Here is a 115,343-nt window from a genome sequence, read left to right as displayed (position 1 = left end):
AAAATTACGGCTAAACTTTTTATTATGGTATTAGGTCAAGTTTTCTTTGCTTTAAGCCTTGGATTTGGTGTATTAATTACGCTCTCTAGTTATTTAAGCAAAGAAGAAAACCTAGTTCAAACTGCAATTATTACTGGTTTCACTAATACTATTATTGCCGTACTTGCTGGTTTTATGATCTTTCCATCCTTATTTAGTTTTGGAATTGCACCTAACGCAGGGCCAACATTAGTTTTCCAAAGTTTACCTATTGTCTTTTCCCACTTATGGGCAGGCACTTTCTTTGCAATTATTTTCTTCTCTTTATTATTAATTGCCGCATTAACTACTTCACTTACTATCTATGAAGTTATCATTACTGCTTTACAAGAAAAATTAAAAATGCGTCGTAGCAAAGCAATTGCTCTAACTTTAGGTTTTATCTTTGTATTTGGGAATATTCCATCTATTTTAGGTGATAACATTTGGAGCAATATTAGACTATCAGGAAAAAGTATTTTTGATGCATTCGATTTTGTGAGTGGTAATATTTTATTCCTACTCACTGCATTAGGCTGTGCAATTTTCGTAGGTTTTGTATTAAAAGATAAAGCTAAAGAAGAACTTTCTGACTCGCCTAATTCAACATTTACTAATATTTGGTTTAACTATGTTAAATATGTTGTTCCAGTGATTATTATTGTCATTTTCTTAAGTAATTTACTCTAATTTAATCACTACAAACAAAGAAAAAATTTGAGTTTTCATAGCATTGTTATTCAAATTTTTAGGAAAATGACCGCACTTTTGCTGTATTAACCATAATAAAAAAGCCTAAATTATTTAGGCTTTTTTATTTAGTTGATTAACTATTTTCTACGCATAAATAATGAAATTAATAATCCTAAGATAAACCCAACGCCTGCACCAGCACCTGCCCATAATAGACGATCTGGACCTGATAACGCCGCTTGTCCTGGTTTTTTAAGAAAATGGTAGCTAGATAAATTATCATCTAATCCTGAGACTGAACGCATCATTTTTAACTTAGCTTCCCAGTTTTGTTTACCGTTAGAATCTAAATTAACTTCGCTAGCAGATTTAACTTGATCAAATAAACTTTTCCATTTAACAATAAGATCATTATAAACAGATTGTTTATTCAAATTATTCGTATAGTCCATATAAGAAGATAGCAACTCATTAGCTCTTTTAGGATTTTCCAGTTCTAGAGTTAGTCTAGCCTTATCACTACCATTTTCTACAAGATTAATTTTTTTAATTAACTTGTCTAATAATTCAGAATCATGTTGAGGGTTATCCGTAAGCTGTTGCTTATAATAATCTGTATTTTCCCAGAATGTTTTTGCATGATCATAAGAAGTCGCTAATTGTTTAAAACTATTAAATACCACCATATCGGCTTCAGTATCGACTTTCTTTTCATTAACTAAATTATATGTGGAAAATAATGAGTAATAATTACCTAATTCTGCGGTTGAAGGTTTTTCAAGAGAAACATCTGAAGTCCATTGTTCTTTCATTAAATAGCTAGCCCCATAACCTGCCCCTGCAAATACAGCTGTGGATAAGAGAGTAATGAGTAATAATTTAAATCCTGAACTTGAATTAGTTGAATTATTTTCTGACATAGTTAACCCCAAATAATAAAATTATGCTTTTTTTTGATTCAAACGGCGTTGCGCTCTACGTTTCATACGACGAATAAAACGAGTTACTTTCCAGGCTTTAGTAATCGAATATAGGTATAAGAAGAATAATCCAATAAATAAAATAAACATTATCCATTCATTAATGTAATAAACTTCACCTAAAATACCAAATCCTGCACAAAGCGCAGAAAACAAGGTAATCACTAAAAGTGCTTGACGTGATGTTAAACCTGCTCGAACCATTAAGTGATGTACATGTAAACGATCTGGTTTAAATGGGCTTTTACCTTTACGTAAACGACGATAAATAACAGCGATCATATCAATAATTGGAATAGCAATCACCCATAATGCAGTCACAGGATTCATTGGGTGTCCTTTTCCTTGAGTACTCAGTAAAAGAATCCAAATCATTGTGAAGCCAATTAATGTACTGCCACTATCTCCCATAAAAATTTTGCGTTCTTTACCAAAGATAGTTAAATTAAACATCACATAAGGTATTAAAGCTATAATCAATGCAAAGCACCATACGGCTAAATCATACTGCCCATCTAACAGCATTAAAATCGCAATGGCTGAAAAACTAACGCTAGATAAACCGCCTAATAAACCATCGATACCATCAATCATATTGAAGGCATTAATTATTGCAATAGTTGCAAATACAGTAATAATAAAACCAACAGGACCCAAGGTAATTTGGAATGGACCAATAATTTGTCCTAAATGCTCTAAAGATAAATGACCGAAATAAATCATTAACACAGATAACACGGCTTGAATACCGGCTCGTAATGCAGCACTTAAATCAAATCGGTCATCTAGCAACCCTATGATTAATAAAACTAAGACACAAAAGAGATATAAATAAGGTAAACGAGTTGAATCCCATTGCAATAAATAGAAACAAAGGTTTCCCATAAATAAAGAAATACCACCCAATAATGGAATTGCACCTTGATGACGTTTACGATAATTAGGTTTATCAACCAACCCAACTTTAATCGCAATCGGTTTTGCAATAATAATCGTTAAAAATGAAACGATAAATGTAAGAATCAAACTAAGCCATAACATCTAATTTATACCTTCATAAATGCTCTTAAATGACAATTTTAGATGGCAAAGAATACCATAAAGGGATATTCACTACATAAATATTTTTATAAAAAAGAAAATATTTATGATATTTGAAGTACAATATATCGGTTTTATCAGATTTTATTACAAATAAACTAGGAAACTCATTATGACAGATTCCAATACTCTCTTCTCACGAGCGCAAAAAGTTATCCCTGGTGGTGTAAATTCGCCAGTACGAGCATTTAGAGGCGTTGGCGGGACACCCGTATTTATTCAAAAAGCAAAAGGTGCTTATATTTGGGATACCGATGGTAAGCGATATGTGGACTATGTAGGTTCATGGGGGCCAATGATTTTAGGTCATAACCACCCGGCTATCTTAAATGCAGTAATGAAAACGGCTGAAAATGGATTAAGTTTTGGTGCGCCTACCTCAATTGAAATAGATTTAGCGGAATTAGTCTGTAAATTAATTCCATCCATTGAAATGGTACGTATGGTAAGTTCAGGGACTGAAGCGACCATGTCTGCGATTCGTTTAGCTAGAGGTTATACCAACCGTAATAAAATTATTAAATTTGAGGGTTGTTATCATGGTCATGCCGATTCACTCTTAGTAAAAGCAGGCTCTGGTGCTTTAACTTTAGGTCAACCTAATTCTCCTGGTGTCCCAGCTGATTTTGCCAAACATACATTAACCTGTACTTATAATGATATTGAGTCAGTTAAACGGGCATTTCAGCAATATCCTGACCAAATTGCCTGTGTAATTGTTGAACCTGTTGCTGGAAATATGAACTGTGTACCACCTCAAAATAATTTCTTACAAGGTTTACGTGAGCTTTGTGACCAATATGGTGCGGTATTTATTATTGATGAAGTAATGACAGGTTTTCGTGTGGCATTAAGTGGCGCTCAATCTTATTACAATGTAAAACCCGATTTAACTTGTTTAGGTAAAGTCATTGGTGGCGGCATGCCTGTAGGTGCCTTCGGCGGTAAAAAAGAAATTATGGAATATATTGCTCCAACTGGTCCAGTATATCAAGCCGGTACATTATCAGGTAACCCGATTGCCATGTCAGCAGGTCTTGCTTGTTTAACTGAATTACAAAAAACAGGTAATGAAAAACGCCTTGCTGAATTAACAGAAAAATTAGCATTAGGTTTAAAAGCCCTTGCCGAAAAACATCATGTTCCATTCACAGTCAACTACGTAGGTGGAATGTTTGGTTTATTCTTTACAGACAAACCAGAAGTCACTTGCTATCAAGATGTAATGGATTGTGATACTGAAAAATTTAAAATATTCTTTCATAAAATGCTCAATGAAGGTATTTATCTTGCACCATCTGCATTTGAGGCTGGTTTCATGTCATTAGCTCACACAGATGAGGATATTGAATATACATTAAAAGTAGCCGATAAAGCCTTTGCGGCACTTGCATAAAATAATCAATTGACATAACCGCAAAGAGGACATTTACAATGTCCTTTTTTATTATGGCTATCTATAAAGTGCGGTTAGAATTGACAAAATTTCATAAGATCAATTAATTATAACGATTTTGTAAAATATGAATTGGTGATTGTCGATAGAATAATAATGACGGAATCAAAGCAACTAAAATAGCAAATATAAAGTTAAATAACACAAAATATCCATCTTCATCACTTAAATACACTGGTAATTGGAAACCACTTTCAATGCTCAAATAATATGAAATAATTAGTGCAAATATCCAGCCAATCAAGATTCCTAATAGCATCGCAAGCACAATTACAATAACTAAAGCTAACCATACTAGTAAAAATATTTTATTTCGAGGTGCACCAAAAATACGCCATACAGCAATTTGTTGACGGCGATTTTTAAGATACAACACAATAATCATCAATAGTGTTAACGCCATTAGAATTTGCGTAACAATAGAAATCCACAATAATACTTGTTTACTATCACCTAATAAGGAATGTACTTTAACTAAGACTTCAGCTGGAAATACTGCTTGAGTTGATTCATTTTTATATCGATTTCTTAATTGATATGCTCCAGAAAAACTTTTAGGTTTCACAACAATTGCAGACGCTCCCAATGGCTGAATATATTCTGAATCGTCATATTTTTCATGCTGAAGATTACGTTTTTTTCTCTCATTAATATTCAGTAAAGGATGTTGATCATGATGATTAGCATGAACTTTCCAAACTGATTCAATAGGTACATAAATAGCGTGATCCCAACGATTTCCTTCCGCTGGTACAATCCCTACAACAACATAAGATTGTTCTTTATGAACATGACGATTGACATCACCAACTTGACCATGAATAGGTGAAAAATGGTCTCCAATTTTAAGTCCTGTATTTTGCCCAACAACAGCTTCATTTAAATAATTAAAAACACGTCCAATAATTTTTCGCTTGCCACCATCAGTTACTAAATTAATATTCGTTCCAACAATCGTAGAATCTTGATAAAAATCACCAAAAGCTAAAGGGGCAGCCCAATCTACCTTGTCATTTTTTTCAAGATCTTGGTAAATTTTATAATCTATTAGACTCAAAAATGCAGGTTGTAAAAATACTGAACTTAGCACTAGCTGAGTTTCACTTCCTGGTGCACCAATTATTAAATCAAATCTTTCAGCTGCCTGAGTGCTACCTTCTCTTACTGCCCGTTCTTGTAGATTAATAGCAATACTTAACGCACTAGATAATGCAATTAATAAAATAATTAGCAAACTACCTAATTTACTTTGTTTAAAATCTAAAAATAATAATTTAAACATAGAGAAGACCATCCTGCTTATCAGAAGCAATTCGACCATTTTCTAAACGAATGCAACGTTTCATCAAACCAATCAAATAAGGATCATGAGTCGCAACCAGTAAAGTAATATTTTGTTCTTTACAAAGTGCGGTCAATAATTCAGAAATTTTATGACCATTTTCCACATCTAGGCTTGCAGTAGGCTCATCCGCAATAAGAATTTTAGGATTCATAATCAAAGCTCGTGCTATAGCAACACGTTGTTTTTCACCACGAGATAAATGTTCTACATTAGTATCTACATTGGGCATGTTTAATGATAGTAATAAATCTTTAGCTTTTTGATAATGCTCATTAGATACTGTCCAATAAAGAAATGATATTGGAAGTAAAACATTTTCAATTGCACTTAATCCAGGCGTTAAATAAAAGTCCTGCATAATCATACCAGCATGCTGAAATCGCCATTTATCTTGTTCAGCTGGTGATAAACTCGCAATATTATTTTTATCCCATTCGATTTCCCCCGAAGTAGGTTTTAATAAACCACTCACTAAATTTAATAGGGTGCTTTTGCCACACCCAGAAGGACCAATAATAGCGACTTGTTCTCCAGCAAGAATCTTTAACTTTTCAAGTTGTAAAATAGGATTCGGAAAGCAAGAAACTCGCATTTCTAAATTCCGAATAGATAAATTAGCCATAAAACCTCACTCATAATATTTTGTTAATATTATTTATAACGCATGAAAGTTCGCATCGACTAAACGCAGTAAACTCAAAAATCCTGTATCTGGATCTGTCCAAGAACCAAATTCTAATATGCCTTCTACTTCAATTCGTGTGTTGTTTTGAACAAATTTTTGGTGTTTATCTAGATAGACCACAACAATATCTTCAGGCCAATCTGCATCAGATGAACAAAATGGACATAATGCCATGGGCATTTTTGTGAGTACAAAAAATTTAGCATCTGCTTTTAATGGCGGCGCCATAAATCCTTTCATGGTGACAGTTTTCCTATCAAACTGCTTTACCTTGTCAGAAAATTCCATACCTAATGAAGAAATTTTCCCATAAAGTTCATCAAACAATAATTCATTCTTAGCCTGTACAGATGAGCATAGAAGTGATAGAACAATGATATAAACACATTGTTTGAATTGTTTAAACAAAATGGAAGAAACTTCTTTTTTAGTATTAATTTTCAACATGTGCTTTTATTTTTTTATCCCATTAATTGCTAAACTATCCATTAAAACTTTGAAAATATCTGAGTTTTCCATGTAACCTTTGATATCTTCTGACCCTGGTCCTTGTGCTTGAATTACGATATCATCAACAGAGTGAACACCTTGAGATTCTGTACGAGGCAAAATACCTGTTCTTAATACTGCTCCAGGAATATCTTTGTATATCTCATTAGCCACATATTCACCTTTCTCATTTTTGATAGCTGGAGTAAATGGATTATCTAACTTAGGGCGGAATGTTTCATAGTAATCAGGAAAGTTATTAAAGAATACGGCTAAACGTTTTGAAACATTAATATCATCAGGATAGCCGTCCTTATTTTTATCTTCATAATTTGGATATCCTGCTTTTTCATATACTCCAACCTTTTCACGCATATCATGACCTTCTTTTTCATCATCTACCGTACCAATGATCGAAATACCATGAGTATGATCCCCAGTTACAATAATTAATGTATCTGGATGTTTTTCTGCAAATTTTTTTGCGATATCAACTGATTGGTCTAACATTATCGTATTTGTTAATGCGCGTTCCCAATCTAATGGATGTGATGCTTTATCTATTAAGGCAGATTCAACCACTAATACAAATCCTTCTGGATTTTTAGATAACACATCTAAAGCAGTTTTAGTCATGGTGGTTAAATCAGGTTGGTCAGGGAATTTTTTAGTTACATTATTTTTTAAGAAACGACGATCTAAAACACCGTCCATATTCCCCGTGTGGAATAATCCTAAAAGTTTATTGGTATTTTTATCAATTGTTGTTAATTCTGTATTATTAGTAACTAATGTATAACCATCTTGTTTGAATTTTTCTATATAGTTAATATCATCTTTACGTTTAGAACCAACTATTGATTTAGGGAGAAAATAAGCTGATCCACCGCCTAACAATACATCTGGCTTAACATCATAAAACATACCAACAATTTTATCTTTGTCTGCACGCCGACGTGTATGAGAAACCACGGCTGCTGGCGTTGCATCTTCTACTTCGGCATCACTTACGATACCTAAGCTTTTATTTGTTTTACGACGAATGACTTCGCCTAAAGTTTCTTGTTTAGGATGATTTAAATTATCTTTAGAACGACTTACATAAACACCTAAAGCATTAATTGCAGATTTATGCCCAGTCATATAAGCACTCATAGTATTTGCACTATCTGCGGTAATCGCATCCGTACTATAAGTTCCAATAAAACCACTAATAGGCAAACTATCCATTGCTAATTTACCTTTTGCTTTGCCTTCATAAATACCCTTCGATAAAATTCTCGCACCAGTTCTATGAGCAACAGACATACCATCACCTAAGAAGAAAATGACATTTTTAGCCTTTGCTACATCTGGTGTTTTATAAACTGTCCAATTAACTTCTGTAGTTTTATCATTTACTTTTGCTTGTACTTTATAATTGCCTGCACTCTGGATACTTACATTACGTAACCATAATGCTGAAACATTATTACCATCTTCTTTTTCAATAAATTCAACTTGTTTACTACCTAAAACCTCTTTGAAATCTTTACCATTAATCAAAATACTTACTTGTTGAGGTTGAATGACTTCATCAAATTCAACTTTAAAATCAAATTTACCATCAACCATCATTGTTGCCCGATCTAAAGGATAAATCGTATTTGCTGATGAATAAAAAGGGAAAGCGACTAGAATAAAAGGGATTAATGCATATTTTTCATATATTCTCCAGTTATAAGTAGAAGGTTTTACCTGACTGGCTATAATATAAAAAAGATATATGACAGAATTATGACTATATGAATAAAAATAAAAAAGCGACATAGGTCGCTTTTCTACAGAATTTATTGATTGTTCTCAGGTATAGACTCTGGAAATTCTTCTATTTGTACAGGAATAGTTAATTTTCTACCCTCTCTTTCAATAAGGACATTCACCACACTGCCTGGTCTAACATTACTAATAACTTGCATCATCTGAGCAGGTGAGGTTGCAGGCTCATTATTAAATTCAAGAATAACATCATTCGGTTGAATACCTGCTTTAGCTGCTGGTCCATTTTCAACAACACTTCCCACTTTTACACCAGCTTGATAATCTGTATTCTCATTAAAAATAATATTACTTTGTACGCCGAAAAAGCCTCTGATCACGCGTCCATCGCGAATAATTTTATTAAGTACATCATTAGCAATATTCATAGGTATAGCAAAATTTAATCCTTCTGCAATATCAGAAGCATCTTTACCAAAACTTAAGGTACTAATACCAACCAATTCACCTAAGGAATTAATTAATGCTCCTCCAGAATTACCTCGATTTATTGAAGCATCTGTTTGAATAAAATTCTGGCGCCCTACTGAATCGCCTACCGTATTTCGCCCCGTAGCACTAATAATTCCTTGAGAGACACTTTGTCCTAAATTATAGGGATTACCAATTGCAAGCACTACATCTCCAACATGAATCTTCCGACTAGGATTTTGAGGTATAGTAGGCAAATTCTCTGCTCGAATTTTTAATACCGCCAAATCTGTCAATTTATCTGAACCGATAAGTGCAGCTTCGGAAATTATGCCATTTTGTAAGGCAACTACAATTTGATCGGCATTTTGAATCACATGCATATTTGTCAAAATATAACCATCTTTTGACATAATTACACCCGATCCTAAACTATTAACCTGTAATCGTTCATCGGCATTAGAAGAGGAAAAAGATTGATTATAAACATTTACAACTGCAGGAGAAGCAATACGTACTGCATTTTTAAATGATAATACAGAATCTTCATTTACATATAAGGAAAAGCCTAAATGATTAGAAGAAAGTTTAGGCAAGAAAGCTAATACCAACCCCGCACAAGCAAGGCCAATAATTGCGGCTTGAATAATTTTTTTTAACATTTTAGGCTAATCCTTTGTATAGATCATTTTAACATCGTCACCGAGCTTCTCGATGGACTGCAATTTCCATAATGGAGCATCTGCTAATTTTGTTAATGCAGGGAAATGACATAAGCCTCGAGCTTGATCTCCCAATAATTTAGGTGCCATATAAATAATCAGTTCATCCACTAAATTTTCTGCTATTAATGAGCCTGCAAGCTCCGCCCCAGCTTCTACCCAAATAGAGTTTATTTGCTGTTTGCCTAAAGCCATTATGAGTGCTTGCAACATGGTTTGATGAGGTTCGGGTTGTAATTCTAATGAATGACAATACTCTGGATACATTGATATATCTCGAGTACTGGTTCCCACTAACCATATGGGAGAATTGATTTTAAATAGATTTAAACCAGGTAAAACCCGATGTTTAGAATCAATAATCACTCGTATAGGCTGACGGAGTTGTTCTTTTTTATATTGTGATTGTAATTCTGAAGGAAATTGTTCCCAACGCACATTTAAATTAGGATTATCTTTCAATACGGTGTTACTTGCAGAGAGAATTGCTGATGCCTTTGCTCGTTGAAGCTGTACATCTGCCCGAGCCTGTTCTCCTGTAATCCATTTACTTTCTCCTTCTGCGGTTGCTGTACGTCCATCAATACTCATCGCCATTTTTAACTGGAGATAAGGCATTCCTGTACGCATGCGTTTAAGAAAACCTTTATTTAATGCTTCTGCTTGCTCTTGCAATAAACCTACTGAGGTTTCAATACCCGCATCCATCAACATTTTTAAACCTTTACCTGAGACGGAAGGATTAGGATCTTGCATGGCGACAATTACTTTTGCGATACCCGCTTCAATTAAGCCTTTGGCACAAGGAGGCGTTCTCCCAAAATGAGAACAAGGTTCTAAGGTAACATAAGCTGTCGCACCTTTTGCCTTTTCTCCTGCTTCTCGCATAGCCATTACTTCAGCATGGGGCTCCCCCGCTTTAAAATGAAATCCTTTACCTACGATATTGCCATTTTTTACTAATACGCACCCAACGGCTGGGTTTGGAGTCGTAGTAAATTGCCCTTTAGCCGCAAGTTCCATAGCTAATTGCATAAAGTGTTGATCTTGTGAAATAAATTGGCTCACTAAAACTATTCCTTTAATTTTTCAATTTCTTTTGTAAACTCATTAATATTTTCAAAACTTAAATAAACAGAAGCAAAACGAATATAAGCAACTTTATCCAATTTCTTTAATTCATCCATCACCAAAGATCCAACAAATTGGCTTAACACTTCACGTTCACCAGTTGCTTGTAATTGGTGAATAATATGGCTAATAGCCTTTTCCACATCATCGGCACTTACAGGACGTTTTTCTAATGCATGCTGAATACCACGTCGTAATTTATCTTCATTAAAAGGTTCACGCATACCATTATTTTTAATGATTTTAGGTACAACTAATTCTGCGGTCTCGAATGTAGTAAAACGCTCATGACAATTTGTACATTCACGACGACGACGAACCTGATAACCATCAGAAACCAAACGGCTATCTATCACTTTGGTTTCTTCAGTTGAACAAAATGGACAATGCATAATTTTTTCCTATAACGAGAAAATATTTTGACATCATAACAAAACTTATATGAATTTACGATATACAAACACTATGTTTATTTAAGTAAAAAAATCTGCTTTATCTTATATAAAAAGGATTTATGAAAATTTCACTATACAAATTAATAACACCTTAATAACAATACTTAAACACTATTATCTCTTTTTGTAATACTTACAAAAATTTAATGTTCATTTTACCATTCACTATTGCGATTATTCTCTTTATATGGCAATTTAGCCTATCGCAAACGATTATCATAGTTTCGTTAATGATCATAACAAACATAGGAGTGATGATGTTTAATCATTAATTTTACTACAATAGCAATTTTTATTTATCTACTTTTCTGAATATTTAAATTCTCGGGAAGCCTATTATTTAATGCATATTGCATTACACCACAATGAGGAGATGACATGAGTGGTAACTTTGAAGATGTCAGTAAAAATAAACGTAATACGATTATTATTCTTGCTGACTTCGTTTTATTTTGTTTACTAATTAAATTTCTTCCTTTTGAGCCAGCACCCTCTAAAGGCTTAGCACTGTTAGCTTTTGTTGCAGTGCTTTGGCTTACAGAAGCTGTTCATGTAACTGTCACTGCACTATTTGTGCTTGTTCTTGCTATTTTATTAGGTTTGGTATCCTCAAAAGAAGCCTTAGTTGCCTTTGCTGATCCTACTATTTTCCTATTCTTTGGTGGATTTGCTCTAGCCACAGCCTTACATATGCAAAAAATTGATCGCTTAATCGCAAATAAAATTATGGCATTAGCTAATGGTAATTTATTTCGAGCGGTGCTTTTCCTCTTTGTTATTACAGCCTTCCTCTCTATGTGGATGAGTAATACGGCAACAGCGGCTATGATGATTCCTTTAGCAATGGGCATCCTAAGTAATATGGATCCTGAAAAAGAACATAATACTTATACCTTTGTACTTTTAGGGATTGCTTATAGTGCAAGTATTGTAGGAATGGGAACCTTAGTAGGAAGTCCACCTAATGCAATTGTCGCTTCACAACTGCATTTAAGCTTTGCTAGTTGGTTAAAATATGGCATACCTATAATGTTAATACTTTTTCCAATGATGGTCGCTATTCTCTATTTCAATTTTCGACCTAAATTTAACCAAAAATTTCAATATAATTTTGAAAAAATCCGCATGGATCGTAATCGTATCATTACCCTTGCGATCTTCTTAATTGTGGTTATCTGTTGGATATTTGGTGGCACAGTCAATCCTTTTTTATCAGAGCTGCTTGGTCTAAAAGGTCAAATCGCAAATTTTGATAGTATTGTTGGTTTAATTGCTGCATTGTTATTATGTGTTAGCCATGTCGTAACCTGGAATGACTTACATAATAATACTGAGTGGGGAGTATTATATCTATTCGGTGGTGGTTTAACGCTCAGTGCCGTGTTGACTCACACTGGAGCAAGCCGCATTATGGCTGATGGAATAGTCGCATTAATTGAAGGGCAAAGTTATTATGTTATTTGTTTAACTATTGCCGCTTTTATTATATTACTCACAGAATTCACATCCAACACTGCAAGTGCCGCATTATTAGTACCAATTTTTATTTCTATTGCGGAGTCACTCAATATGTCTCCATTAGGTTTTGCATTAATTATCGGTTTAGGAGCATCTTGTGCATTTATGATGCCTGTAGGCACACCACCCAATGCTATTGTTTTCAGTACAGGCATGGTTAAACAAAAAGAAATGTTACGTTCTTATAAAATTAACTTAACTTGTATTTTTGTGATTTCCGCCATTGGTTATCTATTCTGGCTTTAATTTAAAAAAGTGCGGTAACTTTTTAAAAAATTTTACCGCACTTTTTATATACAAATTATATACAAAGCCAAGGTAGGAAAAAGCTGTTATACTGATACTACCTATAAAAAGACAAAAGGTGCAAACTATGAGCAACAATTCAGTTATTACAGTTATCGGCAAAGATCGCGTAGGTATTGTTTATGATGTATCAAAAATGCTTGCGGAAAACCAAATTAATATTGTCAATATCACACAACAATTAATGGATGATTATTTCACCATGATTATCCTAGTTGATACCTCTAAATGCCCAAAATCCTTCCCTGAATTAGCGGATTTCTTTACTCAAGCAAGTAAGAAGCTGGCATTAGATATTCGTTTACAAAATGAAGAAATTTTTAAAGCAATGCACCGTATCTAATGGGGTGAATAATGACAATTCAATCTGATGAAATTCTAGAAACTATTCGAATGGTTTCAGATCAAAATTTTGATGTACGAACTATTACTATAGGTATTGATTTACATGACTGTATCACGAGTGATATTCACCAACTGAATCAAAATATCTATGACAAAATCACTCGTATTGGTCAGGATTTGGTAAAAACAGCGAATATCCTTTCTGCTAAATATGGTGTTCCTATCGTCAACCAACGGATTTCTGTGACACCAATCGCACAGATTGCGGCAGCAACAAAAGCGGATTCTTATGTATCAATCGCACAAACCTTAGATCGTGCAGCAAAAGCTATTGGCGTCTCTTTTATTGGTGGTTTCTCTGCCTTGGTACAAAAAGGTATGTCAGCTTCTGATGAAGTCTTAATTCGTTCTATTCCCGAAGCCATGAAAACCACAGATATTGTTTGCAGTTCTATTAATATTGGTTCTACTCGTGCTGGTATCAATATGGATGCAGTTAAACTCGTAGGTGAGATAGTTAAACATACCGCAGATATTACACCTGAAGGTTTTGGTTGCGCCAAAATTGTTGTTTTCTGTAATGCTGTTGAAGATAACCCATTTATGGCAGGAGCTTTCCATGGTTCTGGAGAAGCAGATGCGGTTATCAACGTCGGTGTTTCTGGCCCTGGTGTAGTAAAAGAAGCACTGGAAAACGCTAATGTAACCACACTCACAGAAGTGGCTGAAATCGTTAAGAAAACAGCATTTAAAATTACTCGTGTTGGTGAATTAATTGGTCAAGAAGCCTCTAAAATGCTTAATATTCCATTTGGCATTTTAGATTTATCTCTAGCTCCAACTCCTGCCATTGGTGATTCTGTCGCTCGTATTCTTGAGGCTATGGGCTTAAGCATCTGCGGTACACATGGTACAACAGCCGCATTAGCCTTGCTCAATGATGCTGTGAAAAAAGGCGGCATGATGGCTTCTAGTGCGGTAGGGGGCTTAAGTGGCGCCTTCATTCCTGTATCAGAAGATGAAGGTATGATTGCGGCTGCTGAAAGTGGAATTTTAACCTTAGAAAAACTTGAAGCTATGACCGCAGTTTGTTCTGTGGGTTTAGATATGATTGCCGTTCCAGGTGATACTCCTGCCCATACTATTTCAGGTATCATTGCAGATGAAGCCGCAATTGGAATGATCAACAGCAAAACGACTGCTGTTCGTATCATTCCTGTCATAGGTAAAGGCGTGGGTGAAAGCGTAGAATTTGGTGGCTTACTCGGTTATGCTCCAATTATGCCTATCAAGGAAGGATCATGTGAAGTATTCGTAAACCGTGGGGGACGTATCCCTGCACCAGTTCAATCCATGAAAAACTAATAAAATTAGCGCTAAAAAGTGCGGTCTTAATTTTCAAAAAATTAACCGCACTTTTTATATCAGATTCTATGGCTAATGCTAGAACTTCTGATAGAATAAACATCTTTATCAACCAAATAAATATATAAAAATGAAAAATAAAATCTTAGGAAGTGCATTAATGATCGCTGGTACCACTATTGGTGCTGGAATGTTAGCAATGCCATTGACTTCAGCGGGTATGGGATTTGGCGTCACGGCATTATTATTAATTAGCTTGTGGGCGTTATTAGCTTATACAGGTTTATTATTTATGGAAGTTTATCAAACAGCTCCACGACAAGATGTCGGCGTAGCAAGCCTAGCAGAACAATATTTCGGTATGGCAGGACGTGTGCTGGCGACCATCAGTTTATTGATTTTGCTCTATGCACTACTTTCAGCTTATATTACTGGCGGTGGTTCATTATTGGCTGGGATTATGCCTGAAATGGGAGGCAAAGAAACAACATTAAAAATCAGCATTTTGATTTTTACCGTTATTCTCGGTTCATTCGTTGTTGTTGGAATTCAATCTGTTGACGGCCTAACCCGTTTATTATTTATTGGCAAAATTATTGCTTTCATTATGGTTTTACTCATGATGTTACCAAAAGCAAAATTAGAAAACTTAACTGCTGTGCCATTAGATAATCTATTGGTGATTTCATCTATTCCTATATTCTTTACCTCTTTTGGCTTCCATGTAATTATGGCGAGCATCAATACTTATTTAAATGCGGATATTGGTAAAATTCGCAAAGCTATTTATATAGGTACAGCTATTCCATTAGCCGCTTATTTATTATGGCAATTATCGACTCATGGCGTGTTGAGTCAAAATGAATTCACAACTATTTTGAAAAATGATCCAACCTTAAATGGATTAGTCACCGCAACCAGCCAAATCACAGGGAGCACCATATTAGGGGAAACCGTTCGTATATTCTCCGTATTAGCACTTATCACCTCTTTTTTAGGTGTTTCACTTGGTATATTTGAATGTGCTAATGACTTATTAAAACGGGTAAGATTACCATCAAATCGAATTTGGCTAACCGCAGTTACCTTTATTCCACCAATTATGTTTGCTCTCTTCTACCCTGATGGTTTTATTACCGCACTAGGTTATGCAGGTTTACTCTTCGCATTCTATGGTATGATTTTACCAATTGGCTTAGCTTGGAAGGCTCGTCAACAATTTCCAAACTTACCTTATCGTGTGATTGGTGGAAATAGTGCATTAGTTATAGCCCTAATTGCTGGTATTATTATCATGATTATCCCATTCCTGATTCAATTAGGTTATTTACCTCAAGCCGTGGGCTAATCTTATTAAAATCCTATGCAAAAGTGCGGTATAAATTTTTAAAATTTACACCGCACTTTTTATATTAGTTGCTTTTTCCATACTTGACGAAAAATTTGATCTACTTCACATTTTTGAAATCTGTCTATTTATTCTTATTCCATTTTCTTTTACTCTGCCCATCGAAACGTTTCGATGAAATAACATGAAGGAGTTTCTATGAAAAAAACCACAAACCTTAATGCTCAGCTTTCACACTGTCTTGCAACATTAGGTCACACCGATAGCTTGACAATTTGTGATGCAGGATTACCTATCCCAAATTCAGTAGAACGTATCGATCTTGCTTTAACTGCTGGAATTCCCTCTTTTTTACAGACCTTTGATGTGATCGTAGATGAATTATATATAGAACGTGTACGAATTGCTGAAGAAATAAAACAAAAAAATCCAGAAATTTTAACCGCACTTTTAGCTCGACTAACTGAACTAGAACAAAAACAAAACAATACGATTCAAATTGATTATGTCAATCACGAAATCTTCAAAGAACAAACGCTCATGAGTAAAGCTATTGTACGCACTGGTGAATGTTCACCTTATGCCAATATTATTTTATATTCAGGCGTACCATTTTAAGGTGGTGTGATGGAAACCTTATTAAAAATGAGCGGGATAGATAAATCTTTCCCTGGTGTAAAAGCGCTTAGTAATGCCTGTTTATCAGTTTATGCAGGAAAAGTCATGGCTCTAATGGGCGAAAATGGTGCGGGTAAATCCACTTTGATGAAGGTACTCACAGGTATTTATAGCAAAGATTCAGGATCAATTACTTATTTAGGTAAAGAAGTCTCCTTTAAAGGGCCTAAACATTCACAAGAGGCTGGCATTAGCATTATTCACCAAGAATTAAATTTAGTCGGTAATTTAACCATTGCCGAAAATATTTTTTTAGGACGTGAATTTAAAACCGCTTGGGGCTCAATTGATTGGAAAAAAATGTATACAGAAGCGGATAAACTACTTACTCGTTTAGGCGTCAAACACAGTAGTCACCAGCTTTGTGCAGAATTATCCATTGGTGAACAGCAAATGGTAGAAATAGCCAAAGCTCTAAGTTTCGAATCTAAAGTCATTATTATGGATGAGCCTACTGATGCCCTAACTGATGCTGAAACAGAAGCATTATTTAATGTGATTCATGAATTAAAAGCAGAAAACCGAGGTATTGTTTATATTTCACACCGTTTAAAAGAAATTTTTGAAATTTGCGATGATGTTATGGTACTCCGTGATGGTCAATTTATTGGTGAACGTATAGTCGCTGAAATTAATGAAGATCATCTGATTGAAATGATGGTAGGACGTCGTTTAGAAGAACAATATCCACACTTAGAACAACATCGTGGTGAATTATTATTAAATGTGAAAAATCTCAGTGGTCAAGGGGTGAATGACGTGTCCTTCCAATTACATAAAGGGGAGATTGTGGGTATTTCAGGCCTAATGGGGGCAGGACGTACTGAATTAATGAAGGTGCTTTATGGTGCATTTCCAAAAACATCAGGAACAATCGAGCTCAACGGAAAGGCTATTCATAATACTTGTCCTCAAGATGGCTTAAATAATGGCATTGTCTATATTTCTGAAGATCGCAAAGGCGATGGATTAATTTTAGGTATGTCAGTTAAAGAAAATATGTCTTTAACGGCATTAGACCATTTTTCTCAGGCAGGAACTATTCGCCATGAAGCAGAAAAAATGGCCGTTGATGACTTTATTTCAATGTTTAATATCAAAACACCAAGCCGTGATCAACAAATCGGCTTACTCTCTGGTGGTAATCAACAAAAAGTAGCCATTGCAAAAGGCTTAATGACACGTCCAAATGTATTAATTCTAGACGAACCAACTCGAGGAGTTGATGTCGGCGCAAGAAAAGAAATCTATCAATTAATCAATGAGTTTAAAAAGGATGGATTAAGTATTTTAATGGTTTCATCAGATATGCCAGAAGTGCTTGGTATGAGCGATCGTATCTTAGTCATGCATGAAGGAAAAATCAGTGCCGAATTTTCTCGTGAACAAGCGACCCAAGAGAAATTACTGGCTGCCGCGATTGGCAAAAACACAGAATTAAATTAAGGTATTTTTATGACGACTCAAACAAATAAATTTCAGTTAGGGAAATTTTTAATTGAACAACGTTCTTTTGTTGCTTTATTCATTCTAATTATTATTGTGTCAATGATTAATCCTGATTTTTTCAGTATTGACAATATTCTTAATATCTTACGTCAAACCTCTGTAAATGCAATTATTGCAGTGGGAATGACCTTTGTCATTTTGATTGCAGGAATTGATTTATCCGTGGGTTCAGTCCTTGCACTCACGGGTGCAGTTGCGGCTTCATTAGTAAGTTCAACAATGCCAATTTTCTTGGTCATTCCATTGGTTTTATTATTAGGAACAATCTTCGGTGGTGTCAGTGGTGTGATTGTGGCAAAAGGTAAAGTACAAGCTTTTATCGCCACCTTAGTCACAATGACTTTATTACGTGGTATTACCATGGTTTATACAGATGGAAGACCAATCAGTACTGGATTCTCAGAACAAGCTGATTTATTTGCTAGCATTGGTACTGGTTATTTATTTGGTATTCCTGTACCTATTTGGATTATGGCTGTTGTATTTGCTATCGCTTGGTATATTTTAAAACACACCCCCATTGGACGTTATATCTATGCTTTGGGCGGAAATGAATCAGCCACACAACTTTCAGGTATTAATGTTAATAAAATCAAAATATTTGTATTTGCCGTGAGTGGTTTTTTATCTGCACTTGCTGGCTTAATTGTGACTTCACGCCTTTCATCAGCACAACCTACTGCTGGAGTATCATATGAGTTAGATGCTATCGCTGCTGTTGTTGTTGGAGGAACAAGTTTAATGGGCGGTAAAGGCCGTGTAATGGGTACTTTAGTGGGTGCATTAATTATTGGCTTTTTAAATAATGCACTCAATTTATTAGATATTTCTTCGTATTATCAGATGATAGCTAAAGCATTGGTAATCTTGGTTGCTGTATTAGCTGATAATTACTTAGGTACTAAAAAAGTTTAATCATTTTTAAGGAGATTTGTATGAAAAAACTCACCACTTTAGCTTCAGCAATCATGCTTACCTTTGCTATTGCAGGCACAGCCTCAGCAAAAGAAACTATTGCTTTGGCTGTATCAACTTTAGATAACCCTTTCTTTGTAAGCCTTAAAGATGGGGCTCAGAAAAAAGCAGATGAATTAGGTTATAAATTAGTCGTACTAGATTCACAAAATGACCCAGCTAAAGAACTTTCTAATGTAGAAGACTTAACCGTACGTGGTGCAAAAGTATTATTAATTAACCCAACAGATTCTAAAGCAGTAAGCAATGCGGTAGCTATCGCAAATCGTAATAAAATTCCAGTAATCACCTTAGACCGTGGGGCTGAAAAAGGTGATGTAGTCAGCCATATTGCTTCAGATAATGTTGCGGGCGGTAAAATGGCAGGTGATTTCATTGCTCAAAAATTAGGTGATGGAGCCAAAGTTATTCAACTAGAAGGTATTGCAGGAACCTCTGCCGCTCGTGAACGTGGAGAAGGCTTTAAACAAGCTGTTGAAGTGCATAAATTTAATGTATTAGCTAGTCAGCCTGCAGATTTTGATCGTACAAAAGGTTTAAATGTTACCGAAAACTTATTAGCCAGTAAAAATGATGTACAAGCTATTTTTGCACAAAATGATGAAATGGCATTGGGTGCATTACGTGCTGTAAGTGCTGCGAATAAAAAAGTCATGATTGTTGGCTTTGACGGCACAGATGATGGTGTCAAAGCAGTCAACGGCGGAAAATTAGCTGCAACTGTAGCTCAACAGCCTGAACTTATCGGTTCACTTGGTGTTGAAACCGCAGATAAAGTACTCAAAGGTGAAAAAGTTGAAGCAAAAATTCCTGTGGATTTAAAAGTAATTTCAAAATAATCTTATCTAAAAAGCACTCGTCTTAGACGAGTGCTTATCGCATTAATTTAAAACTCACTGGTCCAAGACAAGTGTTAATATATAGGTTGATTTTATAAAGGACACAATATGAAAAAACTCACCGTTCTTGGCAGCATTAACGCTGATCACGTGATTTCTGTTCCCTATTTTGCTAAACCAGGAGAAACATTAATAGGGAGCCATTATCATATTGCTTATGGTGGTAAAGGTGCAAATCAAGCAGTTGCCGCCGCACGTTTAGGGGCAAATGTCTCTTTTATTGGTTGTATCGGTAATGATGATATTGGACGGGCAATGAAAACAGCTTTTGAACAAGACAATATTAATACTCAACCAATTAAAACCATTAAAACTGAAATGACTGGGATTGCCATGATTCAAGTCGCTGAGTCCGGAGAAAATAGTATTGTTATTTCTGCAGGAGCGAACGCTTGTTTAGATGAAAGCACGGTTACTGAATTTGAAGATGAAATTGCACGAGCAAATTGTTTATTAATGCAATTAGAAACTCCACTCCCTGCAATTATTTTAGCTGCCCAAATTGCTAAAGATAACGGAACTGAAATTGTGTTAAATCCAGCACCGGCAAGAGCTCTTCCTGATGAATTACTTCGCTTATTACATATGATCACACCAAATGAAACTGAAGCAGAAATTCTGACTGGAATAAAAGTTGTTGATCAAGACACAGCCGTAAAAGCGGCTTCAGTTTTCCATCAAAAAGGCATTGAGAACGTGTTAATTACTTTAGGTTCAAAAGGTGTTTTCGTCAGTCAAAATGGCGAAGGTGAAATTGTCCCTGGGTTCTGCGTTAATGCTGTTGATACTACCGCAGCAGGTGATACCTTTAATGGTGCATTGGTTACTGCTATATTGGAAGATAAACCTTTACAAGAAGCTATCCGTTTTGCTCATGCAGCAGCAGCTATTAGTGTGACTCGCCAAGGCGCTCAACCCTCAATTCCAAATCGACAAGAAACCTTAGATTTTCTAGAAAATCCAAAATAAAGTGCGGTGAGTTTTATAGGAATTTTTATATGGCAACCATGAAAGACATTGCAAGATTAGCAAAAGTTTCCACCTCTACAGTATCTCATGTTATGAATAATACTCGTTTTGTTAGTGATGAAATTCGAGAAAAAGTACTACGTGTGGTTGCCGATTTAAATTATACCCCCTCTGCCCTAGCTCGCAGTTTGAAAGTAAAAGAAACCAAAACCATCGGCATGCTTGTTACCGCGACAAATAACCCTTTTTTTGGCGAAGTTATGACGGGTGTTGAACATTATTGCGAAAAACATCAATATAATCTTATTGTAGCAACTACTGATGGAGATGAAGAACGGCTACAACGGCATCTACAAATGATGCTCCAAAAACAAGTTGATGGCTTATTATTAATGTGTGCTGATACTCGATTTCAAGCATCTTCACATTTAAATATTCCTTTGCCAATGGTGATTATGGATTGGTGGTATACCGATCTTAATGCAGATAAAATCTTTGAAGATTCCGCATTAGGTGGCTATCTTGCAACAAAAGCTTTAATTGATGCAGGGCATCGTCAGATAGGCATTATTACTGGTGACTTAAAAAAATCCCTTGCGCAAGATCGTTTAAAAGGCTACCTCAATGCTTTAGAAGAAGCCAAGATTGCTGTTAATTCAAACTGGATTATCGATAGTCATTTCGATTTCGAAGGAGGGTTTAATGGAATGAATCAATTACTTAATAAAAAACCTTATCCTTCTGCAGTATTTGCCTGTAGCGACACCATTGCCGTAGGTGCCTATCGTGCTATTTGGCAAAAAGGTTTACGTATTCCTGAGGATATTTCTATTATTGGTTATGATGATATTGAGCTAGCTAGCTATCTCTCACCTCCACTTTCCACCATTAGCCAACCAAAACAGGAACTTGGTAAACTTGCCATAGAAACCTTATTGGAACGAATTAATAATAAAAACGCAGATTATAAAAAAATTATTTTAAAACCCGAATTGATTAATCGATCATCAATCTTAATTAAATAATTTATTTTCGTTGAAAATGAGGGCAATAACTTTTCTAGCTATAGTATTATTGTTAATAAAAAACTATCACCACGCTCCCAAGTTTTCACAGCAACAGTGTTGCCAAGGCTAGTCTTTAAAGATCTGATTAATCAATCCAGAAAAATATTCTTCTGCACTGTCATATCTTAACAAGTTAGCTCATTAATAATTTCATTTATACCTATAGGAATTATGACTATATAAAAATTTAAACAAAACCACCGCACTTTACTGTTCTGCAATCACAGCCAACACTCTTTTATCTGACACAGGATATTTTGTTCCTAGCTGTTGTGCAAATAAGCTTACTCTCAACTCTTCAATCATATAGCGAATTTCTAGTACTTCATTACTGTGCGGTTTAGATTTTGGTAATTTTGCTAATAATTGTTGATAAGCATTTTCCACCTGCTCGACACGCAACATGGCAGCTCGATCACGGTTAATATCTTGAGCTAATTTATCTATACGTTTATCAATCGCTTGTAGATAACGATGAATATCTGGCAAACGTGCATAGCCAGTTTTTTCTACAAATCCTGGAAAAATTAAGCCTGCCAATTGAGTTTTTATATCTGATAACGCAAATGCCATGGTGAAATCCATTTTCCCTTTTAAACGTTTATTGATTTCAAAGGTTAAGGTCAGCAACTGTTCTACTTGTTGAGCAATGTCCACAGTAATTTCATTTAGATTTTCACGCACAAAATCACGTAATCTATCAAAATCTTGTTCATTCCACACAAAACCACCAAAATCAGCAATCAGTTTATCCACTGCACAAGCAATACAGTCATCAATCAGATCCAATACTTTGTCAAAGGGGGTGAAATATAGGCCTAGCTTTGATTTATTGGGTAGTTTTTCATGCAAATATTTAATTGGTGATGGCACATTCAATAAAATTAAACGACGTAGCCCCTTTTGCATTGCTACAGACTGTTCATATTCAGTTTCAAATAATTTGATACCTACAGCTTCTTTTTCATCAGTAATCGCAGGGAAAGCTTTAACTGTGAAACCTTGCTTTTTCTGTTCATAGCATTGAGGCAGATGTTCAAAATTCCAAATATGAATTCCACTTTGCTCAATACCATCATCTGCCACCGCAGAAATACTTTGTTGTACACGATCTTTTAAACTAAATTTCAATTCATCTAAATTCATACTTTCTGTGATTTTTTTGCCTTTATCATCAATCACTCGGAAAGTCATTTTCAAGTGCGGTGGGATTTGGTCCAAATTCCATTCATCTTCTTCCACATTTACACCTGTCATGCGGCGTAATTCATAACTTAGTGTATGGAATAATGGCTTATCAGTATCACTCACTCGAGCTAAAAAAGCCTCGGCATAATTAGGAGCTGGAACAAAATTGCGGCGTAAAGATTTCGGTAAAGATTTAATTAATGATACTATCAATTCCTGACGTAATCCTGGAATTTGCCAATCAAACCCTGTCATTTCAATTTGATTAAGCAATGGCAACGGAATATGTACAGTGACACCATCAGCCTCAGTGCCAGGCTCAAATTGATAAGTAAGTTTTAGCTTTAAATTACCCTGATGCCAAAAATTAGGAAAATCTAGTTGGCTAACTTTTTGAGCATCATCATTCATTAAAAAAGATTTTTCAAAATTTAACAACTCGGGATCTTTCTGACTCGCCTTTTTCCACCAACTATCAAAATGTTTTTGCGATACAACATCTGCACCAATACGTGCATCATAGAATTCAAATAAGGTGCGATCATCCACTAAAATATCACGACGGCGAGATTTATGTTCTAAATCTTCTACTTCTCTAATAAGTTTTTGATTATCAAAGAAAAACTTATGACGGGTATTCCAGTCACCTTCCACTAACGCAGATTGAATAAAAATCTCACGGCTAGTTTGTGGCTCAATAGCACCAAAATTCACTGGGCGGCTTGCAACAATTGGTACCCCATATAAATTGACTTTTTCATCAGCTATCACTTGCCCACGAGATTTCGACCAGCGTGGTTCTGAATAAGACTTTTTAGTGAGATGAGTCGCTAAGGGTTCAATCCATTCGGCATCAATATCTGCGACCATTCGTCCCCATAATTTAGAGGTTTCCACCAGCTCTGCTGCCATCACCCATTTCGGTTGTTTTTTGAAAAGTACCGAATTAGGGAAAATGGCAAAATGAGTATTTCTTGCTCCTAGATACTGTTGTTTTTCTGCTTCTTTCAAACCAATATGAGAAAGTAATCCTGTTAATAAAGCACTATGGACTTGTTGATATTCTGCGGGTTCAGAATTAATCGGCAATCCCATTTCTCGTACGGTTAAACGAATTTGATGATAAATATCTTGCCATTCACGAATACGCAAATAATTCAAATAATCTTTCTGACATAAACGTCGAAATTGATTGTTAGTCAGTTCTTTTTGTTGTTTTTGAATGTAATTCCAAAGATTTACAAAAGCTAAAAAATCCGATTTTTTATCTACAAAACGGCGATGTTTATCATCTGCTGCTTGCTGTTTATCCTGTGGACGTTCTCTCGGATCCTGGATAGATAAAGCGGCAACAATAATCATCACTTCATAAATACTACCAAAGCTCACCGCACTTAGTAGCATTTTTGCAAGCCTTGGATCCACAGGGAGTTGAGCTAACTGCTTGCCTTCTTTAGTTAAGAATCTACGCTCTCCAAATTTCGTTTGTTTAAATTCAAAGGCTTCTAATTCTTCTAATAATTTAATCCCATCTTGAATATGGCGTTTATCAGGTGCGTCGACAAATGGAAAGGCCTCAATATCATCTAAACCTAATGAGGTCATTTGTAAAATAACAGAAGCCAAATTAGTACGTAAAATTTCTGGATCAGTAAATTCTGGGCGGTTATTGAAATCTTCTTCTGAATAAAGACGAATACAGATACCATCACTCACACGCCCACAACGACCTTTACGTTGATTAGCAGAGGCTTGTGAAATTGGCTCAATAGGTAAACGCTGTACTTTAGTGCGGTAACTGTAGCAAGAAATTCTTGCAGTGCCTGGATCAATGACATATTTAATACCTGGCACAGTTAACGATGTTTCTGCCACATTGGTCGCTAGAACAATACGATTTAAACTACTTGGATGAAAAATTTTATTTTGTTCCTGTGCAGATAATCGAGCATATAAAGGCAAAATTTCCGTATGGCGTAATTCTTGCTTTTGCAAGGCTTCTGCTGTATCACGAATTTCACGTTCACCATTTAAAAAAATCAAAATATCACCTCGACCTTCTGCTTGTAATTCATCTACTGCATTTAGAATTCCTTGCAATTGATCTTGGTCTTCTTCCTCAATCATAGGACGATAGCGTACTTCTACAGGATAAGTTCTGCCTGATACTTCAATAATTGGCGCATTATTAAAATGTTTTGAAAAACGTGCCACATCAATGGTTGCAGAGGTAATGATCACCTTGAGATCAGGACGACGTGGCAATAATAGTTTGAGATAACCGAGAATAAAATCATTGTTTAGGCTACGTTCATGAGCTTCATCAATAATCAAAGTATCATATTGATTGAGATAACGATCTGTTTGAATTTCCGCAAGTAAAATACCATCGGTCATTAATTTAATTTGGCTATCATCACTAATTTGATCGTTAAAACGAACTTTATAGCCCACGAGAGAACCAAGTTCTGTTTGCAATTCTTCTGCAATACGAGCAGCCACAGAACGAGCAGCAATACGGCGTGGTTGAGTATGACCGATTAAGCCTTTTTGACCAAGACCTAATTCAAGACACATTTTAGGTAATTGGGTTGTTTTACCCGAGCCCGTTTCCCCTGCTATGACGACCACTTGATTATTTTGAATCAAATTTTGAATTTCTGTTTTACGTTGGCTTACAGGTAAATTATCAGGAAAAATAATTGGATTTTTAACCGCACTTTTCCGCTGATTTAGACGAGCTTGTGCCTGTTGAATTTGCATTTGGATCTCAGCACCAACCACTTGTTGTGAATTTTCATTCTTAATATTAGTGAGACCTTTAATACGTGCAGATAAACGACGTTGATCTATAATCATCATATCGTTTAATTGTGCGAATAGCGATTTTTGTAATTGGTTAAATACTTGCTTTTGAATAGTTTTTTTCATAATTTAAAAAAATAATTTGTGAACCTTATCACATTCAAAAATTCTTTTAGTCTATTTTCTCTCATTATATGCTAAATTACTCACTCCGAAAAAATAAAAAAGGAGAATTTATGAAAACCCTAAAATTAAGTATCTTTACTCTAGCTGCGGCCTCTGTTTTATCAGCTTGTACTCATCAGCATGCTGTAGAAAATCATGATCAGCTTAAATTACAAAATCAAGCAACACTAGGTATTGTATGGATGCAACAATCAGGTGAATATGCAGCCTTAGCACACCAAGCATTTAACACTGCTAAAGTAGCGTTTGATCATGCGAAAAAAGTTAAAGGTAAGAAAAAAGCTGTAGTTGTAGACTTAGATGAAACCATGATGGATAACAGTGCTTATGCAGGTTGGCAAATTAAAAATGGTCAAGATTTCTCTCAAGAAAGTTGGACAAAATGGGTAAATGCACGTCAAACACCTGCTATTCCTGGTGCAGTTGACTTTGCTAAATATGTAACAAATAAAGGCGGCACAGTATTTTATGTATCAAATCGCCTAGAAAAGGGTGAACGTGAAGCCACTATTGATGATATGAAACGTTTAGGTTTCCCAAATGTAACTGAGCAAACGTTATTATTAAAACAAGATAAATCAGCCAAATCAATTCGCTTTAAAGCGATTACAGACCAAGGCTACGATCTTGTTGTTTATGTAGGGGATAACCTAAATGACTTTGGTGATGCCACTTATCATAAACCAAATTCAGAACGTCGTGATTTTGTAACTCAAAATGCGGCTGCATTTGGTACAAAATATATTGTATTACCAAACCCTAACTATGGTGACTGGGAAGGTGGTTTAGATAAAAACTACTATAAAGGTGATGTAAAAAATAAAATTGATATCCGTAACAATTCTATTCGTGCTTGGGATGGAAAATAATTTTCTTTAATTCACAAAAATGCCGATAGCACAATGCTAACGGCATTTTTCTTTGCAAAATTTATTTGCCCATAATTGTCGCAAGAATACCTGCGGCAATCAAAGGACCAACAGGTATTCCCCCTAAAAACGCAACGCCAATCACCGTTCCTATAAGCAACCCTGTTAACACAACGGGTTCAGCCGACATTAATGGGACTCCTTTACCACCTAACCATGCTACAACCATTCCCACGATAACAGCGAGTATCATTTGTAAATTAATCAATTCTTTCATCTGTGGTAAGGCAACTTTACCTGATACTAAAGGGGCTAAAACACCAATTGTCAAAATAATAATTCCCCACTTTAAACCATATTTATCTAACAAAGGAATATATTTCGCAAGAAAGGTTTGCTGCATAATTAATAAAACTGAAGCGGAAATGGTAATTGAACTATTATGGCTTAATAAACCAAGAATAATCAAAACCACAAGCATAATAGCCACTGAATTGATCTGTAATGACACGGTAGGTTCCTTAAAGTGCGGTAAAAAATAGTAAAATTTTTTGATAATTAATGACTAATAATTATAACAAATTTGTTTTTTTATTTATTTCTTTATTTTTAAATTAGTTCTAAAATTCTTACTAATGCGAAGAAAGATCAAATAAATCAAAGATTATATGGAAATTGCCCTCATACTTGCGAGTAAAATTATTGAATTAACCGCTATTGTCTTATTAGGCTATGCGTTAGTTAAATTCAAATTGCTCAAATCACAAGATAGCTATCCCTTGTCAATTATAGGCTTATATTTAATTAGCCCAGCAGTAATGACAACGGCCTTTCAAATTAATTATACGCCACAAATTTTAAAAGGTTTAATGCTTTCCTTAGGTATGGCAATTTTTTTGCATATTATATTGATCATTATAGGCATATTATTGAAGAAAGTATTAAAACTTGATCCCATTGAACATGCGGCGACAATTTATTCAAATTCTGGTAACTTAATTATTCCACTTATCATGTCAATGTTTGGTCCTGAATGGGTGATTTATGCGACTTGTTTTATTGTAGTTCAGACTATTCTATTTTGGACTCATTGCCGTAGCATTATCTGTGGTAAAGGCACGATACCAATTTCAAAAATGTTTAAAAACATTAATATATTATCCATTATCGTTGGTATTATTTTATTTGCTTTCCAAATTAAGTTACCACCACTCATCATGGGGACATTAAAATCTCTAGGGCAATTTATCGGCCCCAATGCTATGTTAATTGCAGGTATGTTGATTGCATCGATTCCATTAAGAACGATATTTTCATCTAAACGCATTTACTTAGTCACGTTCTTGCGTTTAATTGCGATTCCAATTTTCTTACTTATTGTTATTAAACTTTTTGGCGTAGATACTTGGGTAGAAAATGGTAAAACTATTGCCATGATTAGTTTCCTAGCAACCATTAGTCCAGCGGCAGCAACAGTTACTCAAATGGCTTTGCTTTATGGTAAAAATGCCAATAAAGCAAGTGCAATTTATGGCGTTACCACAATGCTTTGTGTGATTACCATGCCACTAATTATTGCTCTATACGAACTTATCTAAATAACTGATACCTATCTATAGGTTTTTTATATTAACAATATCTAGTTTAGATTATTGTTAACTATCCTTGGTTAATTAGTATTTAGCACTAATTATAAGACAGAAAAATAATCAAATAAAAAATTGCCAAATAAATATATGAAAGGAAATAGTATTAATAAAATGGCTGGGGTACTAGGATTCGAACCTAGGGATGCTGAGATCAAAACCCAGTGCCTTACCGCTTGGCGATACCCCAATAGATTATCTTAAAAAAGATTTAATAGACTTTATTTGATAGTATGGCTGGGGTACTAGGATTCGAACCTAGGGATGCTGAGATCAAAACCCAGTGCCTTACCGCTTGGCGATACCCCACCTACTAAAAGACTTGCAAGCAATGAATGGTGCGGGACGAGGGACTTGAACCCACACACCTCGCGGCGCCAGAACCTAAATCTGGTGCGTCTACCAATTTCGCCAGTCCCGCATTATGGTGGCTACAGCGAGATTCGAACTTGCGACCCCAACATTATGAGTGTTGTGCTCTAACCAGCTGAGCTATGTAGCCATTTCCATTTTGCGTCACCATCATCGGCTTTGCGTGGCGTATTATGCTAAGATAAGCCTCTTTCGTCAACTATTTTTTAAAAAAAATGCGTTTTTTTGTCTTGTTCGAATAGAGATTAAACAATTTGATTTAAAATCAAACCAAATTTACACCATAAAATAATTAACTCATTAGAAATTGCTTTATTTTTCATAATATAAAAAAAATAGCTACTTTATTTAAGTAGCTATTTTCTGATTCTCTTTATTTAGTTATTCTGTCAATAAATGCTGAAGTAAAGAACCATCCAATATAGCATGTTTTACTAAAGCAAATGCACCGATCACATCTTCATTAATTAATTCTGATGCAACTAAAGGTGTATTTTCAATAAATGTTGGCAATGCATGATTTTCTAAGGTTCGACGAATGGAAGAAAATAATACATTTTTAGCTTGTGTAATTTCACCAGAAAGCACAATTTTCTCTGGGTTAAACATATTAACAGACATTGCTAATACCCGACCAATCTGTACACCAACATGCTCAATCAATTCAGTAGCGACAGCATCTTGTTTATTAGTCGCTTTACAAATGGCATCAATATCATGGCTTTCTAAGGTTAGCCACTTACTATGATAGCCATCTTCTAGCATTTGCTGCATTTTATCTTCAATTGCAGTATTGCTAACAATGGTTTCTAAACAACCAACATTACCACATAAACAACGTTTACCTAAAGGATCGACCTGAATATGACCTATTTCACCAACGTTATGCTTAGACCCTAAAAAAACTTCATGATTAATCACAATTCCCGCACCAACGCCATTATGAATACGTAATAATAAGGAATCATGGCAATCTTTAGTTACCCCTAAATAATGTTCTGCCAAGGCAAGGCTTCTTACTTCATGCCCAACATACGCTGGTAAGCCTAAATTTTCTGATAAATAGTTAGCAAGATCCCAAGGCTCATTAAGTTCTATATGAGGTAATTGTTCGATAATATTTTTTTTCATATTAACGAACCCAGGAACAGTAATCCCTATAGCAATAATTTCACTAGAACGTCTTTGATAATTATGGATAAAATCCTTTAATTTTTCTAATAAGAAACCTTCAAGCACAATAATATCTAATTCTCTAGGGAGCTCAAACTTCTCACGTTTTATAAGTTTTGTTGAAAGATCCATTAAAGCCAAAGTAACATGCGTTTTTCCTAATCTTATCAACACTGCATGAAAAGCTTTTTGTTCAACAATAATTGATGTTGCTCGACGCCCACCTGTCGATTCTTGCTGTTCAACTTCTTTAATTAAGCCTCTAGCTAATAAATTACGTGTAATTTTAGTTACACTCGCAGGGGCTAATTGACTCAATTCAGAAATCTGAATACGAGAAATAGGACCTTTTTGGTCTATTAATTTATAAACCACTGCACTGTTCATTTGTTTAACCAAATCAACGTTAGCAATTTGATTAATTTGCATGAGCTTTCCTTTAAAATTGTAGTTCATTGATTCAGGTTAATCACGATAACCCACTCCACGTCTTATTATAATGATTGTCCTGCAAGTTTGAATGATTATTTGTACAAAATTAAAAATATTTATATTTTAGCAATAAAAAAACCGCACATATTTAATAAAGTGCGGTTACTCTCAATTACTTTTTCATAATGTTATAGTTGACTAGAAGAGGAAATATCCACTCCATTGGATATCATCACTCCCTAGTCGGTTGAATAACTGATTAAACATCCAATGTATAACTTGGTTATTCTGAGCACCTTAATAACATTATTATACCTAACAGTAACAGACAAAATAATATTCCATTACCTATCTTGTCAATGAATTTTCTATATCAATGAATCATGACTAAACTTGATATATAAAATTACTATTAATTAAATGAATCCTTTCTCAAAATAATGTCATTGAGATACTTTGTAAACTTAGCCTATTAGCATAACTCGCAATATAAAATTTCGATCACAAATCTAAATTTCCTTTTTTTTATGTGACAAGCATAATCCACTAAATCTACTAGAACAATATCCTTCTGTTCTATCCTTTTCTAATGCATGCATCGTTAGTCCATTAACTACTAATCCATTAGATGGTTTACACAACAAATGCATCAAATTCACTCAAGAAAAGTTTGCATAAGTCAATAAACAACTCTTCATCCCCTATTTTGAATTGTTATTTATAGAAATCACTCTACGCAAACGTTAACTAACTTATGATATATTACAACGCTATTTTATATTAGAATAAAAAACTATATTTTAATATAAAAGCAAATATAACGAGTCAATTTAATAAAACTTGCAGTAAATTATACCAACACAAGAAAAGTGTTCAGCATAATATATTGAAAATGTAATTTTGCAAATAGTTATTCACAAAAAATGTGATAAAGATCACTAAAAGTGAACTGATCGAATATTAATTAACCAAAACTAGTTATGAACTAAGTCGTAAAAATAAAGTGCGGTCAAAATTTCAAAATTCTGACCGCACTTTTAATTAACCTAAACTACTAAGTCTAAGAAAATTAATACATACCTTCACGTTCTTCTCTTGTGCTGATATAGATATTTTTCACTTGAGTATAAGCAGCCAACATCATTTTATGAGTTTCACGACCAATACCTGAAGTTTTATAACCGCCAAATGGTGCTCCTGCTGGTAAACGATTATAACAGTTGACCCATACTCGCCCCGTTTCTAAAGCTCGTGAAACACGTAATGCACGATTGATATTAGTTGACCACACTGCACCACCAAGACCGTATTCACTATCATTTGCCATACGAATTACATCTTCTTCGTCTTTGAATTTTATCACTACAGCGACAGGTCCAAAAATCTCCTCTTGAGCAACTCGTTTAGCATTATCAGGTGCTAAAATTAAAGTTGGTTGGAAAAATTCGCCACGGGCTAATTCGGTAGATGTTGGTTTAGAACCACCTGTTAGAATTTCACAACCTTCTTGTTTTGCTATATCAATATATTTACTGATTACGCTTACTTGGTTGCTATTCACTTGAGCGCCCATTTGAGTATCATCTTCCCAAGGTAAACCCACTTTCACCTTCTTAAACTCTTCTTTTAAAGCACTAATAAATTTATCGTAAATACCTTCTTGCACGAAGATACGAGAACCTGCACAACAAACTTGACCTTGATTAAATAGAATCCCTTTTTGTGCACCTTCAAGCGCTTTATCAAATGGCATATCATCAAAGAAAATATTAGCCGATTTACCACCCAATTCAAGTGTTGATGGAATCAACATCTCAGCCGCGGCAATACCAATTTTACGACCGATTTCTGTTGAGCCTGTAAAGGCTAATTTATTAAATCCTTTATGGTGCAACATATATTCACCTGATTTAGAACCTTTACCTGTAATCACATTGAATACGCCTTTTGGCAATAAGTGATTAATTTTTTGAGCTAACGATAATAAACTAAGTGAAGTTGATGAGGAGGGATGAATCACGACAGTACAACCCGCAGCTAAAGCAGGTGCAATTTTCCAAGCAGCCATTAAGAATGGGAAGTTCCACGGAATAATTTGGCCAACCACGCCAATAGGTTCACGTAAAATTAATGATAAATCTTCATCATCTAACTGATTAGCAATTCCTTCTTCAGAACGAATGACACCAGCAAAATAACGGAAATGGTCAGCCGCTAAAGGTACGTCTGCCGCACGAGTTTCACGAATTGGTTTACCATTATCTAATGTTTCTTGTAATGCAAATAACTCAGTATTTTCATCAATAATATCTGCAATTTTATTTAAAATTGCCGCACGTTCAGTGACCGTTGTTAATTTCCAAGTTTTAAACGCTTCTTTTGCGGCTGCAACTGCTGCATCAACATCCGCATCACTTGCATCAATAAAAGTTGCTAACGCTTCCCCATTTGCAGGATTATGTGCGGTTAATTTTTGACCTTCTGAACCATCAGTCCACTCACCATTAATTAATAAGCCATAATGTTTATCAAATACCTTTAAATCTTTCATCATAATCTTAATCCTTGTTATCGTTAAGTTACAAAAATATTAAACTCAATATGAGTTGAAATTAGATTAAAACGATTCAAGTCAAAATACAACATAGATAATAGCTATTAAAAACTATTAATTTGATAGTCAGATCAAGATCACATTTTTAACAAAAAATATACATATTAAAACCAAATTGTATTAGCATGATGAAATCTGCGGTTAAAATTTAGAAAATTTATCCGCACTTTTCGCTAACCAAATTAATATATCAGTCTCAAGATGGTATTCTTTAGTCAATTTCGACTTGATTATTTTCTCTTTAAATGAAAGATTCTTTATTGGATTCTCAATTATTTTAACCTTAGGGATATCACATAAATTTAATATAACAGCGAGAATATAATCATTTTTATAGGCTTCAGCTTTTAAATATTCTTTCTCGGTTAGCCTAATTTTTCCTTGTTTTTGTCTAATGCCTTTAACTTCTACTACATAAGTATTATCAGAGGTAGTAATTTGAAAATCATATCCATCACCATATAAACGAGCATCTTCTAAATGCCCTGTTGAAAAAATATCAATCTTTTGATAGGTTTTCATAAAGAATAATTCGGCTTCCATTCCTGTTTCTTGCATAGATTTAAATCTTGATTGAGTGATAGGACTTATCAAAGAAGATTGAATTAAATTCTTTACATTAAATTCATTTTGCAAAATCATCTTGATAATATTACTATAATTTTCAACATGTTAATTACCAAATAAGCTATCTATAAGTTCCTTTCTATGAATATAAGCATTTCCTTTCTGCCACCACCCTTTCCTGCTGTTTTCAAAAAAAGGATCAAATAAATCCATTCTATTTTTAACCTGTACTTGCCGTATCAACAATATTTAAATGAACAAAATAATTATAAAAATCTTGCTTAGTTTTAAAGCCAAATTGTTTAACGAATTCATCATTAAATTTAGCTAGACCATAACCAAGTAAATTTAATAATTCATAATGTTAATGCTTATTCATATCTCTATCCATAAAAAAGGCGAACCTCTTAGTTCACCTTTATACTTAATAACTATAACGACTCAATTTCTTTAAATTGATTGCGAAGTTTTTCTAGATTGTCTTGGTACTCTTGCATTTTTTCACGTTCTTTATTGATAACCGCTTCAGGCGCTTTAGCAACAAAAGCTTCATTGTTAAGTTTGCCTTCAATGCGTTTTACTTCACCAATCATTTTATCAATTTCTTTATTTAAACGTGCAAGTTCTAGATCTTTATTAATAAAGCCTGCCATTGGTACTAATAACTCCATTTGTCCGACTAATTTTGCGACGGATAATGGTGCATTTTCACTTTCAGATAACACTTTAATATGATCTAATTTCGCCATAATTTGAATTAAGGCTACATTTTCATCTAAAGTTTGTTTACTGTTCTGATCTAAATTACGGAACAATAAATCTAAGCCTTTACTTGGTGCAATGTTACTTTCAGCACGAATATTACGCACAGCAGTAATCACATCTTTAATCCAGTTGATTTGCGATACGGCTTTGTCATTATCTAGGCTAGCATCGGCTTGAGGGAAAGGTTGTAGCATAATGGTATCACCTTCAACACCTGCGTATTCTTTCACTTTTTGCCATAATTCTTCCGTAATAAATGGAATAATTGGGTGAGCTAAACGCAATAATTTTTCTAATACATTGATTAATGTATAGCTTGCGCCACGAATTTGTGCAGGCGTACCGTTCGCAAATACAGGTTTAGTTAATTCTAAGTACCAGTCACAAAATTGATCCCATGTAAATTCGTACAACTCATTTGCAGTTAAGTCAAATCGATATTGACCTAATGCCGTACGGAAATTACGAGTTGCTTTGTTAAATTCTGCTTGGATCCATTTATCTGCTACTGAAAACTCACGCTCCCCTTCACTCAAATCTAATTTACTGTTGGTTAAGACGAAACGGCTCGCATTCCATAATTTATTACAGAAATTACGATAACCTTCTAAGCGTTTCATATCCCAGTTAATATCACGACCATTTGAAGCTAATGCTGCAAGGGTGAAACGTAATGCATCTGTACCATGAGCAGCAATACCTTCAGCAAATTCTTTTTGGGTTGCTTTTGCAATCTTTTCTGCAAGTTGAGGTTGCATCATATTGCCTGTACGTTTTGCTAATAAATCTTCAAGGCTAATACCATCTATCATGTCGATTGGATCAATAACATTACCTTTTGATTTTGACATCTTTTGTCCATTTTCATCACGGATCAAACCTGTTACATACACAGTTTTGAAAGGCACTTGCGGTTTGCCATTTTCATCTTTAATGAAGTGCATGGTCATCATGATCATACGTGCCACCCAGAAGAAAATAATATCGAAACCAGTAATTAACACATTAGTTGGATGGAACATTGCTAATTCTTTAGTTTGTTGTGGCCAACCTAAAGTTGAGAATGTCCAAAGTGCAGATGAAAACCAAGTATCCAATACATCATTATCTTGACGTAATACAACATCTGCAGCTAAACCATGTTTTTCACGGACCTCTTCTTCACTACGTGCTACATACACATTGCCTTGTTCATCATACCAAGCTGGAATACGATGCCCCCACCACAATTGACGAGAAATACACCAGTCTTGAATGTCACGCATCCAAGAAAAATAAAGATTTTCGTACTGTTTAGGCACGAATTGAATTTCTCCATCTTCTACTGCTTTCACGGCAACTTCTGCTAATGGTTTTGCACTCACATACCATTGGTCTGTTAACATTGGTTCAATTGGCACGCCACCACGGTCACCATAAGGTACTTTCAAATCATGTGGTTGAATTTTTTCTAATAAACCTAATGCTTCAAAATCTGCTACCACTTTTTTACGAGCAGCAAAACGTTCTAAATCTTGGTAATCTGCTGGAATAACGGCTTCATAACCATCTAATGGTTTGCCATTTGATCCTACTACTTCTGCAGTTTTACGAATATTACCATCCAATGTCATCACATTTACCATTGGTAATTGGTGACGTTTACCAACTTCATAGTCATTAAAATCGTGTGCTGGCGTAATTTTTACTACACCAGTACCAAATTCACGCTCAACATATTCATCAGCTACGATTGGAATTTCACGGTTAGCTAATGGAAGCACTACTGTTTTACCAATTAATGATTGGTAACGCTCATCTTCAGGATGAACAGCTACCGCTGTATCTCCTAGTACAGTTTCAGGTCGGGTTGTTGCGACCACTAAATAATCTAAACCATCTGCCGTTTTCACACCATTAGCTAATGGATAACGGAAATGCCATAAACTACCTTTAGATTCTTTATTTTCAACTTCCAAATCAGAAATCGCAGTTTGTAATTTAGGATCCCAGTTTACCAAGCGTTTACCTCGGTAAATTAGCCCTTCTTCATGTAAGCGAACAAACACTTCTTTCACGGCATCTGATAAACCATCGTCCATGGTGAAACGTTCACGAGTCCAATCAATTGAGTTGCCTAAACGACGCATTTGTTGGCTGATCGTGCCGCCAGAAAAAGCTTTCCAATCCCAGATTTTTTCAATAAATGCCTCACGACCATAATCATGACGAGTTTTGCCTTCTTCAGCAGCAATTTTACGCTCTACAACCATTTGAGTCGCAATTCCTGCGTGGTCAGTCCCAGCCTGCCATAAGGTATTGTTACCTTCCATACGGTTAAAACGAATTAACGTATCCATTAAAGTTTGTTGGAACGCATGTCCCATATGTAAACTACCTGTTACATTAGGAGGAGGAATGGCGATGGAATAACTTGGGCAACCTGCATCATAAGATGGTTTAAAATAACCTTGTGATTCCCAGTGTTTATAAAGGGCTTGTTCTACGGTGGAAGGATTAAAACGATCTTCCATTGTGAATTGTTTTGTCATTTAATTTTTCTCTTTGTTTGTATTATCTTTTCTTATTTAATTCATACAATACCAATGCAGGAATTAATAAATAATAAGAATTAAATATAATCTTAAATAATATAGAAACACTCGTTAATGAAACGACTGTCATAAATATCGCTACTTGAAAAGCAGATAATAATATCAAAAATACTTTAATTTTTTCTGACAAGCTAGGATATATAGATAAAAGATATATAACACATATTAACGCTATACCAGAAATGATAAAGAAAAAAAATTCTATAGCATCTAACGCACTTGAATATTCTTTTATGTTAGAAACAGGTTGAACATAACAAACAATTTGTAAAATAATAGTCAAACATAAAATAAATATAACGAAACTACTATTAATTTTTATAGTATCAAATTCTCTTGTTAAAATGTATATAACAAGTATCATAGTAATAAATGAAACCAACGTTAAAATTAAATCAGACAAAATTCCATTCTCTATAAATAATTTACTAAATCAGGCATTCTCAGTCGCCAGCTGCCAGCCCATTTGTCGATATTGTTTGTACCGCTCTCTTGCCTGTGCTTTTTCGGCTTCATCAGTCGGTACAAAATCAATCACTTGGTTAAAACTGGCGATAAAATCCGGGATTTCTCGTTGTAGTGAAATTAATAAATCTCGGCGTTGGGCGTTGCGTTTGCCTTTCCAGCTAATTTCAATAGGTGTGGCAAATTGAGTGATTTCGCCTGATAAATTATGCGGTACAAATTGCTCAGGATCACGTTGCCACAAGGCTTCATCAAGATCTAAGGCTTGTTGTTCAGTTTCGCAAGCGATAAGCACTTTTTTACCCAAACGCCAAGCATCCGCTGCCAAATCACAAGCTAAGGCTTCAGACGCTGATAACTCACCCTGCATAGCAGTTTTTTCGATCACATAAAATTTAGCTTGTTTTGACATTTTCTTTGATTTCATTCATAACAGGGATAACTGAAAGATTTTATCGAAAAAAGCTTAAAAGATAAAGGTTTTTACTTGTACTTCACAGAAAATCGCAATAGACTAAGCGGCATTTCATTGATTGGGTAATATTGATTGCCTGCTAATTCTTAATTAATTTTACTAAAGAAGGATTGAATCCCTTCCTAATAATTATGCAACTTTCTGATTTTTATTTTGATTTACCTGATGAGCTGATTGCTCGTTACCCTAAAATAGAACGCACTTCAAGTCGTTTACTTCAACTAAATGGTGAAACAGGAGAACTCAACCATCTTGTCTTCAATGATGTGTTAGATCTAATTAATGAAGGGGATTTATTAATTTTTAATAACACTCGCGTTATTCCTGCGCGTATGTATGGGCGTAAGTCCTCGGGAGGAAAAATTGAAGTGTTAATTGAACGTGTACTCACGGAAACTCGTTTTCTTGCTCACGTTCGTGCTTCAAAGGCGCCAAAAGAAGGTGCGGAATTGATTCTCGGTGAAGATAAATTAGGAGAAGGAAACGGCGTTAAAGCAATAATGATTGGACGCCAGGATGCTCTTTTTGAGTTAGAAATTTCCGAAAAAGGCACCGCACTTTTAGATGTATTGCAGAAGATCGGTCATATGCCATTACCGCCTTATATTGACCGTCCAGATGAAGATAGCGATCAAGAACGTTATCAAACAGTTTATAATAAAGTTCCTGGTGCAGTTGCCGCGCCTACTGCGGGTTTACATTTCGATAATACATTACTCGATAAATTAAAATCCAAAGGAGTCAATTTTGCTTTCGTCACTTTACATGTTGGAGCTGGGACATTCCAACCTGTTCGAGTGGAAAATATCGAAGATCATCATATGCATGCAGAATATGTTGAAGTATCTCAAGAAGTAGTGGATGCGATTCTCGCCACCAAAGCTAATGGGAAACGAGTAATTGCGGTAGGAACAACTTCTGTGCGTTCTATTGAAAGTGCTGCTTTGAATGCCGAGCAAAAAGCTTCATCACAACTGATTGAGCCATTTTTCTCCGATACTTCAATCTTTATTTATCCAGGCAAAAAATTCCGTGTGATTGATTGTTTAATTACTAACTTCCACTTACCTGAAAGCACCTTAATTATGTTGGTTTCTGCTTTTGCAGGTTATAAAAATACAATGAATGCTTATAAAATTGCGGTAGAAAATGCTTACCGTTTCTTTAGTTATGGTGATGCTATGTTTATTACTAAGAATCATCATGTTAAGGGATTAGATTAGATTCTTTTATTAATTGTGAGGATAACAATATGGAATTGATCATTGGCTTACTTGCCATTATTGCAGTCGGTTACTATGTAATAAAAGGTTACTCTGCAACAGGTGTGTTAATGACCGTTGGTGTTTTACTTTTATTAATTAGTGTTTTATTAGATAAAAGCATTTTACCTGAAAGTGTTAAAAGCACAGGGAATACCTACTTAGATGTTTTTGAATATATTAAATATCTATTAATGAATCGTGGTGGAAACCTCGGTATGTTAATTATGGTGTTATGTGGGTTTGCCGCTTATATGACCCACTTAGGCGCGAATGATATGGTAGTAAAATTAGCTTCTAGACCACTCAGATATATAAAATCGCCTTATATATTAATGGTCGCAGCTTATTTCCTAGCTTGTCTAATGTCTCTTGCAGTGCCATCTGCAACTGGATTAGGGGTTTTATTAATGGCGACATTGTTCCCTGTGATGGTTAATATGGGCATTTCACGTGGTGCAGCCGCATCAATTTGTGCTTCACCTGCTGCCATTATTCTTTCACCCACCTCTGGCGATGTGGTGTTAGCCGCTGAAGTTTCTAAAATGCCATTATTACAATATGCATTTGATTTAACTTTACCAATATCCATCACTGCAATTATCTCAATTGCTATTTCACATTACTTCTGGCAACGTTATTTAGATCGTAAAGAAGGTTTTAATGCAGAACAATTAGAAGTTCATGAAATCACTACTCGAGTGCCTGCATACTATGCCATTTTTCCATTTACACCGATTATTGGTGTATTAATTTTTGATGGTAAATGGGCACCTGAATTAAATATTATTACGATCATTGTTATCTGCTTAGCGATTATCGCTGTAATTGACTTCATACGTTCGTTTGATGCTAAACAAGTTTATGAAAACTTGAATATGGCTTATCAAGGAATGGCAGATGCTTTCTCAAGCGTAGTGATTTTATTAGTGGCGGCTGGTGTATTTGCACAAGGCTTAAGTACCGTTGGTTTCATTAGCGCATTAATCAATTCAGTACAAGCTGCAAGCAGTGGTGCATTCTTAATGATGTTAGCCCTTGCATTAATTACTGCATTAGCGGCAATTGCTACAGGTTCTGGTAATGCACCTTTTTATGCTTTCGTTGAACTTATTCCTAAATTATCAGCTCAAATGGGAGCAAATCCTGCCTACTTAACCACACCGATGTTACAAGCATCAAATATCGGTCGTAGCCTATCACCAGTATCAGGTGTAGTTGTTGCTGTATCAGGTATGGCAAAAATTTCACCTTTTGAGGTGGTAAAACGTATTTCTGTACCAATGATTGTTGGTATGGTTGTGGTTATTGTAGCCACAGAAATTCTTGTGGCGGCTTAAATCGTCATTTCAATATCCACAAAGTGCGGTAGATATTTTCAAAAAAAGTAAAATTCTGCTAAAATCAACCGCACTTTTACAACAATAGTAAAGGGCACTTAAATGTGTCCTTTTTTATTGTATAGTTTAGACAAATTATTACTCATCATATCGAATTAGTTATTCGAACAAACCGTTGAACTGTTTTTTCAACAAAAGGAACACTCATGAAATTTAAACTTAAAACCACAAGTGGCTCTGCTCGTCGTGGTCAACTCACCTTCAATCGTCCTAAAGGCGAATTTACGGTACAAACACCTGCCTTTATGCCTGTAGGTACTTATGGAACAGTAAAAGGAATGACACCTGAAGAAGTGCGTGCTACTGGCGCAGAAATTCTGTTAGGTAATACTTTCCACTTATGGCTACGCCCAGGGCAAGAAGTGATGCGTAAACATGGCGACTTACATGATTTTATGCAATGGCATCGTCCAATTCTGACTGATTCTGGCGGTTTTCAAGTTTTCAGCTTAGGTAAATTACGTAAAATCACTGAAGAAGGGGTAAAATTCCAAAATCCAATTAATGGTGAACGTATTTTCTTATCTCCTGAAAAGTCTATGGAAATTCAATATGATCTTGGCTCTGATATTGTAATGATCTTCGATGAATGTACGCCTTATCCAGCCACCTTTGATTATGCGAAAAAATCGATGGAAATGTCATTACGTTGGGCAAAACGTAGTCGTGTTCGTTTTGATCAATTAGAAAACAAAAATGCTTTATTTGGCATTATCCAAGGCGGTACATTTGAAGAATTACGTAAAATTTCTATTGAGGGATTAGTCAATATTGGTTTTGATGGCTATGCCGTTGGGGGATTAGCCGTAGGCGAACCCAAAGAAGAAATGCACCGAATTTTAGAATTTATTACGCCTTTAATTCCAACTAATAAACCTCGCTATTTAATGGGGGTTGGTAAGCCTGAAGATTTAGTTGAGGGTGTTCGTCGTGGCATTGATATGTTCGATTGCGTAATGCCAACACGTAATGCACGTAATGGTCATTTATTTGTCACAGACGGCATTGTAAAAATTCGTAATGCTAAATATAAAGATGATACTAGCCCATTAGATCCTGAATGTGATTGTTATACCTGTAAAAACTATACGAAATCTTATTTATATCATCTAGACAAATGTGGTGAAATCTTAGGTGCACGTTTAAATACCATTCACAATTTACGTTACTATCAACGCTTAATGGAACAAATTCGCAAAGCCATTGAAGAAGATCGTTTTGATGAATTTGTAGTTGAATTTTATGCTCGTCAAGGTCGTGAAGTTCCACCATTACAAAAAAGTTAAATTTAGTATATTATGGGTCTATATGGCCCATTTTTTATCTTTATTTTAGGGAATATCATGAAAAAATTAACCTTACTACTTGCCTTTGGAATATTATATCCAACGTTCCCTATAGTAAGCCTAGCTAATCAAGTACAACACAATCAACAAAACGATACTCAATATCACTGTGACGGTCGTCAATATTGCGCAGAAATGAGAACTTGTGATGAGGCAAGATATTTTAATCGTTACTGCCCCAATGTGAAAATGGATGGTGATAGAGATGGAAAACCTTGTGAACGTCGTTGTGGGAGTTAATCTATGATAATAAATATTCAACCTCAAGGCTCTGCAACTTGGGCTCAACCTATTGAAATGCTTTATGCTTGCCATGGTCGTGTAAAACGTTTTTGCCAACAATTAAAAATTTTGCCTGATTACCTTGTAAAGAATGGAGTAAATCAAGCAGTTAAAAACGATATTAAGCAATTAATCACCTACTTTAATATTGCAGCCCCTCTTCATCATGAAGATGAGGAATTAAATTTTTTCCCTGCGTTATTGAAATATCAACCCCAAGCCCAAATTGATATTGATAAATTAGAATCTGAACATATTAGCATTCATCGTATTTGGGCTCAGTTATCCGTTCAGTTAGAAGAATTGATTAATGAACAACGCTCCGAAATCGATCAAAAATTACTAGATGATTACACAGCAGCTTATGCTCGTCATATTGCTTTAGAAGAACCTTTATTTGAATTAGGTCAGCACTATATTCCCAAGGATGAATTAGTGGCAATGGGGGAAATTATGGCAGATCGCCGTAAAGTTAAATAATTTGCTATGCAACACCAATTAGATCTAACGCAATATATTTGCCCAATGCCTGTTTTACTCACAAAACAGGCACTTGAAAACTTACCCCAAGGGCATCAATTAATCATATTAGTCAATTACACGAGCGCAGTGAAAGACTTTGAATTACTCTGTAAAAAATATAATTATCAGCTGATTTCAGTAGAATCTAAGCCAGATTATCAAAAACTTCTGATTAAGAAATAAAACTGCGGTAAATTTTTATGAAATTTTCTCTGCTTTGCTAAGATCATTTTCACTTTCAAGCAATTTTGTGGTATTTTAGCCAACGATTTTTTCTTTAAATATCAACTTAACTTTTAAAAGGAATATAAAATGGATGCACAACAAGGTAGCCCAATGTCAATGTTAATTATTTTTGTGTTATTCGGTTTAATCTTTTATTTCATGATTTACCGTCCACAACAAAAACGTAACAAAGAACATCGTAAGTTAATGTCTGAATTGGCAAAAGGTACGGAAGTGCTTACTTCTGGTGGTTTAATTGGTAAAATTACAAAAGTTCCTACTGATAGTGATGCTATTGTTATTGCATTAAATGAAACTAATGAAGTAACTATCAAACGTGATTTTATTGTCGCGATTTTACCAAAAGGCTCAATCAAATCACTTTAATCTTGATTCCAAGGGAAATTAAACAGTTATGTTAAATCGCTACCCTTTATGGAAGAATCTAATGGTGATCCTCGTGATCGCCATTGGCGTTTTATACGCTCTTCCAAATATTTACGGTGAAGATCCTGCCGTACAAATTTCTGGTACCCGTGGTCACACGGCCTCTGAAACTACATTGAGTGATGTACAAAACTTATTAGATACAAATCATCTCAATCCTAAATCTATCAAATTGGAAAATGGCTCAATTTTAGCCCGTTTCAATAATACAAATGACCAGCTTCTTGCCAAAGATAAAATCACTGAAAAACTTGGTCAGTCTTATTCTATTGCCTTAAACTTAGCACCTTCTACACCCGCTTGGTTAAGTAGTTTGGGTGGTAATCCTATGAAATGGGGACTTGATTTACGTGGTGGTGTTCGCTTCTTAATGGAAGTAGATATGAATACTGCTCTCGCAAAACGTCAAGAACAGCTGCAAGACAATTTACGTACTGAATTACGTAAAGAAAAAATTCAATATTCAGGCATTAAAAATACCGATAATTTTGGAACAATGGTGACATTGGCTAAACCAGAACAATTAGCAGATGCAGAACGATTCTTACGTAAACAACACCCTACTCTGAACATTAAATCATCTTCTTCTGATAGCATTGCGTTAAATTTATCAGAACAAGCATTAACCGAATATCGTGAAAATGCAGTTGAACAAAACTTAGGTATTTTACGTAAACGTGTGGAAGAATTAGGTGTATCTGAAGCAGTCATTCAACGCCAAGGTGCAGAACGTATTGTTGTGGAATTGCCTGGTATTCAAGATACTGCTCGCGCAAAAGAAATTTTAGGGGCAACTGCCACACTGGAATTCCGCTTAGTAAATCCAAATGTGAGCCCAGAAGCAATTTCTCGTAATATAGTGCCATCTGATACGGAAATCAAACAAACTAAAGATGACCAGCCTGTAGCACTATTTAAACGTGCTGTATTGGGTGGTGAACACATTACCAATGCGAATTCTGGTGTAGATAAAAATACCTCTCTACCTCAAGTAAGTGTGACTTTAGATAGTGAAGGTGGAGAAATCATGTCTGACACCACCCGTTTGAATCTGAAGAAACCAATGGCAACTTTATATGTAGAATATAAAGACAGTGGTTCAAAAGATGAAAATGGTAAAGTCATTTTGGCTAAACATGAAGAAGTTATTAATATTGCAACCATACAAGGTCGATTTGGTAGTCAATTCCAAATTACAGGTATTGATACTCCTGCTGAAGCCCAAAATTTATCAGTATTATTACGTTCAGGCGCATTAACTGCCCCAATCCAAATTGTTGAAGAACGTACAGTTGGTCCTTCATTAGGTGCTCAAAATGTTGAACAAGGACTAAATGCTGGTCTTTGGGGATTAGCCATTGTCATTGTCTTCTGTTTAATTTACTACAAATTATTTGGTTTAGTGGCTAGTCTTGCTCTCTGTGCCAATATGGTATTAGTTGTAGGATTAATGTCTTTATTACCTGGAGCAACTCTCACTATGCCTGGTATTGCAGGGATTATTTTATCTGTTGGGATGTCAGTGGATGCAAATGTACTGATTTTTGAGCGGATCAAAGAAGAACTACGTAATGGCCGCCCTATTCAACAAGCTATTCATGAAGGTTATAACGGTGCATGGACATCTATTTTTGATGCCAACTTAACAACTATTTTGACATCAATTGTTCTTTATTCCGTAGGTACAGGCCCTGTAAAAGGTTTTGCCGTCACCCTTGCTTTAGGGGTTGCAATCTCAATGTTTACCGCAATCACGGGTACTCGCATGCTTGTCAATTGGATTTACGGTGGTAAACGTGTTGAGAAATTATCAATTTAGGACGGAATCATTATGAGTGTATCAACAAATCTAAAACAGAAACACGAATATAAAGGTATTGGTCTCCCATTTTCTTTATTTCATTTTATGAAATTTCGTAAATTGGGATATCTATTTTCAATTATTGTGATCTTTTTAAGTTTATTTTCAATTTTCACTAAAGGCTTTAACTGGGGTCTAGACTTTACTGGGGGTGTGATCATTGATACACATTTCTCCCAACCAGCTGATCTTGAACAAGTCCGTAGTACCTTAAAAAATCACGGAATTGAAAGCGCACTAGTGCAAACCACTGGGAGTTCAAATGATGTAGCTATTCGCTTACCTGCATCAGCTAGTGATTCGAATATTGGTAATAATATCAAAGATATGATGACTGCATTAGATAAAGATATTCAAATACGTGCAGTGGAATTCGTAGGTCCAAATGTGGGTGAGGAATTAACTCAAGGCGCAATTTATGCCACATTAGCAACTTTAATTATGTTATTGGCTTATGTTGGAATGCGTTTTGAATGGCGATTGGGATTAGGTGGTATTTTAGCCCTCGCACACGATGTCATCGTTACTATTGGTGTATTCTCTTTCCTACAAATTGAAATTGATCTGACCTTTGTTGCTGCTATTTTAACAGTAGTAGGTTACTCATTAAACGATAGTATTGTGGTATTTGACCGTGTACGTGAAAATTTCCGCAAAATTCGTCGTTTAAGATCAGAAGAAATCATTAATATTTCCTTAACCCAAACCTTATCAAGAACCTTAATGACCTCTATTACAACCTTATTTGTTGTATTTTCATTATTGTTCTTTGGTGGTCCATCAATTTATAGCTTCTCTTTAGCACTATTAATTGGTATCGGTTTTGGTACTTACTCTTCTATCTTCGTGGCAATTGCTTTAGCCTTTGACTTCCGCTTAGACCGTGAGCATATGCTAATCAAAGTGGTGGAAAAAGAAGAATTTCAAGAAGGTCTATAAGCGTAAAATTTTTTGAAAAATTACCGCACTTTTTTTGCATAAAAAGGTCTAAAATAAGCAATAAAACCCGATTTATTATCGGGTTTTATTTTTAAAGGCTATAAAATAGGAGCGAAGCATAACATGAAATTCTCTCGTACTATATTAACGTTACTCACATCAAGTATCACATTCTCTATTTTTGCTACAGAAGCTCCATTAGAACAACAACGTGAAATCTATCAAAAGATTTCTCAATTATTGACAATTTCATCATCTAACACCACTCAAAATATTGCAGCACAGTTAGCAGCAGAGATAAAAGACTATCCGCTTTATCCTTACGCTGAATATCAATTATTCACTGCTAACCTCGCCAATTTAAATTTTGCAGATATAAAGACTTATCAAAATCAACATAGTAATTTCCCTTTATCTAAAAATCTAAGCAAACAATGGCTAGAAGCACAACAAAAAGCGGAACATTGGCAAACTATTTTAGATAGCAAACAGCAACTACCTACAGATACCTATACGCAATGTGCTATACAACAAGCTGAGCTTGCGATAAATGGAAAAAACATGCAGATTATTTTGCCTAAAAGTGCGGTCAATTTAGAAAAAAATTTAGTGAATCAACCTCAAGTTATAGTTGGCACGTTGACACAATCACAGTTAGAACAATTATGGCTAACTGGCAAGAGTTTACCGAAAGTTTGTGATCCTTTATTTGAGCAATGGAATCAAATGGGCGGTTTGAGCAATTCACTAATTCAGCAACGAGCATTACTTGCCTTTGATCAAAATAATGTAGGGCTATTAACGCATTTATCTTCCATGACACAAGAGCCTACTCTACAAACATGGTTAAAAGATTTAGCTGATTTACGTCGTTATGCACAAAAAATCTCCAGTCGAGATTTTTCCCTAAATACAGATAATCTAGAAATTAATCAACAAAATAAGCGTATTTTACTGGCTATTTTTCCAAGTTTTATCAAAACCATTAAAGATACGGATGTAATGGATATTAAAAGCTTATTGTCTAAAGTGGATAACTGGGCAATAGCTTTCAACTTAACACCAGAAGAAACAAACAATTGGCAAACCTTAATCATTAATCAACTATTTGATAGCCCTAATATAAGTGTACAACAATGGCGTGACACAGTATTAAAAACCGTTAAGGAAGATAAACTGATAGAACGCCGTATTCGCATGGCTATTCGTGAAAAAGAAGATATTACACCCTGGTTAGCATTGCTTTCTGATGAAAAAAAAGCCATGGATGAATGGCAATATTGGCTTACAAAAACATCACAATTTTCTACCGAAAAATCTAAAAATATACTGAAATCAATTTCTAGCCAACGAGGGTTTTACGCTATGCTAGCTGCTCAAGAGCTTGGCATACCTTACCAAATAAAAGTGCAAGAAACAAAAGAGATTGAAACAACATCATCTCAACAAGAAACAAGTCATTCTAATTCGCAAAGCCCATCTTCCACACAGAAAGTAACAGATTTAACATCTGTGGCGGATAAATATGCTAATGAACTAGCCCGCATTGAAGAACTTCGTTATTTTAATGATCACAATAACATGAATACAGAATGGCGTGAGCTTTTTAATCAAGCTAATTTCAATGAACAAATTGCATTAATTAAGTTTGCTGAAAAGCATTGCTGGTATGATTTACAAGTGGAAGGGACAATTCAGGCTAAAGCCTGGAACTATTTAAAATTACGTTTGCCTAACGCCTATGAAAAATGGTTTGATTTATTTTTAAAAGATAAAAAAATCACCCGCACTTTTGCAATGGCGATTGCTCGCCAAGAAAGTGCTTGGAAGCCTTATGTAAGTTCAAGTGCTAATGCTCAAGGTTTGATGCAACTTTTACCTAGCACGGCAAAATTAACAGCTCAACGCAATAATTTGCCTTATAATCAAGAAAATCAGTTATTGGATCCATTTAATAACATTATGCTTGGAACAACACATTTACAAGAGTTATACGATAAATATGGAGATAATCGAATTCTCATCGCTGCGGCATATAATGCTGGCGCAAATCGTGTTGACCAATGGTTAGCAAAATCTAATGGTAAACTCACAATGGCTGAATTTGTCGCTTCTATTCCCTTCTATGAAACGCGGGGCTATGTACAAAATGTTCTCGCTTATGATACCTATTACCAAATTTTACAAAACAAGCCACAACAAATATTTTCCAAAGAGGAATATAATAAGCTATACTAGTTTAATAGTATAAATAATCAAGGAGTTTGATATGTATATTAGTCGTAACATGAAACAATGGACAACATTTATTGAGGTTTTACGAACTGCATTTAACAAAGGAAAAGAACAAGAGTTATTAACGCTTCTGCTCACTCCTGACGAACGAGATGCAATTGGGCTACGATTACAAATTGTTGCTCAATTACTTGATAAAAAAATTCCACAGCGTGAAATTCAACAAAATCTTAGCACCAGTGCTGCAACGATTACCAGAGGTTCTAATATGTTGAAATTGATGCCACCTGAATTTATGAATTGGGTTAAAGCTCAAATTGATGAAAAAAATAACCTTTAAGTTTCATTTTTGTGAACATAAAAGTTGCCGCATTTTTGATACAAAGTGCGGTACTTTTTTAATCTATTTTTTTATCTTTTCCATTGCGATTACGCTATTCTTTCGCATTGTTCCTATTCCTTTTTCTGCTTATATGGCAGAGCAAAAAATTGCCCATTTAGCGATATTAGATTTTGATTATGATATTAAATATGATTGGACAAGCCTTGATGAAATCTCGCCTCATATGCAATTAGCCGTCATTGCGGCAGAAGATCAAAGCTTTCCTCATCATAATGGTTTTGACTGGAATGCGATTCAAAGTGCGGTGAAATATAACCAAAAATCGAAACGAATACGAGGAGCCTCTACGATTTCCCAACAAACGGCTAAAAATCTCTATTTATGGCATGGTCAAAGTTGGGTAAGAAAAGGCTTAGAAGTGCCTGTAACACTAATGTTGGAAACATTATGGTCTAAACGACGTATTCTTGAGGTCTATTTAAACATTGCTGAATTTGGCAAAGGCATTTTTGGTGTGGAAGCTGCTAGTCAGTATTATTTTAAAAAGTCCGCTAAAAATTTGACGCAATCAGAAGCAGCGATGTTAGCTGCAGTCTTACCGAATCCGATTATCTATAAAGTAAATAAACCAAGTTTAGTGGTACGTAAAAAACAAATTTGGATCATTCATCAAATGAATGCTTTAGGTCAAGGTTATCTAAAAAATCTGTAACAGTTCTTTATATTCGTAGTAAGATAGATACCACCTTTCTTTTAATCTATAACCAAGGAGAACAATATGGCAATTTTAGTAACTGGTGCCTCTGCAGGTTTTGGGAAATCAACTTGTATCACCTTAGTCAAAGCTGGCTATAAAGTCATTGGTGCAGCCCGTCGTTTAGAAAAACTCAATGAATTAAAACAACAACTAGGTGATAACTTCTATCCATTACAAATGGATATTTCCAACACGGTTGATATTGATAAAGCTATCGATAGCTTACCTAAGCAATGGTCTGAAATTGAGTTATTGGTAAATAATGCTGGTTTAGCCTTAGGTTTAGAACCTGCTCATCAAGTGAAAATTGAAGACTGGCTCACTATGGTGAATACCAATATTATTGGTCTTATTTATCTCACAAGAAAAATTCTGCCACAAATGGTTGAACGTGATAAAGGCCATATTATTAACCTTGGCTCAATTGCAGGTACTTATCCATATCCTGGTGGTAATGTTTATGGTGCAACGAAAGCCTTTGTAAAACAATTTAGTTTAAACTTGCGTGCAGATTTATCTGGTACTAAAGTGCGAGTGACTAATATTGAACCAGGGCTTTGCGGTGGAACAGAATTTTCTAATGTACGTTTTAAAGGTGATGATGAGCGAGCAGCTAATCTTTATAAAGATACTGAGTCAATCCAGCCAGAAGATATTGCCAATACGATTCTTTGGATCTACCAACAACCTGCTCATGTCAATATTAATCGTATTGAAATCATGCCAATTAGTCAAAGCAGCAATGCGTTAAAAGTAGTAAAACATTAAGTTGTAGATAAAAAAGTGCGGTATAAATTTTTAAAATTCTTACCGCACTTTTGTTTATCTCATTATCACCCGAGTTAAGGATTTATCCATTCTTTTATGCCATTGTGTTGCAATGATTTTTTGTGAAATATATCGACCTCGTCCATCATAAGCCTGTTCTTTTGATAATTTATCAATTCGACAAGCGCAAACTTTATACTCTGGTATTCGAGCATATTTATCTAATGCGGCATTAGTAAGCCAGTTACTATTACCATCAGGGAAATGAAATGGCATCCAACATTCCCCTGGATTAGTTTTATCAGAAACTCGTGCTTCTGATGTTATCGTACCACGACGAGAAGATACGGTTACACGTTCACCATCCTTAATACCTAAATGCTCAGCATCTTGTGTATTAATTTCTACAAATGAGTGTCCTGCAATTTCCATTAACCCTTCTGTACGTTTTGTCATCGCACTAGTATTATAATGATACAAAATACGCCCTGTAGTTAACATCATTGGATATTCTTTATCAGGTAATTCCTGCGCTGGTTTATATTCTGTCGGATAAAAATAACCTAAACCTCGCACAAATTTCCCTACATGCATAATTGGCGTACCTGGATGAAATTTATCTGTACATGGCCATTGTAATGATTTGGTTGGCTCATTTTCCAAACGAGCATAACTAATTCCATGGAATGATGGCGTAACAGATGCCATCTCATCAAAGATCTCTGAAGCACTTAAAGTAGGTTGGTTATAACCCATACGACGCATTAAATCACAGATAATATCCGTATCTAAACGACTATTTCCAGGTAATGTGACCGCTTTACGGACTCGTTGGACACGACGTTCAGTGTTAGTGAATGTACCATCTTTTTCAGCATAAGAACGCCCTGGCAATACCACATCTGCTAACATTGCAGTTTCTGTCATAAATAACTCTTGAACCACTAAAAAATCTAATGATTTTAATGCTTTTATCACATGTGCTGTATCGGGATCCGTCACGACAGGATCTTCACCACAAATATATAATCCTTTAATATTTCCTTTAATTGCACTTGGGAAAATATCTGTAGCATGCATCCCCGTTTGCGATGGTAATTTAATCCCCCATGCCTTTTCAAATTTATTCCTAACAATAGGATCTGAGACTAATTGATAACCAGAATATTTATCTGGCATCGCTCCCATATCACAAGCTCCTTGCACATTATTTTGCCCACGCAATGGGTTGACACCACAACCTTCACGACCTAATTTTCCTACCATCATTGCCATATTAGACATTGACATGACGCCTTCCGTCCCTGTTGAGTGTTCTGTTACGCCTAAACAATAAATAATTGGTGCTTTTTTTGCCGTAGCATACATTCTTGCAGCAGCTCGAAGATCATCAGGATCAATATTGCAAATCTTAGCAACTCGTTCTGGCGTATAACTCTTTAAGATTTTTTTTAGTTCTTTAAAATCTTCTGTATTTTCGGCAATAAATTTCTCGTCAATTAATCCTTCTTCAATAAAGAGATGACACATACCATTGGCAAAAGCAATATTACTACCAGGACGTAATTTTAAATGAATATCAGCTTGTTTGGTTAAACCTATATCACGAGGATCTACTACAATCAGTTTTGTACCATTACGCACCGCTTCACGGATTTGCATACCAATGACAGGATGCGCCTCTTCAGGATTTGAACCCACCAATAAAATCACATCCACATCATGAGTAATATCATAAATAGTATTAGTCATTGCCCCCGAACCTAAGGTTTTCGCTAACCCTTCTACAGAAGCTGAATGGCATACACGAGCACAGTTATCAACATTATTCGTACCAAAACATGCACGTACCATTTTTTGAACCATGTAAATATCTTCATTTGGCGATCTTGAACAAGCAAAACCAGCTAACGAATCTGAGCCATATTGACGTTTTAATGCCATAAATTTTGAAGCTACAAGATCTAAAGCTTCATCCCAACTAGCCTTTCTAAATTTTCCCGTTCCACGATCTTTAATTAATGGATCTGTTAACCGATCCTGAGACATCACAAATTTATAGGAACCGAAACGACCTTTTACACAAAGACGATTATTATTTGATGGGCCATCTACCCCCTCAGCACCCACTAATTTATTATCTTTCACTAATAAATTATATTGGCAACCTACCGCACAATGTGGACATGTGGTTCTTACTCGTTGAATTTCCCAACTGCGGTATGCCTTGGCTTCTTTTTTATAAATAGCACCTGTTGGGCAAGCTTCAGCACAATTACCACAAGACTCACAATTCGTTTCTTTCCAATTTGTACCAAATGGGGTTTCAATCGCCCTAAAAATGCCTCTTGAGGTGAGTTGAATAGAATTACAACCACTAACATTTGCACAAGTATTAATACAACGTTGACAATGAATACACAGATCTGGTCGATATCCTAAAAAAGGATTATCTTCCACATGAGGTACTTCAATTCCAGGTAACCGAAAATTAGGGAAACTAGATTCACTAATTCCGCATTGATGCGCGACATTTTGCAGTTCACAAGCGCCATTAGAAGGGCAAGAAAAACAAATTAAATTATGATGAGATAAAATTAAATCCAATGCCATACGGCGAGATCGCACCACTTTATCTGTTTGAGTTCGAATAATCATGCCATCTTGTACAAGCGTATTACAAGATGTAGGTAATTTTTCATATCCTTCAATATCAACCACACAAAGTCTACAAGAACCAATATCACTCACATTTTTTAAGTAACATAATGTAGGAATATTGATACCTATTGATTTTGCAGCATCAAGAATAGTTGTACCTTCAGCAACTTGAACATTCATTCCATCAATATTTAAATTAATCATAAATTACGCCCCCCTTGTAAAACGCCACAACCGAAATGATCACAACGTAAACAGCGTTCCGCTTCTTGCATAGCTTCTTCATAAGTATAAGGATTTTCCACATGCTCAAAATCGCATTTACGAATATAGGCAGGTCTTTCGGTAATATTGGCACGGCCAATCTGTATGCGAACGTTTTGTTTTGGTGGCGGCGCTTTTGTCTCGCAAGGAAATTCATGATGATAACCAAGATATTCATCAATATTATGAGCAGCTACTTTTCCTGCGGCAATTGCTTTAATTGCAGTTGAAGGCCCTGTCGCACAATCACCGCCGACAAATACACCATTCATATCAGGCACTGCAGTTGTCAGATCGGATTTAAACACACCACGCTCTGCTGGCATACCAAATTCTTCAAATGGCACACTAATAATATCTTGTCCCACTGCAATTAAAATTACATCACAATCGATAGTAAACTCAGGTTTATTCGCTTTTACTGGGCTTGGACGACCACCATGATCATAAGGACCGGTCATCTGTGGTTGAACCGTTAAGCCTCTACAATTGCCTGATTCATCTTTTTCAATTTTCACAGGTGCTGCAAGGGTAATCAGTTCTATTCCTTCCATAATCGCCGCTTCAATTTCAGTATGAAGTGCAGTCATGTCTTCTTGTCTTCTACGGTAAACAATACGCACATCTTTGGCTTTACAACGCACCGCAGAACGTGCTGCATCCATTGCCACGTTCCCCCCACCAATCACCACAACTACTTTATCCGTATAATCAGGAATAATATTATTGCCGATATCATCAAGCATTTGCACCGCAGAGAATACATTATTCCCATCAGCGCCCTCTATACGCAAAATTTTGCCTTTTTGCGCACCGATGCCTACAAACATCGCATCATAGTTACGACGAATTTCTTCCACAGAAATATCATCGCCCACCATCACACCATATTTCACTTCAATGTTGCCTGCCGACAACACTGCGTTTAAATCTTGATCTAAACGATCTTTAGGAAAACGATAATTAGGAATACCATAACGCAACATACCACCCAAAGCTTTTTGGCGTTCATAAATGGTAACTCGATGACCCATTTGCGCTAAAAAATAAGCACAAGTTAATCCTGCAGGCCCACCGCCAATAACTGCAACCTTTTTACCTGTATCTGGTAATGGAGCTGGGACTTTCACTGTATCCGCAGCGATTTGATCTACCGCATATTTTTTTAAACCACGAATATTAATCGCATCATCAATTAAACGGCGACGACAACGTTCTTCACAAGGATGTTCACATACCAGCCCACAAGCCGTAGGTAAAGGATTATCTCGACGAATTAAGTTAATTGCCTCCGCATAATTTCCATCACCAATATGAGCGATATAACCAGGAATATCCACATGGGCTGGACACATATTGATACATGGAATTCTCTGACCGATAACCTTTTGACAAGATTTATGATGTATATGACTTTCGTATTCTTCTTTAAATTCTTCAATACTATCTAAAATTTCAATAGCCGGTTGATAACCAATCGCACAATCTGAACCATCACGAATCATTTCTGCTAATTCACGAATTTGATACATCGTATTATCATCGCCTTCTCCAGCTAAAATATCTCGCAATAAAAAAGACAAATGAGGAATACCATCACGACAAGGAACACACTTGCCACAGGTTTGGCTCATTGAAGAACGTAAGGAGGCATATTGCACAACCAAAGGACAAGTACCAGGAGGAAAACTTCTAACTTTATTGACAAACTTATCAACTAATTGACCAATTTTTACATCATAGTTATCCGCAGGGGTAAGAAAGAATTTAGCCATACCGAATCACTCCCAAATAACACTAAAATAAAGAAAAAAATCGAACAAAAATAAATGACTTCATATTGACATAAAATATTTTCAACTGTAAATGGCCTACAAAAAATATGTCTTTAATTTTTGATCCATATCATTTATAAAAATAGTTTTACTGTTTTTTTAACATAAAATAAATTCTGTTAATTTTATTTACGAATATATTCCCTAAACATCAGCAATATTCTCTAACAGAAGCTCACAATATTAGAAAGCTTATTTGAATGAAATAAAAAGTGCAGTAGAATTTCCCGAATTTTTAATTAAGAGACCAACATGAAATGCGATTATTTGTAGCCGAAAAACCTAGCTTAGCCAGAGCCATTGCTGACGTGTTACCTAAACCACATCAGCGTGGTGATGGTTTCATTAAGTGTGGCAATAATGATTGCGTAACTTGGTGTGTAGGGCATTTATTAGAGCAAGCAGAACCTGATGCTTACAACCCTATTTTTAAACAATGGCGTCTTGAGCATCTACCCATCGTGCCTGAAAAATGGCAACTCATTCCACGTAAAGAAGTAGCGAAACAACTGAAAACTGTTGAAAATCTTATTCATCAAGCAGATCAATTAGTCAATGCAGGAGACCCTGATAGAGAAGGTCAATTATTAGTAGATGAAGTTTTCAATTATGCTAAATTATCTATTAATAAACGTAACGCTATTCAACGTTGTTTAGTCAGCGACCTCAATCCAAGTGCGGTAGAAAAAGCCGTAAAAAAATTGCAGCCTAATACACACTTTATCGCTTTAGCAACTTCAGCGCTTGCTCGAGCTCGTGCTGACTGGTTATATGGAATTAATATGACCAGAGCCTATACCATTCACGGTCGCCAAGCAGGTTATAATGGTGTGCTTTCTGTGGGACGGGTACAAACACCCGTATTAGGATTAATTGTGCGTCGTGACCTAGAAATTGAAAATTTTCAACCCAAAGATTTCTTTGAAGTGCTCGCCCATATCCAAACCCAAGAAGAAATTCCGCAAAAACTGACCGCACTTTGGCAGCCAAGTAAAGCTTGTGAAGATTATCAAGATGAAGATGGTCGAGTGCTTTCCAAAGGGTTGGCAGAAAATGTGGTTAAACGCATTACAGATCAACCTGCGGAAGTGACAGAATATGTGGACAAACGTGAAAAAGAAACCGCACCTTTACCCTATTCACTTTCGGCTTTACAAATTGATGCGGCAAAACGCTTTGGAATGTCTGCACAAGATGTTTTAGATACGTGCCAAAATCTATATGAAAAGCACAAACTCATTACTTATCCACGTTCAGATTGTCGTTATCTACCTGAAGAACATTTTGCTGATCGTGAAAAAGTGCTCGCGGCAATTCAAGTACATTCTAACCATTACCAACAGCTACCAAGTGCGGTCAATATTGAGCAAAAAAATCGTTGTTGGAATGATAAAAAAGTGGAAGCACACCATGCCATTATCCCGACGGCAAAAAATCGCCCTGTGAATTTAAACGTACATGAGCTCAATATTTATACATTAATTGCTCGCCAATATTTAATGCAATTCTGCCCAGATGCAGAATATCGTAAAAGTAAAATTGATTTTGTTATTGCTGGAGGAAAATTTATTGCTCAAGCACGCAATTTACAAGTAGCTGGCTGGAAAGAATTGTTGGGTAAAGAAGATGATGATGAACAATTAGAGCCACCATTACCCGTGGTAAAAAAAGGGCAAGTACTACATTGTCAAAAAGGGGAAATTATAAGTAAAAAAACTCAACCCCCTAAACCTTTTACAGATGCAACCCTATTATCTGCAATGACAGGTATAGCACGCTTTGTGCAAGATAAAGAATTAAAAAAGATCTTACGTGAAACCGATGGGTTAGGCACTGAGGCGACTCGTGCGGGTATTATTGAATTACTATTCAAACGAGGTTTCTTATATAAAAAAGGTCGTAATATTCATAGTACTGAAGCAGGTAGAATCTTAATTCAGGCACTTCCTGATATTGCGACTCAACCTGATATGACCGCACATTGGGAATCCCAATTGGATAGTATTAGCCGTAAGCAAACAAGTTACCAACAATTTATGTCAACCTTGATTCAGTTACTACCTGAACTCATACAATATGTTAATTATTCGGCACTGCGTAAATTAACGAGTGTAACCAATAATTCCCAAGCTAAATCTTTTAAAGGGAAAACTAAAAATAATAAAAACATTGAAAATAAAACAAATGTTTAAAATTAACACGATCCGCCACAATTTACATAAAATGACTTGCGATGACAGCAAAAATCAGCTAGTATTTGCACGTTTTATATAATTGCAATTTGCAAAGAAGAGAAAATATAATGTATCAAGCTTTATTAATTATTTATTTACTAGTTTCAATCGCTTTAATTGGTTTCATTCTGGTTCAGCAAGGTAAAGGTGCTGATGCAGGGGCATCTTTCGGTGGTGGTGCTTCAGGTACAGTATTTGGTTCAGCTGGTTCTGCAAACTTTTTATCGCGTACAACAGCTCTTCTAGCTACAATCTTCTTTCTTATTAGTATTGCTCTTGGCAATATGAACTCACATAAAAATAATGTAAAACAAGGTGCATTTGAGGATTTATCTCAAGCAGCAGAACAGCTACAACAACCTGCTAAACCTGCACCAGTTGAAAATAAAAACGCAGATATACCTCAATAAAAATTAAATTCTAAAATGCTCTGGTGGTGGAATTGGTAGACACGCCATCTTGAGGGGGTGGTGGCCGTAGGCCGTGCGAGTTCAAGTCTCGCCCAGAGCACCATTTGACTAAATTTAGCTCAACACAGCTAAACGAAAAAATCTGATAAAGCCTGTAAAATCAACGTTTACAGGCTTTTTTCTTATCTTAGCTAAACGTATCTAAACATTTCCTATCGCAAATTTTAGTTACACGTTTAGTTACACGATTTGAAACGTGTTACTATAAATTATTCTGTGTCTAACATCTTGTAAGATCAAAATATGGCTAGAACAACCAAAGCACTAAACAAAACTCAAATAGAAAATGCTAAACCAAAAGACAAAGAATATATATTAGCTGACGGTAACGGGCTAATTCTTAGAGTGAAACCTACAGGATCTAAAATATGGATTTTTAACTACATATCCCCTATTACGAATAAAAGAACAAATCTAACTATCGGGCATTATCCTGCTCTATTACTTTCTGACGCGCGGGCAAAACGTGAAGAATATCGTTCTCTACTTGCGAAAGATATAGATCCGCAACAAGAAAAAATACGCATTCAGCAAGAACATGAAAGCCGTCTGAAAGATACCTTTCGTTCTGTTGCTGAAAGCTACTTCAGCGGTATTTACAAAGAAAAAGCCAAAAATCCAGAAACACGAAAAAAGAATTGGGAACGCCTAGAAAATCATATATTCCCTTATATTGGTGATACACACGTATCAGAAATCAAAGTTAAAGAATTAGTAAGCATTTATGAAAAAATAGCAGATAGAAGTAACACACTGAAAAAAATACATCAGCTTGTAAGTGCCATTATGGATCATGCTATTACGCAAGGCATTATAGAAAGCCATAACTGTAGATTAGCTGTAAAGAATTTTCATATAAAATCATCTACTCCCCACCCTACGATTAAATCTGATGAATTGCCTAAATTATTTCAAGATTTAGCTAACGCCCGCATAGAAAAGAAAACTTATTTACTAATTTGTTGGTCTTTCTTAACAGCCCTGCGCCCTAATGAAGCCGTTAATGCTGAATGGTCTGAAATCGATTTTACTAATAAGCTATGGCATATTCCTAAAGAGAAAATGAAAGGGAAAGCAGATAAAAAACGCGCGCATACTGTGCCGTTATCATCTCAAGCAATCCAATTATTAGAAGTCATGAAAATGTTTTCTGAAAATAGCTCTTTTGTTTTTGCTGGTCGCTCATCAAAAAATCAACCCATGAATAAAGCAACCGTAAATGTAGCTCTAAAACGTATCGGCTATAAGGGTAAACTCACTGCCCACGGAATACGCGCTTTTATTAAAACATTCTTAGCATCTAAAAAAATTGAACGTAACGTATCTGAAACCGTTCTTTCTCATTTATTGGAAGGTGGGGACGAATTAGAAAATACTTACAATCGCTATGATTATTTAGAAGAGCGAAAGCCTGTAATGCAGCTTATAGGTGACTATTGCGAACAATGCGGAATGAACTTAAATTTATAATTAGTATATTAAAAAACTTTTTTTATCTTTAACTCTTCATCTCTTCACCTTTGGCAATTTTTTCATTATAAATCAATAAATTAAGCGGTGATCAGTTGGATTTAACTCTTCACCAACTCTTCACCCAAAGGGTGAACAGTCATAAAAAAAGCGGGATTTTAACCCGCTATTTTTAATTTGATACCTCATTCCGAAAGTTATCAAAATCCTTGTAATGAACATTCGTTCGCACTCCTGTTTTAGTAGATTTCTTTATAAAATCATATTCATTCCCATGTTGTTTTAAGGCTTGCTCAATGCCCGTTACAAAGTTTCTTAAGCCTAATTCACTGATATTCATTGCCCTTGTGTAAGCTAAATAAGCGGGGTAAAGATGCGTTCTGATTCTATCAAGCCCCATATTCGCCACGCCAATAAAAAGCCCATTCATTTGCTCTGTAGTGTAGAAATATCCGAAGAAGTCTGTAAGTGGGTCGGATAACTTTTTCACTTCTAAGGCTTCTTGGCTATTCATCTGCGCCATTAAAGCTTTTTTTGCGTCTGTTGGTTCAGAGAATGTATCAAGCACTTTACGAATAATTCCGCCTACTTCAAGAGTGATTTTATCCATAAAATGCGAATCCCGTTCATCTTCAGGAACACTCTTTTTGAAGTCAAAAATCACGCGTCTGCGATTAATACCGCCCGAACGTTCGGTAAATCGGCAAGGTTCGTTATTTATCAGCATAACTAAAGCCGTGATTTTCGTATTGAACGGATCTTTATAGTTATAACGTACTCTTACTGTATCACCGCCACTAATTGCTTTTAATCCGCCACCATCTCCACCATATTTAGCTTGTTCAGCGCAAATAATCAGCATTTTATTTTCAAGCCCTGCTAACCCCCGTTCATCATCAAAATTTTCTAATTTGCTAGATGCAGTATTTTTATCACCAGCTAATAGCGTTGCAATACTCGCAAAAACAGATTTCCCGCTACCGCCTTTCCCCGTGATTTCAAAGAATATCTGCCAGTTATAGCGATTGGTTAAAATCGCATATAACACGGCTAAAATGTTTCTTGCTTTCTCTTTGTTTCCATCTGATACAAAGTTCAGCCACTTATCAAAGTGCGGTGTATTTGTTGCCTGTTCATCATAATTATGGGGGATACAAGCCGTTAACCAATTTTGACGGTTATGCGGTTCAAATTCCAATGTATTACGGTTTAGTACGCCATTATCAAAAGCGATTAAATCGCTAGAAGTTTCGCCCATTCGGGGAAGTTGGGCTTTTAGCGTGTTGATCAAACGATCTATTGTAGAATCGCTATAGTTAAATTCATTTTCATCAAGAAATTTAACTGCTTTCTCTTCCAAGTCATCATTTTCTTGTTTATTCCACGTTTTGCCATCATAAGCATAGATTTCTCTGCAACCACGCTGTAGTGACATATCTAAATTTAACCACTTTTGAAAGGCTCGTGATTTTTTGTTCGTTCCGTCTTTTTCTTTTAATTTCTCTGGCGGTGCTAATTGCTCTGCGAGATCTGCAGTCTCTTTATCATTGCGTAAGCGTTGAATATAACCACTTAAATCTTCTTTAGTCTGCGCTGCAGCATCAAGAAGTTTGACATCTATCGCATTAGAGTTTTTAGCTAAGTTTTGACAAATAGCCGTTATTTCAGCTTGTGCCAGTTCACCATATTGAACAAGTTTTACTGATTGTTGATCTTCTTTTACTATGCGGATAGAAGAAATATTCTCTAACTGGTTTTCAGCAAGAATAACTGGTTTTATATTTCTATCTAATCCGTAAATTAAAGAACATAACAAGAGCCATTCTTCACCCTTTCCTTTATCCCATGCTTGCCAGGCTTTACGCCCAGCAAGAATAAAAATATCAGAGTAAGGTTCATGTGGTTGATCCGCAAGGTGCGGTGCATTGATTAATTTAGCCATTGTTTGCCTCCTTGCTCCGCATCAATCCCTAATCCAATTCCTGCGCATTGCTTAAATAAAAATGCGTCCTTGAACTGAATCACTCGAATTTGAGCAGTAGGGTAGATTGTTTTAAAAGGCGCTATCGCCTCCTCAGCCTCCGCACGTTCTCTTCTTCCCTCTGCGTGAATAATGGGCGCGCGTGCATTGCCTAAGCTAATTTCTAGTGTGTAATGGTTTAAATTAATGGCTCTGATATTTGTGAGTTTCCCTTGTCGAGCATAAGCGCGATGAAGGCTTAAAATATCCCCTTTGCTTTCTCGCATTGCGACAACAGTCAGCATAAATAAATCATCAATAACGTGATAGCCAGCAGTTAAAATAAAAGCAGTGTTACTCATTATTTCCCCCTTGCAATTTATCACCCTCAATGCGTTCAATATTGAGTTGGTTTATTTGTGCGATAACTTCACCGAACTTATGGATTAAGTAGTCATTAGCTTGATTAAAGTTTCTGATTGTTTCTTGGTTATTTGAGCTAAGTTTTGCACCTTGCGCCTTAACCATTTCATTAAATAACTTTCCGCCTGTTTTTAATCTCACCACTAAATCAGTAAGTTCATCTCTAAACTTGATTTTGTGATGGAAGTCATCGGGATAAACCTCTAAACACTTGCGGTTGCTATCTAAAATCAACTTGAATTGGCGCGTAAACTGGCTACATTTAAAGGCTAATGGATTAGCGTATAGTTTCCCTTGATATTTGCTTTTAACCTCGCTACGTGCGTTTCCTTGCGTATTTTTAACCGATTCATTTTGAGTTTCGTTGTTGCTGGTGGCTTTATGGTTAGCTTTCCATTGCTCAAGCTGTGCCATTGGATTAGTTGGTTTCATTGTCGCCCTCCGTTAAAACGGTGATAGTTTCTAAACGTCTGCCGGTAATATCTGTTTCGCCAATCTCAGCTTTCGCCCTGATTTTGGCTTGTAGTGCGTCTCTAAGTGAACAATATTGCCCTGCTGTGAATTGGTCGCCGTTGTCATAGGTAAAAACAAGGCTATAAGGGAATTTAGTGTTACTCATCATTTCGCCCCCTTATTTCCACTGTTAAGGTGATAGGTGGCGTCTGCTGATACATTGCGCAATGTGTTTAGAAAATATGCGTTGGCCTGAATTAATGCTCCGATATGTTTTACATTGTCATTGCTCATCGCTTGATTATCAAAACCCTGCTTAGAATCAGCAAAATGCCCTAAACAGCTTACCATATCGCCTAATTCCATTAGTCCTAACTCGATAGTTTCGCAAAGCATTTCGCTTTCTTTACGTAACTTTATAAGCTCCATTTCATCAATATCATCACGAGCAACTACGTCATTTAATGCCATTTGAATAGTGCCATAACTAAGCATGTGCCACCTCCATTTCAGCAGATACAGAAAGGGTAGGAAGTGCCGCTAAAGTGCGGTTGTTTTGAGGGTAGATTTTCATTGTTGGATTTCCGATAGATTTAGTTAATGTAAGAGTATCGCCCTGAATTGGGTGCGATACAGACTCAACTACCGCTATCGAACGGCTAGCCTTATTCGTGCGGATAAACTCCGCCTTATTTCGGCTTATCATCTGTACCGCAAATTCGATATGAGACAACGCACCTAATTTTTTAGGAGAGTGCAAGGAATGAATTTTAGGTAAAAAAATACCGCATTGATAAGGGTTGCGGTTGCCCTCGATAGTAGTAGTGCTTTCAATATTACCCACATTCCGCCCTGCTGGCAAGCTGTGATTATTTCCATTAGTTGAAAAAGTGCGGTTGTTTTTCACGGTGTTTTGAAGATTGATTTTGCCGGCAAGCACAAGAATAAAATCACGGGCGAATTGGGAGCGTGCCGCTTGTTCTGTGTCGGCAGTGATGCGAATTTTTTGAATTTGATTGGTTAGATCGGTACGGCGAATAGCCGCAAAAATGAATTGATACATTTTGAGTAACTCCAATTGTAAACACTTGAGAGTTACCGCGGAAAGTTTCGAGGCTTTGGCGGTAACGTGTAACGGTCTCGAAAACTGCGACAATTGGAACACAGCAAAGGGCGAACCTTTACCGCTACACGCTACCATTGAGAGAGATTTGTAGATTTGATGAATAAAAACAAAATCCGCAAATTCTTTAGGTGTGCGAATGTTACGCATAAAAAAACACGCTTTAGGCGTGCTCTGCGCCAATTGTAAATAAGTCGAGTTTCGAGGCTCGGCAGTCGTTTTTTGCGACTGCAGGGAAATAATGCCACATTTCACCGCACTTTGTAAAGTGTTTTTTATAAAGATTTCTGATAAAATAGTTTTGTAACCACCCATATGGTTACCTCCTTAAATTAGAATCGTTTCTAAATTGTTACGCCATAGTTCTTTTTTCCTTGCTATGGCGTTTTTCTTTTCTATTAACCAATGATTAAGCACGTGCAGCCTTCTGTTCTTCAATCCATTGATTCACTTCTTCTAAATCCCAACGAACAAAGTTTTGTGAAAAGCGGATCGGTTGAGGGAATTTCTTAGCTTTTACAAGCTCGTTGAGTTTGGTGCGACCAAAGCCAACAATATGGCAAGCGGTTTCACCAGAGATTAGTTTTTGTTGAGGGTTTAATTTCAGATTTAATTTTTGAGCTTCGTTCATCTCGTAACCTCTATAATTGTTGATTAATGACATTGAGCTATTCAATAACTCGATTGGTTGCGTAACGTTACGAGGGTATTAAATCATTATGGATATAGGGGCGAGAGATAGGGAGAGAATAAAAAATACCCTGTCTATATAGGCAGGGTATAATAAAATCAATGGGTTAAATGTAAATTTAGTTTTTCTTTCTATTAATTGGACAAGCTATTTTTTCTATCTCTGTGGCAAGGGTTTGAGTAACGCGATAATCCCTTATTATATAATCTCTAATTTGAGTATTACTTTTTACATTATCTGGATAATTTGCCCAGTATTTATTTCTGACCTCTATGGCTATCTTTAAAGGATCGTCAGTTCTATAGGCACTCAATAAAATTGGAATGTTTTTATTATTATAATTGTTCTTTAGTTTAGTTATCTGATTGTCTTTTATCTCTAGTTGTTGGCGTAAGTTTTTTATTTCATTTTCGTAGTCAGTATAATTTTTCCCAACATCTTTTTCTAATTCTAAAAATACATCTAAATCTTTTTTTAAAATTTCAATGGAGTCTAAACTAACCTCAATTTTGGGAAGATCTACATACAGATCATCATCTTCATCTGTTAGAATAAATTGTATTTCTACATCGTCATCACTGGCGCTGACAAACTTATCAATTGGATCAATAAATATTGAGTCAGATTTTATTATATTTTTTTCTTTTCCTGTATAACTTGAAGGGCTAATATAAAACCACCCAAAAAAATCAACATTAGGATATATATCTTTTGTCAGATTTATTTCTCGTTTTGAATTTTTAACTTCAAATTGAATATTTATGTTTTTGTACCTAGATATACTTCTTTTTTGGTTTGGGGCTGATGATGAAAAGCAGGCGCAAGAGCCAAAAATATCTTTACTAATATCTACTCCTTTGTGCTTTCTATATGTTTTAACGTTGTGTTTTATTCTTAATCCGCCACAGGGAATAAAATATACAGGTTGTAAATAATTTACATCACCTATAGAAGTTAAAAATAACCGTCCACCAAGAGAACCGCAAACAATCTTGATTACAGTTTTAACCTGCCCATCCTTTATGAAATATAACAAATCATCTAAATTAATTTTTTCATCAATTCTATTGTTAATGTAGTCCAATGCTTTCTCTAAAGAAAAGCTAAATCTTTTATTGCTTAATGAAGTTTTAATTGTCATAAACGCCCCTTTCGCATTCGTCCTTATTGGTAGGAGCGCACCAACAAGATAAGGTTTCTTGCTTTCGGGGATCAGCCTAGATGCGCTTTATTTGATTAATTATTCCTTTACTTTAAATGGATAGTGATATTGCCTAATCGAGTTTCTTTTCCGTCATTTCCAATATGCGTTATCGTTCCGCTAATGAACGGTTTATTTTCCTCTTGTTTTTGTAAAATCCGTTGAATGATAGGGCGTTGCAATTCCTGTTCTGCCCAGCTGGATAATACTTCGTCTTGTTCTAGCGGTTTTGGTTTTTCTTTTATCTTGTATATTAGATAACAAAAGAAGGCGATAGCGCCTATTAGAAAAGCCAGTAAAGGCCATTTTAATATTGGCCAAAAGATGAAAACTAACAAGCCAACAAAAAGCAATATGGCTAAAAATAACAAAAAATCTAAAGCAGAAAATACAAATGAACCAAATGCGGATAAAACGGATTTAATCATACTTTCCCCCTTGTTTTCCTGTTTATTTCTTGTTCTATTTTATCAAAGTTTAGATGCGTTAAGCTACGGCTATTTTTTGTTCATCAGAAAAGTTTTATAATAGTCTCGCTTTGAATTTAGAAATATTTTCAAAGTCTTCTAAACGTGAGCGGCTTACTTTTTCGGAAGTTTGCCGCAAACTTTAAGGAGCTGCGATCTACAAGTGCCTAATCGCGTCCTGCATGTAAGTTTTTAGACAAAATAGCCCAACATTGTGAAATGTCGGGCTTTTCTATTATTTGAACGCTTTTTTAAATTCTTCTTCTGCAACTTCTTTTGCAATCTTCAGAGCCTGTGCCTCACCAGATTTAAAGCCTTTTTCCATATAATGGCGACCTTTCATTTTTACTGTGCCATATTCAACCATCCACCAGTAAAACGGATCTGATTTATCTCGCGTATTTTCCCCAATTTTTGCCATTCTACGGCCGTTTGTTCGCATAACTCGAATTGCAGTGATACCACTTAAGCCATCTTTAGCTACCCTTGTTTTATGTCGAACGTTGTTTTTAATAGTTCCTTTTTGTCGGAAATTGGTACTTGTCTTCAACGTTGGAACATTCGGCTTGATTGTTTTTTCAATCGATTTGGCCGCGCTATTTAGTCCTTTTCTAATTGCTTTTGCAGCGACTTTGTTTATATCCTTGTTTAGTTTTTTTAAGTTTTGCTCAAGTTCTCTCAAGCCTTTTATTTGAACTGCCATAGTTTCCCTCTGTAGTTATAAATCAATACCATTAAATTGTTCTAATGCGTGTTTATGTTCATCTGAAAGCTCGAAAATCAAATCGCCATATTCAAGTTGATAAGTGCCGAATGACATCAAGAACGCTATAGCGGGATCGATTTTGTTTGCTGCTTTCTTCTTATTTGGTTTTATGTTGGCGTTTGCGTCTGTTTCCATCACTACATTAGATAACGCCCACGCAAGAACGGGATCGCCGTTGTGTTCGATTGCTTGGCGGTTGATTAGCACTTCTGCTGATTTTGCTACAGGGCTAAATCGTTGGTATGTTTGCGGGAATGGCTCTACTTCAAGCCCCGCACTTTGTAATTGTGTTCGTAAATGAGTTGCGTTCCATACATCAAAGCCTGTCATCTTGATATTGAAACGTTCAGCATCTTTCAGAATATCATCGCGTATTTTGTCATAATCAATACAATCGCCTTGCGTTGTCTGTAACCAACCTTGGCGCACCCATTGACGATAGATAGCACGGTTTTTATTTGCCACGTTCTGAAGTTGATATTCAGGGATATAATGACGGCAATATAACCGCACTTTGTTTTCATGGGGAAAGGTATAGCATACGCAGGTTAAATCGCTTGTGCTGGATAAGTCTAGCCCCATATAACAATCAAGGTGCAGTAAATCGCTTTCTGAATAATCTCGCTTACACAATGCCCACGCATCTAAATTTAGCCACGGTGTTTGACCGTTGCACCATACATTAAAACGCTTGGTAAGCATTTCTACCCACTCTGACGGAATGCCACGGGCTTTTTTAATAGTGTTTTCAAAATCAAGGAAAGGAATAGATTTTCCTATGTTGGGGTTCGCTTTAATCCAGTTTTGCGGATCGTCTATTTCGCTTTCTTCGTCCAGTTCAAAAATCATGATGAAAATACTGTCATTCTGTTCGTTGCCGTCTAGAATTTGGCAGCAATAATCATAATGCTGCTTACAGGCTGAAATTGTGTTACTTCCTGCAGTTGTAATCGCAAAGAGTAAACCTTCAGGGCGTGCTCCTTGCCCTAGCTCTAATGCGCTATATACGCTGTTATCAGCGTGTAAGTGATATTCGTCCACAATCGCAAGGCTTGGGTTAGTTCCCTCAATGGTGCTTGATTTGGCAGCCAACGGGCGCATTAAGCTGTTATTTTTCGGGTAGATCATTTTATGTTGCTGAATGTTTACCCGTTTTCTTAATAATGGTGACAATAAACACATCTGACGCGCATCATCAAAAACAATTCGGGCTTGATCACGGCTTACTGCTGCAGTGTAAATATCTTGCTGACCATCTTCAGCCAATAAAAACCAATTAGCCAAAACTGCAGCGATTGTTGATTTCGCATTTTTACGGGCTACTTGAACGTAAGCGGAGCGATATTTTCTTAATCCTGTGTCTTTACGCTTAAAGCCTAGAATGTTGGCAAAGAGAAAGACTTGCCAATCTGAAAGGATAATAGGCTGTCCGCGTAAGTGTCCTTTAACGTGCGGGCATAGTTTCGAGAAAGCTAAAAACTTATTAACCGCTCCATCATCAAAGAAATAATCGGGATTGTTTAAATCGTTAAAATAACGCTCTACGGCTTGTTTTATCTTCTTACAAGCCACTAACTCACCAGATTTGATTTTCTCTGCGTATGCGTGCCATATTTCCATATTTCGCCTACATTGTTAGGATTTCATCTAAGATATCGTTCTCATCTACTTCAATAGGATTTTTTCTGCGGCTTACAGGGTCGAAACCTAGCAATGATGACATCTTAATCATCACCTTTTCGGCATCTGCTTTCGCTGACAAAGCTGGATTTCTTGATTGCGTGCCTTGACTATTCACAATAATAAAGCCATTTTTGGCTAAATCTGCTACGGAATGACGCCAAATTGCGTAGTTTTCGCAATAAATTTCAAGGTTCGTTAAATCTTCTGCTTTAATATCGCCACGCTCTGAAAGTTGTTTAATTCGACTTTTCCATTGGGTTTTAGCGATACCATCTAAAAAATCAGGGGTTTTATAGTTTCTTCTCTTACTCATACATTTCCTTATTTTCAAAAAAATTGCCTTACATAAAAATTAAGTGGGGGGGGCGGTCTCCAACGCTTACACATCTCTTTTCAAAACTCCCCCCACCTATCTAACTGCGATTACTTCAATAATTTGATTTAAATCAATTTTTATTTCTTCGCACCATATCCGCGCTTATCTATAATTCTTGTTTTATAACTATGACAATCACGGCATAAAGGCTGATGATTGTTTATATCCCAAAAGCGCGGATCTGCTTGTCCATTCTCTACAGGTTGAATATGGTCGATAACTGTTGCGGGCGTATATTTGCCTTTCTCTAAACACATCACACATAACGGATTATGCTTTAGATATTCAGTTCTATACTTACGCCATTTTTGATCGTAGCCACGCTTGCTACTGCTTTCCCTTGTGTCTTTCGGTTTATGTTCTTCACATCGTCCAGACTTAACACGATTTCTACAGTTAGGATAGGTACAACGTCTTAAAGGTTGAGCTGGCATAATTCACCACCTAATAAACGCACGGTTCTCTATATACTTCCCATAATGCTGAAATAGTCATTGGGGCTGGCTTAAGATTAGCTAAATCTGTCACGGCTTCACGGTTAGCATATAAGTAAGCGATATACATCAAGCAACCGACTTTAATCGCTTGATTGAATACGATTGTTTTTTCTGTGTCACTATCTCCGAAAGTTTTCCCGATATGCTTTTGAGCAACTTCAATCGCTGCCACTATGTAGCCATTTAGTAGCGTATCATCTAAGTTATGGTCGATACTTAATTGCGCTTTAACTTCACCTAGTTCAATTAAATTAGAAATAAGCATTTAGAGAATTCTCCTTACACATTAACTGAAGTTCTTTGTGTTCTTCTTTACTGTCAATTACAGCATTAATTTCTAACAATCGTTCACCATACTTAACCCGCATTCTTCGGTTAATATTAGGTAAATAACGAATTCTTATTCGAATAATATCTTCACCTAATTGAAACGGGCCGCTAAAATATTCTCGCCCTTGTATTGGTTCTACACTTGCGTGAACAGTAGCAACATCTTCCCATTCAGTTTTTCTAGTTTCACCATAATTACGGGCTTTTTCTTTTTCTTTATTTCTTCGCTGAATTGTGATTACCTTGTTATATTTCCCCGCCTTAATCATTACCGCCATCGCTCGCCCCTGTATCTTGTTTCACTTCTACGGTTTGTTTCCATGCTTGGCTAAATTCATCACCACCAACATAAGGCGGTAAGCCTTCATGGCGGCGAACTTCATTCGGGCACATTACACCGGCTTTAATTGCCACATCGTAACTCTTGAAGCGCTCACTTTGACTGGTGCGCAATAAGTCGCTTGTATCAAATTCGATTAAGTAACGTTTATTGGTGTTGCTACCTAAATCAATCATCAAGGCATCTTTGAGTTGTTGCTCAAAGTTAGTAAGCCAAGGGCGCAAGGTTTGAGAAAGAAATGCGCGGCTTGCCTCACTGAAATTCGCATAGCTACTATTCGAATAATCTTGTAAGAAAATCGGGCTAATATTGTAGATTCGGGCTATATCGGAAATGGTAAACGTGCGACTAGCTAACCATTCAGCATCTTGGTTTGTCATGCCTAATTGTTTATATTCCATTGAGCCTTCAAGAATAGGCGTTTTACCCGCATTCTTTGCCCCCTTATAACGTTCAAGGGCTTTGACGGCTTTCTGTGCTTTCGCATCATCTAACCATTCTGCTGTTGAAATAAGCCCGCTTGCCATCAATCCGTTTTTCATAATGGCTGCACCATGGCGTTGCTGGGCTAAACCTAATCCCACCGTTTCACGGCAAACTGTTATCGGAGAACGCCCCATAAATCCATCAACAGAACTATGGCGTAAATGTAAAACTTCGTCTTGTAGATAGTTTTTCGTTTTGCCGTCTAAATCAGTAATCTGATAAATATATTCACCGGTTACTTTACGGAAGATATTTACCGCACTGGGTTGATAGGGAGTAAGGCTTATTGGTTCGCCCTTGTTATTCCACTCAATCACGGCATAAGCGTTACCATTTAGCAAACAATGGCGCATCATCGTATTTTTGAATTGATACGGTGTTTGGCTGCGGTTTGGCATTTCATTGAGAAGATATTCAACAGGATGACGATAGATTCTTTCTCGTCCATCTTCTTTTAGTGCGTATAGATAACAAGGCATTGATGCGACCGCCTCTGAAATGACGGTAACGGCATTCATCACGGCAGGTAACGATTCTGCAGTTTGTGGGCTGACAAATTCGCCCGCACCTGTATTGTTTATGCCCATGTAAGATAAAAGCTCTTCTATTGTGGTTGGCTCGCTACGTTGCTCTTTTCGTCTAAAAGGATTCCACATATTAAGACTCCATCACATCAAGCCACTGTTTCAAAAGTGCGGTAGAATGTTCTTGTGTTTTTTCTTTTGCTGCAATCATCGAACGCTTAGCAATTTCTACGCTACTTTCAGGATAGGCGGGAATGCTTGTTACTGTAACCTCAAAGAGTTCGGCTTTTTGTACAGTTCGTTGGCAAGGCTCTACATCAAAATCCCATTCTTCTTGACTGGCTCTAAATCCAAAGGACATGCCTGTAATATCACCACGCGAGACGCTAACTAATAAATCTTTCCCAATAGTTGTATTAGGCGGGGTGAGTTCAAAGCGTAAGCCGATTGAATCTTCTTCTAGTTTTAATGTTCCCGCACTAGTGCGACCGAGTAACTTGGTGTAGTCGTGTTCAAAGAGTGCGCGAACATCTTCGCCACTGGCTAAACTTTCACTGAATGCCTTAGGCGCAAAGGATTCTACAAAATCACAGTAAAGCACTTCTGAAGGGCTGTTCCATTTCACAACATAACCCGTTAATTTCTGATCGTCCGCGATGATTTCTGATGAACGAATTTCAAATTTCTGCTGATTCATTTTCTTTCTTGTATCCTTTAACAAAAAAGGGGCTTAATGCCCCTTATGAATTGTTGATTAAGCTAACGTCTCAATAAATTTGATTGCGTTACTATCCACCACGCCACCGCCTAAATATTTATCGGTGTGAACTTTATAGAAACCTGGTTCTGTAATGTTATCAGGTCGAGTGCGAACGCCTGTTTCATGATCAACAATGAAATAACCGCGCTTGAAGTCACCAAAGGCTAAAACGGGTTTATTCGCGCCACTTGCTGGCAATGTTTCAAGGAAGTGAACGGGACGACCTAAAAGCGTAGCGGGTGCATCTGCAGTTAAACCATCACGCCAAATAAAATCACCGTTTTTATTTTTCAATTTTTGTAACATTGCAGCGATTGTAGAAGACATCACCCACACTGCATTTTTACGATATTTTGAGTGCAGCATATAGAACAAGTCGATCAAATTATCTGCAGTGATTTTGTCCGCGCTTGCCACTTCCATTTTTTGAAGTTGTCCGAATGTACGGGTTTTATCGCCATCAGTTGAACGGGTATAAGCAAGTAAACCTTTTGATTTTTTATCGCCATCACCTAACGTTAAATCGCTTTCTTCGGTTTCAGTGAATGATTCACTGATTTCATCAGTTAACCAGCCTAAAACATCAATAGAAGAAAAATCTAAGATTTCTTGCGTGGTTTTCGGATAAGCATAGATTGAATTTAATGCAATGGTTACTTCATGCAGTTTAGGGGTTGCTGTGCCGTTGCGTGCTGTGCCCTCGGTGCTATGTTCAACGGTTGCACCGCCAGCAGATACTAATTTTTTGTATTCTTTCGCACCGATAGGCAAGCGAACGACATTACAAAGCTGGCGCATGACGCTATCATCTGTTAAGCGTTTCATGACCTCTTTGTCTAATTGAGGGATAACAGAATAGCCGCCATCTTCACCGTTAGCCGTCGTTAAATTGCGAAGTTCACCAGTTTTAATGTAATGGCGCAATTCATCATTTGAAAATTGTTTCGTGCTGCGGGTTTCTAATGGGTTAGATTGCGCACCAAGATTACGTTCTTCATCTGCTACGGTTTCGTATTTACTGATTTCATCACTCAATTGTTTCACTAAATCTTTCAATTTATCAAAATCTACTGATTCAGTTTCATCCAATGAACGATTTTCTTTTTCTGCTTTATCAAGCATTGCACGCATTTCTGCGACTTTTTCTGCCTTTTGTTGGCGTAACTCGATTAATTTTTTAAACATAAATTTGTCCTTTAACTCATCTTAATTAAGACGGCTACAAGTAGCCCATATCACAATATAAGCACATAAAATTTAAAGTAAATACCTTAAATTTTAATAGCTTAGATACGTTTAGTTATGATAAGTAAGCAAAGTTTGATTGATTATTTTTTGATCAGCAACCATACAAAAGGACAGTAAAAATTTATTTTCTGAAAGGGTGAAGAGTGGTGAAGAGTTGGTGAATAGTTGTTTTTAACTCTTCACCCTATAACTTATTGATATATAATTATTTTTTAGAAAAGGTGAAGAGATGAAGAGTTAAATAGAAAAAAAATTTATTATAGGCATATTTTGTTATTTTCATAAAATGAAATTAATTGTTACACATTTAGTTACACGCTATAACAGAAGATATTAAATAATCATTTAATTTCAATAAGTTATTTAATCAGATCGCTTCTCGCCCAGGCACCAATGATATGTTTCAATAACATTTTAAAAAGATTCACAAGGCTAGAATTTATAAGGTTCTAGCCTTTTTCGTTGTTCCAATTAGCTCCATTCAATCCGTGCATTTTTATACTTGATAATGTACTTTATGGTAGTTTACTTTTTATTACTACCACACTTGTTCTAGAGTAAATAAAGATGTTTAAAGAATCACTAAAGCTCAATAAATGTATTTTCACTACTACTCTATGGCAAAACCTTACAAAAAAAAGTGCGGTATAAAAACCGCACTTTTTTTATTCAATATGGACTAAATAATTATTTCATATAACGTTTAAATACTAAGGTCGCATTCGTACCACCGAAACCAAAGCTATTTGACATTACTACTTGTAAGCCAGCATTTTCTTTCGTTTGAGTAACAATATTTACCCCTTCAGCTTGTTCATCTAATGTTTCGATATTAATACTTGGAGCAATAAAATCATTTTCTAACATAAGTAATGTGTAAATAGCTTCATGAGCACCAGCAGCACCTAAAGAATGACCAGTCATTGATTTAGTTGAAGAAATCGCAGGCACTTTATCACCGAATACAGCTTTAATTGCAGCTAATTCTTTTACATCACCTACTGGAGTTGATGTACCATGAACATTAATGTAATCAATTGGTGTATCAATATTAGCCATGGCTTGTTTCATACAACGTTCTGCACCTTCACCGCTTGGAGCTACCATATCATAACCATCTGAAGTTGCTCCGTAGCCAATCAGTTCAGCATAAATTTTTGCTCCACGAGCTAATGCATGTTCTAATTCTTCAACAACAACTACAGCACCACCACCTGCAATCACAAAACCATCACGATTTGCATCATATGCACGAGATGCTTTTTCTGGCGTATTGTTATATTTAGTTGAAAGGGCGCCCATTGCATCGAATTCAGTTGCACATTCCCAAGACAATTCTTCTGCACCACCTGCAAATACAATATCTTGTTTACCTAATTGAATTAATTCCCAAGCATGACCAATACAATGTGCTGATGTTGCACAAGCTGAACTCATTGAGTAGTTCACACCACGAATTTTAAACGGTGTTGCTAAACAAGCTGATGCACTTGATGCCATAGTTTTTGTCACTGCATAAGGGCCAATTGATTTGACACCACGCGGGCCACGTACCGCATCACAAGCCACTAATTGACTATGTGCTGATCCTGTACCCGCCCCAATAACTAAACCTGTACGATCATTAGAAACTTGATCTTCAGATAAATTAGCGTCTTCAATAGCTTCTTTCATTGCAAGATAAGCATAAGAAGCTGCATCTCCCATAAAACGATAAACTTTACGGTCGATGTGTTCTGCTGGATTGATTTTGATTGTACCTGCGATATGGCTACGCATACCCATTTCAACAAAGCTTGGTACAGTTTCAATACCTGATTTACCTGCTTTTAAAGAAGCTAAAACTTCTTCTTTGTTGTTACCTATACTTGAAATTACACCGAAACCAGTAATAACTGCTCTTTTCATTATTTTTTCCTTATCGTTTTAAGTGAAACTTTTCAATCATTTCAACTTACATTTGTTAGCTGAAAGCTAATTTACTATGAAAATAAAATATTGCAAGTGTTAATTTTAACATACGACCAGTAGGGAAACATTCCTTTTTGGAATAAATTTATAATTAAGCGTATGATATAAAACTAAATAACAAAAATACAAAGGAAATAATCAAATATGCTAAAAGTTAGCCCTGCCAGTATTCATTTTAATCAAGATAACACTCCTGTTTCTGAACAATTTGATGATATTTACTTTTCAACTCAAGATGGGCTTGCTGAAAGTCGTTATGTATTTCAGGAAGGCAATCAACTATGGGAACGTTGGAAAGCCTATCAAGGGCAACATTTTGTTATTGCAGAAACAGGTTTTGGCACTGGTTTAAATTTTTTTGCAGTAACCACATTATTTAGACAATTTCGTGAACAGTACCCTCATAGTTCACTAACTCGCTTATTTTTTATTTCCTTTGAAAAATTTCCTATTAATTTAGCAGAATTAAAATTAGCACATCAAGCTTATCCAGAATTTCAATCTATTGCAGAACAGCTACAACGGCTGTGGCTTGAACCTATTGTGGGTTGCTATCGTTTTCATTTCGAAGAAACGACTTTAGATCTTTGGTTTGGCGATATTGCTGATAACTTACCTCAATTAGGCGATTATATGATTGAGAAAATTGATGCTTGGTTCTTAGATGGTTTTGCACCTAGCAAAAATCCAGAAATGTGGAATGAAAATTTATATCAACATATTTCTCGATACACAAAATTATCTGGTACATTTGCTACTTTTACGGCAGCAAGCGCTGTAAAAAAAGGATTAGAATCTGTTGGTTTCAACATTACCAAAAGAAAAGGGTTTGGAAAAAAACGGGAATGTATTCATGGAATTAAAGTTAATAATAATATTTCTATTAATCATGAAAAACGATTTTCTGATGAAACACATTTTATTCAACATTCACCAGAGTACTTAACAAAAATCCATCAACCGTGGAACTATTCTCAATCAGCCGACTTACCTCAAAAAGCCAATATTGCGATTATTGGTGGCGGAATTTCTTCATTATTTACCGCACTTTCACTTATGCGGAGAGGTGCGCAAGTCACAGTCTATTGTGAAGATCAACAAATGGCACTAAATGCCTCAGGTAATAAACAAGGTGCCTTCTATCCTCAACTTAGTGATGATGATCTTCATAACATCCGCTTTTATATTCACGCCTTTGCTTATGGTCAGCAACAATTGCAATGGGCTATTCAACAAGGCATTGCGTTTGAGCACGAGTTCTGTGGTGTTGCACTCTGTGCTTATGATGAGAAAAGTGCGGTGAAATTAGCAAAAATTTCAAGCTACGATTGGCCGCTCAGTTTATATCAAACCTTAACTCAACAAGCACTTAGTGAAAAAGTGGGATTGGCACTGCCTTGTGGTGGTGGATTTATTCCCAAAGGTGCTTGGCTTGCGCCTCGCCAATTTGTGCAAAATAGCTTTGCTTTTGCCCAAAAGTACGGTCTGATTTTAAAAAATTCTGAAAAAATCACCGCACTTTCTCAACATAATTCAGGTTGGATATTAATTGATGAACAAGCTCAACAATTTCATCATGACTTGGTCATTATTGCCAATGGTCATAAACTTAATCAGTTTGAACAAACATCCCATATTCCTGTATATTCAGTACGTGGTCAGGTGAGCCAAATTCCTACATCAGAAAAACTATTAAAATTGAAATCTGTAGTTTGCTACGATGGCTATCTTACCCCTGCTGATGCGGCTAAACAATATCATTGCATTGGGGCAAGCCATGTACGAGATTGTGAAGATCGAGAATTCAGCCATCAAGAACAACAAGATAACCAATTGAAGATTCAACATAACCTTGGATTAGATTGGACAAAGGATGTAGATACTAGTGATAATTTGGCTCGTATAGGCGTACGTTGCGCTGTGCGTGATCGTATTCCGATGGTAGGAAATGTGCCTAATTTTGAGCAACAAGCAGAAGAATATAAAAATATCTTTAATTTACGCCGTCGTAAACAAGCTATTCCAAATGCTGCAAATTATAATAACCTTTATTTGGTGGGTGCGTTAGGCTCTCGAGGTCTTACTTCTGCTCCAATTTTAGGGGAAACATTAGCCTCATTAATTTATGCCGAACCTTTACCACTTAGCGAAGATATTATTCATGCACTTAATCCGAATAGAAGTTGGATGCGAAAGTTATTAAAAGGAACAGCTATTAAATAATCACTTATTTACTCAATAATACACACTTTCGAACATCTCTAACACCGAAAAAGTGCGGTGAGTTTTTCAAAAATTTCTGCCTAATTAGAGAGGAATGTGCCTATTTTAGCCATTAATAGAAAAAATAAAGGACGCATATTGCGTCCTTTTCTATATTTGTCTCAATATGACTATTTACCAATAACTTCTAGTCCACCCATATAAGGACGTAATACCTCTGGTACTGTTACTGATCCATCTTCATTTTGATAGTTTTCTAATACTGCAACTAATGTACGACCTACAGCTAAACCAGAACCATTTAAGGTGTGTACTAATGTAGTTTTCTTATCGCCTTTTGCTTTATAACGAGCTTGCATACGACGAGCTTGGAAATCCCACATATTTGAGCAAGAAGAAATTTCACGGTAAGTATTTTGTGCTGGTACCCAAACTTCTAAGTCATAAGTTTTACAAGAACCAAAGCCCATATCACCTGTACATAATAAAACTTTACGATATGGCAAACCTAAAAGTTGTAGAACTTTTTCTGCATGACCCGTTAATTCTTCCAATGCTTCCATAGATTTTTCAGGTTCAACAATTTGAACTAATTCTACTTTATCAAATTGATGCATACGAATTAAGCCACGTGTATCACGTCCATAAGAACCTGCCTCTGAACGAAAACAAGGCGTATGTGCAGTCATTCGAATCGGCAAGTCTTCTGCATTTACAATTTCACTACGAACTAAGTTTGTCACTGGTACTTCTGCCGTTGGAATTAATGCGTAAGGTACTTCCCCTTCTAATGGCTTAGTATGGAAAAGATCCTCACCAAATTTTGGCAATTGTCCTGTACCATATAAAGTGTCATGGTTGACTAAATAAGGCACATAAGTTTCTGTATAACCATGTTTTTCTGTATGTAAATCCAACATAAATTGAGATAATGCACGGTGCATTTTAGCAACCTGACCTTTCATTACGGCAAAACGTGCACCACTTAATTTAGCACCAGCTGCAAAATCTAAACCGCCATTGATACCTTCACCTAAAGTCACGTGATCTTTAATTTCAAAATCAAATGTACGAGGTGTACCCCAACGTGAAATTTCTTTATTTTCAGTATCATCTTTACCTAAAGGGACTTCATCTGCTGGTAAATTAGGAATAGTTAAAGAAATTTCATTTAATTGATTAAGTACAGCATCCAATTGAGCTTTCAAGTTACTTAACTCTTCTCCCATGTGCTCAACATCAGCTAATAAGGATTCAATGTTTTCACCACGTGCTTTTGCTGCACCAATTGCTTTGGAACGTGAATTACGTTCTGCTTGTAAAGTTTCAGTTTTCACTTGCAATGCTTTACGTTCTTCTTCTAATTCAGCTAATTTTGCTGTATCTAAAATAAAGTTGCGTTTTAATTTTAATGTTTCTGCAACTTCTGTAAGATTATTACGAAGTAAATTCGGGTCGATCATATTGGTACCTATTTTGTATTTATCAAGTAAGATTTCTAGTATTCTATCTCTATTTAAAAGAAAAATACAGTATCAACAAGTGCTTATAATTCTCTTTAGAAACTATTTATAGCGTTGCTTATTACTCTGCTTATTTTGTGCTTTTAACCAATCTAATTTTTCTTTAATTTTTATTTCCATTCCACGATCAGTAGGTTCATATAAGATAGTATCTTTCAGCTCAATAGGAAAATAATTTTCTCCCGCGGCATAAGCATTTGGTTCATCATGAGCATAACGATATTCTGTGCCATAACCTAAATTTTCCATTAAATTGGTTGGTGCATTACGTAAATGAAGTGGCACATCAAAATCAGCACTCTCTTTTGCAAGTTGTTTGGCTTGATTAAATGCTCGATATACAGCGTTACTTTTGGGAGCAACCGCTAAATACACAATAGCTTGTGCAATTGCTCGTTCACCCTCAGCTGCACCGACACGGGTAAAACAATCCCAAGCAGCAATAGCGACTTGCATTGCTCGAGGATCAGCATTACCCACATCTTCAGAGGCAATCGCTAATAAACGGCGTGCTACATACAAAGGATCACCGCCAGCAGTAATAATCCGTGCATACCAATATAAAGCTGCATCAGGTGCTGAACCTCGAATAGATTTATGTACTGCAGAAATGAGATCATAGAAGCGATCGCCTTGCTTATCAAAACGTGCTTGCCGTTCTCCAAGAACTTCAGTTAACAAAGTGTGGTCGATTTTTTTACCATTTTCTGTTTCATCAGCCATATCGACCATTAATTCTAGGCAGTTTAATGATAAACGAGCATCGCCATGCACATAATCTGCCAAAACTTCGAGAATTCCCTCTTCTAAATTCAGTTTTTGATTGCCTAAACCACGTTCTTTATTATTTAAAGCTTGTTTTAAAACCTGAACAACATCTTCTGTTGTTAATGATTTTAAAATATAAACTCGAGCACGGGAGAGCAACGCACTATTTAATTCAAAAGACGGGTTTTCTGTAGTTGCACCAATAAAAATAATCGTACCATCTTCAATATGTGGTAAAAAAGCATCTTGCTGACTTTTATTAAAACGATGAACTTCATCTACAAATAAAATAGTGCGCCGATCGGCTAAACGATTTTGTTTGGCTCGCTCAATAGCTTCTCTAATTTCTTTAATTCCGCTAGTTACCGCAGAAATACGTTCTACTTCAGCATTGATTCGATGAGCAATAATTTCAGCTAACGTGGTTTTCCCTGTGCCTGGAGGCCCCCAGAAAATCATCGAATGGGCATGCCCTGCCTCAATCGCTTTACGTAAAGGTTTACCAACACCAAGTAAATGTTGCTGACCACAGTATTCATCTAAATTGGTCGGACGCATTCTGGCAGCAAGGGGTTTAAAATCATTTTCTGTAAAATCGAAACTAAAATTAGACATAGAAATTACCTGAAGCAAGCAAATTTAAATAGTTAAAAAAATGGTGGGCCTACTTGCCCACCTTTAGTTTAGTATAACTTAATTATTTTTTCTTTTTACGTTGATCATCAAATTCTGCACCTTTAGGCACTGAGAATTGGAATAAACTATCTGCTAATGGATTATTTGTAATATTACGTAAGATATAAAGATTTGATTGACCATCTTTTTCAATAGTACTAAAACCTTTTAACACACCATTACTATCAATCCGAATATCAAATTGTTTGATATTACTGTTTTTCGCTTTTGGTTTTAATACGAAAGTATCCGCATTTTGTTGAACTGTATATTGATTCCAGTTAGCTTTATCATCACTAGTTAATAATACAAAGGGAGTATTATTTACCGCATCTTTCACCCAATTTGCGGTTACTTGATCTACGAAAGGATCATAAAACCATAATGTTTTGCCATCAGAAATAATCTGAGTTTCTTGCGGTGCTTTATTATCCATGCGAAATAAATTAGGACGTTTGATCTGTAATTTACCACTTCCATTTTGAACATTTTTCCCATTTGCAGAACTGACATTCTGAGTAAAATCGGCACTAAAGTAATTGACTTGAGCTAAACGCTGTTGTAATTCATTTGTTGCATCAGCCCAAACTAGAGAACTGCATGAAACCGCTAAAAGTGCGGTCATTTTTAGCATAAATTTTTTCATTTACTTTCCTTTTCTTATCAAAAGTGAAATTAATATTCTTGATTGTTACGAACCAAAATTTCACGTTTACCATTTCGCATTTCCGATACAATACCTTGCTCTTCAAGCTGATCCATAATACGAGCTGCACGATTAAATCCAACACGGAAACGACGTTGAATTGAAGAGGTTGATGTTGTACCAGTACGGCTAACAAATTCCACCACTTCATCAAATAAGTCATCTAATTCATCAGGATTTCCATCTCCACCTAACTCATCATCAACAGAATCTTCATCAGAACTTTCAAGAATTGCTGAAATATAGTTCGGTTTACCTCGAGCACGCCAATCATCTGCGACTCGAACGACTTCATCATCTGACATATAAGCGCCATGAACACGAATTAAATCTGTAGTTCCGTTACCTAAATATAACATATCACCACGACCTAATAAGGCTTCAGCACCATTTTGATCTAAGATAGTACGAGAGTCATTACGTTGCACAACAGTGAACGCAATACGACTTGGAATGTTTGACTTAATCAATCCGGTAATCACATCTACAGAAGGACGTTGTGTTGCTAAAATCACGTGAATGCCCACTGCTCGTGCTTTTTGCGTTAAACGAGCTATTAATTCTTCAATTTGTTTACCCGCAACCATCATTAAGTCAGCGAACTCATCTACAATTAAAACAATATAACTCAATTTTTCTAATATAGGTGCAGTAGCATCCATTGAATCACCAGGTCTCCATAAAGGATCTGGCACCACAAGGTTTTCGGCTCGATATTCATCGAGGCGTTCATTAAAGCCTTCAATATTACGAACACGTAATTTTGCTAATAATTGATAGCGACGTTCCATTTCATCTACACACCAACGCAGAGCATTCGCCGCTTTTTTCATATCCGTCACGACTTCCGTTAACAAATGAGGAATATCATTATAAACCGACAATTCCACCACTTTAGGATCAATCATAATAAATTTTACTTGTTCAGGTTTTACCTTATACAATAAGCTAAGAATCATGGTATTAATCCCTACCGATTTACCTGACCCAGTGGAACCCGCAACTAATAAATGAGGGGTTTTAGCTAAATCAATAATAATAGGTTTACCACTGATATCCTTACCTAATGCCATCGGCAATAGTGCTTTAGTATAACGGAACTCATCACTATCTAACACTTCGCGTAATGATACAATTTGACGAAGAGCGTTTGGCGTTTCAATACCGATATAAGGCTTACCTGGAATAGTTTCTGCCACACGAATAGATTTAAACATTAATGCACGAGCTAAGTCCGTATCAATACTGGTTACTTTAGATGCTTTTACACCAGGTTGTAATTCCAGTTCATAGCGGGTGACAACAGGACCAACCAATACATCTTTAACTACAGCTTTCACATTAAAATTACGAAGTTGCTGTTCAATACGTTGTGAAGTTTCTTGAATTTCTTGTTCAGTGGCTTCTTGAACACGTGTAGCTCGATAATCTAATAAGTCTAAACTTGGCAACTCAGTTGTTGGTTTTACTACTGTCTTATTATTACCAAAAAGCTCCATTACTTTATCAATAGGTAATGTACGTAAACCATTATTATTTTCTACTTCAGGTTCTGGTGCTAAGTCTAATTGAGGTTGTAAACTCACTGTCGAATTAGCAAGCTCGTTAATTAAAGGTTCAGGAATATCTGCAACACCTAAAACTTGCGCTTTTTCTAAACGAATACGTTCACGTTCTGCTTCTTGTTGAGCAAACTGTGTAGCAAGCTCACTGGTATCAAATTCAGTTGAAATGTCAATTTCTGAAATATTCGATGCTGCAGAATGCGCCTCTGCCGTTCCCTCGCCTATAGGTGATAACGGACGAACTGGTGTCAAACTAACTTCAGGAATATGTACTTGAGCAAAATTTTCATTTTCAGATAATTCTTCTTCAGATAAAACTACCGAACTTCTAGCTGGATCTAAAAACTCAGGAGATTGATAATCTTGAGGCATCATATTATCTTGTTCTAAAGAAGAAATTCTTACCTCAGGTAAATCATTATTTTCATCTACTGCATATTGACCAAAACTCTCAGGTTTAAGCTGATCTTGAGGAAGCATTAAAACATTTTGATGAGATGAAAGCCCGACAATATTTATTGAGGATGGTTTTTCATCAAGATTATTGACATGCGGTTGCAATTCTTGCTGGGCATGTATCATGGCTCGCTCTTCATCAATCTCCGTTTCAATCCATTCTTCAATATTTTCATTTTCAACTATCTCGGGTTGTTTTTCTTCATTTTTTTCGGTTAACCAATTGTAGAAACGTACCAGTAAACGAATTAGTGAAGCCCCTGAACAGAAAATAAATCCAATCACAGAAAATACGAAAGCAAAACAAAGTAGCCCAAATTTACCCAATAAAGGATAAAAAGCTTTCACTATAGTTGCACCTAAAACACCACCAGCAAGATGATAACTGGTATTATTTAAACTTAATGAGGCTAATGCAGTCAGCCCACAAATTAATACGATAAAACCAAACATACGTAAACTAAAGCGAGTCCAAGTCAAACTATCAACACGTTTAGTACGAATAAAATAAATAGGTGCAATTAATAGTAGAAAAGGTAATAAATGCCCAACATAACCAAAAAAGACAAAGAAAAGATCGACCATCCAAGCGCCAAACTTACCAGCCTTATTAATAATTTCAGTTTGATAACTTGAAACAGACCAAGTGCTATCAATAGGACTATAACTTGACCAGGCAATAATAAGATAAAAGCCTAAAAGTGCGGTCAATCCAAACAAGATTTCCACAAGATAATGTTTTGGCGTAAAGCCAACTGAAAATTTTTTTATCATGTCTATTTATTATTTTAATTGTAAAAAATTAGTTTGTTTCACTTCTTCCATTACTACATAAGTACGGGTGTCATTTACTCCAGGTAAACGCAATAAGGTGGTTCCTAATAATTTACGATATTCCGCCATATCCGCTACACGAGTTTTGAGCAAATAATCAAAGTCTCCAGAGACAAGGTGACATTCTTGAATTTCCTCAAGAGCCTGTACCGCAGCATTAAATTCTTCAAAAACGTCTGGTTTACCACGAACAAGGGTAATTTCAACAATAACCAATAATGGAGAATTTAAGAGTTCAGGGTTTAATAATGCTTTATAGCCCATAATTACGCCCTGCTTTTCAAGCCGTTTAACACGCTCTAAACAAGGTGTTGGAGATAATCCAACTTTTTTAGACAAGTCAATATTAGAAATTTTGCCATTACGTTGGAGTTCGTTAAGGATTTTAATATCAATAGCATCAAAGCCTTTAGGCAATTTTTTATCCATAAAATTCACCATCATTGTAGAAATAGAAGATTAATTTAATTTTACACTATTTTTTAGTCAGTTATATGTTTTTTTACGCCTAACATCCCGATAAACAATGATAATTTTCTATATTTCTTATAATTCTCAAATTTATCTCTAAAAATCACCTGTTTTTTGTATATTAGTTTTTTAGGGAAAGCGTATTATTACTTACAAATTTTTAACAATTAGAACAGATTAAAAATCATGAGTAATCCTTTTACAGCAAAATGGTCTACTAATGGCAATACATTATGTTTAGGGCATTGGCTGATTAATTTTAACAATCAACCAATTAATCTTCCTCAAGAACGAGCAGAAAAAGATATGGGAACAAGAGGGATCTATAATTTTATCGATCCTGAAGATGAACTCTATTTGGAAGGATTAGCTGAAGATGATTGGATTTTGGCAAATATCGATTGGTTAACTGACGTCTTCATTGAGAATAATATTCCCATTGAAGAAGAAAATATGCGTCTATTCTATCAAGCTGTCAATAAAGCTGATTGGCGTTGTGGTAGCTGCGGTGGATGTATCTAATCAAAAGTGCGGTAGAATTTTTAAAAATTTCACCGCACATTGATTTTTATCATGACTAATCCAAACTATCTAAAATATCCAATGCATCTGATAATTTCTTTACGGTAAAAACTTTCATATTTTCTACCGCACTTTTGGGCTTATTTCCATAAGGAACAATAGCTCGTTTAAAGCCATGTTTTGCCGCCTCAGAAATTCGTTCCTGACCACTTGGTACAGGTCGAATTTCACCCGCTAATCCAACTTCACCAAAAACCACCAGATCTTGTGGTAGTGCGCGATTACGAAAGCTAGAGATCAAAGCTAATAATAAGGCTAAATCTGCACTGGTTTCTGTCACTTTCACCCCACCAACGACATTCACAAAGACATCTTGATCTGACATTTGTAACCCACCATGGCGGTGTAAAACGGCAAGCAATAAAGCTAAACGATTTTGCTCTAAACCTACAGCAACACGACGAGGATTCGCTAGCATTGAATGATCCACTAAAGCTTGAATCTCTACTAATAATGGTCGAGTCCCTTCCCAGAGCACCATCACGGAACTACCAGGGGTTTGTTCTTCACCTCGACTTAAAAAGATTGCAGAAGGATTTTTCACTTCCCGCAAGCCTTGTTCAGTCATGCCAAATACCCCAAGTTCATTGACAGCACCAAAACGATTTTTATGGCTGCGTAAGGTTCGAAAGCGAGAATCTGACTCACCTTCTAATAATAAGGAACAATCAATAGCATGCTCTAACACTTTAGGACCAGCTAAAGTGCCATCTTTAGTCACATGCCCCACCATAATGATAGCTGTTTGACGAGTTTTCGCATAACGAGTTAAAAAAGAGGCACATTCTCGCACTTGTGCCACACTACCAGGTGAAGATTGGATATCCGCAAGATGCATCACTTGAATTGAATCAATAACAATAATTTGCGGTTTAAGTTGATCCGCTAAATGACAAATTTGTTCCACGGAGGTTTCTGATAACATTTTAAGTTGAGCGGTAGGAAGCCCTAAACGATTTGCACGCATCGCAACCTGTTGTAATGATTCTTCTCCTGTTACATAAAGTGCGGTCATATTTTTTGCTAAACCACACATTACTTGTAACAATAAGGTACTTTTACCTGCTCCTGGATGACCACCAATAAGAATCGCACTACCAGGAACGATACCGCCACCGAGTACACGATCTAATTCTTTAAAACCACTAGAAAAACGAGGCGTTTCCTGCAAACTAATTTCTGCTAGGGTCTGAATTTTAGCTTGCGTTTCACCTGCATAACCGCTAAACCGATCATTACGGTTTGGTGCTTGTTTTGCAGAGACTAAGCGAATTTCACTAATAGTATTCCAAGCTTTACAAGCGGAACACTGACCTTGCCAACGGGAATATTCTGCACCACAGTCATTACATACATAAGCAGTTTTGGGAGCTTTAGCCATGGACTATCCTAATCAAGAGTTAAACGAATTAAATTAATCATACGACGTACATATTCGCCTCTATGCAGCAAAGCGTTGAGCTTTTGCATAGATTGTAAATTATCTTTGGTTTCGCTATGAAAACGAATTAAATTACGAATTTGTTCATAAAGATAAGTATTACTTTCGGCAAGTTCAGCAAGGATTGATTCATCGATATTCGCTTTTCCATTTATTAAATGATTAAACAATGAAGTCTGTTCGGCATAATGATGATATAAATTAAAAAATGAACCGATACGTTCTACAGTTTTAATAAAATCTAAAGCAAAATATTCAGGTTTAAGTGCTACGGTTTCTTCAATTAATTGTTGTTCATGATTAAATAACATGGCTAACTCATTTGTTGCAGACATACCCGAAGCTTCTAATTTTAAAATATCACGCCATTGTTCCAACCAATTAACAAGCTTAATAGAAGATGGATTGGCTAATTGATAACCACGTTTAGCTTTACTTGCTGAACTTAAGCGAATACCATCAGTTAAGCTTAAACCACTTACCAACGTTAATAATTCTGAAATATCACCATGTTTAAGCTCAAATTCAACTTCCGAAATTGCTTCAATCTTTTTACCCGCTTTAATTTCGCCTAGATCTAAAGCAATCTCCACTTCTGAATTATGTCCGCATTCTACTAACCAAAATTGTCGTTCAAAATCCGTACTAAAAATAGGCTGAACTTGAAGATCTTTAGGTAAATCAGATAATTCATCACAACATGCTGATAATTTTGTTAAATCTGGCTGCATTGAGTCTAATTCAATATTATACTCAGGACGAATATGTAATCCCCCTGTGACTTTACCATCAGTTTTTAAAGTCATGGTAAATTTATCATCTTCAGTACGAACACGTAATCCCATTTTTCGCTGAGCAAAGTAACGATCGGAACTATCATAATAGCAATTACCTAAAAAAACTTTTTTATGCTCAATGATATGAAAATTAGTAATTTCTTGAGCAAAAACTTCTGCAAATTGCTGATTCACTGCCAATTTAAGTTCTATTTCATTACTCATATAAAAATCCTTGATTATCAATTTGTTAATCTATTGTATTGATTAACTTAGCATATATTCTTAACAGATTATAAATCTTTTTTAATTTAAACCGTGAATTTTTACCTAACATAGGGTAATATGCTGAAAATTTTAATCAACAACTGATTTTTTTCGGAGTTAATTTATGGCAATAAACAATATCTTAGGATTATTTGCACATTCGCCTTTAAAACCTCTACAACGACATTCAGATAAAGTCACGGAAGCTTGTAGCCTATTAGTCCCATTCGTTGAAGCTGTTTTTGAAAGCGATTGGAAACTAGCAGAACAAATTCGTTTACAAATTTCAGAAACGGAACGTCAAGCTGATGCAATAAAACGTGAAATTCGTTTGAAACTTCCCCGTGGTCTATTTTTACCAATTGATCGTCGTGATTTACTTGAATTAGTCACACAACAAGACAAATTAGCAAACTATGCAAAGGATATTGCAGGGCGACTAATTGGTCGTCAATTTACTATTCCACCAGCATTACAAACTGAGTTTATGAAATTTGTTTGCCGTAGCTTAGATGCAACAGTTCAAGCCCATAGAGTTATTGAAGAAATGGATTCTCTGTTAGAAACTGGATTTAAAGGGCGTGAATTAATCTTAGTAAATAATATGATTACTGAATTAGATCAAATTGAGGACGATACAGATCAAATACAAATAAAATTACGCTTAATGCTACGCCAAATTGAAGGGCAATATAATCCAATTGATGTGATGTCCTTATATAAAATTTTTGAATGGATTGGCGTCTTGGCTGACCAAGCCCAACGAGTAGGCTCCCGTATTGAGTTAATGCTTGCTCGTTCATAATAACTATAACATAGGGAATTTACTATGGAATTATTACAAAATTACGGCACAATACTTATCGTAATTACTGCTGTTTTCGCCTTTTTCATGGCTTTTGGAGTGGGTGCTAACGATGTTTCAAATGCAATGGGAACTTCTGTTGGCTCGGGGACAATTACAGCTAAACAAGCAATTATTATTGCTTTAATTTTCGAAGCTTCTGGTGCTTATCTCGCTGGTGGAGAAGTAACTGAAACAATAAAAAGTGGAATTATTAATCCAACTGACTTTATTACTGAACCCGAAACATTAGTATTCGGCATGATGGCTTCTCTGTTTGCTTCTGGTTGTTGGCTACTTATTGCCTCTCGTTGGGGGTGGCCAGTATCAACTACCCATTCTATCGTGGGCGCTATTATTGGTTTTGCTTGCATTACAGCAGGTGGTGGTGCTGTAAAATGGGGAGCAATTACAGGTATTGTAGGAAGTTGGTTTATTACCCCTTTTATCGCAGGTATTCTTGCCTATCTCATTTTCTACATTACTCAAAAACTGATCTTTGATACAGAATCTCCATTACGTAACGCTCAAAAATATGGTCCTTATTTTATGGGATTAACTGTATTTATTGTAGCAATTGTGACTGTATCTAAAGGGTTAAAACACGTTGGATTAAACTTAACCTTACAACAAACTCTCGCCATTTCCTTAACTTTAAGCATAATTTCAGGCATTATCAGCCATTTCTATTTTCGCAGTAAAAACTTTATTAACAAAGTGCGCAAAGGTGCTTTTGGTGGTGTAGAACATATATTTAGCATTTTAATGTTAATGACAGCTTGTGCTATGGCATTTGCTCATGGTTCAAATGACGTAGCAAATGCAATTGGTCCTCTAGCCTCAGTGGTTACGATTATAGAAAATGGTGGTAATATTTCTGCTGTTACACCTAATGCATGGTGGGTACTGCCTTTAGGAGCCGCTGGTATAGCATTGGGCTTAATTGTAATGGGTTATAAAGTGATGGCGACTATTGGTACAGGTATCACCGATTTAACACCTAGCCGTGGGTTTGCCGCACAATTTGCCACAGCTGCAACTGTTGTGGTAGCATCAGGTACAGGTCTGCCAATATCAACAACTCAAACACTAGTCGGTGCTGTTTTAGGTATTGGATTTGCACGAGGTATCGCTGCTCTAAACCTAAATGTTATTCGCAATATCGTTGTTTCTTGGGTAGTCACCTTGCCTGCAGGAGCATTCTTTGCAATTATCATATACTATTGTTTAGATGCAATTTTTAGATAGCTATCAAATATATTAAAAAGTGCGGTAATTATTCCGCACTTTATCGTTATCTCAGGATAGTTTTATTTATAATATTTTGTTACATAAAATAATTATTTTTCAATGACATTCAAGGTTTCAATTATGCAAAAATTTATTAATATCATCCTTTCAAGCACAATTCTTGGATTATCCATCCAAGTTGTTCATGCTGAAACACAGTATGTAACAGAAAACTTAAATACTTATTTACGTAAAGGTGCGGGTGATAATTTCAAAATTGCAGGTGCTATTCAAGCTGGCGAAGCCGTTACGGTATTAGATCGCAAAGAAAAATATACCTTGATTAGAGATGGAAAAAATCGTGAAGCATGGATTTTAAATTCAGAATTAACCAATACGCCAAGTAGCAAAGAAGAAACCCCTCGTTTAAAAGCACAGGTACAAGAATTAACCACTAAACTAAATCGTTTAGATACAGACTGGCAACAACGAACAACAGAAATGCAACGTCGTGCTAAAGATGCCGATCAAAAAAGTAGCCAATTATTAGAAGAAAATTCACAGCTTAAACGTGAATTAGAAATAACTAAAAATAAAAATCGTGATTTAGAGGCAATGCTGGATGCTGGCAAACGTGAAATTGCAATTCAATGGTTTATTTACGGTGGTTCTGTATTAGGTGTAGGTTTATTACTTGGCTTAATTATTCCACTCATTTTACCTAAACGTCGTCGTAACAGCGGCTGGGCATAATAAATAAAAAGGTGGATTAATCCGCCTTTTTATGTCATAGAACAGGTGTATTCAATATGCAAATCTACCTCGTCGGTGGTGCTATCCGTGATCAGCTTCTCAATCTTCCCGTCAAAGATCGAGATTGGGTTGTTGTAGGCTCAACACCAGAGCAACTTATTGCTAAAGGCTATCAGCAAGTGGGTAGAGACTTTCCTGTTTTTCTCAATCCGCAAACAAAAGAAGAATATGCTCTTGCTCGTACAGAAAGAAAATCAGGTGCAGGTTATACAGGCTTTATTTGTGATTTTTCTCCTGATATTACCTTAGAGCAAGATCTTATTCGTCGTGATCTTACTATCAATGCTATCGCTCAAGATAACACTGGTAAACTTTATGATCCTTATGGTGGAATTTCTGATTTAAACAACCGCACTTTACGTCATATTTCCCCTGCTTTTGCTGAAGATCCTTTACGAGTATTACGTGTCGCAAGATTTGCTGCTCGTTATCATCAATTAGGTTTTACCATTGCAAATGAAACCTTTGAATTAATGCAACAAATTACTCAAGCGGGTGAATTACAACACCTTACCACTGAACGAGTTTGGCTCGAAACCGAAAAAGCATTAAGTGAAAAAAATCCTGAAGTCTATTTTGAAACCTTACGTAAAGTAGGCGCATTAGCTTTTTTGTTGCCTGAAATAGATGCCTTGTCTGGCATACCTAATCCCGCACAATATCATCCAGAAATAGATAGTTTTGTACATACAATGCTAGTATTGCAACAGGCCGTACAACTCACAGAAAATTCTCATTTTAATAAAACTGCGGTACGCTTTGCTGCAATTTGCCATGATTTAGGTAAAGCATTAACGCCTAAAGATATTTTACCTCGCCATTATCAGCACGAACAAAGAGGTATTCTGCCGACAAAAAATTTATGTAATCGTTTAAAAGTTCCGACCTATTATAAAGAACTGGCTGAATTCTGTTGCGAATACCACTCTCATATTCACAAAATTTTTGAATTGAAGCCAACAACAGTCATGAAATTATTTAATCGATTAGATATTTGGCGTAAACCACAACGATTCCAAGAATTAATACTAGTCTGTATTGCTGATACACGTGGTAGAACAGGCTTTGAGCAGCAAACTTACCCTCAACAAGATTACATTTGGGCACTTTATCAAGCGGCATTAATGGTGCAGGTTCAACAAGTTATTGATGATGGTTTTGAAAAACAAGGAATCAGAGAGGAATTAAACAAACGTAGAACATTAGCAATCAAAGCTAAAAAAGCAGAAATTCTAGCGCAATTTGTTCCTTCTTAATTTGCAAAATTTTTACAAAACTAACCGCACTTTAACAACAATGCTTTACTAATTCTGTATAAATTCGTACAATATCCTTGTTTTTAAAGATGAACAATCTAATCCCAATAATCCATTTAAACTGATGAGTTAAAAACCCATCTCATTGATATGAAAAACTTAAAATCTTTTCTTACTGTTCTCTTTGTTAGTACATTTTTAAGTGCGTGTTCATCACTTGATATTCGTGATACACGCCCAACTGATGTCAAAACTATTGATAAATCAGATGCGCAATGGCAACAACATCTAAAACAAATTAAACAGATCCAACATTATAGTAACCAAGGTCAAATTGGCTATATTAGTAATAAAGAACGTTTTTCTAGTCGTTTTGAATGGAATTATAATAGTGCCACCAATTACACCTTAAAACTCTATTCCACCGTGAGTTCCAGTAGCCTATTAATGCAAATGCATAAAACTGGAATGACAATTTCTGATAATAAAGGTCATCAACGTTCTGAGGCTGATGCGAAAATGTTAGTACGTGAAATCGTAGGAATGGATGTTCCCCTCGAACAATTTGCTTACTGGTTAAAAGGGCAACCCGATGAAAAAGCCAATTATCAAGTAGGTGAAAACCATTATTTAGCAAGTTTTACTTATCCTGTTGATGGAACCCTTTGGACTGCGGATTATTTAAATTATCACGCAGATCAGACACCAGCATTACCTAAAGATATCTTGCTTAAAAATGACAACCAAACTTTAAAAATTCGCGTAGATAATTGGAAATTCTAATCAATGAAAAATCATCAATTTTCTAGCGCACTTTCAACAGATTATAAGCAAGGGGAGGCTATCAGCTTCCCTTGCCCTGCAAAACTCAACTTATTCTTATATATTAATGGCCGTCGTGCTGATGGCTACCACGAATTACAAACGCTATTTCAATTTTTAGATTATGGTGATTGGTTAACTATCAAAGTCCGTCATAATGATGATCAAATATTACTAACTCCCACTATTCCAAATTTAAAAATACAAGATAATCTCATTTATCGAGCTGCCCGCTTATTACAACAAAAAACAAAATGTAAATTAGGTGCAGAAATGCATCTTGATAAAGTATTACCAATAGGTGGTGGTGTTGGTGGTGGCTCATCTAATGCGGCGACTACACTACTCGCTTTAAATTATCTTTGGAAAACTAATTTAACGATTGAAGAACTGGCAGAACTGGGGCTTCAACTTGGTGCAGATGTGCCTATATTTATACATGGCAAGGCCTCTTTTGCAGAAGGTGTTGGTGAAAAAATCACTTATTGTGAAGTTCCTGAAAAATGGTATTTAGTTATTAAACCCAATGTATCTATTTCGACCGCAAAAGTTTTCTCAGCACCAGAACTAACACGTGATACACCGAAAAAATCACTCCAACAGTTATTACAACAAGAATACAAAAACGACTGTGAAAGAATTGTAAGAAAACAATATCCAGAGGTTGAACAACTTCTCAACTGGTTGGTACAATATTCACCGTCAAGATTGACGGGGAGCGGTGCTTGCGTATTTGCTGAATTTGAAAACGAACAAGCGGCACAAGCGGTATTGAATTTAAAAGCAAAAGAATTTTCTGGTTTTGTTGCTAAAGGCTTAAACGTTTCTCCATTACACCAAATGCTGAAACAGCTATAATAACAAAACCGTAAATATTAATTTATTTCCTAAACCCTTAATTACAATCTAAAACCTGAGGTTATTAAAAATGCCTGACATTAAACTCTTTGCTGGTAATGCAACGCCAGAATTAGCAAAACGAATTTCAGAACGCCTATATATTTCTCTAGGCGATGCTACCGTAGGTCGTTTTAGCGATGGCGAAATTCAAGTTCAAATTAATGAAAATGTACGTGGTTGTGACGTATTTATCATTCAATCAACTTGTGCACCAACCAATGACAACCTAATGGAGTTGATTGTAATGGTTGATGCCTTACGCCGTGCTTCAGCAGGTCGTATTACGGCTGTCATTCCTTATTTTGGTTATGCTCGCCAAGACCGCCGTGTGCGTTCAGCTCGTGTTCCAATCACCGCAAAAGTTGTCGCTGACTTCTTATCAAGTGTTGGTGTTGACCGTGTATTAACATGCGACTTACATGCAGAACAAATTCAAGGTTTCTTCGATGTTCCAGTAGATAACGTGTTTGGTTCTCCTGTACTGCTAGATGATATTATGAAGAAAACCGATCTCGATAACCCAATTGTTGTTTCACCTGATATTGGTGGGGTTGTTCGTGCTCGTGCAGTTGCTAAATTATTAAATGATACTGATATGGCTATCATTGATAAACGCCGTCCTAAAGCGAATGTCTCTCAAGTTATGCATATTATTGGTGAAGTTGCAGATCGTGATTGTATCTTAGTTGATGATATGATCGATACGGGTGGTACTTTAGTAAAAGCCGCAGAAGCATTAAAAGAGCGTGGCGCAAAACGAGTATTTGCTTATGCAACTCACGCTGTATTCTCTGGTTCAGCATTACAAAATATTGCTAATCCTGCATTAGATGAAGTGGTTGTCACAGATACTATCCCACTCACAAAAGAAATTAAAGCATTAGGTAAAGTACGTACGCTAACCTTATCAGCTATGCTTGCTGAAGCAATCCGCCGCATCAGTAATGAAGAATCTATCTCTGCGATGTTTGAAGAATAATTGATTCGTTAACGCACTAAAAATAAAAAACCACAACCTAGATTGTGGTTTTTTATTTATCTCATACAAAACTTTAGAACTGAGAGTAGTTTTGAATAGGTGACATAAAAACTGCGGTATTTTTTTAGAAAATTTTATTATTTTGATTATCGAAAGAATAAGGAATCTCTCCTGAAATATTCTCATTTATAATCAATTTTTATGATAATTTATCAATCATTCCCACTATCATTTGTGAAGATTGTTTTGCTGCAATCGGAAGAAATTCTTCAAAGGACATACTTGCTTCTCCATCCCCCGCATCAGAAATTGCACGTACCACGAGGAAAGGAATATTAAATACATGACACACTTGCGCAATCGCTGCGGCTTCCATTTCTACTGCTGTAACTTGTGGAAAATCCGCTTGAATTTGAGCTAAAGATTCACTACCAGCAATAAAACTATCACCAGAACAAATCAATCCATGCTTTACATGGTGGCCTTGCTCTCGGGCTACTTGTTCTGCAAGTGCGGTAAGTTTTTTATCAGAAATAAAGGTTGCAGGACAAGCCGGAAGTTGACCTTTGACATATCCAAATGCAGTGACATCAGCATCATGATAAGCGGTTTCAGTGGAAATTACGATATCTCCTACTTTTAGTCCTTGTGCAACTCCACCTGCAGAACCAGTATTTAATATCATATCAGGTTTAGTAAGCTGAATTAACAGCGTTGTTCCTACTGCAGCCGCTACTTTACCAATCCCCGATTGAAGTAATGCAATTTGTTTACCATGAATACTACCTTCATAGATAGTACTACTTGCTATCTGTGTGATTTTTTTATCTTCCATTAAGTTGGCTAAAATTTCAACTTCCTGCGCCATGGCACCAACAATACCAATTTTCATAAAATTTCCTTATTGTAAATTTTCATTTTTAGATAATTTGCCTACTAAATAATCTAATACAGCAAAAGTATAATCATCATTATATAACGTACTATTAGTTAATACATATCGCCCTTGAATCACTACAAAAGGATAGGTAAATACGCCATATTTTTCTGTTCGATAGATAGCTTCATTCACCTGTTTTTGAATCTCTGTAGAATTATAAGTATCCATAAACGCTTGACCATCAACTTGTTGTTCTTGCAAATAAGCTACCAAATTGTCTAAATTTGTTAAGGCTTGATAACGTTCAGGATCTGCTGTTTCAAACAATAAGGCATCTGCAATATCGGAATGATTTAAACGTTTAAGGCTATAATAAACTCTTGCAGTATAGGGGGTTTCTTTCGTAGCAATAGGATGTTCAACAATGACTACTTTATTCGGATTAATACGGCTATAAAGTTCTAAAATATCTTGTGTATTAACACAAACACGGCAATCATAATCAAAAAAAGATTGAATCAAAATTTTGTGATCAATAGGATTTTCACCTTTAATCGGTGAATTATAAGAGAAATAATCTCGACCATCCTCAAATTGATTCTCAGCAACTCGAGTTTCAGCTACTGAGATATCTTGAGGCATACTTGGTGTGACCGAATTGTCTTGTGCAAAGACAGAATGAACACCTAATAGCATAGGTAGATAACGACAAATTTTCATTGATTACCAATACTTATCATAAAACCCAATAAACAGATGCTAAATTTTACATCTAAACACTTAAAATTGTATAAAAATTAACTAATAGGTTGGATATAATCCACTAATAATTGAATATCTCGATTACCTCGAAATTCATTTATATCTAATTTATACGCTAATACTGCTGTACGAATAGATAAGTCAGGATAATAGCGGGTATCAATATTAAAAGCAATGGCATCCATAAGAGGTCCGCCCTTTATAGGCTCCACTAACATTTTTAAATGGTGTTCCCCTACTAAACGTTGTTGTAAAATTTTAAACTCGCCATCAAATATCGGCTCTGGAAAAGCTTGTCCCCAGGGCCCAGATTGTTTCAATAATTCAGCTGTATCAAGTGTCATCAGCTCTAAAGATAATTCTCCATCAGTCCACACAATGCCCTGTAAACCATCCATATCAAGCCATTCGGTGACCACTTGGTTAAAGAGATGTTGGAATTCCGCATATGATGCTTCATGAATGGTTAAGCCCGCAGCCATTGCATGCCCACCAAATTTTAAGATCATATTTGGATATAAGGTATTCATATGTGCTAAAACATCACGTATATGCAATCCCTCAATAGAACGGGCAGAGCCCTTCAAAATTCCCTCTTGCTCCTGCGTAAACGCCACTACAGGACGATGAAATTGATCTTTAATTCGTGCAGCTAAAATTCCAAGCACTCCTTGGTGCCAGTCAGCTTGATAAAGGGCAATTCCCATAGGTAAATCAGATTTAAGTGCGGTCAAATTTCGGCAAATTTCTAATGCCTCCATTTTCATTCCTTGCTCAATCTCTTTACGTGTTTGATTTAAACTATCAAGTTCTAAAGCAAGTCCTCTAGCGACTTCCATTGAATCAGCTAAAAGCAATTCCACTCCAACTGACATGCTATCTAAACGACCTGCGGCATTCAAACGAGGAGCAATCGAGAAGCCAAGATCACTGGCACTTAATTGATGAATATCTTTATTCGTAACTTCTATTAAAGCTCGAATACCATGTCGACAACGCCCAGCACGAATTCGTGCAAGCCCCTGATAAGCGAGTATTCGATTATTTTGATCAAGAGGTACAACATCAGCAATCGTACCTAATGCAACTAGATCTAATAATTCTGTAAAATTAGGCTGTGTTTTAGCATCAAATATACCTAGCTCACGTAATTTTGCACGCAATGCCAGCATTAAATAAAAGATGACACCTACACCCGCTAAAGCTTTTGATGGAAACTCGCATGTTGTCAAATTCGGGTTAACAATCGCATCTGCATTAGGCAATGTTTCTGGTGGTAAATGATGATCGGTAATTAAAACATTTACCCCATGCTCTTTTAAAAAAGCGACACCTTCAAAAGAAGACACACCATTATCCACCGTAATAAGCAACTCGGCTTGCTGTTCACAGGCAATTTTAGCAACTGCAACACTTAATCCATAGCCCTGATCAAAACGATTAGGAATTAAATAATTTACAGAATTAAATCCTAGCTGGCGTAATGCAGTAACAGCTAATGCAGTACTCGTTGCACCATCAGCATCAAAGTCACCAACAATCACTATATTTTGCTGTTGATCTCGTGCTTTAAGCAATAAATTTACAGCCTCATCAATACCTTGTAAAAGCTGAGGAGCTAACATCGCTTGCAAAGTGCGGTCTAATTGTTGAGAATTTTCGATATGACGAGAACGATACAAACGATCTAACAAAGGGTGCTCGCAAACCGATGCACCATAAGGAACAGAACGACGTTGAATAAGTTTATTCATTATTTATTGAATAGGAAATAGATATTGTAGAGCAATATTAACTTAAGCCAGATGCACCTTAGCCTTTAAGGCTAACAAGACTATCCTTCTAGCATGCGTAATAAATCTTTTGCTGGCACATAACCGCCTATTAATTCACCAGAACTAGTAATAATACTTGGCGTACCACGGACTCCGTATTGAATACCTAACTTATAATGTTTCTTAACAATATTGGGTGTTTTCAATTCTTTTGGTAAATGACCATTTTGTGCTTCAGTCAATGCAAAAGCTTTATCTGATGCGGTAAAGATGGTTTCCATTTGTTTTGCTGTATTAGTATCTAATCCACCACGAGGAAAAGCCAAATAGCGTAAAGTAATGCCTAAGTCATTATATTCTTTCACTTCATTATGTAATTTTTGACAATATGCACAAGTAATATCCATGAAAATGGTCACCACATATTTCTCATTTTTTGCAGGGTAAACTATCATTTCATCTTTATAACTTTCTAAAGTACTATATAGTGCCTTACCACTCACATCTACCGCACCTTTATCCGTTAATTCAAAAAGCTTACCTTGAATCGCATATTTTCCATCTTCTGTTGTATACAAAACACCCTCATTTGTAACAACAGTTTTCATTCCTTTAATAGGAGATTCTTTGACTTCAATGTCAGTTGCACCTAATTTGTTTAATTGTGCTTTAATTTGTGCATCATCAGCTAAAGTAACAGTTGTAATAAACATTAAAGAAAGTGCGGTTAGCATTTTTTTCATTTTTAGCATTCCTAAATTAATGGATAAGTGATGAATTATAGAAAGATTAAGAAATTGTGCAAGAAATAATAACAATATTTACTCAATAAAAACCCTACATTTCTTTTTATCACGCCTAATAGCCCACTATCCAACATCATCAAAATAGCCTATAATTAGCACTTTATTTATTGTAAATAATTATCTTATTTTATATGTTTGAAATTAATCCGATTAAAAATAAAATCTCAGATCTTACTGAACGAACCAATATCCTTAGGGGGTATCTTTGACTTTGAATCTAAACTTGAACGTTTAGAAGAAGTGAATGCTGAACTTGAACAACCAGATGTATGGAATAACCCTGAAAAAGCACAAGCATTAGGGAAAGAACGTTCTGCATTAGAAATTGTAGTGAACACCATTAAAAAACTCGATCAAGGTTTAGAAGATGTTGATGGTTTACTGGAATTAGCCATCGAAGGTGAAGATGAAGAAACCTTTAATGAAGCTGTGGCTGAACTAGAAGATTTAGAAAAACAATTAGAAATTCTTGAATTTCGTCGTATGTTTAGTGGTGAACATGATGCTTGCGATTGTTATGTGGATCTGCAAGCAGGATCTGGCGGTACTGAAGCGCAAGACTGGACGGAAATGCTACTTCGAATGTATTTACGTTGGGCAGAAAGCAAAGGCTTTAAAACAGAACTTATGGAAGTCTCAGATGGTGATGTTGCAGGTTTAAAATCAGCAACAATTCGTGTTTCTGGTGAATATGCTTTTGGCTGGCTACGGACAGAAACTGGAATTCACCGTTTAGTGCGTAAAAGCCCTTTCGATAGCAATAATCGTCGCCATACATCATTTGCAGCTGCTTTCATTTATCCTGAAATTGATGATGATATTGATATCGAAATTAATCCAGCGGATCTGCGTATCGATGTTTATCGAGCTTCAGGTGCTGGTGGTCAACATGTTAATCGTACAGAAAGTGCGGTACGTATTACCCATATTCCAAGTGGAATTGTGGTGCAATGCCAAAACGATCGTTCGCAACATAAAAACAAAGATCAATGTATGAAGCAGTTGAAGGCTAAGCTCTATGAAATGGAATTACAAAAGAAAAATGCAGACAAACAAGCATTGGAAGATTCCAAATCTGATATTGGTTGGGGCAGTCAAATTCGCTCTTATGTTCTAGATGATGCACGCATTAAAGATTTACGTACAGGTGTTGAGAATCGTAATACACAAGCCGTATTAGACGGTGATTTAGATAAGTTTATTGAAGCTAGCTTGAAAGCTGGTTTGTAAATTGTAAGCTGGGCTAATTAGCTCAGCAACATCATTCTAAAATTTAAAAATTCAAATATAAAGTTTACATGGTGGCAAACATCCACCCTACATAAAGGTAAAATAAAATGTCAGAACAACAAACCCCAGAATTAGATTTTCATGGTGAAATGGCTGTGCGTCGTGAAAAACTTGCTGCTTTGCGTGCCAAAGGTAACGCATTCCCAAATACATTTCGCCGTGATGCATTAACGGAAGATTTACATCATCAATATGATGCTCTTGAAGGTGAAGAATTAAGCGAAAAGGATATTTCAGTTTCAGTTGCTGGTCGTATTATGACTCGTCGTACCATGGGTAAAGCAACTTTCATCACAATTCAAGATATGAGTGGACGTATTCAACTATATGTTGCTCGTGATAATTTACCTGAAGGTGTTTACGCAGAATATGTCAAAAGTTGGGATTTAGGTGATATTGTTGGTATTAAAGGCAGCTTATTCAAAACAAAAACCAATGAACTAACAGTTAAAGCTCATGAAGTTCAATTATTAACCAAAGCACTTCGCCCATTACCAGATAAATTCCATGGTTTAAGCGATCAGGAAATTCGTTATCGTCAACGTTATTTAGATTTAATTTCTAATGATGAATCACGTCGCACATTTGTAATTCGTTCAAAAGTTATTGCTGGTATTCGTGAATACTTTATTGGCAAAGGTTTTATTGAAGTTGAAACACCTATGTTACAAGTGATTCCAGGCGGTGCGGCAGCTCGTCCATTTGTGACTCATCATAATGCGTTAGACATTGATATGTATTTACGTATTGCCCCTGAACTTTACTTAAAACGTTTAGTCGTAGGCGGTTTTGAACGAGTATTCGAATTAAACCGTAACTTCCGTAACGAAGGGGTTTCTGTTCGTCACAATCCTGAATTTACGATGATCGAATACTATCAAGCTTATGCAGATTATCATGATTTAATGGATAACACTGAAGAATTGCTACGTAAATTAGCATTAGATATTTTAGGCACTACTATCGTCCCTTATGGTGAATATGAATTTGATTTTGGTAAACCATTTGAACGTATCACTATGCACGATGCCGTTATTAAATATGGTGCAGCAAAAGGCATCGTTAAAGAAGATTTATATGATTTAGATCGTGCTAAGGCAGTAGCTACTAAATTAGGTATTGCGATTCAAAAATCTTGGGGCTTAGGTTCTCTTGTAAATGCAATTTTTGAAGAAGTGGCGGAACACCATCTTATTCAACCAACTTTCTTAATGGCTCATCCTGCTGAAATTTCACCATTGGCTCGTCGTAATGATGAAAATCCAGAAGTAACTGATCGTTTTGAATTATTTATCGGCGGTCGTGAAATCGGTAACGGTTTCTCAGAATTAAATGATGCTGAAGACCAAGCAGAACGTTTTGATGCACAAGTCGCAGCAAAAGATGCTGGTGATGATGAAGCAATGTTCAAAGACGATGATTTTGTTACCGCGCTTGAACATGGTCTTCCTCCAACTGCGGGTGAAGGTCTAGGAATCGATCGTTTGGCAATGTTATATGCAAACGCGCCTTCTATTCGTGATGTTATTCTATTCCCAGCAATGAAACATAAAGTTTAATTGATGAAATTTGGGTATCTTAGGATACCCAATTTTTTATCAAAATTTTCTACTTTTCTACCGTACTTTTAAGGATAAATTATGCATGAAATGTCGCTCACTCAGAATATTATGGAAATTGTTGAAGAACAGTGTCGTAAGAATAATGTGTCTAAAGTGACAGATCTTTGGCTAGAGATTGGTCCGCTATCTTGTATTGAACCTGATGCTATTGAATTTTGCTTTGATGTTTGTAGTAAAGATACCCTAATGGAAAATTGTAAGCTACACTTTATCCCTATTCCCGCACAAGCTTACTGTTGGCATTGTGAAAAGCTAGTAGAAATTAAAGCACATCAAGATGCTTGTCCAGAATGTGGAAGCATTCATCTACAACGTCAAAGTGGCGATGAACTCAGAATTAAAGAAATTGCCGTAGAGTAAAATATTGTCTAACTAATTACCATTTTATGATGAATTATTTATCTAGCCAAAGTACAGAGTCTGCCATTTGTTGAGAAAAGGCAAGATCATGGGAAGCAATCAGCATAGGAAGGTTTAATGCTTTCAAAAGTGCGGTCAGTTTTTTTATATTTTTTTGATCCAATCCATTAGTTGGCTCATCCAAGAAAAGCAGTTTAGGTTGCATGACTAACACCCCTGCTAATGCCACCATATTTTTCTCTCCACCTGATAACACATGGATTGGACGATCTTTTAATGCTTCTACGCCAAGTATTTCTAGTTGTTGTAATGCCATTTCTTTTGCTGTTTGGTTATTAATACCTTGATTAATTAAGCCAAATGCTACATCTTCCAAGACTGTCGGACCAAAAAGCTGATCATCAGGAGACTGAAAACATAGACCAATTTTACCACGATATGGCATAAAATCCTTTTCAGTGCGGCAAGATTGACCAAATAATCGTATATTTCCTTGTTGGAATGGTATAAAACCTAGCAAGGTATGTAACAATGTGGTTTTACCACAACCAATCTCTCCTTGTAAAAACAAGCGTTCATCTTCATGTAATTGAAAACTGATATTTTGTAAAACAGGTTTACTGTAGCGTGATACTGAAAGTTCTTTAATCTCTAATACCATCATTTAATTATCCATGCGATGGCAAAAAGTGCGGTAAAAATTTCCACATATTTCCACCATGGTTTTTCTAATAAACTAGACTGTGATTGGAACTTAAATCCTCTTGCTCTAAGAGCCATTTCTACCACTTCCACTTTAATCAAAGCTCTTACTAATAATAATGCTACTCGCTGAGCTAACACTTCAAAGGTACGCCAATTACATTTAGCTTGAAATCCCCTCGCCTGCATAGCAATACTAATGCGTCGGTTTTCTTCAGCTAGCAAACTGATATAACGCACTGTTAGAATAAATAATTGAATAAACTTATTGGGTAATGGTAGTTGGCTAATTGCCTGTACTAAGCGTACATCATTAATGTCATACAATAGAAGGCAAAAACTACAAAAGATCAAGTTCATTCTAAATGTAATTAACAATGCAGTGTGAATACCTAGAGGAGAAAAATCAATCCCAGAATTACTGACTTGCCAACTTAAAGTTAACCATAATAATAAGGTAAATACATTAAGAGATAACCAACGTTTAACATAAGGGATAATAGATTGCTGGTTAAAATATAAAAAAAGCAACAAAGCGATATAAGCGATGCATGTTAGCCATGCTAAAGTTGGAATATCCGTGATCGCACTAATGATAAGACCTATACCAAAAGCATAAAGTAGTCGAAAATGCGGGGTAAAAAAAGCCAATTTCATCATGTACGTAAATTCAATAAGCTTGGATACATTTTACCTAAAATGACAATCACAATCGCACTGATCACTGAATCTACAATAAAAATAGGCAGATGGCTAAGGATTAACAATAAAATCAGATCCTGATAACGACTTCCACCATCAAAAGCTAATACAAGTGAAGCAAACAATGCGGCTAATCCAACGCCCAAAAAACCAGCACTCGCGCCCACTAAAACTTTAGTCAATACGCTAGAATGCTCTTGTAAAATACGGCGAAACATATAATGAATTAACACTGCGGGTAATGCCATTACACATAAATTCACACCTAATACGGTAAATCCACCGAAAGAAAATAAAATCACCTGCAATAATAATGCGATACAAAACGCTGGGAATACTGCCCAGCCAAGAAACAAACCTGCCATTCCATTCAAAATCAAATGTACACTACTGATACCCACTGGTACATGAATTGTTCCTGCAACAAAAAAAGCCGAGGCAAAAAGTGCTGTTAGGGGTAATTTTTGATAATCCATTTTCCGAATGCCAATGCTTAAACCTATTACGGCAAATACAGCACCAGCGATAAGTGTTTGGCTATGCAATACACCTTCTGATAGATGCATGGCTACACATTCTCCCTTTTATTCTTGCGATTAGAATAATTTTTAAACCAAGCGAGAAGCCCAATAATCCCAAAGATATATCCAATTCCACCTAAAATATCATGAAGATAGATTTTATCTTTAAGACGATTAATATCCTCTCGAATAAGCATTAATGCACCATTATCGGCATTTGAGGATGAAATTCTGTCTGCCATCACCGTTGCACGATGTCCTTCTTCACCTTCAATTACCACTTTAAAATTTGCTTCGCCTGTTATAGGTAAATGAAATAAACCTTTTTTATCTGTTTTTCCTGAAACCGCGGGGCTTGATTCACCTTCTCGAAAAGCTTCCACATAAGTTTCAGCTGCAGGCGTCATATCTGAATAATAAGATTTTCCAGTAATGGCTTGTCCATCATATTGAGCAAAAATATAAAGACTATGCGCAAAGCAACTTTGGCTACAGAACAAGCCTGTAACCAAAGTAAAAAGTACGGTAAGAATTTGTAATATTTTCATTATTTCGCATCAAATGTTAACATATATGAAATTTTACGATCTGAATAATCTGGATTGCCCACCACTTTTTCAGCAAATTTAGCTAATATTTTATTAGTTCCTTTTACTGGAGTATATTCAACAATTCCTTTCTGATTAGTTGCTTTAAAAGAAGCATCATCACCATCAATGCCTACCTTAATACCTTCAACAGGCTTACCTTGATGCAAAACTAAGATTGGAAGCGGTGTTCCTACTTCAGGCTTTTGTTGAGGAATAAGTTCATATTCCATATTATGATTTTTCATTGCTTGTTCATCCCAATGTAAAATAGCTTTACCTAATTTTACAGGGTTAGAAGTCGATTCTGCGGTAGGTTCTTGAGCTTTTGTTTTTTCTACATATTTACCATTTGGTAATTTAGACCAAACACCGTTATCAAATTTTAAAAATACCATGGAAGCATTATCAGCTAAGAAATGAGCTTCACCTTTCTCAAAATTATATTTTGCATCAGATAGTTGCCCTTTCTGATTCAATAGCTTAATCTCTTTGACTTTATGTTCAGGATAAGTTTCCGTTTCTTCATGGCCAAACTTCATCACATATCCTAAGTGATTTCCCGTATCTGGCTCTAACCAAACATTATGTGCATTAGCTGAAAAAGCAAAAAGTGCGGTTAGAAATAAGGTAGTTTTTTTCATTTTTTAGCTCTCCTTGTTAAAAATTCATACTCATCTTAAACTATGAAGTAACTTTAGAGTCAAGAAAAAATATGTTTATTAATCAACCTAAAATCACTAAAAAAAGCCAATAAAAAAGGCACTAAATGTGCCTTTTCCATTCAATTTTCAATAATTACGCCACAAGTGCGGTATCTTTTAAACGTTGTTTGAGTTTAGTGTATTCCGTTACAACATAATGCTCAGCCCAACGTTGATCTTCTATTTTATCAATACGGACCGCACTATACTTATATTCTGGTGTTCTAGAACCAGGATTTAAGTGTTCTGCTGTAAGTTCATTACATTTACCAATCCACCATTGATATGTCATGTAGCAAGCACCTTTATTGGTACGGCTGCTGACATCGGCACGTGAAATAACTTTACCACGAGGTGAAGCAATCCACACAAGATCATTATTCTTAATGCCTAATGCTTTTGCATCTTCATCGTTCATTTGAACATATCCTGGTTCATCTGCAAGTGCTGCCAATGCTCGGCAGTTACCTGTCATTGAACGACATGAATAATGTCCAACTTCACGTACGGTAGATAAGACTAATGGGAATTCATCTGTCAATGTTTCCATTGGTGGTTCCCAGTCGCAAGCAAAGAACTCTGCCTTACCATTTGGACGGTCAAAGACTTGGTTTTTATACAAAAAGCTGGTACCTTGATCTTCAGGACCTTCATCAGTACAAGGCCATTGGATATAACCCAATCCTTCCATTTTTTCGTAAGTTGCACCTTTGTAAAGATCACATAATGAACGTAATTCATCCCAAATTTCTTTAGTATTATTGTAATGCATTGGGTAACCCATTGCAGTTGCAATTTCACTAATAATTTGCCAGTCATCTTTAACATCGCCTACTGGTTCAACTGCTTTATAAAAACGTTGGAAACCACGGTCCGCCGCACTATATACCCCTTCATGCTCAGCACAAGAAGTTGCTGGTAATAAAACATCAGCTTCTGCTGCAGTTTGTGTCATAAAAATATCTTGAACAATTAAAAATTCTACTTTTTCAAAAGCTTTTTTAACTGCATTGATATCTGGCTCTGTTTGTAAAGTATCTTCCCCCATAATGTAGAAAGCTTTAATTTTATCTTCCATTATGGCTTCTGGCACTTCACTTAACGGTACACCTGGTTTTGGATTCATTTCAGGAATACCATAAGCTTTCGCAAATTTTGCCATGGCTACAGGGTCATTTAAACGTTGGTAGCCTGGCAAGGTATTAAATAAAGCCCCCATGTCACAAGCACCTTGTACGTTATTTTGACCACGTACAGGGTTTACCCCAACATTTGGTTTACCAAGATTACCTGTAAGCATTGCTAAACTGGCTAAAGCTCGTACAGTTTCAACCCCTTGTCTAAATTGACAAACCCCCATACCCCATAAAATGGTTGCAGTTTCCGCTTTGGCATAGGTACGAGCAATTTCACGCAACATTTCTGGTTCAATACCTGTAATATGTTGAGTAGATTCTGGCGTATAAGACTTGATAATCTCATAGAATTGCTCAAAGTTCTCTGTATGAGCATCAATAAATGCTTGATCTTGCAGACCTTCTTCTAGGATGACGTTCATCATCGCATTAAGAAATGCGACATTACTTGCGTTATTTAATGGTGCATAAATATCTGCAATACGTGCTGTCTCGATTTTACGAGGATCACAAACAATGATTTTTGCACCCTTCGCTTTGGCATGATTAATTCGTCTCGCCACAATTGGGTGAGATGTCGATGCATTATAGCCAAAAATAAATACACATTTGGTGTCTTCAATCTCTACGATTGAGTTAGACATTGCGCCGTTTCCGACCGATTTGAGCAGACCTGTTACAGAAGGACCGTGTCAAACGCGCGCACAACAGTCAACATTGTTGTTTCGTAATACTGCACGTGCAAATTTTTGCATCACATAGTTAACTTCATTACCTGGACCACGAGATGACCCCGTTACCATGATAGATTCATTACCATACTTTTCTTTAATTTCAGAAAGACGTCTTGCAGTATAAGAAATGGCTTCATCCCAACTTACTGGTGTGAATGCTTCGCCTCTTTTATAGCGAATCATTGGCTGAGTAAGCCGAGGAGTTAGGATACGAGTATCATGGACGAAATCCCATCCAAAATACCCTTTGAGGCAGAGTTCTCCCTCATTGGTTTTTCCGTTTGCGCCTTCAGCACCCACAATTTTGTTGTTTTCAACCAATAAATTGATCTTACAACCTGATGCGCAATACGGACAGACAGTAATCACTTTTTTCATAATGAATGTCCTTCAGTTAATAATAAATCTCAAACTAATCACTCAGAATGGTTAATTTGTTCTCTTCTATAATACGCTCAATTAATCAACAATCCCCTATAAAAAATGAGTATTTATTGATTTAAAACATATTTTTTATTAATTTTCACTTTGCTTTAGTGAAATGTTATAACGCCTGAATATCGTTAATTCTATTATCTTTAATTAGCGAATAAAGGTGCTCGACAGCAGCTTTCACTTTTTCTGTCATAGGAAAACCAAACGACACTAAATCAGGCTGAATTCCCACAAAAATAATTTCTTCAATATCTTCTTCAAGTTGCTCAATTAAATAGTTAAGTGGCATATTATGCGTACTCATAAACAACATTTCGGCAATCAAATCTTTATCAATAATTCTTAAAGATCCAATATCTTGTTGCATATCTGAGGCATCAACAATTAATAAACGTTTCGGGCGTAGTGCACGTACAGTATGAGAATAATTTTCAGGTGCCGAACCGCCATCTACCACTGTCCAATTAGGGATAGGATTCGCCTCCATCATTTCCGCAAGTAAAGGACCTGCACCATCATCGCCCATCATTGAATTGCCTACTGCAAGCATTACATTTTCAGTTGTCATAAGCGCTTCTATTCCTTGTTATCTCGACGTTTAACCATAATATACATAACTGGCTCACGTTGTATTGATGCTAATGTATCCAATAAAGTTTCTGCCCATTGTTGATGAAGCAGAGAGAAATTTCCCTTATTGTCATCTAGTGCTTTCGCTAATAAATTGACATGACTAACATCAATAACAATTTCACCAAATTTAATTAATCCAGCAAACTTACGTCGTGCCTCCCCCTCTGGAAAACTTTCTACAAATTTTTGATATTCATCATAATCACAAACAATTAATTTCTTAAAGCAATCAACAATCCCCACATGATGCCCAATCGCTAAAGAGTAATATACGACTTGCTTTGCTTCTTCTGGAATATCATCACGTTCTTCTTTTTCCATAAATCGTTGATTAAGAAGGTAAAAGATAACTTGTGTTGTCATTGAATAATCCTTATTGACTAATCAAAGTGCGGTTCATTTTGATAAAATTTTTTCAAAATAGACCGCACTTTCTATGAGCTAACCTGAGAATGGTTGGCTAATTCGATGCAATCTTGTCACAATCTCACTTAAACGAGGATCGGATTCTCGCTCTAAAAATTCACCAAGACGTACTGCAAAAGGCTCTTCTTGATTTTCGCACATCATACTCATAAATTTATCCGCAATATCTCCACCTTGGCGATAACCTGCTAAACGACGAGCTTCACGTTCAAGCGTAATACGAAGATCATGAGGAATCTTAGGAAAACGAACTTTTGCTGCTGCAGTGGAATCTGCAATCTCTTGTTTTCCTTTTAATTTTTGATCCAATAAGCCTAATGCCATCGCAAAACCATAAATAGTTGCTGCGGGTGTTGGTGGACAACCTGGAATATAGACATCAACAGGAACAATTTGATCTGTTCCGCCCCATACACAGTAAAGATCGTGGAAAATACCGCCACCACAACCACAAGCACCATAAGAAATACAAATTTTAGGATCTGGTGCAGCTTGATAGGCACGCATGGCAGGGGTACGCATTGCACGAGTCACAGAGCCTGTAAATAGCAAAATATCTGCATGGCGAGGAGAGGCGACAACCTTAATACCAAAACGTTCTGCGTCAAATGCTGGAGTAATGGTGCCAAAAATTTCAATTTCACAACCATTACAACCACCACAGTCTACACGATATACATAAGCTGAACGTTGAATATCCTTGAGTAAGGTTTGTTTCATTTTGGCAATGCTTTCATCTATCGTAAACGGCGTAGATACGCCATTTACGGGCATAGGAATTTGTGTATTCATCTTATTTCTCCCCCAACATATTCAAGCTCTTTTGCAACGGTTTCAATTTTTTCAATACTGAAATCACTCAATGGAAGTTGCATTTTATCTTCCATTCTAGCCGTTTTATTCAAACTATTTTGGCGTTTACAATCTGGACAAGTATGTAATACAGCGAGCTTTTTATTGACATCTTCAGGGTCATAAGCTTGTTGTTTAAGAAGATCTACCGCATAATTTAATTCTTTATAAGAAATAAATGGCGTACCACATTGTTGGCAACTAGCTGTTTTAAATGTAGTTTCTTGATATAAATCTTGCTTATTTTTCACTGAAAGCTCGAAGTCTTGTGTTAAACGAATCGCTTTCGTTGGACACACTTCTTCACATCGACCACAGAAAATACAACGTCCTAAAAATAATGACCATGTACGATCACCTTGTTCAGCATTAGTATTCAAGGTTAATGCATTGGCTGGACAAGCAATTGTACAGGCACCGCACACAATACATTGATCTGAATTTAATTCTGGTCTACCACGAAAATCAGGATCCACTTCATAAGGTTTGAAGGGATATTTTGTGGTTACATCCCCAGCTTTAAAAACTGTCTTTAATAACTTAAACATAGACCACTTCCTTATTTCAATGGTGAGTTTTTACGCTCAATACCATAACGTTCAATTTCTTTATAAGCTACATTTTTAGCCTTACGTTTATTCACATCTACCACCGTAACACGGTCAGTACAAGAATAACATGGGTCAAGGCTACCAATGATTAATGCCGCATCAGAAACGGTATTTCCACGAAGCATATAACGTAATGTTGGCCAGTTTGCATAGGTCGCAGCACGACAACGCCAACGGAATAATTTTTGGTTATTACCTAGCATTGCCCAGTGAATATCTTCACCTCGAGGGGCTTCTGTAATGCCTAATGCAAAACGACCCGGGGTATAATTAAACCCTTCAACTAATAATTCACCTTTTGGTAAATTATCCACCATATAATCAATAATATTCATGGATTCAAAAACTTCATTAATACGAACTTTCAAACGAGATAATACATCACCGTTTTGTTCTACATGAATATTAAATGGAATGTCTCCATAACCTGAGAATGGATGAACCGAACGAACATCACGGTCAAAGCCACTGGCACGAACCATAGGGCCTACTGGGCTGAAATCACGAGCAACTTGACGATCTAAGATCCCGACACCCACGGTACGTTGTTCCATATTAGGCGTATTCATTAAAATATCGCTTAAAGTGATTAATTCTTCACGCATTTCAGCAATAATCTTACGGCATTGTTCACGTTGGTGTTTTAACATATCACGGCGAACACCACCAATTAGATTAATTCCATAAGTTTTACGTGCACCAGTTAAAACTTCCGCTAAAGTCATGGATTTTTCACGAACACGGAAGAATTGCATAAAGCCTGTATCGAAGCCAGTAAAGTGGCTTGCCAAACCTAAATTCAATAGGTGGCTATGTAAACGTTCGACTTCAAGTAAAATTGCACGGATCCATTCAGCTCGTTGTGGAATTTGAATACCCAATGCATTTTCTACTGCATTTGAATAAGCGACGCTATGGGTAAAACCACAGATACCACATACACGGTCAGCCAAGAATGTCACTTGGTCATAATCCATACGAGTTTCTGCTAGCTTTTCCATACCACGGTGAACATAGAATAAACGGTAATCGGCATCGACGATGTCCTCACCATCCACAAATAAACGGAAATGTCCTGGTTCATCGGAAGTAATATGCAATGGACCAATTGGCACAATACGAGCTTCACCTTTTTCATTGATGAATTCATAAGTCTCAACTGCACTTGTTGGATCTGGACGCAAACGATAATCCATAGCATCTTTACGAAGTGGAAATACTTCATCTGGCCAGTCATCTGGTAACACTAAACGTCGTTGATCTGGCAACCCTACGGCTTTCAGACCATACATATCGTACATTTCACGTTCTGCCCATACCGCTGCTTTAACTCGAGGTGTTACGGATGGAAATTCAAGTGAAACAGCATCCACTAAGGCTTTTACGGTGACAAAGGATTTCACTTCACCTTCCATTGAAAGCACATAATAAACTGCATAATGACCATTAATACTGCGTTCATCATTAGCAAATGCAACTGGTAGCCAACCGTAATGTTGATAATATAAATACTCAACTACATCAGGTAGCATATTGGTTTTAATAGTGATGGTCACTTGATTTTCAGTTGACCATTCTTCATCAAGAATTGTATTTGGAAATTTCGCATTAATCGCTTCAAGGTAATTTTTACCACGCGCTTTTGCTTGATCCACTGATGTATTTTTTGTTAATTCCATATATTCCTCCTGTTGACCTATTTACCTAAGCTTTGCCAAGGCAATAACAACATATCACCAAAGGAAACATTATCTTGACCAAGAATAATTCCCACTGAATTTTTAAGAAGTTGCATAATTGGATCTGCGATATGTAAACCCATCATCAACATTAATAACAATAAGATTGCCATTGCTAATACTGAAATTTTACTCACTTCACCTGTTTCGATATTATCAGTTGGTTTACCTAAAACCGTTTTTAATAACATCATTGCAAGACCAGCAAGTACAACAGTAAGAAGCAATAAACAGATAATCACTAGCCAAGTTTTACCCGCTGTAATACCAGCAACTGCCACACTAAATTCACTCACAAATACGTTAAATGGAGGCACGCCACCTAATGCTAAGCCACCACCAGCAAATAATACCGCAGTAACAGGTGCAACTTTCCATAAACCACGTACTTGGTTCATATCTCTGGTTTTATACTTTAATAAAATATTACCTGATGCACAGAATAATAAGGTTTTCGCCAAACTGTGGTTAATGGTGTGTAATAAACCAGCAAACATTCCTAATGGACCGCCTAAACCAAATGCAAAGGTAATTAATCCCATATTTTCAATACTTGAATAAGCAAGTAAACGTTTAATATCTGCTTGAACAATAATGAATAAGGCAGCGATACCCACTGAAATTAAACCAAACCATAGGAATAAAGTTTGTAAATATTCTGCACCAATAGCTTTAGAAATAATGGTGTAATAACGTAGCACCACTAACATTGCACAATTTAATAATACAGCTGATAAAATTGCACTCACTGGGCTTGGTGCCTCACTATGTGCATCTGATAACCAAGTATGCATTGGGAATAAACCACATTTAGTACCAAAGCCAACTAGGATAAAAGCAAATGCAATATAAAGTAATGAAGGATCTAAATTTTGAGCTTGAGCATTCACTGCAGACCAGAAAATTGCTTGGCTTGGATCTTGTAACATTGAATTTGCACCGCTAAATACCAAAATTGTTCCGTATAAACCAAAGGCTACTCCAACAGAACAAATAATGATGTACTTCCAAGCTGCTTCAAGTGAAGTTTTATGCTTATAGGTTCCTACTAAGAATGCGGAACTTAATGTTGTTGCTTCAATACCAACCCACATTAGAATGAGATTATTAGTTGTGACTGAAACTAACATAGTAAAGAAGAACAAATGTAAGAAGCCGTGATAATAGGTATAAGTTTTGAAATCAATATGGACTTCTGACAATTCAGTATTCATATAACCAATTGAATACATTCCTGCTAAAGCACCAACAACACCAATTAAACCAATGAAGATGGCTGATAAGCTATCCACATAAATCCAATTATCTAATGCTAAAATAGAACCTTGTTCTAAAACTTCAGCAATCACTTTTAATGAGAAAACAAACATCAAAATCAAACCTGTCACATGAAGTGCGGTTACTAATGTTTGATTTTTACTTTTTGCTAGTAAAAAACTCACTACGGAAACTGCCAAAGGTGCGATTAATAACGCATAAATCCATTCTGTCATAGCGTATTACCCCTTCAATTCCGTTAATTCTTTTGCATCTAATGTGTTCAAAGTGCGGTAAATTTTATTCACTAAAACGACCAAAATGATCACTGCAAAGAACGCATCTGTTGCAATACCGATTTCAACTAACTCTGGTGCATTACTTGCAAGTAAGGCAAGTGTTAGATGTGAACCATTTTCCATTAAGCAATAACCAAAAACTTGTTTCAAAATATTGCGTTGAGACACAATACATAAAATACCAAGTAAGAAATGGCTTAATGATACAGATAACACTAAGTTCAAATGTTCTTCTAATGGAAGTTTAATTGGACTCACGACTAAATAACATACCACCACAATGATAGCGGTAATTGGAATTAACCAAGAAGAATTTAAGCTTTTTGGTACCGCACTTTCATCAATTTTTTTAGTGGCATAAATTAAAATTGCAGGTACTAAAATCACTTTCGTGATAAATGCACTGATTGACCACATATATAATGAATGTGATTTAAGCTCACCTGCTAGGCAAACAAATAATCCCACTAAAACTAATGACTGCAAGGCATAAAATAACGCAGATTTTCTTGCTGTTTTTCCCATAATCACAAGAAGTGAAGTTAGGATAAGCAAGCCTGCAAGGATATTAATCATTAACATAACGACCTCCTAACCTAACCACGACATATTCAACCAGTATGCAGCAATAAAGCTTGAGCAAACTGACATCACCATTAATACAACAAGTACAATACTCATTGATAAGGTAATAGGTTGTGCATTGTTAACTTCTTCAGAAGCTTCTCCGAGGACACATTGCCCAAATTTATAAAGTAACCACACAAAGGTTGCTACACTTTCAATTAAAGCAATGACCATCAAGGTGGTAATCCAAGGATGCTCAGCACCTAATTCAAAGCCTGCTGCAAATAATGGGAATTTACTGAAGAAACCATTGAATGGTGGAACCCCGGCAATGGCTAATGCACCAACGCCAAAACCAGTACCAACTAACGGCATCGTTTTAATGATACCTTTCAAGCGAGGCATTGAACGTGTACCTGTTGAATAAGCTAAGGAACCCGCAACTAAGAAGAATAAACTTTTTGCGAAAGCATGGTTAAAGATATAAGAAATAGCCGCAACAAAGGCAAGTTTAGAGCCAAAGGCTGCTAATGAAAGCCCAATGAAAATATAGGCCAATTGTGTAATAGTCGAGTATGCCAACAAACGTTTTAAATCCGTTTGAGGTAAGTACATTAAGAAGCCATAAATCAAGGTAATCATTGCCATGATTAAACCAACTTCACCGACAATTTCAGGAATATTACCTGCTGACATAACAGATCTTGCAAAGATGTATACGCCAACTTTAACCATTGATGCTGCGTGCAAATACGCACTCACGGGTGTTGGTGCTTCCATCGCATTTGGTAACCAAATTTGCATTGGAATTTGTGCTGATTTACCCCATGCAGCAAACATCACCCCAAAGAGCACGATGGTTTTTGACGTTGGATCTAATGCGTCTAATGCAGCAATAGAGAAAGTGCCTGATTTACTAAATAAATATGCAGCAGCCACATATAAGCCTAATGAACCAATATGAGTAATAATTAAAGCTTTCATTGCTGCTGACTGAGCTTTAGGTGTTTGGTAATAACTAATTAATGACCAAGAACAAGCCCCTGTAATTTCGAAGAATAGTAATTGTCCCACTAAAGTTGAAGACAATACTAAACCTGCCATGGCACCAATAAAGATCAGTAAAAAGGCATAGAAACGAGGTAGAGGTGGATGCGAATGTTCTTTATTCTTATCAGTTAAATAGCCGCAAGAATATAAGCTAATTAAAAAACCTAAACCAACAACAGCAAAGGCAATTAATGTGCTTACGGCATCTAAAGTAATGCCCAAAATAGTCGTATCACCAAAACGTACAACATCATAAGTAACGGTTGCTTCGCCACTCATATACCACTGTTGTGCTAAAGCTAACGTACCTAAAGTTGCAAGCACAGCAAAAAAGGTCGCCAGTTTAGGAAAGGTGTTTTGATTTTTAATCAATCCAACTAAAAATGCACCAACAAATGGTAAGATGATTGTAATTAGAGCTAAATTTTCCATTTTCTTCTCCTTACAATCCGATTAAGTAAAATACAAAAGCTAACACTGAAATACCGAAACCTATCACGGTAATACGACCTGTCATCATAAAACGTGTACGAGATAAGGTATTTTCAAATACACAAGCAAGTACAAATACAATCAACAATTTGATAAAGAAACAAATTGCGCCGAAAATGACCGCACTTAGGGTTAACTCTTGTGCCGCACCGAATGGCAATAACACACCAACAAAAATGGAAGCCACAATCACGGCTTTTAAACTTATGCCAACTT

The 115,343-nt window shown here is 36.1% G+C and carries 106 protein-coding genes and 5 tRNA genes (2 of these 111 cut by a window edge); 43 read left to right on the top strand and 68 right to left on the bottom strand.

Features of this window, described 5'->3' with window-relative positions; genetic code table 11:
• Positions 1–708 carry the 3' portion of a sodium-dependent transporter gene (locus tag HMPREF1052_RS06030; protein WP_005760507.1) on the top strand. The gene continues 660 nt to the left of window position 1, outside the view, so only the last 708 of its 1,368 coding nucleotides appear in the window; its start codon lies beyond the left edge, outside the window; it ends in the stop codon at positions 706–708.
• 140 nt (positions 709–848) lie between these two features.
• On the opposite strand, the gene HMPREF1052_RS06025 is transcribed toward HMPREF1052_RS06030, so the two are convergent.
• Both HMPREF1052_RS06025 and wecA read right to left on the bottom strand, forming a co-directional pair.
• Positions 849–1,631, bottom strand: a complete 783-nt coding sequence (locus HMPREF1052_RS06025; protein WP_005760564.1) for a chain-length determining protein — start codon at positions 1,629–1,631, stop codon at positions 849–851.
• 21 nt (positions 1,632–1,652) lie between these two features.
• On the bottom strand, positions 1,653–2,732 hold the full coding sequence (wecA, locus tag HMPREF1052_RS06020) for a UDP-N-acetylglucosamine--undecaprenyl-phosphate N-acetylglucosaminephosphotransferase (RefSeq protein WP_005760451.1): 1,080 nt from the start codon (positions 2,730–2,732) through the stop codon (positions 1,653–1,655).
• A 172-nt stretch (positions 2,733–2,904) separates the two neighbouring features.
• Between wecA and hemL the strand changes: the two genes are divergently transcribed.
• Positions 2,905–4,188 (top strand): glutamate-1-semialdehyde 2,1-aminomutase, encoded by a 1,284-nt coding sequence (gene hemL / locus HMPREF1052_RS06015; protein ID WP_005760614.1) that lies wholly within the window; start codon positions 2,905–2,907, stop codon positions 4,186–4,188.
• A gap of 103 nt (positions 4,189–4,291) precedes the next feature.
• Here the strand turns inward: hemL and HMPREF1052_RS06010 are convergent, their stop codons facing one another.
• The 7 genes from HMPREF1052_RS06010 to nrdR are packed head-to-tail and all read right to left on the bottom strand — an operon-like array spanning position 4,292 to position 11,241.
• Positions 4,292–5,530 carry an ABC transporter permease gene (locus tag HMPREF1052_RS06010; RefSeq protein WP_005760664.1) on the bottom strand — a complete coding sequence of 413 codons (1,239 nt, stop codon included), beginning with the start codon at positions 5,528–5,530 and terminating at the stop codon, positions 4,292–4,294.
• The gene (locus HMPREF1052_RS06005; RefSeq protein WP_005760538.1) at positions 5,523–6,215 is read right to left on the bottom strand and encodes an ABC transporter ATP-binding protein; all 693 of its coding nucleotides are present in this window, start codon (positions 6,213–6,215) and stop codon (positions 5,523–5,525) included. The genes HMPREF1052_RS06010 and HMPREF1052_RS06005 overlap by 8 nt, the downstream gene beginning before the upstream one ends.
• 33 nt (positions 6,216–6,248) lie before the next feature.
• Complete coding sequence (locus HMPREF1052_RS06000) at positions 6,249–6,725, bottom strand: hypothetical protein (protein ID WP_005760667.1); 477 nt, start codon at positions 6,723–6,725, stop codon at positions 6,249–6,251.
• A 6-nt stretch (positions 6,726–6,731) separates the two neighbouring features.
• Positions 6,732–8,576 (bottom strand): alkaline phosphatase, encoded by a 1,845-nt coding sequence (locus HMPREF1052_RS05995; RefSeq protein ID WP_005760639.1) that lies wholly within the window; start codon positions 8,574–8,576, stop codon positions 6,732–6,734.
• 20 nt (positions 8,577–8,596) lie between these two features.
• A complete protein-coding gene (degS, locus tag HMPREF1052_RS05990; RefSeq protein WP_005760679.1) occupies positions 8,597–9,658 on the bottom strand; it encodes an outer membrane-stress sensor serine endopeptidase DegS in 1,062 nt (353 codons plus the stop codon).
• Positions 9,659–9,664: 6 nt separating this feature from the next.
• Positions 9,665–10,753, bottom strand: a complete 1,089-nt coding sequence (ribD, locus tag HMPREF1052_RS05985; protein WP_050954453.1) for a bifunctional diaminohydroxyphosphoribosylaminopyrimidine deaminase/5-amino-6-(5-phosphoribosylamino)uracil reductase RibD — start codon at positions 10,751–10,753, stop codon at positions 9,665–9,667.
• A 38-nt stretch (positions 10,754–10,791) separates the two neighbouring features.
• A complete protein-coding gene (nrdR, locus tag HMPREF1052_RS05980) occupies positions 10,792–11,241 on the bottom strand; it encodes a transcriptional regulator NrdR (protein ID WP_005760586.1) in 450 nt (149 codons plus the stop codon).
• A 441-nt stretch (positions 11,242–11,682) separates the two neighbouring features.
• Here nrdR and HMPREF1052_RS05975 point away from each other — a divergent pair, with 441 nt between their 5' ends.
• The 10 genes from HMPREF1052_RS05975 to HMPREF1052_RS05930 all read left to right on the top strand — a co-directional run bounded on the left by HMPREF1052_RS05975 (position 11,683) and on the right by HMPREF1052_RS05930 (position 22,241).
• Positions 11,683–13,068 (top strand): DASS family sodium-coupled anion symporter, encoded by a 1,386-nt coding sequence (locus HMPREF1052_RS05975; protein WP_005760665.1) that lies wholly within the window; start codon positions 11,683–11,685, stop codon positions 13,066–13,068.
• Between the two features lie 127 nt (positions 13,069–13,195).
• Entirely contained in the window at positions 13,196–13,471 is a 276-nt protein-coding gene (locus HMPREF1052_RS05970) for an ACT domain-containing protein (protein WP_005760641.1), read from the top strand.
• 11 nt (positions 13,472–13,482) lie between these two features.
• Positions 13,483–14,838, top strand: a complete 1,356-nt coding sequence (locus tag HMPREF1052_RS05965) for a PFL family protein (RefSeq protein ID WP_005760434.1) — start codon at positions 13,483–13,485, stop codon at positions 14,836–14,838.
• Positions 14,839–14,968: 130 nt separating this feature from the next.
• A complete protein-coding gene (locus HMPREF1052_RS05960; RefSeq protein ID WP_005760483.1) occupies positions 14,969–16,186 on the top strand; it encodes an aromatic amino acid transport family protein in 1,218 nt (405 codons plus the stop codon).
• Between the two features lie 198 nt (positions 16,187–16,384).
• Positions 16,385–16,804: a D-ribose pyranase gene (gene rbsD / locus HMPREF1052_RS05955; RefSeq protein ID WP_005760583.1), complete on the top strand. Its 420-nt coding sequence runs from the start codon at positions 16,385–16,387 to the stop codon at positions 16,802–16,804.
• 9 nt (positions 16,805–16,813) lie between these two features.
• The gene (rbsA, locus tag HMPREF1052_RS05950; RefSeq protein WP_005760493.1) at positions 16,814–18,310 is read left to right on the top strand and encodes a ribose ABC transporter ATP-binding protein RbsA; all 1,497 of its coding nucleotides are present in this window, start codon (positions 16,814–16,816) and stop codon (positions 18,308–18,310) included.
• Between the two features lie 9 nt (positions 18,311–18,319).
• Positions 18,320–19,288 carry a ribose ABC transporter permease gene (gene rbsC, locus HMPREF1052_RS05945; protein WP_005760601.1) on the top strand — a complete coding sequence of 323 codons (969 nt, stop codon included), beginning with the start codon at positions 18,320–18,322 and terminating at the stop codon, positions 19,286–19,288.
• A gap of 20 nt (positions 19,289–19,308) precedes the next feature.
• Positions 19,309–20,187: a ribose ABC transporter substrate-binding protein RbsB gene (rbsB, locus tag HMPREF1052_RS05940; RefSeq protein ID WP_005760458.1), complete on the top strand. Its 879-nt coding sequence runs from the start codon at positions 19,309–19,311 to the stop codon at positions 20,185–20,187.
• A 108-nt stretch (positions 20,188–20,295) separates the two neighbouring features.
• Positions 20,296–21,216: a ribokinase gene (gene rbsK, locus HMPREF1052_RS05935; protein WP_005760589.1), complete on the top strand. Its 921-nt coding sequence runs from the start codon at positions 20,296–20,298 to the stop codon at positions 21,214–21,216.
• Between the two features lie 29 nt (positions 21,217–21,245).
• Positions 21,246–22,241, top strand: a complete 996-nt coding sequence (locus HMPREF1052_RS05930; protein WP_005760437.1) for a substrate-binding domain-containing protein — start codon at positions 21,246–21,248, stop codon at positions 22,239–22,241.
• 249 nt (positions 22,242–22,490) lie between these two features.
• Here HMPREF1052_RS05930 and hrpA read toward each other — a convergent pair whose 3' ends face one another.
• Positions 22,491–26,402: an ATP-dependent RNA helicase HrpA gene (gene hrpA, locus HMPREF1052_RS05925; RefSeq protein ID WP_005760696.1), complete on the bottom strand. Its 3,912-nt coding sequence runs from the start codon at positions 26,400–26,402 to the stop codon at positions 22,491–22,493.
• 110 nt (positions 26,403–26,512) lie between these two features.
• Here hrpA and HMPREF1052_RS05920 point away from each other — a divergent pair, with 110 nt between their 5' ends.
• On the top strand, positions 26,513–27,331 hold the full coding sequence (locus HMPREF1052_RS05920; protein WP_005760619.1) for a 5'-nucleotidase, lipoprotein e(P4) family: 819 nt from the start codon (positions 26,513–26,515) through the stop codon (positions 27,329–27,331).
• Positions 27,332–27,392: 61 nt separating this feature from the next.
• Here the strand turns inward: HMPREF1052_RS05920 and HMPREF1052_RS05915 are convergent, their stop codons facing one another.
• Positions 27,393–27,842, bottom strand: coding sequence for a DUF441 domain-containing protein (locus tag HMPREF1052_RS05915; protein WP_005760674.1), 450 nt, complete (start codon positions 27,840–27,842; stop codon positions 27,393–27,395).
• Positions 27,843–27,999: 157 nt separating this feature from the next.
• Between HMPREF1052_RS05915 and HMPREF1052_RS05910 the strand changes: the two genes are divergently transcribed.
• Positions 28,000–28,929, top strand: coding sequence for an AEC family transporter (locus HMPREF1052_RS05910; protein ID WP_005760439.1), 930 nt, complete (start codon positions 28,000–28,002; stop codon positions 28,927–28,929).
• A gap of 163 nt (positions 28,930–29,092) precedes the next feature.
• Here HMPREF1052_RS05910 and HMPREF1052_RS05905 read toward each other — a convergent pair.
• From HMPREF1052_RS05905 to HMPREF1052_RS05865, 10 genes are all read right to left on the bottom strand, one after another.
• Positions 29,093–29,167, bottom strand: a tRNA-Gln gene (locus HMPREF1052_RS05905).
• Between the two features lie 44 nt (positions 29,168–29,211).
• Positions 29,212–29,286: transfer RNA gene (locus HMPREF1052_RS05900), tRNA-Gln, on the bottom strand.
• 27 nt (positions 29,287–29,313) lie between these two features.
• Positions 29,314–29,398, bottom strand: a tRNA-Leu gene (locus tag HMPREF1052_RS05895).
• Positions 29,399–29,402: 4 nt separating this feature from the next.
• Positions 29,403–29,479 (bottom strand) — tRNA-Met (locus tag HMPREF1052_RS05890).
• A gap of 251 nt (positions 29,480–29,730) precedes the next feature.
• Entirely contained in the window at positions 29,731–30,951 is a 1,221-nt protein-coding gene (locus HMPREF1052_RS05885; protein WP_005760690.1) for an ROK family transcriptional regulator, read from the bottom strand.
• A gap of 1,072 nt (positions 30,952–32,023) precedes the next feature.
• Complete coding sequence (locus HMPREF1052_RS05880) at positions 32,024–33,505, bottom strand: aldehyde dehydrogenase family protein (protein WP_196793377.1); 1,482 nt, start codon at positions 33,503–33,505, stop codon at positions 32,024–32,026.
• 204 nt (positions 33,506–33,709) lie between these two features.
• Positions 33,710–34,126 (bottom strand): DUF3883 domain-containing protein, encoded by a 417-nt coding sequence (locus HMPREF1052_RS11345; RefSeq protein ID WP_196793376.1) that lies wholly within the window; start codon positions 34,124–34,126, stop codon positions 33,710–33,712.
• Between the two features lie 440 nt (positions 34,127–34,566).
• Complete coding sequence (locus tag HMPREF1052_RS05870) at positions 34,567–37,431, bottom strand: valine--tRNA ligase (RefSeq protein ID WP_005760453.1); 2,865 nt, start codon at positions 37,429–37,431, stop codon at positions 34,567–34,569.
• 22 nt (positions 37,432–37,453) lie between these two features.
• The gene (locus HMPREF1052_RS11230; protein WP_147280368.1) at positions 37,454–37,897 is read right to left on the bottom strand and encodes a hypothetical protein; all 444 of its coding nucleotides are present in this window, start codon (positions 37,895–37,897) and stop codon (positions 37,454–37,456) included.
• 30 nt (positions 37,898–37,927) lie between these two features.
• On the bottom strand, positions 37,928–38,371 hold the full coding sequence (locus HMPREF1052_RS05865) for a DNA polymerase III subunit chi (RefSeq protein WP_040596346.1): 444 nt from the start codon (positions 38,369–38,371) through the stop codon (positions 37,928–37,930).
• A 194-nt stretch (positions 38,372–38,565) separates the two neighbouring features.
• Between HMPREF1052_RS05865 and queA the strand changes: the two genes are divergently transcribed.
• The 13 genes from queA to HMPREF1052_RS05800 all read left to right on the top strand — a co-directional run bounded on the left by queA (position 38,566) and on the right by HMPREF1052_RS05800 (position 50,821).
• Positions 38,566–39,657, top strand: coding sequence for a tRNA preQ1(34) S-adenosylmethionine ribosyltransferase-isomerase QueA (gene queA / locus HMPREF1052_RS05860; protein WP_005760504.1), 1,092 nt, complete (start codon positions 38,566–38,568; stop codon positions 39,655–39,657).
• A 29-nt stretch (positions 39,658–39,686) separates the two neighbouring features.
• Entirely contained in the window at positions 39,687–41,036 is a 1,350-nt protein-coding gene (dcuC, locus tag HMPREF1052_RS05855; RefSeq protein ID WP_005760642.1) for an anaerobic C4-dicarboxylate transporter DcuC, read from the top strand.
• Between the two features lie 206 nt (positions 41,037–41,242).
• A complete protein-coding gene (gene tgt / locus HMPREF1052_RS05850; protein WP_005760491.1) occupies positions 41,243–42,382 on the top strand; it encodes a tRNA guanosine(34) transglycosylase Tgt in 1,140 nt (379 codons plus the stop codon).
• A gap of 57 nt (positions 42,383–42,439) precedes the next feature.
• The gene (locus HMPREF1052_RS05845; RefSeq protein ID WP_005760587.1) at positions 42,440–42,682 is read left to right on the top strand and encodes an excalibur calcium-binding domain-containing protein; all 243 of its coding nucleotides are present in this window, start codon (positions 42,440–42,442) and stop codon (positions 42,680–42,682) included.
• A gap of 3 nt (positions 42,683–42,685) precedes the next feature.
• Positions 42,686–43,204, top strand: coding sequence for a hemerythrin domain-containing protein (locus HMPREF1052_RS05840; RefSeq protein ID WP_005760552.1), 519 nt, complete (start codon positions 42,686–42,688; stop codon positions 43,202–43,204).
• Between the two features lie 6 nt (positions 43,205–43,210).
• Positions 43,211–43,429 (top strand): sulfurtransferase TusA family protein, encoded by a 219-nt coding sequence (locus HMPREF1052_RS05835; protein ID WP_005760669.1) that lies wholly within the window; start codon positions 43,211–43,213, stop codon positions 43,427–43,429.
• Positions 43,430–43,558: 129 nt separating this feature from the next.
• Positions 43,559–43,858 (top strand): preprotein translocase subunit YajC, encoded by a 300-nt coding sequence (gene yajC, locus HMPREF1052_RS05830; RefSeq protein WP_005760515.1) that lies wholly within the window; start codon positions 43,559–43,561, stop codon positions 43,856–43,858.
• 28 nt (positions 43,859–43,886) lie between these two features.
• Positions 43,887–45,737 (top strand): protein translocase subunit SecD, encoded by a 1,851-nt coding sequence (secD, locus tag HMPREF1052_RS05825; protein WP_040596345.1) that lies wholly within the window; start codon positions 43,887–43,889, stop codon positions 45,735–45,737.
• A gap of 12 nt (positions 45,738–45,749) precedes the next feature.
• Positions 45,750–46,718: a protein translocase subunit SecF gene (gene secF, locus HMPREF1052_RS05820; protein WP_005760496.1), complete on the top strand. Its 969-nt coding sequence runs from the start codon at positions 45,750–45,752 to the stop codon at positions 46,716–46,718.
• 123 nt (positions 46,719–46,841) lie between these two features.
• On the top strand, positions 46,842–48,956 hold the full coding sequence (locus HMPREF1052_RS05815; RefSeq protein ID WP_005760659.1) for a transglycosylase SLT domain-containing protein: 2,115 nt from the start codon (positions 46,842–46,844) through the stop codon (positions 48,954–48,956).
• 31 nt (positions 48,957–48,987) lie between these two features.
• Positions 48,988–49,293 (top strand): trp operon repressor, encoded by a 306-nt coding sequence (trpR, locus tag HMPREF1052_RS05810; protein ID WP_005760571.1) that lies wholly within the window; start codon positions 48,988–48,990, stop codon positions 49,291–49,293.
• Complete coding sequence (gene mtgA / locus HMPREF1052_RS05805) at positions 49,274–50,008, top strand: monofunctional biosynthetic peptidoglycan transglycosylase (protein WP_081484396.1); 735 nt, start codon at positions 49,274–49,276, stop codon at positions 50,006–50,008. The genes trpR and mtgA overlap by 20 nt, the downstream gene beginning before the upstream one ends.
• A 66-nt stretch (positions 50,009–50,074) precedes the next feature.
• The gene (locus tag HMPREF1052_RS05800) at positions 50,075–50,821 is read left to right on the top strand and encodes an SDR family oxidoreductase (RefSeq protein ID WP_005760441.1); all 747 of its coding nucleotides are present in this window, start codon (positions 50,075–50,077) and stop codon (positions 50,819–50,821) included.
• A 54-nt stretch (positions 50,822–50,875) separates the two neighbouring features.
• Here the strand turns inward: HMPREF1052_RS05800 and fdhF (HMPREF1052_RS05795) are convergent, their stop codons facing one another.
• Positions 50,876–53,686 (bottom strand): formate dehydrogenase subunit alpha, encoded by a 2,811-nt coding sequence (fdhF, locus tag HMPREF1052_RS05795; protein ID WP_005760633.1) that lies wholly within the window; start codon positions 53,684–53,686, stop codon positions 50,876–50,878.
• On the bottom strand, positions 53,683–55,521 hold the full coding sequence (locus HMPREF1052_RS05790; protein ID WP_005760549.1) for an NAD(P)-binding protein: 1,839 nt from the start codon (positions 55,519–55,521) through the stop codon (positions 53,683–53,685). Before HMPREF1052_RS05790 ends, fdhF (HMPREF1052_RS05795) begins: the two co-directional genes overlap by 4 nt.
• A 317-nt stretch (positions 55,522–55,838) precedes the next feature.
• Here HMPREF1052_RS05790 and HMPREF1052_RS05785 point away from each other — a divergent pair, with 317 nt between their 5' ends.
• The 4 genes from HMPREF1052_RS05785 (at position 55,839) to HMPREF1052_RS05770 (ending at position 59,755) form a co-directional block, all read left to right on the top strand.
• Entirely contained in the window at positions 55,839–57,773 is a 1,935-nt protein-coding gene (locus HMPREF1052_RS05785) for a DNA topoisomerase III (RefSeq protein WP_005760640.1), read from the top strand.
• 110 nt (positions 57,774–57,883) lie between these two features.
• Positions 57,884–58,225: a preprotein translocase subunit SecG gene (gene secG, locus HMPREF1052_RS05780; protein WP_005760655.1), complete on the top strand. Its 342-nt coding sequence runs from the start codon at positions 57,884–57,886 to the stop codon at positions 58,223–58,225.
• Between the two features lie 17 nt (positions 58,226–58,242).
• A tRNA-Leu gene (locus HMPREF1052_RS05775) sits at positions 58,243–58,328 on the top strand.
• A 200-nt stretch (positions 58,329–58,528) separates the two neighbouring features.
• Complete coding sequence (locus HMPREF1052_RS05770; protein WP_005760595.1) at positions 58,529–59,755, top strand: tyrosine-type recombinase/integrase; 1,227 nt, start codon at positions 58,529–58,531, stop codon at positions 59,753–59,755.
• Positions 59,756–59,927: 172 nt separating this feature from the next.
• On the opposite strand, the gene HMPREF1052_RS05765 is transcribed toward HMPREF1052_RS05770, so the two are convergent.
• The 19 genes from HMPREF1052_RS05765 to fabB form a co-directional block, all read right to left on the bottom strand.
• Positions 59,928–61,697, bottom strand: a complete 1,770-nt coding sequence (locus HMPREF1052_RS05765; RefSeq protein ID WP_005760466.1) for a DNA primase family protein — start codon at positions 61,695–61,697, stop codon at positions 59,928–59,930.
• A complete protein-coding gene (locus HMPREF1052_RS05760) occupies positions 61,685–62,077 on the bottom strand; it encodes a hypothetical protein (protein ID WP_005760684.1) in 393 nt (130 codons plus the stop codon). Before HMPREF1052_RS05760 ends, HMPREF1052_RS05765 begins: the two co-directional genes overlap by 13 nt.
• The gene (locus tag HMPREF1052_RS05755) at positions 62,070–62,570 is read right to left on the bottom strand and encodes a hypothetical protein (protein ID WP_005760526.1); all 501 of its coding nucleotides are present in this window, start codon (positions 62,568–62,570) and stop codon (positions 62,070–62,072) included. The genes HMPREF1052_RS05760 and HMPREF1052_RS05755 overlap by 8 nt, the downstream gene beginning before the upstream one ends.
• Positions 62,557–62,760, bottom strand: coding sequence for a hypothetical protein (locus HMPREF1052_RS05750; RefSeq protein ID WP_172606371.1), 204 nt, complete (start codon positions 62,758–62,760; stop codon positions 62,557–62,559). The genes HMPREF1052_RS05755 and HMPREF1052_RS05750 overlap by 14 nt, the downstream gene beginning before the upstream one ends.
• Entirely contained in the window at positions 62,757–63,086 is a 330-nt protein-coding gene (locus HMPREF1052_RS05745) for a hypothetical protein (RefSeq protein ID WP_005760468.1), read from the bottom strand. The genes HMPREF1052_RS05750 and HMPREF1052_RS05745 overlap by 4 nt, the downstream gene beginning before the upstream one ends.
• Entirely contained in the window at positions 63,079–64,029 is a 951-nt protein-coding gene (locus tag HMPREF1052_RS05740; RefSeq protein WP_005760616.1) for a host cell division inhibitor Icd-like protein, read from the bottom strand. Before HMPREF1052_RS05740 ends, HMPREF1052_RS05745 begins: the two co-directional genes overlap by 8 nt.
• Positions 64,030–64,123: 94 nt before the next feature.
• The gene (locus tag HMPREF1052_RS05735; RefSeq protein ID WP_005760675.1) at positions 64,124–64,345 is read right to left on the bottom strand and encodes a helix-turn-helix transcriptional regulator; all 222 of its coding nucleotides are present in this window, start codon (positions 64,343–64,345) and stop codon (positions 64,124–64,126) included.
• Positions 64,346–64,523: 178 nt separating this feature from the next.
• Positions 64,524–65,546, bottom strand: a complete 1,023-nt coding sequence (locus HMPREF1052_RS05730) for a hypothetical protein (protein ID WP_005760643.1) — start codon at positions 65,544–65,546, stop codon at positions 64,524–64,526.
• A gap of 107 nt (positions 65,547–65,653) precedes the next feature.
• Positions 65,654–66,034 (bottom strand): hypothetical protein, encoded by a 381-nt coding sequence (locus HMPREF1052_RS05725; RefSeq protein ID WP_005760662.1) that lies wholly within the window; start codon positions 66,032–66,034, stop codon positions 65,654–65,656.
• Positions 66,035–66,308: 274 nt separating this feature from the next.
• Positions 66,309–66,776 (bottom strand): HK97-gp10 family putative phage morphogenesis protein, encoded by a 468-nt coding sequence (locus HMPREF1052_RS05720; RefSeq protein ID WP_005760658.1) that lies wholly within the window; start codon positions 66,774–66,776, stop codon positions 66,309–66,311.
• 15 nt (positions 66,777–66,791) lie between these two features.
• Positions 66,792–68,459 (bottom strand): terminase large subunit, encoded by a 1,668-nt coding sequence (locus tag HMPREF1052_RS05715; protein WP_005760637.1) that lies wholly within the window; start codon positions 68,457–68,459, stop codon positions 66,792–66,794.
• Between the two features lie 7 nt (positions 68,460–68,466).
• Complete coding sequence (locus HMPREF1052_RS05710) at positions 68,467–68,835, bottom strand: phage terminase small subunit P27 family (protein WP_005698535.1); 369 nt, start codon at positions 68,833–68,835, stop codon at positions 68,467–68,469.
• 140 nt (positions 68,836–68,975) lie between these two features.
• A complete protein-coding gene (locus HMPREF1052_RS05705; RefSeq protein ID WP_005760597.1) occupies positions 68,976–69,332 on the bottom strand; it encodes an HNH endonuclease signature motif containing protein in 357 nt (118 codons plus the stop codon).
• A 10-nt stretch (positions 69,333–69,342) separates the two neighbouring features.
• Positions 69,343–69,660, bottom strand: coding sequence for a head-tail connector protein (locus HMPREF1052_RS05700; RefSeq protein WP_005760489.1), 318 nt, complete (start codon positions 69,658–69,660; stop codon positions 69,343–69,345).
• Entirely contained in the window at positions 69,647–70,003 is a 357-nt protein-coding gene (locus tag HMPREF1052_RS05695; protein ID WP_005760605.1) for a phage head closure protein, read from the bottom strand. The genes HMPREF1052_RS05700 and HMPREF1052_RS05695 overlap by 14 nt, the downstream gene beginning before the upstream one ends.
• Complete coding sequence (locus HMPREF1052_RS05690) at positions 69,987–71,207, bottom strand: phage portal protein (protein ID WP_005760445.1); 1,221 nt, start codon at positions 71,205–71,207, stop codon at positions 69,987–69,989. The genes HMPREF1052_RS05695 and HMPREF1052_RS05690 overlap by 17 nt, the downstream gene beginning before the upstream one ends.
• 1 nt (position 71,208) lies before the next feature.
• Entirely contained in the window at positions 71,209–71,772 is a 564-nt protein-coding gene (locus HMPREF1052_RS05685; RefSeq protein ID WP_005760533.1) for an HK97 family phage prohead protease, read from the bottom strand.
• A gap of 57 nt (positions 71,773–71,829) precedes the next feature.
• On the bottom strand, positions 71,830–73,020 hold the full coding sequence (locus tag HMPREF1052_RS05680) for a phage major capsid protein (RefSeq protein ID WP_005760654.1): 1,191 nt from the start codon (positions 73,018–73,020) through the stop codon (positions 71,830–71,832).
• A gap of 750 nt (positions 73,021–73,770) precedes the next feature.
• On the bottom strand, positions 73,771–74,991 hold the full coding sequence (gene fabB / locus HMPREF1052_RS05675) for a beta-ketoacyl-ACP synthase I (protein WP_005760650.1): 1,221 nt from the start codon (positions 74,989–74,991) through the stop codon (positions 73,771–73,773).
• Between the two features lie 207 nt (positions 74,992–75,198).
• Here fabB and mnmC point away from each other — a divergent pair, with 207 nt between their 5' ends.
• A complete protein-coding gene (mnmC, locus tag HMPREF1052_RS05670; protein WP_005760623.1) occupies positions 75,199–77,277 on the top strand; it encodes a bifunctional tRNA (5-methylaminomethyl-2-thiouridine)(34)-methyltransferase MnmD/FAD-dependent 5-carboxymethylaminomethyl-2-thiouridine(34) oxidoreductase MnmC in 2,079 nt (692 codons plus the stop codon).
• 170 nt (positions 77,278–77,447) lie between these two features.
• Here the strand turns inward: mnmC and serS are convergent, their stop codons facing one another.
• From serS to lrp, 5 genes are all read right to left on the bottom strand, one after another.
• Entirely contained in the window at positions 77,448–78,740 is a 1,293-nt protein-coding gene (serS, locus tag HMPREF1052_RS05665; protein WP_005760473.1) for a serine--tRNA ligase, read from the bottom strand.
• A 102-nt stretch (positions 78,741–78,842) separates the two neighbouring features.
• Entirely contained in the window at positions 78,843–80,183 is a 1,341-nt protein-coding gene (locus HMPREF1052_RS05660) for a replication-associated recombination protein A (RefSeq protein WP_005760603.1), read from the bottom strand.
• Positions 80,184–80,265: 82 nt separating this feature from the next.
• Complete coding sequence (gene lolA / locus HMPREF1052_RS05655) at positions 80,266–80,889, bottom strand: outer membrane lipoprotein chaperone LolA (RefSeq protein WP_005760530.1); 624 nt, start codon at positions 80,887–80,889, stop codon at positions 80,266–80,268.
• Between the two features lie 29 nt (positions 80,890–80,918).
• Positions 80,919–83,744, bottom strand: a complete 2,826-nt coding sequence (locus tag HMPREF1052_RS05650; protein WP_005760536.1) for a DNA translocase FtsK — start codon at positions 83,742–83,744, stop codon at positions 80,919–80,921.
• Positions 83,745–83,753: 9 nt separating this feature from the next.
• The gene (gene lrp, locus HMPREF1052_RS05645) at positions 83,754–84,233 is read right to left on the bottom strand and encodes a leucine-responsive transcriptional regulator Lrp (protein WP_005760661.1); all 480 of its coding nucleotides are present in this window, start codon (positions 84,231–84,233) and stop codon (positions 83,754–83,756) included.
• A 228-nt stretch (positions 84,234–84,461) separates the two neighbouring features.
• Between lrp and HMPREF1052_RS05640 the strand changes: the two genes are divergently transcribed.
• Positions 84,462–84,797, top strand: a complete 336-nt coding sequence (locus HMPREF1052_RS05640) for a hypothetical protein (RefSeq protein WP_005760622.1) — start codon at positions 84,462–84,464, stop codon at positions 84,795–84,797.
• Between the two features lie 55 nt (positions 84,798–84,852).
• Here the strand turns inward: HMPREF1052_RS05640 and radA are convergent, their stop codons facing one another.
• Together radA and HMPREF1052_RS05630 are read right to left on the bottom strand one after the other, a co-directional pair.
• The gene (gene radA, locus HMPREF1052_RS05635; RefSeq protein ID WP_005760653.1) at positions 84,853–86,238 is read right to left on the bottom strand and encodes a DNA repair protein RadA; all 1,386 of its coding nucleotides are present in this window, start codon (positions 86,236–86,238) and stop codon (positions 84,853–84,855) included.
• 8 nt (positions 86,239–86,246) lie between these two features.
• Positions 86,247–87,299 (bottom strand): CYTH domain-containing protein, encoded by a 1,053-nt coding sequence (locus HMPREF1052_RS05630; protein ID WP_005760481.1) that lies wholly within the window; start codon positions 87,297–87,299, stop codon positions 86,247–86,249.
• 166 nt (positions 87,300–87,465) lie between these two features.
• Between HMPREF1052_RS05630 and HMPREF1052_RS05625 the strand changes: the two genes are divergently transcribed.
• The 7 genes from HMPREF1052_RS05625 to HMPREF1052_RS05595 all read left to right on the top strand — a co-directional run bounded on the left by HMPREF1052_RS05625 (position 87,466) and on the right by HMPREF1052_RS05595 (position 94,185).
• Positions 87,466–88,146: a TIGR00153 family protein gene (locus HMPREF1052_RS05625; RefSeq protein WP_005760588.1), complete on the top strand. Its 681-nt coding sequence runs from the start codon at positions 87,466–87,468 to the stop codon at positions 88,144–88,146.
• A gap of 24 nt (positions 88,147–88,170) precedes the next feature.
• On the top strand, positions 88,171–89,433 hold the full coding sequence (locus HMPREF1052_RS05620) for an inorganic phosphate transporter (RefSeq protein WP_005760500.1): 1,263 nt from the start codon (positions 88,171–88,173) through the stop codon (positions 89,431–89,433).
• 123 nt (positions 89,434–89,556) lie between these two features.
• Positions 89,557–90,168, top strand: coding sequence for a TIGR04211 family SH3 domain-containing protein (locus tag HMPREF1052_RS05615; RefSeq protein ID WP_005760522.1), 612 nt, complete (start codon positions 89,557–89,559; stop codon positions 90,166–90,168).
• Positions 90,169–90,224: 56 nt separating this feature from the next.
• Positions 90,225–91,484 carry a multifunctional CCA addition/repair protein gene (locus HMPREF1052_RS05610; protein ID WP_005760620.1) on the top strand — a complete coding sequence of 420 codons (1,260 nt, stop codon included), beginning with the start codon at positions 90,225–90,227 and terminating at the stop codon, positions 91,482–91,484.
• 150 nt (positions 91,485–91,634) lie between these two features.
• Positions 91,635–92,267: a lipoprotein insertase outer membrane protein LolB gene (gene lolB, locus HMPREF1052_RS05605; RefSeq protein ID WP_005760544.1), complete on the top strand. Its 633-nt coding sequence runs from the start codon at positions 91,635–91,637 to the stop codon at positions 92,265–92,267.
• A 3-nt stretch (positions 92,268–92,270) separates the two neighbouring features.
• Positions 92,271–93,164 carry a 4-(cytidine 5'-diphospho)-2-C-methyl-D-erythritol kinase gene (gene ispE / locus HMPREF1052_RS05600; RefSeq protein ID WP_005760612.1) on the top strand — a complete coding sequence of 298 codons (894 nt, stop codon included), beginning with the start codon at positions 92,271–92,273 and terminating at the stop codon, positions 93,162–93,164.
• A 70-nt stretch (positions 93,165–93,234) separates the two neighbouring features.
• Positions 93,235–94,185, top strand: a complete 951-nt coding sequence (locus HMPREF1052_RS05595) for a ribose-phosphate pyrophosphokinase (RefSeq protein ID WP_005760446.1) — start codon at positions 93,235–93,237, stop codon at positions 94,183–94,185.
• 199 nt (positions 94,186–94,384) lie between these two features.
• On the opposite strand, the gene HMPREF1052_RS05590 is transcribed toward HMPREF1052_RS05595, so the two are convergent.
• The 4 genes from HMPREF1052_RS05590 to dsbC all read right to left on the bottom strand — a co-directional run bounded on the left by HMPREF1052_RS05590 (position 94,385) and on the right by dsbC (position 98,345).
• Entirely contained in the window at positions 94,385–95,077 is a 693-nt protein-coding gene (locus tag HMPREF1052_RS05590) for a 5'-methylthioadenosine/adenosylhomocysteine nucleosidase (protein WP_005760566.1), read from the bottom strand.
• A gap of 9 nt (positions 95,078–95,086) precedes the next feature.
• Positions 95,087–95,785, bottom strand: coding sequence for a thiol:disulfide interchange protein DsbA/DsbL (locus HMPREF1052_RS05585; RefSeq protein ID WP_005760652.1), 699 nt, complete (start codon positions 95,783–95,785; stop codon positions 95,087–95,089).
• Between the two features lie 77 nt (positions 95,786–95,862).
• A complete protein-coding gene (recJ, locus tag HMPREF1052_RS05580) occupies positions 95,863–97,581 on the bottom strand; it encodes a single-stranded-DNA-specific exonuclease RecJ (protein WP_005760683.1) in 1,719 nt (572 codons plus the stop codon).
• 80 nt (positions 97,582–97,661) lie between these two features.
• Positions 97,662–98,345: a bifunctional protein-disulfide isomerase/oxidoreductase DsbC gene (dsbC, locus tag HMPREF1052_RS05575; RefSeq protein ID WP_005760518.1), complete on the bottom strand. Its 684-nt coding sequence runs from the start codon at positions 98,343–98,345 to the stop codon at positions 97,662–97,664.
• A 194-nt stretch (positions 98,346–98,539) separates the two neighbouring features.
• Between dsbC and prfB the strand changes: the two genes are divergently transcribed.
• The 3 genes from prfB (at position 98,540) to hypA (ending at position 101,680) form a co-directional block, all read left to right on the top strand.
• A protein-coding gene (prfB, locus tag HMPREF1052_RS05570; protein ID WP_115172892.1) for a peptide chain release factor 2 occupies positions 98,540–99,638 on the top strand; the annotation gives its coding sequence in 2 pieces (ribosomal slippage) (positions 98,540–98,614 and positions 98,616–99,638; 1,098 coding nt in all).
• 107 nt (positions 99,639–99,745) lie between these two features.
• Positions 99,746–101,257, top strand: coding sequence for a lysine--tRNA ligase (gene lysS / locus HMPREF1052_RS05565; protein WP_005760476.1), 1,512 nt, complete (start codon positions 99,746–99,748; stop codon positions 101,255–101,257).
• Positions 101,258–101,338: 81 nt separating this feature from the next.
• Positions 101,339–101,680, top strand: a complete 342-nt coding sequence (gene hypA, locus HMPREF1052_RS05560) for a hydrogenase maturation nickel metallochaperone HypA (protein WP_005760678.1) — start codon at positions 101,339–101,341, stop codon at positions 101,678–101,680.
• A 34-nt stretch (positions 101,681–101,714) separates the two neighbouring features.
• Here hypA and HMPREF1052_RS05555 read toward each other — a convergent pair whose 3' ends face one another.
• From HMPREF1052_RS05555 to HMPREF1052_RS05480, 15 genes are all read right to left on the bottom strand, one after another.
• A complete protein-coding gene (locus HMPREF1052_RS05555; protein ID WP_005760573.1) occupies positions 101,715–102,344 on the bottom strand; it encodes an energy-coupling factor ABC transporter ATP-binding protein in 630 nt (209 codons plus the stop codon).
• Positions 102,341–103,042, bottom strand: coding sequence for an energy-coupling factor transporter transmembrane component T family protein (locus HMPREF1052_RS05550; RefSeq protein ID WP_005760629.1), 702 nt, complete (start codon positions 103,040–103,042; stop codon positions 102,341–102,343). The genes HMPREF1052_RS05555 and HMPREF1052_RS05550 overlap by 4 nt, the downstream gene beginning before the upstream one ends.
• Complete coding sequence (cbiM, locus tag HMPREF1052_RS05545; protein WP_005760685.1) at positions 103,039–103,650, bottom strand: cobalt transporter CbiM; 612 nt, start codon at positions 103,648–103,650, stop codon at positions 103,039–103,041. Before cbiM ends, HMPREF1052_RS05550 begins: the two co-directional genes overlap by 4 nt.
• Positions 103,651–103,652: 2 nt before the next feature.
• Positions 103,653–104,153 (bottom strand): hypothetical protein, encoded by a 501-nt coding sequence (locus HMPREF1052_RS05540; protein ID WP_005760618.1) that lies wholly within the window; start codon positions 104,151–104,153, stop codon positions 103,653–103,655.
• On the bottom strand, positions 104,153–104,836 hold the full coding sequence (locus HMPREF1052_RS05535; RefSeq protein WP_005760464.1) for a DUF4198 domain-containing protein: 684 nt from the start codon (positions 104,834–104,836) through the stop codon (positions 104,153–104,155). The genes HMPREF1052_RS05540 and HMPREF1052_RS05535 overlap by 1 nt, the downstream gene beginning before the upstream one ends.
• Before the next feature lie 154 nt (positions 104,837–104,990).
• On the bottom strand, positions 104,991–107,144 hold the full coding sequence (fdhF, locus tag HMPREF1052_RS05530) for a formate dehydrogenase subunit alpha (RefSeq protein ID WP_081484395.1): 2,154 nt from the start codon (positions 107,142–107,144) through the stop codon (positions 104,991–104,993).
• A gap of 166 nt (positions 107,145–107,310) precedes the next feature.
• On the bottom strand, positions 107,311–107,769 hold the full coding sequence (gene hycI, locus HMPREF1052_RS05520) for a hydrogenase maturation peptidase HycI (protein WP_005760512.1): 459 nt from the start codon (positions 107,767–107,769) through the stop codon (positions 107,311–107,313).
• A gap of 8 nt (positions 107,770–107,777) precedes the next feature.
• On the bottom strand, positions 107,778–108,197 hold the full coding sequence (locus HMPREF1052_RS05515) for a formate hydrogenlyase maturation HycH family protein (RefSeq protein WP_005760593.1): 420 nt from the start codon (positions 108,195–108,197) through the stop codon (positions 107,778–107,780).
• A gap of 78 nt (positions 108,198–108,275) precedes the next feature.
• Positions 108,276–109,052, bottom strand: a complete 777-nt coding sequence (locus tag HMPREF1052_RS05510) for an NADH-quinone oxidoreductase subunit B family protein (protein WP_005760470.1) — start codon at positions 109,050–109,052, stop codon at positions 108,276–108,278.
• Positions 109,049–109,660 (bottom strand): formate hydrogenlyase complex iron-sulfur subunit, encoded by a 612-nt coding sequence (locus HMPREF1052_RS05505; RefSeq protein WP_005760687.1) that lies wholly within the window; start codon positions 109,658–109,660, stop codon positions 109,049–109,051. Before HMPREF1052_RS05505 ends, HMPREF1052_RS05510 begins: the two co-directional genes overlap by 4 nt.
• An 11-nt stretch (positions 109,661–109,671) precedes the next feature.
• Positions 109,672–111,402 (bottom strand): hydrogenase large subunit, encoded by a 1,731-nt coding sequence (locus tag HMPREF1052_RS05500; RefSeq protein WP_005760524.1) that lies wholly within the window; start codon positions 111,400–111,402, stop codon positions 109,672–109,674.
• Positions 111,403–111,419: 17 nt separating this feature from the next.
• Positions 111,420–112,955 carry a hydrogenase 4 subunit F gene (locus tag HMPREF1052_RS05495; RefSeq protein WP_005760688.1) on the bottom strand — a complete coding sequence of 512 codons (1,536 nt, stop codon included), beginning with the start codon at positions 112,953–112,955 and terminating at the stop codon, positions 111,420–111,422.
• A gap of 6 nt (positions 112,956–112,961) precedes the next feature.
• The gene (hyfE, locus tag HMPREF1052_RS05490; RefSeq protein ID WP_005760610.1) at positions 112,962–113,600 is read right to left on the bottom strand and encodes a hydrogenase 4 membrane subunit; all 639 of its coding nucleotides are present in this window, start codon (positions 113,598–113,600) and stop codon (positions 112,962–112,964) included.
• Positions 113,601–113,609: 9 nt separating this feature from the next.
• Positions 113,610–115,067 carry a hydrogenase 4 subunit D gene (locus HMPREF1052_RS05485; protein ID WP_005760540.1) on the bottom strand — a complete coding sequence of 486 codons (1,458 nt, stop codon included), beginning with the start codon at positions 115,065–115,067 and terminating at the stop codon, positions 113,610–113,612.
• Positions 115,068–115,077: 10 nt separating this feature from the next.
• Positions 115,078–115,343: the 3' end of a respiratory chain complex I subunit 1 family protein gene (locus HMPREF1052_RS05480; protein ID WP_005760676.1), read on the bottom strand. It continues 697 nt past the right edge of the window; only the last 266 of its 963 coding nucleotides appear in the window; its start codon lies off the right edge, out of view; its stop codon occupies positions 115,078–115,080.

Source organism: Pasteurella bettyae CCUG 2042 (assembly GCF_000262245.1).
Lineage (GTDB): Bacteria > Pseudomonadota > Gammaproteobacteria > Enterobacterales > Pasteurellaceae > Basfia > Basfia bettyae.
The sequence above is the reverse complement of the archived record's forward strand: the minus strand, read 5'-3'. Positions and strand labels throughout refer to the sequence as shown.

Bases quoted from the DNA above. Each gene is read 5' to 3' on its own strand.
- HMPREF1052_RS05535 (WP_005760464.1), bottom strand. From the start codon at position 104,836: ATGAAAAAAACTACCTTATTTCTAACCGCACTTTTTGCTTTTTCAGCT.
- secD (WP_040596345.1), top strand. From the start codon at position 43,887: ATGTTAAATCGCTACCCTTTATGGAAGAATCTAATGGTGATCCTCGTG.
- HMPREF1052_RS05485 (WP_005760540.1), bottom strand. From the start codon at position 115,067: ATGGAAAATTTAGCTCTAATTACAATCATCTTACCATTTGTTGGTGCA.
- HMPREF1052_RS05595 (WP_005760446.1), top strand. From the start codon at position 93,235: ATGCCTGACATTAAACTCTTTGCTGGTAATGCAACGCCAGAATTAGCA.
- HMPREF1052_RS06010 (WP_005760664.1), bottom strand. From the start codon at position 5,530: ATGTTTAAATTATTATTTTTAGATTTTAAACAAAGTAAATTAGGTAGT.
- HMPREF1052_RS11345 (WP_196793376.1), bottom strand. From the start codon at position 34,126: ATGCAAGAAACAGGAATGGAAGCCGAATTATTCTTTATGAAAACCTAT.
- HMPREF1052_RS05910 (WP_005760439.1), top strand. From the start codon at position 28,000: ATGGAAATTGCCCTCATACTTGCGAGTAAAATTATTGAATTAACCGCT.
- HMPREF1052_RS05650 (WP_005760536.1), bottom strand. From the start codon at position 83,744: ATGATAAAAAAATTTTCAGTTGGCTTTACGCCAAAACATTATCTTGTG.
- HMPREF1052_RS05835 (WP_005760669.1), top strand. From the start codon at position 43,211: ATGCAACACCAATTAGATCTAACGCAATATATTTGCCCAATGCCTGTT.
- nrdR (WP_005760586.1), bottom strand. From the start codon at position 11,241: ATGCATTGTCCATTTTGTTCAACTGAAGAAACCAAAGTGATAGATAGC.
- HMPREF1052_RS05515 (WP_005760593.1), bottom strand. From the start codon at position 108,197: ATGACAACACAAGTTATCTTTTACCTTCTTAATCAACGATTTATGGAA.
- HMPREF1052_RS05725 (WP_005760662.1), bottom strand. From the start codon at position 66,034: ATGATTAAATCCGTTTTATCCGCATTTGGTTCATTTGTATTTTCTGCT.
- HMPREF1052_RS05800 (WP_005760441.1), top strand. From the start codon at position 50,075: ATGGCAATTTTAGTAACTGGTGCCTCTGCAGGTTTTGGGAAATCAACT.
- cbiM (WP_005760685.1), bottom strand. From the start codon at position 103,650: ATGCATCTATCAGAAGGTGTATTGCATAGCCAAACACTTATCGCTGGT.
- HMPREF1052_RS05815 (WP_005760659.1), top strand. From the start codon at position 46,842: ATGAAATTCTCTCGTACTATATTAACGTTACTCACATCAAGTATCACA.
- HMPREF1052_RS05625 (WP_005760588.1), top strand. From the start codon at position 87,466: ATGGCAATAAACAATATCTTAGGATTATTTGCACATTCGCCTTTAAAA.
- hycI (WP_005760512.1), bottom strand. From the start codon at position 107,769: ATGACAACTGAAAATGTAATGCTTGCAGTAGGCAATTCAATGATGGGC.
- yajC (WP_005760515.1), top strand. From the start codon at position 43,559: ATGGATGCACAACAAGGTAGCCCAATGTCAATGTTAATTATTTTTGTG.
- HMPREF1052_RS05505 (WP_005760687.1), bottom strand. From the start codon at position 109,660: ATGTTTAAGTTATTAAAGACAGTTTTTAAAGCTGGGGATGTAACCACA.
- HMPREF1052_RS05510 (WP_005760470.1), bottom strand. From the start codon at position 109,052: ATGAATACACAAATTCCTATGCCCGTAAATGGCGTATCTACGCCGTTT.
- HMPREF1052_RS05885 (WP_005760690.1), bottom strand. From the start codon at position 30,951: ATGCAAATTAATCAAATTGCTAACGTTGATTTGGTTAAACAAATGAAC.
- HMPREF1052_RS05730 (WP_005760643.1), bottom strand. From the start codon at position 65,546: ATGACAATTAAAACTTCATTAAGCAATAAAAGATTTAGCTTTTCTTTA.
- secF (WP_005760496.1), top strand. From the start codon at position 45,750: ATGAGTGTATCAACAAATCTAAAACAGAAACACGAATATAAAGGTATT.
- HMPREF1052_RS05765 (WP_005760466.1), bottom strand. From the start codon at position 61,697: ATGGCTAAATTAATCAATGCACCGCACCTTGCGGATCAACCACATGAA.
- HMPREF1052_RS05610 (WP_005760620.1), top strand. From the start codon at position 90,225: ATGCAAATCTACCTCGTCGGTGGTGCTATCCGTGATCAGCTTCTCAAT.
- HMPREF1052_RS05710 (WP_005698535.1), bottom strand. From the start codon at position 68,835: ATGAGTAAGAGAAGAAACTATAAAACCCCTGATTTTTTAGATGGTATC.
- HMPREF1052_RS05715 (WP_005760637.1), bottom strand. From the start codon at position 68,459: ATGGAAATATGGCACGCATACGCAGAGAAAATCAAATCTGGTGAGTTA.
- lrp (WP_005760661.1), bottom strand. From the start codon at position 84,233: ATGGATAAAAAATTGCCTAAAGGCTTTGATGCTATTGATATTAAAATC.
- HMPREF1052_RS05880 (WP_196793377.1), bottom strand. From the start codon at position 33,505: ATGAAAGATTTAAAGGTATTTGATAAACATTATGGCTTATTAATTAAT.
- fdhF (WP_005760633.1), bottom strand. From the start codon at position 53,686: ATGATTAATTTAAATATTGATGGAATGAATGTTCAAGTTGCTGAAGGT.
- queA (WP_005760504.1), top strand. From the start codon at position 38,566: ATGCAACTTTCTGATTTTTATTTTGATTTACCTGATGAGCTGATTGCT.
- HMPREF1052_RS05585 (WP_005760652.1), bottom strand. From the start codon at position 95,785: ATGAAAATTTGTCGTTATCTACCTATGCTATTAGGTGTTCATTCTGTC.
- HMPREF1052_RS05555 (WP_005760573.1), bottom strand. From the start codon at position 102,344: ATGATGGTATTAGAGATTAAAGAACTTTCAGTATCACGCTACAGTAAA.
- dsbC (WP_005760518.1), bottom strand. From the start codon at position 98,345: ATGAAAAAAATGCTAACCGCACTTTCTTTAATGTTTATTACAACTGTT.
- ispE (WP_005760612.1), top strand. From the start codon at position 92,271: ATGAAAAATCATCAATTTTCTAGCGCACTTTCAACAGATTATAAGCAA.
- recJ (WP_005760683.1), bottom strand. From the start codon at position 97,581: ATGAATAAACTTATTCAACGTCGTTCTGTTCCTTATGGTGCATCGGTT.
- HMPREF1052_RS05735 (WP_005760675.1), bottom strand. From the start codon at position 64,345: ATGAACGAAGCTCAAAAATTAAATCTGAAATTAAACCCTCAACAAAAA.
- lolA (WP_005760530.1), bottom strand. From the start codon at position 80,889: ATGAAAAAATTTATGCTAAAAATGACCGCACTTTTAGCGGTTTCATGC.
- HMPREF1052_RS05930 (WP_005760437.1), top strand. From the start codon at position 21,246: ATGGCAACCATGAAAGACATTGCAAGATTAGCAAAAGTTTCCACCTCT.
- rbsD (WP_005760583.1), top strand. From the start codon at position 16,385: ATGAAAAAAACCACAAACCTTAATGCTCAGCTTTCACACTGTCTTGCA.
- rbsA (WP_005760493.1), top strand. From the start codon at position 16,814: ATGGAAACCTTATTAAAAATGAGCGGGATAGATAAATCTTTCCCTGGT.
- HMPREF1052_RS05920 (WP_005760619.1), top strand. From the start codon at position 26,513: ATGAAAACCCTAAAATTAAGTATCTTTACTCTAGCTGCGGCCTCTGTT.
- HMPREF1052_RS05790 (WP_005760549.1), bottom strand. From the start codon at position 55,521: ATGGCTAAATTCTTTCTTACCCCTGCGGATAACTATGATGTAAAAATT.
- HMPREF1052_RS05745 (WP_005760468.1), bottom strand. From the start codon at position 63,086: ATGCTTAGTTATGGCACTATTCAAATGGCATTAAATGACGTAGTTGCT.
- degS (WP_005760679.1), bottom strand. From the start codon at position 9,658: ATGTTAAAAAAAATTATTCAAGCCGCAATTATTGGCCTTGCTTGTGCG.
- fabB (WP_005760650.1), bottom strand. From the start codon at position 74,991: ATGAAAAGAGCAGTTATTACTGGTTTCGGTGTAATTTCAAGTATAGGT.
- rbsK (WP_005760589.1), top strand. From the start codon at position 20,296: ATGAAAAAACTCACCGTTCTTGGCAGCATTAACGCTGATCACGTGATT.
- HMPREF1052_RS05500 (WP_005760524.1), bottom strand. From the start codon at position 111,402: ATGGAATTAACAAAAAATACATCAGTGGATCAAGCAAAAGCGCGTGGT.
- HMPREF1052_RS05755 (WP_005760526.1), bottom strand. From the start codon at position 62,570: ATGAAACCAACTAATCCAATGGCACAGCTTGAGCAATGGAAAGCTAAC.
- HMPREF1052_RS05845 (WP_005760587.1), top strand. From the start codon at position 42,440: ATGAAAAAATTAACCTTACTACTTGCCTTTGGAATATTATATCCAACG.
- HMPREF1052_RS05690 (WP_005760445.1), bottom strand. From the start codon at position 71,207: ATGTGGAATCCTTTTAGACGAAAAGAGCAACGTAGCGAGCCAACCACA.
- HMPREF1052_RS05705 (WP_005760597.1), bottom strand. From the start codon at position 69,332: ATGCCAGCTCAACCTTTAAGACGTTGTACCTATCCTAACTGTAGAAAT.
- ribD (WP_050954453.1), bottom strand. From the start codon at position 10,753: ATGCAATTAGCTATGGAACTTGCGGCTAAAGGGCAATTTACTACGACT.
- lolB (WP_005760544.1), top strand. From the start codon at position 91,635: ATGAAAAACTTAAAATCTTTTCTTACTGTTCTCTTTGTTAGTACATTT.
- HMPREF1052_RS05620 (WP_005760500.1), top strand. From the start codon at position 88,171: ATGGAATTATTACAAAATTACGGCACAATACTTATCGTAATTACTGCT.
- radA (WP_005760653.1), bottom strand. From the start codon at position 86,238: ATGGCTAAAGCTCCCAAAACTGCTTATGTATGTAATGACTGTGGTGCA.
- HMPREF1052_RS05995 (WP_005760639.1), bottom strand. From the start codon at position 8,576: ATGTCGCTTTTTTATTTTTATTCATATAGTCATAATTCTGTCATATAT.
- hypA (WP_005760678.1), top strand. From the start codon at position 101,339: ATGCATGAAATGTCGCTCACTCAGAATATTATGGAAATTGTTGAAGAA.
- HMPREF1052_RS05750 (WP_172606371.1), bottom strand. From the start codon at position 62,760: ATGATGAGTAACACTAAATTCCCTTATAGCCTTGTTTTTACCTATGAC.
- hyfE (WP_005760610.1), bottom strand. From the start codon at position 113,600: ATGTTAATGATTAATATCCTTGCAGGCTTGCTTATCCTAACTTCACTT.
- HMPREF1052_RS05590 (WP_005760566.1), bottom strand. From the start codon at position 95,077: ATGAAAATTGGTATTGTTGGTGCCATGGCGCAGGAAGTTGAAATTTTA.
- mtgA (WP_081484396.1), top strand. From the start codon at position 49,274: ATGAAAAAAATAACCTTTAAGTTTCATTTTTGTGAACATAAAAGTTGC.
- HMPREF1052_RS06005 (WP_005760538.1), bottom strand. From the start codon at position 6,215: ATGGCTAATTTATCTATTCGGAATTTAGAAATGCGAGTTTCTTGCTTT.
- HMPREF1052_RS05660 (WP_005760603.1), bottom strand. From the start codon at position 80,183: ATGTCTAATTTTAGTTTCGATTTTACAGAAAATGATTTTAAACCCCTT.
- HMPREF1052_RS05700 (WP_005760489.1), bottom strand. From the start codon at position 69,660: ATGCTTATTTCTAATTTAATTGAACTAGGTGAAGTTAAAGCGCAATTA.
- lysS (WP_005760476.1), top strand. From the start codon at position 99,746: ATGTCAGAACAACAAACCCCAGAATTAGATTTTCATGGTGAAATGGCT.
- HMPREF1052_RS05840 (WP_005760552.1), top strand. From the start codon at position 42,686: ATGATAATAAATATTCAACCTCAAGGCTCTGCAACTTGGGCTCAACCT.
- serS (WP_005760473.1), bottom strand. From the start codon at position 78,740: ATGATCGACCCGAATTTACTTCGTAATAATCTTACAGAAGTTGCAGAA.
- rbsC (WP_005760601.1), top strand. From the start codon at position 18,320: ATGACGACTCAAACAAATAAATTTCAGTTAGGGAAATTTTTAATTGAA.
- HMPREF1052_RS05970 (WP_005760641.1), top strand. From the start codon at position 13,196: ATGAGCAACAATTCAGTTATTACAGTTATCGGCAAAGATCGCGTAGGT.
- HMPREF1052_RS05680 (WP_005760654.1), bottom strand. From the start codon at position 73,020: ATGTTTAAAAAATTAATCGAGTTACGCCAACAAAAGGCAGAAAAAGTC.
- HMPREF1052_RS05630 (WP_005760481.1), bottom strand. From the start codon at position 87,299: ATGAGTAATGAAATAGAACTTAAATTGGCAGTGAATCAGCAATTTGCA.
- HMPREF1052_RS05975 (WP_005760665.1), top strand. From the start codon at position 11,683: ATGAGTGGTAACTTTGAAGATGTCAGTAAAAATAAACGTAATACGATT.
- HMPREF1052_RS06000 (WP_005760667.1), bottom strand. From the start codon at position 6,725: ATGTTGAAAATTAATACTAAAAAAGAAGTTTCTTCCATTTTGTTTAAA.
- HMPREF1052_RS05865 (WP_040596346.1), bottom strand. From the start codon at position 38,371: ATGTCAAAACAAGCTAAATTTTATGTGATCGAAAAAACTGCTATGCAG.
- HMPREF1052_RS05960 (WP_005760483.1), top strand. From the start codon at position 14,969: ATGAAAAATAAAATCTTAGGAAGTGCATTAATGATCGCTGGTACCACT.
- HMPREF1052_RS05760 (WP_005760684.1), bottom strand. From the start codon at position 62,077: ATGAGTAACACTGCTTTTATTTTAACTGCTGGCTATCACGTTATTGAT.
- HMPREF1052_RS05720 (WP_005760658.1), bottom strand. From the start codon at position 66,776: ATGGCAGTTCAAATAAAAGGCTTGAGAGAACTTGAGCAAAACTTAAAA.
- tgt (WP_005760491.1), top strand. From the start codon at position 41,243: ATGAAATTTAAACTTAAAACCACAAGTGGCTCTGCTCGTCGTGGTCAA.
- HMPREF1052_RS05695 (WP_005760605.1), bottom strand. From the start codon at position 70,003: ATGGCGGTAATGATTAAGGCGGGGAAATATAACAAGGTAATCACAATT.
- HMPREF1052_RS05615 (WP_005760522.1), top strand. From the start codon at position 89,557: ATGCAAAAATTTATTAATATCATCCTTTCAAGCACAATTCTTGGATTA.
- mnmC (WP_005760623.1), top strand. From the start codon at position 75,199: ATGCTAAAAGTTAGCCCTGCCAGTATTCATTTTAATCAAGATAACACT.
- dcuC (WP_005760642.1), top strand. From the start codon at position 39,687: ATGGAATTGATCATTGGCTTACTTGCCATTATTGCAGTCGGTTACTAT.
- HMPREF1052_RS05685 (WP_005760533.1), bottom strand. From the start codon at position 71,772: ATGAATCAGCAGAAATTTGAAATTCGTTCATCAGAAATCATCGCGGAC.
- HMPREF1052_RS06025 (WP_005760564.1), bottom strand. From the start codon at position 1,631: ATGTCAGAAAATAATTCAACTAATTCAAGTTCAGGATTTAAATTATTA.
- hrpA (WP_005760696.1), bottom strand. From the start codon at position 26,402: ATGAAAAAAACTATTCAAAAGCAAGTATTTAACCAATTACAAAAATCG.
- hemL (WP_005760614.1), top strand. From the start codon at position 2,905: ATGACAGATTCCAATACTCTCTTCTCACGAGCGCAAAAAGTTATCCCT.
- HMPREF1052_RS05965 (WP_005760434.1), top strand. From the start codon at position 13,483: ATGACAATTCAATCTGATGAAATTCTAGAAACTATTCGAATGGTTTCA.
- HMPREF1052_RS05870 (WP_005760453.1), bottom strand. From the start codon at position 37,431: ATGACAAAACAATTCACAATGGAAGATCGTTTTAATCCTTCCACCGTA.
- secG (WP_005760655.1), top strand. From the start codon at position 57,884: ATGTATCAAGCTTTATTAATTATTTATTTACTAGTTTCAATCGCTTTA.
- HMPREF1052_RS05495 (WP_005760688.1), bottom strand. From the start codon at position 112,955: ATGACAGAATGGATTTATGCGTTATTAATCGCACCTTTGGCAGTTTCC.
- HMPREF1052_RS05540 (WP_005760618.1), bottom strand. From the start codon at position 104,153: ATGAAAATATTACAAATTCTTACCGTACTTTTTACTTTGGTTACAGGC.
- HMPREF1052_RS05740 (WP_005760616.1), bottom strand. From the start codon at position 64,029: ATGGGTGGTTACAAAACTATTTTATCAGAAATCTTTATAAAAAACACT.
- rbsB (WP_005760458.1), top strand. From the start codon at position 19,309: ATGAAAAAACTCACCACTTTAGCTTCAGCAATCATGCTTACCTTTGCT.
- HMPREF1052_RS05640 (WP_005760622.1), top strand. From the start codon at position 84,462: ATGAGTAATCCTTTTACAGCAAAATGGTCTACTAATGGCAATACATTA.
- HMPREF1052_RS05550 (WP_005760629.1), bottom strand. From the start codon at position 103,042: ATGATGAAATTGGCTTTTTTTACCCCGCATTTTCGACTACTTTATGCT.
- wecA (WP_005760451.1), bottom strand. From the start codon at position 2,732: ATGTTATGGCTTAGTTTGATTCTTACATTTATCGTTTCATTTTTAACG.
- trpR (WP_005760571.1), top strand. From the start codon at position 48,988: ATGTATATTAGTCGTAACATGAAACAATGGACAACATTTATTGAGGTT.
- HMPREF1052_RS05770 (WP_005760595.1), top strand. From the start codon at position 58,529: ATGGCTAGAACAACCAAAGCACTAAACAAAACTCAAATAGAAAATGCT.
- HMPREF1052_RS05785 (WP_005760640.1), top strand. From the start codon at position 55,839: ATGCGATTATTTGTAGCCGAAAAACCTAGCTTAGCCAGAGCCATTGCT.